Consider the following 101,801-nt stretch of genomic DNA (forward strand, 5'->3'; position numbering starts at 1 on the left):
ACTGCTGGTGCATCAGGCAATGTCACCGCTCCCCCACCGGAGCGCTCCAAGCATCGGAAACCAGCGTCTCGATGTCGTCGCCTGTCAACGATTCGAGAAATGCCACCAGCGCGTCGATTTCGCCAGCTTCCAGCTGAAGCGGCTTGATGCGTGGATCAAGCAACTCATTGGGTACTCCGCCGCGGTTGTAGAACTCAACCACATCGCGCAACGTCGAGAGCGAACCGTTGTGCATGTAAGGCGCCGTCAGGGCGATGTTGCGCAGCATGGGCGTGCGATATTTCCAACGATCCTCCGGGCGTTGGCTGACCTCGTAAAGCCCCAGATCCTGGGGCTTGGGCTCGGAGACCTGGCCAAGCGCCGCGGTGTCCAGCTCATAGCTCAATCCGGGCGCTACCTGAACCCGCGTCCGGTCCGGCTCGCGCAGCATGGTGTCGGCATAGCCGATACCAGTATTGTGCGGTTGCTGATCGCTGAAGAGGGCTTCTCGCGGACTGATCCCATGGCACTGCGCACAACCGGCCTTGCCAGTAAATAGCGTGAAGCCCGTCTGCGCCAGCGGTGAGAGCGCGCTGCGCTCATGCCCGTAATACCAGCGGTCGAAGGCCGAATTTCCGGATATCAATACGCGTTCATAACTGGCCAAGGCCTGGCCAACCGTATCCATGCTGGGTCCGTGCCGGAAGGCGCGCTCGAACAGTCCCTGGTAATCCGGTAGCGCCTTGAGTTTGTCGAGTACCGCGCCGACGGATGGGTTGCCCATCTCATTGGCGGCCAGGAATGGTCCCCAGACCTGATTTTCCAGCGAAGACTCGCGGCCGTCATGGAACAACCGGCCCAGGTAGGCCACGTTGTAGATCGTCGGTGCATTGCGCCTGACGGTTCGGCCCTCGATGCCAATGGCGGTGGCCTGCTCCTGATGGGTGAAGCCTTGCTCCGGGACGTGACACATTGCACAGGAGAAGGTCTGGTTCAGCGACAGCCGCCGGTCATAGAACAGCTTGCGGCCGAGAGCGATCTTTTCCCGGGTCAGCGGGTTGTCTGCCGGTGTCGGTACGGGCGGCAGTCCCAATACCGGTTGCCGTGCCAGTTTCAGAAGGTCGGCCGGCTGGCCCTGGCGCTGCACGAGTGCGGCTGACCGTGTCCTGTAATCGGCGCCGGCATAACCGGACTTGTCGTCACCGGCGCGCAGCGGTGCGGGCGTCGCGGGTATCGACCGGGATTCGGTGGGCCGATTGCCATTCTCCCGCAACAGGGTTTCGATGTCCGCCAGCACCAGATCCGGGTGCAGCACCGATACCGTATAGCTATTGCGCATCCGGCGCTGACCATCGATCAGATAGACGCGCAGCAGATGCGAGAATTTGCCGGTCGGCTTGCCCTGTTCGTCCACCTCGCGCGCCACCGACTGTTGGTAGTCGCGTAGGATCGGCTGCAGCTCCGCCGCCGAGCGCGTGGTGAGGAAGTGCCAGTCGATGCCACCCGACTGGAATCTCGCGCCGTATTGCGCCATCACTGCCGGTGTGTCGTGCTCCGGATTGAAGCTCAGCGTAATCAGGCGTAGCCGCTCCCTCAGTTCAGGCCGGTCTTTCAGCGTCGATTGCAGGCGATGCAGTACCATCGTTGCCAGCGGGCAGCCATTCACATCGTCGCAGGTGGCGTAGATGAAGCTCAGCAGCACGATGCGGCCGGCATAGAGCTCATGCAGCGTCGTTGCCTGACCGGATGACGCCAGCACCAGCCCATCCGCGGCCTCGCCCATGACCGGCAGGGTGTAACTGCCTGGCTGCGGTGCCGTAAAAGACAGGCTGGAATACCCCGGTGCCAGCGCGGGTGGCTGCTCAGCGCTGACCGATGCGCTGGCCACGGTCATCATCAGTGGCACCCGGAGCAGCCAGGAACCGGGCGACGTAGTTTGGTGCTGCTTGCGCATGCCGAATGTCTCCAGAAACAAGATCCAGAAGCCATGCCCTTGTCGCCACGCGGCCTGAGGGCTGCCGACTCATCGGCCGCCCCGGGTTCATGTCATCCGTGCCCTGCGCGCCGGCATGCCGGATATCGCCGGCTGGCGCCCACCGGATGCCGACGATGCCACGCAGACATCGCTTCGAGCGGGTTTGCGAAATCCTCTCGCCAGGCACCGCACGCAGACAACCGCGTCCTGCGAGAGGGCCAATGGCGGGTGACTGGTTGGCTCCAGGAGCGCGATACCGCACACACGGACTGCGCCGTTCGCAACCCTGGAGCTCTCGCTGTTCAGCCTGCGGGGGCGATAGGGCGGATGAACCGGCCCCGAGGGCCGGTGGTGTTCCCGTCGTTATCGCCTCGCCAGGCCCGGTTTTTCCGGCTGACCTGCCAGTCCGGAATACAGCGCATGTGCGCCGAAGCGCATCTGGTGCGGCCGGCCCAGCTTCTCGGCGGTGAAGTCGATGGCAAAAGACGGTTTCAGTTCCTTGCCATCCCAGGTGAACAGTTTCAGGTACTGCTCGTTATCCTTGCCCTTCTTGTCCCAGTTGGCCAGCAGCGAAGAAGTGTAGTACAGCCGCTTGCCGTCCCAGCTCGACGACACCATGTTGACCTGGGCGCCGATCACCTTTTCGTAGATCTGCACCGGCTTTTCCGGATTGCTGATATCGAAGGCGCGGGTCTTGCCGTCCATGAAGCTGTTCACCCACAGCAGCTTGTCATCGTTGGAGATCGAGATATCCACCGGCAGCGGCACGTCCTTCGGGTTGCCGATATCGGCCACGGCCTTGGCCTGCCATTCACCCTGGGCGTCCTCGTGGATCAGCCAGATCTGCGAGGTCAGCGCGGTGGTGGTAAAGCAATAGTTGTGACTCTCGCCCCAGGCGCAGCGGATTTCCAGCGGTGCGCCGGGCACGTCGAACACCTTCCTCGGCTGCTTGGTGTGCAGGTCCCAGGTCACCACGGTGTTGCCGAAATGCTTCATGGCTTCCGGGTCCTTCAGCATCTTGCCGAAGTCCATCATGTAATTGTTCCAGCCGGTGAAGGACGAGGTCACCAGCAGATTTTTGCGCGGCAGGGCGCGGACGTCGTAGTTGTAGCCGTCGGCATACTTGCCGGTCTTGATGGCACCTTGCAGGTCGCTGTCGGTGGGCATCCAGTGGGTGGCGACATACTCGCCCTCATTAGTGTATTCCACCAGCGCGGTGCGGCCGCCGTGGTCCTTGTTGTTGGACAGGCCGGTGATGATCATGCGGCCGGGCAGGGCATACATGGTGTGCGGCCCGACCACGCCGCCCGACTTGGCGACGAAATCGGTGATCGTCTTGACCAGCCTGGGCCTGGACGGATCGGTCTTGACGTCGAAGATGAAAATCTTGCTGGTATCCAGGCCGCCGGCCCAGAGGTATTGCCGGTCATCGGTGAAATCCGAGTGGTGCGCCTCGTTGCGGCCGCCCACCGAGAGGGTGTGGATGACCTTGCCGAATTTCTCCGATTTCGGATTGACATCGACCGTCACCAGCTTGTCCTGCTCGTCGCCGACACCCTCGGCGCCCAGGGTCCAGACGTAGACATAATCTTCCTGGCCGGTGATCTTCTTCATGTAGGGCGAGGCGCAGGTCTCGTCGGCCGGCAGCGAGGTTGGCGTGAGCGCCATGGCCGACAGGGTGGCGGAGAGTCCGGTCATCAGCAGGCCATGACGGGACGGGCGGGATTGGGATGGTTTTTTCATGATCGCGGTGCTCCTCATCATCTTTGTTGTTGTGGAAGGATCGGGCTGTCCGGGCGGCGCCGCTAGGCTTCCGCCGTCGCGGGGCTGATGCGTGACCGGACGGTCCGGATGGCCGTTACCGGGAAGCCGCCGGCTTCGGCATGCTCGTGGATCATCCGCTCATTCGGGGCGATGTAAAGGCAATAAACCTTGTCGTCCACGACGTAGCTCTCCAGCCATTGGATGTCCGGCCCCATGTTTTTCAGCACCGAGCAGGATCGCTGCGAGATGGCCTTGAGTGCTTCCGGCGACAGCTGGCCGGCTCCCGGTATGTCGCGCTCTATCAGATAGGTGGGCATGATGTGATTCTCCTCCCGGGGGATTGGCGTATTCAGTCTTGCGGATACCGGTTTGCATACTAGACGACCGGTCGTCTAGTATGCAAACAAAATTTTTTCAGGCGCTGAAGTGGCCGTCGATCAGGCTGGCGCAACAGGCTTCCAGCGGGGCCGTCGACTGCTCGATCTTCATGCGCAACAAGGCTCCCTGCCATTGGTTGACCAGCAGATCTGCCATGCTGCCGGTGTCGAGATCCTGCCGGAAAACGCCCTCTCTCTGGCCGCGGCCTATCGCTTCGGCGACCTTGTCCCGGTAGCGGTGAACCGCGCTGCGCAAGGCCTCGCGGCAGAGCGGGCTGGTTTCGCCGATTTCGCCCATCAGGTTGCCGAGCAGGCAGCCGCCGCGGAATTCCCGGCGCGCCGATTCCTCGATCAACTCGCGAAAATAGTTCCGCAGCGCCTGCTGTCCGGTAATATCGGCTCGCTGCAACTGACGGTCCAGCGCCTGGATGAAAGGCTCGATGTAGTGGCCGATAACCTCCGCGCCGAAGGCTTCCTTGCTGGAGAAGTAGTGGTAGAAAGATCCCTTGGGAATGCCCACGCCCTTGAGGATGGCCTGCAATCCGGCGCCGTGATAGCCCTGTTCCATCAGCAGCGTGACGCCTTGATCGAGCAGTCTTTCGCGGGCCGTGGCGGATTGGTCGAGCAGAGTATTCATGTGGACGAGCAGGTTGGTTGCCGCGCTTGTGCGCCGTTGGCCGCCGCTCGTGACCCCGCGGCGGATGCGCGCGCCGGGTCAGGTTTCCTCATGCCGCAGGGTGATGCCCAGCACCTCCAGCAGGAGACCGGCGCCCGCAAGCAGCAGGCCGGCCGGCGCGTTGCCGGGTGCAAGCAGGAAGCTCAGGCCGCCCAGCATGACCAGGGCCAGCGCCAGCATTCGGCGCCGACGCGCGTTTTTGATGAATTTCATCATGAGCGGATCCTCACGTGGCGGGAAAGGGTTCAGAGTCTACCCTGCGCCGCCATGGCCAGGGAATCCATGCGGAAGCTGCGCCAGCGGTGCACTCAGTGCGCCACCCGCGCCTGGCGCCGGAGCTCGGCATGCCGGCGCTCGACCAGGCGCTCGATTCGGCGGCGCAGCCAGCCCAGATCCTCGCGCAGCCTGGGATTGTCCGGATGTTCGATGGCCAGCGTTTCGAGGATGCCGCGGGCGCGCTGGTAGCGATCCAGCGCTGGTTCCAGCTCCTTGGCGAGCTCCCGTCCGCGCCCCAGCTTGATCAGCACCGCGGCGATATCCCGCCGGCGCAGGTCGGCAAAGGCAGGCTGGTTGTCCGGGTGCTCGGCGATCTCCAGGAAGGCGAGAAAGTGCTGTTCGGCCTCCGCCGCGTCGTCCAGGCCGGCCAGCGTGTCGCCGAGGTGGTTGTGGCAGATGGCGAGGTCGCGCCGCAGTTCGGCATCGCCCGGCTCCAGCTGGGCCGCCAGCGCCGCAATGGCGAGTGCGGTCCGGTAGCAGTTCAACGCCCCGGACAGGTCGTCGCGGGCGCGCAGGATATCGCCGATGCGGTTGTGGACCATGGCGGGCGCGCGGACAAAGCGCACCTGATCCCGGTGCCGTTCGGCCAGCGCCTCGAAGCAGGGCAGGGCACGTTGCAGTTCGGCCAGCGCGGCTTCGTTCTGTTGCAGGCCGAGGTGCATCTCGGCCAGCTCCAGATGGCTGCTGGCGAGCTGGAAGGCGTGATCGTCGTCCGCCGGGCATTGCTCGGCCAGCTTGCAGTGCAGGACATGCGCGGCCCGCTGGCTGTGCAGGGCGCCCTCCAGATCGCCGAGCTGGAGCTGGACGTCCCGCGCCTTGGTGTGCAGACGCAGGGGATCATGCTGGTGATCGAGTCCCGGAGCTTCCTGCCTGGCCATGAACACCCGGATGCCGAGGCTCTTGCGGTAATGTTCGAGCGCGTCAGCCCATTGCTGCTGCTCCGCCAGCAGGTCGCCGAGCTGTTCCTGTACCCGGGCAAAATCCCGCTGGCGGGTGCCGTTGTGGGTATCGGCCGCCATGGCACGCACCAGATAGGCGCTGGCGGCCCGGTAGATTTCCAGCGCCTGCCGGCGGGCGCCATGCGCCAGCGCCAGGTCGGCCAGGTACAGTGCCAGCCGGATGCGGCCGGTGATCTCGCCCGGGCTGTCATCCTCCTCGATCAGGCGCTCGCGCAGATCGGCGATCAGCGCCCGCCCATGGACGGCCATGGCCGACAGCGGTCGCCAATCGTCCTCGCTCCGGCAGTGTTCCGCCCGCAGGTACAGCACCTGCAGGGCGGCATCGCGCAGCAGGATTTGTCGCGGGGACGTGGCGGCGATCCGTTGCAGGGTCTGGACGGCCAGCGGAAACAGCGTCACGCCGTGGTCGGTGCGCTGCGCGAGCCCGTGCTGTTCCAGGCTGGTGGCGCCCTGGGCGACATAGGCGATGGCGGCCTCCCGCGTCAGGGGAATTTCCTGGGGTTCGTGGAGCAGGATGGTGAAGATGTCCTCCCGGCGGTCGTCGGCGGCGAGTCCGCCGGCGAGCAGACATTCGACGATGAAGTCCAGGGGCAGGGGATGGGGAGCGAGTTCCGCACCCAGCCGGAGGATATCGCGGGCCGGTCCGCCCAGGACGCGCAGGGATTCCAGCAGGATGGTGGCGCCGTGGGCTTCCTGGGGGGCGGGCGGCGCGCTTGGCCCCGGCTGCGGCGCGTTGATGGCGGCCCGGGTCCTTTTTTCCAGTCGATGCAGCAGCCAGCTGTAGGCGGTGCGCCGGTGGCGGTGGCCTTCGGCCAGGGCGCCGATCATGGCGGCGTAGCGGGGGTGCCGGCCGAGTTCCTCGACCAGCCAGCCGGCGGCGTCGAGTTCGTCGCCACGCGGTGGCCTGTCCCGCGTCAGGATATGCAGTGCGGTCCGTTCGCTGGGCATCGGCAGGTGAACCGGGTCGAACCGCGCATCGTAGCGCTGGCTGCGGCAGATCAGCAGGCTGTGGCCGAACTCGCCCCTGGCGAGCCATTGCTGCAGGACCGGGCCGTTGAGGTCGTCGGGCAGATCGTCGACGATCCAGAGGTAGGGTTTGCCCGCCTGTTCCAGCGTTTGCCGCAGTTCGGCTAGGATATCGCCGAAGCGGCTGTCGTCGCGCAGGCCTGTGTCGGGTCTGAGGTGCCGCAGCAGGGCCAGCAATTGCGGTTTCAGGGCGGGATTCTCGGCCAGTTCGGCGAGTTGCGCTGCCGGCCGTGCCGCCATCGCCGACAACCGGTAGACACCGCCCGGGTAGGCCGCACCGAAGCGGAAGGCGTATTCCCGGCTCAGAAGGCTCTTGCCGACGCCGGCGTCGCCGGACACCACCGCGCAACGGCACGGACCGGGCGAGCCGCCATGGCCGTGGAGGGCGGTGTGCACGTCCCACAGCTCGCGTTCGCGCCCGACGAACAGTCCTGGCGGCCGGCTCAGGCTGTCGTAGGGTTCCAGCCAGTTCTGCCTCGGCGCGGGATACAGCGCGCCCAGCGTCCCTCCGGAAAGCCTCTCGCAATGGCCTTGCAGGCGCTCCGCGAGTCCGGCGAAGTCGACCGGATGGCCGGTTTCCGGCGATGCCCCGATGATGGTCCGGCGCAGCGACAGGGGATAGACATGCTTGATGCCAGGTTCCGGGTTGACCAGCAGCAGACGCCCGCTGTCGGTGGCGGGCGCCTGCCGGCAGGCGACGTGCACCATCGCCAGGTGGGCCTGGCAGCCGCGAGACAGGAAGAAGCTTTCCGACGCCCAGCCCAGGAAGCAGCGTGAGGTGGCCAGCTTGGGCTGGATATCGGGATCGCCGCCGGCCTCGTAGGCAAAGCAGGCCAGCCCGCGACCGGCCAGCGCTGCCGTCAACCGTTTGACGGCAGCGCTGGCGGCATGGTCGTGACAAATGAAAATGTCATACGGGCCGGACAAAATCAGCGCTCCTGGAGGAAGGGTGGGGCTTGCAAGACCCGCCATTGTATCCCGAATGGGGCAGTGCCTTGCCGTGGTGCAACTGCCTTGGCGGGTATCCGGGAGCCTTGGCCGATGCGCTCGGCAGGCCCTGGCGGCGGTTGTGTATGATGAGGATCATCTTCCATCCGGATAATCGATGCCGCATGAGTCACCCGCGCTGGTCCCTGGTGCCCGATGGCGATGCGGCATTCCGCCTGACACTGGCGGGAGACTGGGTGATCGACATGGCCGGCCGGGTGGGGCTCGATGCCTTGCTGGCCACGCTCCGGACGCTTCCCGACGGAGCGCGGCTGCACCTGGATGGCGATGGACTCGGACGCTGGGACAGCTTGCTGATGACCTGTCTGCTGGAGGTGCGGGCCGCCTGTGAAGCCCGCCGCATGGGGCTGGATGATCACGCCTTGCCGTCCGGGGCCCGGGCATTGCTGGTGCTGTCGGCGGCGGTGCCGGAGCGGGAGGGGGCGCCACGCCATGGCCGCGGCCTGCTCTGGCTGGCGGAGCTGGGGGAGGCGGCCAGGCGGCTGTGGCAGGATGCGCTGTTCCTGACCCGCTTCCTCGGGGAGTCGACCCTGGCGGCATGGGCGCTGGTGGCGGGCAGGGCACGTTACCGGCGCATCGACCTGTGGTTGCAGATCCAGGCGTGTGGCCCCTCGGCGCTGCCCATCGTGACGCTGATCAGCCTGCTGGTGGGGCTGATCCTGGCCTTCGTCGGTGCCGCTCAGCTGGCCCTGTTCGGCGCCCAGCTGTACATCGCCGATCTGGTTGCCCTGGGCATGACCCGGGAAATGGCCGCGCTGATGACAGCCGTCATCATGTCGGGACGTTCCGGCGCGGCTTTCGCCGCCCAGATTGGCACCATGAACGTCAACCTGGAGGTTGCGGCCCTGCGCGTGATGGGGTTCGATCCCGTCGAGTTTCTGGTGTTGCCCCGGATGCTGGCGTTGATTCTGGCGATGCCGTTTCTCTGCCTGTATGCGGATTTGATGGGCATCATCGGCGGCGGGCTGGTCAGCGTGACTTTCTTCGATATTCCCCTGACCCAGTTCGTCCATCGTGCGGCCGAGTCGGTGCATCTGGCGGACTTCCTGATCGGTATCTTCAAGTGCGGGCTGTTCGGCGTGCTGATCGCCCTGGCCGGCTGCATGCGGGGCATCCAGTGTGGACGCAGCGCTTCGGCGGTCGGCGAGGCCACCACGTCGGCCGTGGTGACCAGCATCGTCTTCATCGTGGTGGCGGATTCCATTGTCACCCTGGTCTGTGACCGGCTGGGCATCTGAGCAGCCCTCCCATGCGCGAGGCCATCATCACCGTCGAGAACCTCACCATGGCCTATGGCGATTGCCTGATCCAGCGTGACCTGAACTTTTCCGTCAACCGGGGCGACATTTTCGTCATCATGGGCGGCAGCGGCTGTGGCAAGAGCACCCTCCTCATGCATCTGATCGGTCTCCAGTCTCCGGCCCACGGGGCGGTCTACTACGGGGAGCGGAACTTCTGGCGCGCCAGCACCAAAACGCGCCAGCAAATCCTGCGGCGTGTCGGTGTGCTGTTCCAGAGCGGCGCGCTGCTGAGTTCCCTGACCCTGGCGGAGAATATCGCCCTGCCCTTGACGGAGTTCACGCGCCTGTCCCCGCAGCAGATCGCCAGGCTGGTGTCCTACAAGCTGGCGCTGGTGGGGCTGGCGGGCTTCGAGGATTACTACCCGTCCGAAATCAGCGGCGGCATGCAGAAGCGCGCCGGGCTGGCCAGGGCCATGGCCCTGGATCCCGAGATCCTCTATTTCGACGAGCCCTCGGCCGGGCTGGATCCCATCAGCGCCAAGCGGCTGGATGACCTGATCAAGAGTCTCAGGGACAGTCTCGGCGCCACGGTGGTGATGGTGACCCATGAGCTGTCGAGCATCTTTGCGATCGGGACCAACGCGATCTTTCTCGATGCCGAGAGCCGCACGGCGATCGCCGCCGGCCCGCCGCGCCAGCTGCTGGCCTCGGAGGATCCAAGGGTCCGCCGTTTCCTGACCCGCGATGGCTCGATGGTTGTTCCGGACGCGACGGAGGCGATGGCATGAGCAAGCCGGTCAGCGCGATGGCCATCGGCAGTTTCCTGGTTGGCGGCCTTGCCCTGCTGGTCGTGGCCCTGCTGGTGTTCGGTGGCGGCCAGTTCTTCAAACCCAGGATACATTGGGTCGTCTACTTCGATACCTCGCTGAATGGCCTCAATCTGGGGGCGCCGGTCAAGGTGCAGGGCGTTCAGGTGGGCATCGTCAAGGAAATCGAATTGCAACTCGACCGTAGCCAGCAGCGCCTGGTCAAACCCGTGGTGTTGGAGATCGAGCCTTGGCGACTGGCGGGGCCGGATGGCTCGCCATTCGACCTGTCGCTGATGCCGGGCGGCCAGCGGCGCGAGGAGCTGCAGAAGCTGATCGACGCCGGGCTCCGGGCGCGGCTGGAAGTGCAGAGTATTCTGACCGGGCTCCTGTATGTGGACCTGGATTTCCACCCCAGCCAGCCCCCGCGGCTGATGGGACTCAACTACAAGGACATGCCGGAGGTGCCGTCGATTCCGCCGACGGTCGACGAGATGCTGACCACGCTGGAGGATGTGGCCCGCAAGATTCGCGGCATGCCGCTGGATCGGATGATCAGCGACCTGGCGGCAACCCTGGCGGACATCCGCGAGCTGGTGGCGTCGGAGGAAACCCGGCGGTCGCGGCTGGCTCTGGCAAAGGCGCTGGACAGCGCGCAGCGGGTGCTGGGCCGGCTGGATGAATCCCTGCCCCCGGCCATGAGCCAGCTGGATCAGGCCCTGGCCGGGGTGGGGCAGGCTTCCCGCGACATCAGCGACACCGCGCGCGAGTCGACCGCGGTGCTCCGGGAGATCCGCGGGCAGACCGGCCCCTTGCTCAGGACGGCCGAGAGTACCCTGCTCAAGGCAACCGATGCCCTGGAATCCACCCGGCGGGCGACCGGCAGCATCGCCGATGCCGCCGGCAGCGACTCAACCCTGCAGGCCGCCATGGAGGAGCTGCGCCGGGCCGCCCAGTCGCTGCGGCAGCTGACCGAGCTGCTGGAGCGCCATCCGGAGTCGATGCTGTTCGGCAAGCCGGACTGACGCCGCCGTGGTGGCAGGCCCGTGCGCCGCCCGTGCTATGCTCGGCGCGAATCCGGTGCGGCCCGAACCTGGGCCGGGATGACTCATGCTTCGGGAGTTCAGCAGTATGCATGGCAGGACGCAACGGTCCCCTTTCGGCAAATTCCTCCCGCTGGCGGCGGTTGCTCCGCTGGCGCTGCTGCTGTCGGCCTGCCTGGGGCCCTCGCAGCCGGATCAGTTCTACATGCTGCGGGCGGTCGATGAGTCCTCTGCCGCAAGCTATCCCGGCCAGGGGCCGCTGGTGGGGTTGGGGCCTGTCCGGATCCCGGCCTATCTGGATCGTCCGCAAATGGTCGTCGCCGCTTCCGGGCAGGAGTACCGGCTGTCGGAAGACCATCGCTGGGCCGAGCGGCTGGATGACAACATCGCCCGGGTTTCGGCCCAGAACCTTGCCGGCATGATTCCGTCGGATCGCATCCTGCTCCATCCCTGGCCGCGCGAGCCCAGGCCGGATGCCCAACTGGCCGTGAACGTTCAGGAAATGCACGTGGATCCGGTCGGGCAGGCGCGCCTGACGGTGCTCTGGACCTTGCGCCATGGCGACGACGCGACGCTCAGCCGCAGGTTCGCCTGCCGCCAGCCGGCCTCGCGGACCGACTATCCGCAGATGGTAGAAGCCTTCAGTCAATGTCTGGCGCGCCTGAATCGCGAGATGGCCGGCGCCGTTCGGGGGCTTGGCCCGGCGCGCTGAGGTCCCGGCCCACCAGCCGTAGCCGGTGGGTCGGGTCCCCTGCGCAGGTTTGTCCCGGCCCGGCCGGTGTTGCTGAACGAGCTGCGCCGCCATGGCCGCGCCGCGGTTCCCGCGCATGACCAGTTTTTCACGTCCGGCACATGCAAAACCCGCCGTTGCCAGGTGGCGTGCGTCGGTGATACGCCCCCGGGATGCTATGATGGCCCCCGGATGCGTTAATATCCCGCGTTTTTCTGGATTTTCGACGCAATTGGCAGAGATTCTGGCGAGCATGGGGCTTTCTTCCGCGCTTTCCTGGCTGGCGGGGCTCGGTCCCCGGGCGATGCCTGCCAAGGCCAGGACGCCGAGCCACCCTGCCGTACCGGGGGATTGGAACATGCCCAGCGAGAACCGCCGCGATTGTCGCCTGTGAAGATACCCTACTCATATTCCCCCGGGTTGCCATTGCCGCAAGGCGTGCATCTCGCCAAGGATGGCGTCAACTTCGCGCTGTTCAGTCGGCATGCGACACGGGTCTGGCTGCTGATCTTCGAGAGTGCGGAAGCGGCCTACCCGGCGCAGACCATCGAACTGGACGCCACCCGCTGCAAGACGGGCGATATCTGGCACATCCGGCTCATCGGTGCCGGGCGCGGGCTGATCTATGCCTACCGCGTCGACGGACCGTTCCTGCCGGAGCAGGGGCATCGCTTCGATGCCGGCAAGACCCTGATCGATCCCTATGCGACGGCGCTGGCCAGTCCGCGGCATCTCGATTTCGGCGTCATCTGCCAGACCGGCGACCCGGAACAGGCCGCCTGCCCGGTCGCGCCGGCGGTGGTGAAATGCGTGGTGACCGGCAATGGTTTCGACTGGGAGGATGACCGGCCTCTCTACCATGCCTGGTCGGACCTGGTCATTTACGAGGCGCATGTGCGCGGCCTGACCGTGCACCCCTCGTCGCAATCCCGCGCGCCGGGCACGTTTCTGGGGGTGATCGACAAGATTCCCTATCTGAAATCGCTCGGTGTCAATGCCGTCGAATTCATGCCGCTGCAGGAGTTCAATCCCGACGAGATCACGACCACCAACCCGGCCAACGGCAGCCGGCTCACCAATTACTGGGGCTACAACACCCTGGCGTTTTTCGCCCCGTTCGAGGGATACGGTTCGCGGCTGTATCCCGGCTGCCAGATCGACGAGTTCAAGACCATGGTCAAGGCCCTGCACAAGGCCGGTATCGAGGTGCTGCTGGATGTCGTCTTCAACCATACCGCCGAGGGCAACGAGACCGGGCCGACGCTGAGCTTTCGCGGCCTCGACAACGGCATTTTCTACATGCTGGAGGATGACCGGCGGTTCTACAAGAACTACTCCGGCTGCGGCAACACGATGAACTGCAACCACCCGGTGGTGCGCAACTTCATACTCGACTGCCTGCGCTACTGGGTGGTGGAAATGCATGTGGACGGCTTCCGTTTCGACCTTGCGTCGATCCTTGGTCGCGATCGCGACGGCAGCCTGGTGCCGAACCCGCCGTTGCTGGAGCAGATCGCCGAGGATCCCATCCTGCGCGACGTGAAGCTGATCGCCGAGGCCTGGGATGCCGGCGGGGCCTACCTGGTCGGCCGTTTTCCCGGTGAGCGGTGGTCGGAATGGAACGGCCTGTTCCGCGATGACATCCGCCGCTACTGGCGCGGCGATAGCGGCATGACCGGGGTCTTCGCCAGCCGGCTATGCGGTAGCGCCGACATTTACGAGCACAGCGGCAAGGCTCCGGTCAACAGCATCAATTTCGTTACCTGCCACGACGGGTTCACCCTGGCCGATCTCGTCAGCTACGAACGGAAGCACAACCTTGCCAACGGCGAGGGCAACCGCGACGGCAGCAACGACAACTACAGCAGCAATCACGGCTGCGAGGGCGAGACCGCGGACGAGGGTATCCGCCACCTGCGGATGCGGCAGATGAAGAATCTGCTGGCAACGCTGTTCGTCTCGCGCGGCGTGCCGATGCTGCTCGGCGGCGATGAATTCTGCCGGACGCAGCATGGCAACAACAATGCCTACTGCCAGGACAACGAGATATCCTGGTTCGACTGGTCGCTGCTGGAGAGGAATCAGGGTTTCTTTCGCTTCGTCAAGTCCCTGATTGCCTTACGCCGCCGTTACCCGGTGCTGTCCAGCGAGCGTTTCTATAGCCCCGAGGAGATCAGCTGGTTCAACCCGTCCGGACATCCGCCGGACTGGCACGCGGATGGAGCGATTGGCTGCCAGATCCATCAGGAGCAGGGCGGACAGCTCCTCTGTCTGCTCGCCAATCCCACCCATCAGGGGGTTGCGTTCCATTTGCCGGACCCGCCCAGGGGGCGGCATTGGGAGCGGTTGCTGGATACCGGCGCAGCGGAGCCACGGGATATCTGCGAGCCGGGCAATGGCATCCAGCTGAAGCGGGGTGATCCGATCGTCCTGCTGGATCGTAGCTTCGTGTTGCTCGCGGCTCACTGACCGCGAGCCCACCGCATTCATGTCGAGGCTGCGGGTGAGTCGTTCGCACACGGCCTTGACGTGTCGGAAGGGCCTGTTGCTGGCGGTTTGTCTGGCGCTCGCCGGTTGCGAGTTGATCGGTCCTGACTTCCGGAAGCCGGATAGCGAAACTGGCAGTGGCTGGCTGGATGCACGGGATGGCCGGCTCAGCCAGCGCAGTCCGGACCATCGGGCCTGGTGGAAAACCTTCAGCGACCCGGTTCTGGACCAGTTGATCCAGGCGGCGTACCGGCAGAATCTCTCGCTGCGGGAGGCAGGCCTGCGGATTCTTGAGGCACGTGCGCAGTTGGGTATCGCGGTCGGCGACTTCTACCCCCAGAAACAGTACCTGACCGGCTTCACTGACTATCTCAAGCTACCGTCGGGTGCGCCCAGTGAGCGGCTTCCCAATCAGGATGGAAATCTTGCGCCGTTCTGGTGGAGCCGAGTGGGGATCGGGGCAAGCTGGGAGCTGGATATCTGGGGCAAGTTCCGGCGAGCCATCGAGGCAGCCGATGCCCAGATGCTGGCGAGCATAGCCGCCTATGATTCGGCGATTGTTTCACTGACGGCGGATGTTGCGACGACATACATACGGATTCGCACGCTCGAGAAAAAGCTGGATATTGCTCGCAACAATGTTCAGGCGCAGCTCAGCAACTTGCGGATTGCGGAGGCTAAGTTCCGCGGTGGCAGCTCATCCCGGCGCGATATCGAACAGGCACGAACGGTACTCGGGGGGACCCAGGCGTCGATTCCAATGCTTGATGCGCAGCTGCGCCAGGCAAAAAACGCACTCAGCCTGCTGCTGGGGCAACCGCCCGGCGACTTGCAGAAACCCCTGGGTTCCGGTCAACGCTATGCGCAGATTCCGGCACCGCCGGTGCAGGTCGCGGTAGGCATCCCGCTCGATCTCCTGCGTCGCAGACCGGACATCCGTGAAGCCGAGTATCAGGCGCAGATGCAGTCGGCCCAGATCGGCATCGCCAAGGCCCAGCTCTATCCCGCGTTGTCCCTGAGCGGCAGCTTTTCCTTCGTTTCCTCCACGGCGAATGGCATGAGTCTGGGTGACATGTTTCAGTGGGGCAATCAGTTCTACCGTTTTGGCCCCGCCGTACAGTGGAACATCTTCAACTATGGCCAGATCACCAATCAGGTGCGCGCCAACGATGCACTCTTTCAGGCGAAGCTGGTGAATTACCAGAATGCCGTGTTGAACGCGCAGAGGGAAGTTGAGGATGGATTGATCGCCTTCCTCAAGGCTCAGGACACGGCTGAATATCTGGCGCAGAGCACCGCCGCTGCAAAACGCTCGCTGGAGCTCGCCACCCTGCAATACAAGGAGGGCATCGCCGATTTCACCACGGTCCTGACGGCGGAACAGTCTTTGCTTTCCCAGCAGGATAATTTTGCGTCCGCCCTGGGTGACATCGCGACAGGACTGGTCAGCGTCTATCGCGGCCTGGGTGGCGGCTGGCAGATTCGCGAGGGACAGGCCTTTGTGCCGGAGCCCATCAAGGCCGCCATGGCCAGACGCACGGATTGGGGTGATCTCCTGGCGCCCATTCCGGTACCCGAGGGGCCAGCCAAAGGCACCGTGCGAATGCCGGACTGGTAGAGACTTCATGAGCGCCCTTGCATGACGCGGAAAAACTCTTCAAACACCCCTGCATGGACAAGCCGGTACGGCTATGCGTCGATTTTCAGGGGGATTGCCATAGGCGCTGCCCTTGGCCTTGCCGGCTGTGATTCCCCCAACGCCTATCAGGCGCCACCCCCGCCCGAGGTGACGGTGAGCCATCCCCGGCAGGGCATGGTGACACGTCATCTTGAGTTTACCGGGAATACCCAGGCGCTCTATACCGTGCAATTGCGGGCGCGAGTCGAGGGCTTTCTGGAGCAGGTGCTGTTCAGGGAGGGCGATATTGTCCAGGAAGGACAGGTTCTGTTTGTCATCCAGCAGAATACCTACCAATCCAAACTCAAGGAAGCCGAGGCGAAGCTGCTGGCCGCCAAGGCCCGATTGCTGCATTCGGAAACCGAATTCAACCGCTTTACCGGACTGCTGCAACAGGATGCGGCGGCCCAGACGGATGTGGATCGCTGGCATTACGAACGCGATGCCAACCGGGCGGATGTGATGTCTGCCGAGGCCCAGGTGGAACTGGCCAGACTCAACCTCAGCTACACAACGGTTAAGGCGCCCTTCCAGGGGCGCGTCAGCCGGCGGTACAAGGACCCTGGCAACGTGGTGGGTGCCGGGGAAGAGACGGTCCTGGCGGATATCAACAAGATTGATCCCATTTACGTTTACTTCACCATCAGTGAGCAGGATCTGCTGCGAATACGGAGAGAAAATCCGGATGTCACCGCCAGGACGGCCCGGCCCAACTTGCCGGTCGATGTGGGTTTTGCGAACGAAAGCGGTTTTCCGCATCGCGCCCGGCTGGACTATGCCGACATTCAGGTGGACAGCAACAGCGGCACTCTGCAACTTCGTGCCACTTTGGCCAATTCCGATTATCGGATTCTCCCCGGCTTGTTCGCTCGGATCCGTGGTGAGCGGTCCCAGCCGCAGGACAGCCTGCTGCTGCCCGAGGAGGCGATAGGCTATGACCAAGGCGGCAGCTATGTGCTGGTCGTCGATGACCAGTCCATGGTCTCTCGCCGTGGTGTCACCCTGGGACCGCTGGTCGATCGGGAATATGCCATCGATGCGGGGCTCTCGCTGGCCGACAATGTCATCGTCAATGGCCAGATGAGGGCTATTCCGGGGCACAAGGTCAAGGCCGTCCCGGCGGGGGCAGGAGCGCCATGATTTCCCGGTTCTTCATCGAACGGCCCATCTTCGCCAACGTCATCGCGATCATCACCATCATCCTGGGGCTGGTCAGTCTGTTCAATCTGCCGATCGCCCAGTATCCGAATATCGTTCCGCCGACCATCCAGGTGCTGACCCGCTATCCGGGCGCCAGCGCCGAGATCATCGCCAAGACCGTCGGCATTCCCATCGAACAGGGCGTGAACGGGGTCGAGAATTCGCTGTACATGTCCTCGACCAGCGGCTCGGACGGCACCTATACCCTCACCATCACCTTCCGGGTCGGCACCGACCTGAACGCGGCGCTCAGCCTGGTGCAGAATCTGGTGAATGGCCAGCTGGCGCAGCTGCCGGACGCGGTGCAAAAGCAGGGCATCAACATCCGCAAGGTCTCTACCAACATCCTGCAGGCGGTCAGCGTTTATGCCGAGGGCGAGCGCTATGACGAAACTTTTCTGTCCAATTACGCCCTGATCAACCTGCAGTACCCCCTGGGGCGGATTCCCGGCGTGGGCCAGGTGAAGGTGCTCGGGGCAGGTTCATACAGCATGCGCATCTGGCTGAACCCGGAACGGCTCAAGTACTTTGGTCTCACCACCGTGGATGTGGCGGATGCGGTCAAGCAGCAAAATACGCAGGTGGTCGCCGGTCAGTTGGGGGGGCCACCGGTCCCGGATGAGCAGTTCTTTCAGCTGACCGTGAATGCACTGGGCCGACTGGACGATGTCGCGGAGTTCGAGGACATCATCGTCAAGACCGTACCGCCCAAATCCGGCCAGGCCGCCCAGATCGTCCGTATCCGCGACATCGCCCGGGTGGAGCTGAGCCAGCAGGCTTACAGCAATTTCGCCGGCTTTTCCGGACACAAAGCCGCTCAGATACTGGTCTATGCCCTGCCGGGCGCCAATGCCATCGAGGTTGGCAGGCAGGTCCGCCAGGAGGTGGAGCGGCGCGCCAAGGAGTTTCCCGAAGGCCTGACCTACGCCATCCGCTACGATACGACCGAGTTCATCCAGCAGTCGATCGATGCCGTCTACGAGACGCTGTACGAGGCGGGGCTGCTGGTACTGGCGGTCGTGGTGATTTTCCTGCAGAACTGGCGCGCCACGCTGGTGCCGGCCACCACGGTGCCCGTGACCATCATCGGTGCCTTCGCGGCCATGGCCATGCTGGGTTTCTCGGTGAATCTGATGACCCTGTTTGCCCTGATCCTGGCCATCGGCATCGTGGTGGATGACGCCATCGTCATCGTTGAAAACGCCTCGCATCATATCGAGAAGGGCCTGAGTCCCAAGGCGGCCGCCATTAAGGCGATGAGCCAGATGACCGGCCCGGTGATCGGCATTACCCTGGTGCTTTCAGCGGTATTTCTGCCCGCCGCCTTTCTGCCGGGCATTACCGGACAACTCTTCCGTCAGTTCGCGCTGGTGATCGCCGCGACTGCCATCATCAGCGCCATCAACGCCCTGACGCTCAAGCCGGCGCAATGCGCGATGTATCTCAAGCCGCGTGCGGCGGATTACCGGCCGAACGCCTTCTATCGTGCCTTCAACCGGGTGTACGGTGGTGTTGAGAATGCCTACACAGCCCTGGTGCGCTGGATGGTGCAGCGGCCGGTGTCCATGAGTCTGGTGTTCTTTTCGATCATCGCCGCCGGCGGCTGGCTGTTCGTCCACCATCAGGCCGGGTTTCTGCCGATCGAGGACCAGGGTTACGCCATCGTCGTGGGCAAATTGCCGGAGGGTGCCGCCCAGCCACGCGTCCGGGCGGTGGTCAAGCGGGTGGAGGCGGTGCTGAAGGAGACCCCGGGCATTGCCGACTGGGTCACGATCGGCGGGTTTTCGATGCTGGATGCCGCGAATCTCAGCAATGCCTTCAGTCTGTTCGCCATCTACGAGCCCTGGGAAAAACGCGGGGCGGGGCTGGACCAGAAGTCGATACTGGCGGAACTCAAGCGGCGTCTGGACCCTATCCAGGAGGCCCGTATCGCCACGGTGACGCCGCCACCCATTGCCGGTCTGGGCCAGGCCGGCGGTCTGCAGTTGATGATCGAGGACCGCCGCAGCCTCGGCTTGCCGGAATTGCAGCGTGCCGTGCTGGAGATGCAGCGGGCCGGGGCGACCCAGTCCGGCCTGGCCTTCCTCGGGACGACCTTCAGCGCCCAGAGTCCGCAGCTCTTCCTGGATATCGATCGGGTCAAGGCGCAAACCCTGTCGGTGCCCATGGATAACGTTTTCGGGACGCTGCAGGCTTTTTTGGGGTCATCCTATGTGAACCTGTTCAACAAGTTCGATCAGTCCTTTCAGGTCTATGTGCAGGCGGATGCCCCTTACCGTCTGAAAATCGATGACATCAAGAACCTGAATGTCCGCAACTCGAAGGGCGCGATGGTACCGCTCGGGGCTCTGCTGAAAGTCGAACGGCAAGTGGGCTCCGAACTGGTGACCCGCTACAACCTCTACCCGTCTGCCTCGGTCTTCGGTGCGCCGGCGCCCGGCTTCAGCGGCGGGGATGCCATTCACCTGATGGAACAGATGGCGGACAGCGTGTTGCCGCGCGGCCTGGCCATGGACTGGACGGCCACCGCCTACCAGCAGAAGCTGCTGGGCAACACCGCCTACTATGTCTACGCCCTGTCCTTGTTGCTGGTGTTTCTGGTCCTGGCGGCGCAATACGAAAGCTGGCTGAGTCCCCTGGCCGTGATCATGGTGGTGCCGATGGCCCTGGTCGGGGTTGTTCTGGCCCAGATTGCCCGCCACTTCGACAACAATCTCTATACGCAGGTGGGCCTTGTGCTGATGATCGCGCTGGCCAGCAAGAATGCGATTCTGGTGGTCGAGTTTGCCCGGGAGTTGCGCGAGGAGGGCCACTCAATCGTCGAAGCAGCGGTCGAGGCCACCCGTCAGCGGTTTCGGCCGATCCTGATGACCTCATTCGCCTTCATTCTGGGCGTTGTTCCGCTGCTGAAGGCGCACGGGGCGGGCGCAGCCAGCCAGCAGGCCATCGGCACGGTAGTGTTCGGCGGCATGCTGGCCTCCACTCTGCTGGCCATTCCTTTCGTGCCGGTCTTCTATGTGATCACCCAGCGCTGGAGTGACCGCCGAAGCGCCTCTGTCCGGGCATGAACCGCCGGGGGACCATGCCGCACGGCACGCGCTGGGTCCCCTGCCGACACGGTCAAGGTGCGACGGCCTGGGTGGACACGAACTGGCCGCCGAGGTTGTCGGTGATCTCGGCCTTCAGCTCGCCCGCCCTGTCCGGCACGAAATAGAAGCGGAAATTGGGGTCGGCGCTGATGGCGATGTCGGTCCTGGCCGTCAGCACGGGCTGGCCATCGAAGCTGACTTTCACCTGATTGACGAAGTGGGCGGGTTTCACCATGCGGCTGATCTGGTCCATCTGCAGGCCGGTAATGTTGGGATGGCTGACCAGTAATTGCACCGCGTTCGGTTGGCTCAGTGTGGCCTTGTCGCCGTCGAACTTGAATTTCATCTTGCCCATGCGCGCCATGGCCGCTTCCAGATCGGTGCCGATGGGCGCCGAGCAGCCGCCGCTCGCCTTCACGAAGGCCTTGGCCATGTGCAGCTTGCCGTCGTTGGTTTCGGCGATGGCGCGAATGTGGGTATAGGCGTTGAAACGCATGCGGGTGGCGATGTCGGCCCGCCCGCTCGCCGGCGTGAAGTCGAAGGACGCCGAAAACGGCACCGGGTTGTTGTCGATCACCAGCGTGATGTTGCGGATGTAGCGATCCTGGCTCTGCGGAAAACGGCTGGTCACCTGGATCGGCACGAGCGCCGGATCCTCGGCCCGGTAGGGTGCCGTGATGGCGATGGTGTCCTGGTCTTCCGCGATGGTTTTGCCGGGGAACAGCTTCTCCTTGAGCACCGTGTTCCAGGCGGTTTCATCCTCGCCCTCGGCGCGGATGGCGGGCGATCCGAGGGTCAGCGCGATCAGGACGAGCGTCAGCGGCAGGTGGGTGGGTTGCATCGGTGGTCTCCTTCGGAAATGGCGGGGTGATTCGTGTTGGCCGTCGGTCGGGTTGGATTGGCAAGGGCTGATGGCTGGTGGTACGGCTAGTCCTCTTCCCATTCCAGTTCCGCATAGGCGCCGGCGACATTGCGCTTGTGGAACTCGTCGAACAGTTGCCAGTCCGGCCGCAACCGCTGACCGACCTCATCCATGGCCTGCTCCAGGGTGCGGCCGGCCTTCAGCGCGGCCCGGACATCGGTCTGCAGGGCCTTGAGATAATCGGCCTCGCCGGTCAGGGCCAGCGGCCAGGCGGCGGTGACCGGGCCATGGCCGGGAATGACGCGCGCGGCCGGAATCGTGCGCAGCTTCTCGATCTCTTCCAGCCAGCCCTTGAGGCTGCCGTCGACAACCGGGATATGCCCCATGAACAGCAGGTCGCCCAGCCAGAGGGTCGCGGTCCTGTCGTCGTAGACGCTCAGATCGTTGTCCGTATGCGCCGTCGCGTGCGCCGTGAGCCGCAGCGTGCGGCCGCCGAGATCGAGTTCCAGTGTGTCCCGGACCGGCAGGTCGGGCGGGACGAAATGGGCCGGCGACAGCGAGAAGCCCAGCTCCCGGCTGGCCTTCTCCTGGTAGTAGGGCGCCCGCAGCAGCATGGCCTGCTCCAGCTTGTGGTGGCCGACGAAGCGCACCCCCGGCTGCTTGAAGGCCAGGTTGCCGTAGATGTGGTCGGGATGCACATGGGTATTGATGACGTAGCAGACGGGCGTCTTCGTGGTTGCCTCGATCTGCCGTTTCAGGGCCTGGCCCTGCTCCGGGCTGCCGCCGCTGTCGACGACGGCGACGCAGCGCTCGCCGATGATGAAACCGATGTTGGCGATTTCCCCCCGGTTGTGCACGTCCGGCAGTTCGTGCCGGCCCTGATGGACCTGGATGCCGGGCGCGACCTCGCGCAGGTCGAGGTCTGCCGCCGCTGCCGTCAGGCTGAGGACGAGGCCGAGCCATGGCAGGCCGCGAAGGAGGGGGAGCGGTATCGGGAGCGCTGGCATCGGCAGTCCTCTGGCGGGCGAGAAGGGCATGGATTTTGACATGGTCGCCTTGCGATTCAAGTGCGATGCCCGCGCCGGCCGGGCATCGCGAGCCACCCGGGAGCCCTCAGGAACCTGGGCAGTCCGGGTGGCCACTAATGGCCGCGAGCGCCCGCGATGGCAAGCCGCCGTGTCGTTGACTTTTAGGACGAATTCCTTCAAGTTACGCACCCAGCGCGCGATCCGGGAGTTTTTCCCTAAAACACTAGGGTTCAATGACTGCGCCTCGTTTAGCTGACCCAGCTAGAAAAAACGTTTGCAAACGTGTTTTACCTTTATTTTGAGGAGGATAAACAATGAAGAGCTCTTTGAAGAGTTTGCTGCTGTCGACGGCCGTCGCAACGGCCCTAGCGGCTCCCAGCCTGAGCTTCGCCAATGCCGAAGTCGAGAAGCTGTCGCGCGATCCGGCTAACTGGGCAACCTGGGGCGGCGACTACTTCGGTACCCGTTTCACCACCCTGACCCAGATCAACAAGGACAACGCCAAGAATTTGCAGCCCATGTGGACCTTCTCGACCGGCGCCCTGCGCGGTCACGAAGGCGGTCCCCTGGTCGTCAACGGTCTGATCTACATTCACACCGGTTTCCCCCACAAGATCTACGCACTGGACCAGGACACCCACAGCGTCGTCTGGGAATATGAGTATGCCGCCGACAAGGGCACCGATCCCCAGCAGGTCATCGGCGTGATGTGCTGCGACGTGGTCAACCGCGGTCTCGCCTACGGCGACGGCAAGATCTTCATGGCCCAGGGTGACGCCACCCTGATCGCGCTGGACGCCAAGACCGGCAAGATGGTCTGGAAGGTCAAGAATGGCGATCCCAAGGCAGGCATGACCAACACGGCAGCCCCGCTGGTCGTCAAGGACAAGGTTCTGGTTGGCATCTCCGGCGGTGAGTTCGGTGTGCGCGGTTTCCTGGCCGCCTACAACGTCAAGGACGGCAGCCTGGCGTGGAAGACCTACAGCATGGGTCCCGACGCTGATATGAAGATCGATCCGGAAAAGACCATGACCTGGACCGACGGCAAGATGGCGCCAGTCGGCAAGGATTCCTCCCTCAAGACCTGGCAGGGCGACCAGTGGAAGATCGGCGGCGGCACCACCTGGGGCTGGACCAGCTATGACGCCGAAACCAACCTGATCTACTACGGTTCAGGCAATCCGTCCACCTGGAACCCGGTACAGCGTCCGGGTGACAACAAGTGGTCCATGACCATCTGGGCCCGCGACGCCGACACCGGTGTTGCCAAGTGGGTCTACCAGATGACCCCGCATGACGAATGGGATTACGACGGCATCAACGAAATGACCTTGATCGACCTGCCCATGAAGGACAAGGACGGCAAGGAGCACTCCAAGCTGCTGACTCACTTCGACCGCAACGGTTTCGGTTATACCCTGGACCGTGTGACCGGCGAACTGCTGGTCGCCGAGAAGTTCGACAAGATGGTCAACTGGGCCAGCCATGTCGACATGAAGACCGGCCGTCCGCAGGTGCAGTCACAGTATTCGACCCAGGCGGGTGGCGAAGACCACAACCAGAAGGGTATCTGCCCCTCGGCCATGGGCGCCAAGAACGAGCCTCCGGTCACCTTCTCGCCCAAGACCAAGCTGATCTACATCCCCGGCAACCACACCTGCATGGACTATGAGCCCTTCCAGGTCGAGTACACCGCCGGCCAGCCGTATGTCGGCGCGACCCTGAGCATCTATCCGGCCAAGACCAACGTCAAGACTGGCGAAAAGGAAGAGAAGCTGCACATGGGCTCCTTCACTGCTTGGGATCCGACCACCGGCACCATCAAGTGGCAGATAGACGAGCCGTTCTCGCTGTGGAGCGGCATGCTGTCCACCGCCAGCGATCTGGTCATCTACGGTACCCTGGAAGGCTACCTGAAGGTGCGTGACGCCAACACCGGCGCGGAACTGTACAAGTTCAAGACCCCGTCCGGCGTCATCGGCAACGTCAGCACCTGGATGCACAACGGCAAGCAGTACATCGGCATTCTGTCGGGTATCGGCGGCTGGGCTGGCGTCGGCATGGCGGCTGGCCTCGAAGGCGAAAGCGAAGGCCTCGGCGCGGTTGGCGCGTACAAGAGTCTGAGCACCCATACCAAGCTGGGTGGCGTCTTCACCGTGTTCGCACTGCCCAATTAAGCGGACCGCTACAGGGTCCCGCGGGACCCGGCTGAACGAAACCCCGACTGGCTTGTCAGTCGGGGTTTCGTGCGTTCAGGGCCCGGGAATTTCGTAAACTCCCGGCCTTTCGACTGGATTAGGGAGAGACTCATGCAGCTGAATGTCAGCAAAGGGGCGTTCAAGACCGTATTGGCCGTGATGCTTGCAGGGCAGGCGTTGGCCGCCCGGGCGGAAGGTGGAAGCTTCAAGGTTTGCGCGGATCCCAATAATCCGCCCCTGTCGGTGCAGGATGGCAGCGGATACGAGAACAGGATCGCCGAACTCTTGGCCGCTGCGCAGGGCCTGAAGCTGGAATACACCTGGTTCCCGCAGCGTCTGGGTTTCATCCGCAACACGCTCAAGGCCAAAGTCGACGAGGAAGCCGAGGCTTACAAGTGCGACGTGGTCATGGGGGTACCGACCGGGTTTGAACTCACGGCGACGACTCGCCCCTACTACCGCTCGACCTATGTGCTGGTCTACCGCAAGGGTGGGGCACTCGACGCGCTCAAGCGGCCCGAGGATATCGATCATTTGCCGGCCGAGACCAAGTCCAGGCTCCGCATTGCCATGTTCGACGGCGCGCCGGGCACCACCTGGCTGCTCAACCACGGCCTCATTGGCCAGGGCATTCCCTATCAGACCATGACCGGCGATGCCGCCCAGAATGCTGCCCAGATCCTGGCCAAGGATTTTGCCGACGGCAAGATCGACATGGTGATCGTCTGGGGCCCCATGTCCGGCTATCTGGTCCAGCAGAATCCCGGCCAACTGGCCGTGTTGCCGATGCTGTCCCAACCCGGACTCAAGTTCGATTTCCCCATGTCCATGGGCGTGCGCCGGCCCGACAAGGCACGCCAGCAACAGCTGGACGAACTGATCGAGAAACATGCCGGCGAGATTCAGGGCATTCTGCGCAGCTATGGCGTCCCGCTGGTCGACGAGCACGGCCAGACGCTGCCCACGTCGCCGTAGGCATCCGGCCGATCGGCTTGTCCTCGGGCGGGAGCCCCTGCGCCAGGGGTTCCCGCTCCCCCTGCTATCCGGATCGGTCAACCCCGCAGGACGTCATCACCGGCGACGCCGCGATGGCCGGCTTCCATGGGTCATTTTTTTCCTCGGGCGGTGGCCGATCGGTTCAAGCTCCCGTCCCGGTGCATCCCGCAGGCTGACGCGAACCCGGGCTTGCCGGCATTTCAGGAACTTTTCCTATAGGTGAGGTGCATTCGCATCACTAGAATGGCGGGCTATCTTTGACTCGATACGCCTAGTGGAGCGATGAAACGCCAGAATGCAGCCCTGTGGGCAGGTACCGCCATCAGCCTCTTCAGCCTCGATCCGTCGGTTGCCGGCGCCGAGACGGTGCGGGATGCCGCGAGCCCGCAGCCGCGCGAAAGCGAGATGGCCAAGCCGGACAGTGAAGTCACCGACACGGCAGCCGCGAGCGAGAAGATCATCGCAGCGAGGAAACTCAACAAGCCCTACGCCGGCGATGTCATCGAGCTGGACGAGGTCCATGTCGTCAGCGATACGCCGCTGACGACATCCGACACGGGCGTATCGATCTACAAGGTTCCCTCGCCGGTGCAGACCGTCACCTCCGACGAGCTGGACGAGACACGCGCCTGGAACCTGCCCGACTACATGCGGCGCTACATGGGCAGCGTCACCGTCAATGACGCGCAGAACAATCCCATGCAGCAGGATGTCCAGTTCCGCGGTTTTTCGGCCTCGCCCCTGCTGGGATTGCCGCAGGGCCTGTCGGTCTACGTCAACGGCGTCCGTTTCAACGAAATCTTCGGCGACACCGTCAACTGGAATCTCATATCCGAGGGCGCGATCGAGCGCATGGACCTGCATTCGGGCTCCAATGCCGTCTACGGTCTGAACAGCCTGGGTGGTGCCATCTCCATGAAAACCAAGACCGGCTTTTCGGCACCGGGCCACTCCGCGGAGGTCTACGGCGGTTCCTGGGGTCGCCATGTCGAGGAAATCATGTCCGGCTGGAACGATGGCACCTTCGGCTATTACATCGACCTGCGCAATTTCTCGGAGAACGGCTGGCGCCAGTATTCGCCCACCGACGTGATGCAGGGGCTGGGCACCTTCAGCTGGCGCGGTGAGCGGTCGGACATCGATCTGACCCTGGCCGGCAACGGTAGCTCCATGAACGGCAATGGCACCGTGCCGGTGCAGCTCTACGAGCAGCAGCGCAACGCCATTTTCACGCATCCGGATCAGACCAAGACCGACATGTTCCTGGCGTCGATCCAGGGTTCCACCTGGGTCACCGACAAGATCGAACTGTCCAGCACAGTCTACTATCGCCAGAATCTGGTGCCGACCTTCAACGGCGACGATACCGACGCCGAGCCATGCGAAGCCTCCGGGCTGGCCGGCTATCTGTGCCAGGAGGAGGGCGATGAACAGGAAGTCATCCTCGATGCCAGGGGCAACCCGGTCAAGGCGACGCCCTACAACAGTACCGCGACCCAGAACACCAGCCAGACCAACATGCGCACCAACGGCGCCACCGTCCAGGCGGCCTTCGATCATGACTGGTTCGGGTTTAAGAACCGCTTCGTCGGCGGCGGCAGCTATGACACCGGCACCACTTCCTTCAATTCCAACACCGAACTGGGGGCTCTCACACCCAGCCGGGGCACCATCGGCAGCGGCATCTACACTGAGGAAGGCATCGTGCGCCTGAGCACCGACACCACCTACTATGGCGTGTTCTTCACCGACAACTTCTCGGTGACCGAGGATCTGGCCCTGACCGTGGCCGGCCGCTACAACAAGGCGCAGGTCAACCTCTACGACCAGCAGGGGACCGATCTCAACGGGCAGCACACCTATCAGCGCTTCAATCCCTCGGGTGGCCTGACCTATGCCTTCATGCCGCAGCTCCAGGCCTATGCCAGCTACAACGAGTCGAACCGCGCCCCGACCGCCGTCGAGCTCAGCTGCGCCGACCCGGCAAAGCCCTGCCGCCTGCCCAATGCCTTCCTGTCCGATCCGTCGCTGAACCAGGTTGTCGCCAAGACCGCGGAGGCCGGCTTCCGCGGCCAGTTCAAGAATGTCTACGGCGGCAATTTCGACTGGAATGCCGGCTATTTCCACACCGTCAACAACGACGACATCCTGTTCATCAGCAGCGGCACGCTGGCTAATACCGGCTACTTCAAGAACGTGGGCGATACCCTTCGGCAGGGTCTCGAACTGGGCCTGAACGCGGATTTCGAACCCGTGCGCTTCGGCTTCAACTACACTTACCTGGATGCTACCTTCCAGTCATCCTTCATCGCCAACAGTCCCAACAATCCCTATGCCAACGACATGGGGCAGACGTTCGTCACGCCCGGGGACTACATTCCCGGCTTGCCGCAGAACATTCTCAAGGCCTATGCCGACTGGCTGGTTTTCGACGGTTTTACCTTCGGCGCCAACCTGAATTACCAGGACTACCAGTACCTGCGCGGCGACGAGGCCAACCAGAACAAACCCATCGCTGGCTTTGTGGTGGTCAACCTGCTGGCCGAGTACCGCTACAACGAGCATGTCTCCGTGTTCGGCCGTTTCGACAATATCTTCAATCGCAACTACCAGACCTTCGGCAACTTCGGCGAAGCCGACGAAGTGCTGGGCCCGGCCTACAACAACCCCCGCTTCGTCGGTCCGGGCGCGCCGCAGGCCGGCTGGGCGGGCATCAAGATATCCATGTAGTTTCCCGGGACATGGCGGCCCGTTTTTCCCGGGGCGGGCCGGTACGCAGCATTCATGCGCTTTGATGGATGTTTAGCTCTCCATCCTGTTCGCGCCCCTCACGGGGCGCTTTTTTTGCCCGATGGGCGGCACCCATGCAAGCCATGGCCAACGCCCGCCGCGGCTGCCGGCATTCCTGCGCCCGTGCCTGAACGCCTGCCAGGGGCCCTCGCTGTTGCCACCTCGCCCTTCCGCAGCCGGCCTTGACCGGCCGTCCGGCCCCGTCTCCCCCCCCCTGGCCTGGGCACCCGCAGCGTCCCGTTCGCCAAGCGCCACGATCCCGATGGCGCCATACCTGCCACCGCCAGCCCGTTGCGGTTTCCCGCCAGGGTGTCGCCCCTGCGGCGCCGCGTCAGCCCCGACATCTCCAACGGATGACACCGCCCCGACCCGCGTTCTCCATCGTCCCGACGAAACCCGGCGCCATGCGCCCCGCCGGAGGTCTTCCCGGCTTCCGAAGGTGTTTTTCCCGATGCCGGGCGGGCGCAATTCAGTAGTTCGGATGGCGTCCCGACACCGACAATGTGGGCCGGTCATTGAGCCCCGCCCAGCCGCGCCCCGACCGGGCATTCCTAAATTTCGAGGAGGAGTTGAACATGCAGATGAGACGCCTGACAGCATCCGTCAATCGCGCGCTGATCACGATGGCCCTGACGGCCGTGTCGGCAACCGCGATCGCCAACAAGGACCTGGATTTCATGTCGAAGGATGACCGCAACTGGGTCATGCAGACGAAGGACTACAGCGCCAGCCATTTCAGCAAGCTGGACGACATCAACGCCAGCAACGTGCAGAACCTGAAAGTGGCGTGGACCTTCTCCACCGGCACCCTGCATGGCCATGAGGGCGGTCCCTTGGTGGCCAACGGCATCATGTATGTCCACACGCCCTTCCCGAACAATGTCTTCGCCATCGATCTCAATGATCCGGGGCGCATCAAGTGGCAGTACAAGCCCAAGCAGAACCCCGCCGCGCGTGCGGTCGCCTGTTGCGACGTGGTCAACCGTGGTCTGGCCTACGTCCCGGCAGGCGATCACGGCCCGGCGAAAATCTTCCTCAACCAGCTGGATGGCAACGTTGTCGCGCTGAATGCCGACACCGGCGAGGAAATCTGGAAGATGGAGAACTCCGATATCACCATGGGCTCGACCCTCACCGGCGCGCCCTTCGTCGCTGGCGACAAGGTGCTGGTCGGTTCGGCCGGCGCCGAACTGGGCGTGCGCGGTTACGTCACCGCCTACGACATCAAGGACGGCCGGCAGGCCTGGCGCGCCTATGCCACCGGTCCCGACGAGGATCTGCTGCTGGACGAGACATTCAATCGCCACAACCCGCACTATGGCCAGTTTGGCCTGGGCCTGAAGACCTGGGAGGGCGATGCCTGGAAGATCGGCGGCGGCACCAACTGGGGCTGGTACGCCTACGACCCCAAGCTGGACATGGTCTATTACGGCTCCGGCAATCCCGCGCCCTGGAACGAGACCATGCGACCGGGCGACAATAAGTGGACCATGACCATCTGGGGTCGCGACCTCAAGACCGGCAAGGCCAGGTTCGGCTACCAGAAAACGCCGCATGACGAATGGGATTACGCGGGTGTCAATTACATGGGGCTTTCCGAGCAGGAAGTCGACGGCAAGATGACGCCGCTGCTGACGCATCCCGACCGCAACGGCCTGGTCTACACGCTCAACCGCGAAACCGGTTCGCTGGTCAATGCCTTCAAGATCGACGACACGGTCAACTGGGTCAAGAAGGTCGACCTCAAGACCGGCATTCCGATCCGTGATCCGGAATATGCCACCTACATGGATCACGAATCCAAGGGCATCTGTCCCTCGGCCATGGGTTATCACAACCAAGGTATCGAGTCCTACGACCCCGACAAGAAGCTGTTCTTCATGGGCGTAAACCATATCTGCATGGACTGGGAGCCCTTCATGTTGCCCTATCGTGCCGGCCAGTTCTTCGTCGGCGCAACGCTGAACATGTACCCAGGCCCCAAGGGTACCCTCGGCCAGGTCAAAGCCATGAACGCCGTGACTGGCCAGATGAGCTGGGAAGTGAAGGAGAAATTCGCCGTCTGGGGCGGCACCCTGGCCACCGCCGGCAATCTGGTCTTCTACGGTACGCTGGATGGCTACATCAAGGCCCGCGACACCCGTACCGGCGCGCTGAAGTGGCAGTTCAAGCTGCCCTCCGGTGTCATCGGTCACCCCATCACCTACGAGCACAACGGCAAGCAGTACGTCGCCATCTACTCCGGCGTGGGCGGCTGGCCGGGCGTCGGTCTGGTCTTCGACCTGAAGGATCCGACCGCGGGTCTGGGTGCCGTCGGCGCCTTCAAGGAACTGGCTCACCACACCCAGATGGGTGGAGCCGTGTTCGTCTTCTCGCTCTAGCCGCCCGGGTCGCCGTTCCGGGGCCGGACCTTCGGATCGGCCCCGTAAGCCGACGACGAATCATGACGAGCAAGAGGAATTCAAACATGTTGCTGTTACGGAAAGCGCTGCTGGGTACCGCGCTGGCCGCCGCCGGCCTGGGCTTTGCCCGGGCCGCCGAGCCCTTGCGCATCTGCGCCGCCGAGGCGGAATTGCCGTATTCGGACAAGGAAGGCCGGGGATTCGAAAACCGGCTGGCGGCGATCCTCGCCCAGGCATTGCATCGCACGGTCGAGAACGTCTGGTGGCAGGACCCCCGCTATTTCGTGCGGGACCAGCTGGACCGGGGGCTGTGCGATGTGGTCATGGGCGTCGACCAGGACGATCCCCGCATGCTCACGTCGGAGCCCTACTACCGCTCGGCCTATGTCTTCATCTACCCGAAGCGGAAGGGGCTGACCGTGACTGACTGGGACAGTGCCTACCTGCGGCAGACGAAGCAGATTGCCTTCATGCCGGACAGTCCTCCCGAGACCATGCTGAAGAAGATCGGCCGCTACAACGACCAGTTCAACTACCTGCAATCGCTGGTGGGCTTCAAGGCCCGGCGCAATCAATACGTCCGCTATGACCCCGAGAAGCTGGTCAATGAGGTGACCTCCGGCAATGCCGAACTGGCCATCCTCTGGGGACCGCAGGCGGGCCGGTATGTGAAGGCCGCCCGCGACAGGCTGGAGATGACCGTCATCCCCGATCATCAAGTGCGGGCGGACGGCCAGAAAGTGCCGTTTCACTATGGCACCTCGGTTGGCGTTCGCAAGGACGATCAGGCCCTGATGGCCGAGATCAATCGGGCGCTCAAGAGCCGGATGCGGGACATTCAGGCAGTGCTGCAGGAGGAGGGCATACCCCTGATTGTCGGAAAGACCGAAAAGCCGGGCAAACAGCACGGGAAACACTGATGCCGGATGCGCGGCGGTTAGCGGCGCATCCCTGACCGAATGATTCGAGGAGGAAACCGAACATGACATGCAAGATACGCGGCCTGGGCCTGCTGCTGACCACACTGGGCCTCGCCCCGGCGGCTCACGCGGAAATCACCTTTCGCCACGCGCTGACCGGAGAAACCCTGAGCTTCGAATATGGCAAGGCCGGTGGCGATACCGAAGCCTTCAGGAAATTCAAGGAAACCGGCAAGAATCCCTACAACGGCGACCAGCCCATGATCGAGAAGGGTCACAGTCTCTACCTGACCGCCTGTTCCGGCTGTCATGGGCACGAGGCGGAAGGCAAGCTCGGCCCTGGCCTGGCCGACGACTACTGGACCTATCCGCGCGCCCTGACCGACGTCGGCCTGTTCGAGATCCTGTGGGGTGGCGCCCAGGGCATGATGGGGCCGCAGAACACCAATCTGAATGCCGACGAAATGCTGCAAATCATGGCCTGGTTGCGCAGCCTCTATACGGGCGACCCCGCCAAGGCCGAATGGCTCAAGTAAGTTCCCATCCCATCCGCAGGAGACCCCCCATGAAATACACAACCCCGTTCCTGTCCGCGGCCCTGCTGGTCTGCGCCGCGTTGCGTGTCCAGGCCTACGACGGCACTAACTGCAAGGCGCCCGGCGAATGCTGGGAGCCGAAGCCGGGATTCCCCGACAAGATCGCCGGCAGCCAGTACGACCCCAAGCACGATCCGGCCGAACTCAACAAGCAGTCGCAGTCGATCAAGGCCATGGAGGAGCGCAACCGCAAGCGCCATGAAAACGTCGTCAAGACCGGCAAGTTCGTCTACAAGGTCGAGGACATCAAGTAACCGAATCGCCGGCCAGGAGCCGGGGGCGGCCGCAACGCAGTCCGCCCGCGAGCCCAGTCCCCGGCTCTCCTGCGGCAGCTTCTGAGGATCACGACACGCTTGCGCTGGATTCCCCGCATCATGGAAAAGCACAACGACCCGGAGCGCCTGCTGGCCGATGCCTGGCCCCAGGCGGAAGCCTTCGAAGGCGAGGTCAGAAAGGCCGTCGTGGGGCAGGACAGCGTGCTGCGCCTGCTGACCATCGCCGTCTTCTCGCGGGGCCACGCCCTGCTGGAAGGCAGCGTCGGCGTCGGCAAGACCACCTTGCTGCGGGCCGTTTCCCGTGCCCTTGGTGGGGAGTCCGAACGTGTCGAGGGTACCATCGACCTGATGCCCGCCGACCTGATCTACTACACCTACCTGGATGACGCCGGCAAGCCGGCGGTCTCACCGGGTCCGCTGCTCGGCAAGGGCAGCCGGCTGGCGACCTTCTTCTTCAACGAGATCAACCGTGCCCGCCCGCAGGTGCACTCGCTGCTGTTGCGGGTGATGGGCGAGCGCAGCGTCAGGGCTTTCAACCGCGACTATGCCTTTCCCTACCTGCAGGTCTACGCCGACCGCAACCGGGTGGAAAAGGAGGAAACCTTCGAGCTGCCGGCCGCCGCCCGCGACCGGTTCATGCTCGAAATCGAGGTGCGCAGCCCCGTCGAACCGGACATCCTCGACGAACTGGCGTTCAACCCCCGGTTTCACGATGTCGACAGCCTGCTGGAAGGTATCCGGCCCGGCGTTTTCCCGCTGGAACAGATCAATCGGGTGGCCGCCGCCATCCAGACCGGCATCACGGCCAGCCCCGCGCTCAGGACCTATGTGCGGGCGCTCTGGCGAGCGGCCGCCGAGCCCGAGGATTTCGGCATCCGGCTGCCGGATGCCGATGCCGGCCAGCTCCTGGAGGCGGGGCCGAGTCCCAGGGCTATGAGCCAGCTGGTGCGGGCCGCCCGCGTCCGTGCCTGGCTGGCCCGGCGCGAGCATGTCCACCCGGAGGATGTGCAGGCCGTGTTTCCCGCCGCCATGCGCCATCGCCTGCTGTTCAGGCCGGTCTACGAGTACCGTCGGGCGGAGCTGGCGCCCCTGCTGATCGAGCGTATTCTCGGGTCGGTGTCCGCCCCATGAATGCGGGCGAGATCATGTACCGGCTGCCGGGCCGGTTCGACGGCTTCCGGCCCGGCGCCCATCGTGGCAAGCACACCGGCGAAGGCTATCTGTTCCGGCATCTGGCACCGTTCCTGTGCCATCCCGACCCGAGGCGTCTCGACCTTCGCGCCAGCCTGGCCGATCCCTTCGGCAACCTGACGGTTCGCCTCCGGGAGCAGCCCACCACCCTCAAGGTCTTCGCCCTGCTCGATCTCTCCGCCTCCATGGCCTTCGGGAACGGCTGTCCCAAGGCCGTGGTCATGGCCGATTTCGTCGAGGCATTGGCCGCCGCCGCGCACAGGAACGGCGATGCCCTGGGCATTTACGGCGCCGCCGAGCGGATCCTGCCGGAATTCTCCTTCGGTGCCACCCGCTGGCCGGGATCGGCCCGGCGGCTGGCGGCCCGCCTGCGCCGCGGGCAACCCCGGGGCGTGGGCAGCCAGGGCCTGCTCGCCGCCGCGCGCCGGTTGCCGGCGCGCGCCAGCCTGGTACTGGTGCTGTCCGACTTTCACATGCCGCTGACTGCGATCCAGGCGCTGCTGGATGCCCTGGCCGGGCACTGGCTGGTGCCGGTGGTGATCTGGGACGAGCGGGAGACCTTGCCGTCTCCGCCGGGCCTGGCGCGCCTCGTCGATGCCGAAGCCGGTCATGAACGTCTGCTGCTGATCCGTCCCGCCCTGCGGGAACGCCTGATCGCCAATCTGGCGCAGCGCCGGGAGCACCTGAACGCGCTGTTCCGCCGCCATGGCCGCCGGCCGCTACTGCTCGATCGGGGTTTCAGCGCGGCGGCGGTCAACCGTTATTTCCTGGCCGGCACATGAAGACGGCGGCGCGGCTGTGGCGAATCGTCTGGCTGACCGGCCTGCTCGGCGACCCGGCCGGGGCGGCAGTCGTCGCGGCACGCGTGGAAACGGCCCGTGATTACGGTCATGTCCTCGGCGATGTGATCCACGCCACGCTGGACATCCCCAGCCATGCCGGCCATGCGCTCGATACCGGGACGCTGCCCCGGCCCGGTCCGGTGAACCGCTGGCTGGAATTGCGGCGGGTCTGGACGGAACCGCGCGGCAGCCAGCTGCTCCGTCTGCACCTGGAATATCAGGTCTTCTACGTGCCGCTGGCGGTCAAGACCCTCACCATCCCGGCCATGACCCTGCAACGGCTGGCGCCGGATGGGGGTCGCCAGCCCATCGATGTGCCGGCCTGGCCCATCACCGTGGCCCCTATCCATGGTCCCGCGGTCATGGCCGAGGGCGGCATGCGCCTGATGCAGCCGGATGCGCCGCCCGAGCGCCCGGACACGCGCCGACCGGCCAGGAACATGGCGCTGTTCCTGGCGTTGGCGCTGGTAGCGCTGGCCTACCTGGGGCATCTGGGCGGCTATCTCACCCTTGGCCGGCAGGGCCGGCATTTCCGCGCGGCTCGCCGGGAACTGCGCGCGCTCATGCGCCAGCCGCAGAAGCCTGACACCGTGCGCGCCGGTTTCCTGCTGCTGCACCGGGCCTTCGAGCGAACCCTTGGCAGGCCCCTGTTCGCCGAGGACCTGCCGCGCTTCATTGAGCAGCATCCCGATTATCACCCGCTGCGGGGCGAGATCGGGGCCTGGTTCCAGGCCTCCTACCGCCTGTTCTTCGGTGCCGCGGGATCGAGCGGGGATTACGGCCTGGAGCGGCTGGACGCGCTGGCGCTGGCCTGCCTGCGGCTGGAACGGCAGCGGCGCTAGCCATGTCGTTTGCCCAGCCCCTCTGGTTATGGCTCGCGCCGCTCGCCCTGCTGCCGTTCCTGAGCGCCCTGCACCATGGGAATGCTTACTCATGGCATGTTCTCCTGCCCGGCGACGCGCTCTCCCGCTGTCTGCACCTGGCGATCCAGGTGACCGGGGCGCTGGCCATCCTGTTGCTGGTGGCCGGGCTCGCCGGTCTGTTCCGCGGCCAGTACGCGGTCGAGCGGACCGGTCATGGCGCCAGCCTGGTCCTGCTGCTGGACCGCAGCCGCAGCATGGACGACAGCTTCGCCGGGCGCTCGCCGGCCGGCGGCGAGGAGTCCAAGTCCCGTGCCGCCGTCCGTTTCCTGGAGGCGTTCATCGGCAGCCGCCCCCACGACCGCATCGGCGTCGCCGCCTTCAGCACCTCGCCGCTGTTCGTCCTGCCGCTGTCGGCCAACCGCGAGGCGGCGGCTGCCGCCGTCAGGGCGTCCGCCCTGCCGGGGCTGGCGCAGACGCATATCGCCAAGGGGCTGGCCATGGCGCTGTCCTATTTCCCCGACGATCCCGCCGGCGGCAACCGCGGCATCGTGCTGGTTTCGGATGGCGCGGCGGTCATCGATCCGGACAGCGAGGCGCTGCTGCGGCGCAGCTTTCAGCAATGGCACCCGCATGTGTACTGGATCTTCCTGCGCACTGCCGGCAATCCCGGCCTGTTCGACATTCCGCCGCCCAGCGAGGATACGCCGCAGGCACGGCCCGAGCGGTACCTGCATCTGTTCTTCGAAAGTCTCGGCATTCCCTACAAGGCGTATCAGGCCGAGAACCCCGAGGCTGTGCGCCAGGCCATCGCCGACATCGACCGCGCCGAGAAGGCCCCGCTGCGCTACCAGGAAATCCACCCGCGCCAGGACCTGCGGGGACTCTGCTACGGGTTGGCCGCGTGGGCGCTGCTGGCGTTGCTGATGGTCAAGCGCCTGGAAATCCGCCTGTGAGGCCGACCTTCTCCCTCCGCCAGACAACGGCGCTGCTGCTTGCCGTCCTGGCCCTGGCGGCCTTTGCCGCCGAGTTCTGGCGCTGGCGCGAGAACCGGCTCGTCGGCACCGCGCTGCAAACCTTGCTGGCCGGGCGGGATATCGGTCCCGAACGGCGCTTCGGCGCTCCGGAAAGCGTGCGTCTGGCCCATGCCCTGTATCTGGCCGGGCGGGAGGATTACCGCGATGCGGAGGCGGTGCTGGCGGAACTCGCCCAGTCCTCCTCCCCGGCTATCGGCACCAAGGCCCTGTATAACCTCGGCAATGTCTACCTCCGTCGCGCCATCGTCGCCGTCGAGCACGCGCAGCCGACCCAGGCCGGCACGCTGGCGGAACTGGCCAAGCAGGCTTACCGGCGGGCCTTGCGTCGCCGTCCGGACGACTGGGCCGCCAAGTACAACTACGAGGTCGCGGCCCGGCTGATGCCCGATTTCGACCGGGTCGACAGCGAACCGGAGCCGCAACCGCAGCCGGAGGAAGACGCCGCCCGTAAACTCTGGACTCGTGTGCCCGGCTTCCCGCGGGGACTGCCATGACCTGGCGGCGGCTGCCCGGTGATCCTGCCACGCGCTGCCTGGCCGGTGCCTGCGCCCTGGCCCTGCTGGCCTGCCTGCCTCTGGGCATGGCCACCCAAGGCGCCGTCTTCCGTTACCTGGCCGTGGTGGATATCACGCGCAGCATGACCGTGACCGATTATCGTCTCGGCAACCGCATGGTCAGCCGGCTGGATGTCGTCCGCCAGGCGCTGCGGGAGGCCATTGCCGGTTTGCCCTGCGGTTCGCAGCTGGGGTTGGGCGTCTTCACCGAACGCAGCAGCACGCTGCTGTTCGAGCCGATCGAGGTGTGCACCGGGTTTCAGGACATCGCCGGGGCGCTGGAGCGGCTGGACTGGCGCATGGCCTGGGCCGCCGACAGCCGGATCGCCGCGGGTCTGCTGGATGCCTTCCAGTCCCTGGCCGGCTACCAGGCCGACGTGCTGTTTTTCACGGACGGGCAGGAGGCGCCGCCCGTCAATCCCCGCTACCGAACGCGCTTCGAAGGGGTTCGCGGCCGCTTGGGCGGATGGCTGGTCGGTGTCGGCGGCAACACGCCGATGCCGATTCCCAAATTCGACGAAACCGGCCGGCCGCTGGGGTTCGTGGCCGAGGACGAGGTGCCGCAGCGCTCGACCTTTGGCCTGTCGGACATGGCGCCCGAGGACATCGAGGGCTACCACGCCCGCAACGCCCCGTTCGGCAGTGCACCCTCGGGCGGCACCGAGCATCTCTCGGCCCTGCGGGAGGATTACCTCCGCGAGCTGGCCGGGGCCAGCGGGCTCGGATACCGGCGGCTGGAGGTCGGCACCCTCGCCGAGACGTTGCTGCAGCCCGAGTACGCCAGGCCCGCGCGCGTGTTCGTCGATCTGCGCTGGATACCCGCGACGCTGGCCCTGGCGCTCACGGTGCTCGCCTATCGGCAGGGGCGTTTCCGTGCCGCCGGTGTCGCGACTCGCGCCCGGCCCGCAGGGTTCTGGCGGGCGGCGCTGCCCTGGCGACGTGGCCGGTTGTCCGCCGCCGACCCATGACCCCGTATGGCCTTTCCCCATCACCTGTCTGGAGAACCTACATGCTCACGCGTTTTCGAACCGGTCTGACAACCCTGACCCTGCTGCTGGCCCCGGTCGCCATGGCGCACGGCCCCACACCGCAGAAGATCGTCGCAACCATCGACATTGCCGCCCCCGTGGATCGCGTCTGGGTCCTGGCGGGCGATTTCGGCGCCATCAGCCGCTGGCACCGCGGACTCAAGTCCAGCGAATCCAGCAACGGCAACCAGCCGGGCGCGCGCCGCACCCTGGTGTTCGCCAATGGCGAGGTCCTGCATGAGGATCTGGATGCCTGGGACGCGGACAAGCACGAATATCAGTACCGGATGAGCGAAGCCAACGTGAAGGCGTTGCCGGCCAGTTCCTATTCGGCCATCCTGCGGGTGAGCGCGGCGGAGCAGGGCACCCGGGTCGAATGGAAAAGCCGCGCCTATCGTGGCGATACCGGCAACGAACCACCGGAATCGCTCAGCGACGAGGCGGTCACCCAGGCCCTGCAGCAGTTCTTCGCCACCGGCCTGGCCGAGCTCAAGGCCAAAGCGGAAGCTGCGCCTTGAGCCGGGTCCTGGCGCCAGCGCGCCGGGCCCAGGAACCGTGCGGGCGGGAAGCTTTCCCGTGCCGGTTCGGGTAGGCCGCCATATCGGCCGGCATCCGTGCTGGCCTAGAATCCAGTCGCCACGGATACCGTGGCGATCTTATTGCCATCCAGCCCTATCGAGGAGACCGACATGATCTGGGAAAAACCTGTCTGCAAGGATCTGCGTTTCGGCTTTGAAGTCACGATGTATATCTGCCATCGCTGATCCAGCGCCGGCCGATGCGAGGGGGCGCCCGGCAACCGGGCGCCCCGTTTTCATGTTGCGGGGTTTAATACTGGATCAGTCCATGCTGGATGGCGATCAGCACCAGATCGGCATTGGTCTGCGCATTCAGCTTGTCCTTGATCAGTGAGGCGTAGTTCGAAACCGTCTTGAAGCTCAGCTTGAGCTCGTCGGCCGCCTGCCGCGTGCTGTAACCCCGCGCCAGCAGGCAGAAGACATCGAATTCGCGGGCCGACAGGACATCCAGCGCAAAGGCGCTGCTCTCCTCCTTCGAGAACCGGCGCGTCACCAGCCGCTGGGCGATCTCGGGCTCGACCAGGGTTTCGTTGCGGGCCACGCGCAGCACGGCGTCGACCAGCATCGCGGGCGTACTGCTCTTGGTGATGTAGCCCTTCGCGCCCGCCTCCAGCGCCCGGGCCGCGTAGACCGGCTCGTCGTACATGCTGAAGATCAGGATCCTGGCGGAGGGGTCGCGCCCGATGATGCGCCGGGCGGCGGCCAGGCCGCCGATGCCGGGCAGGTTCAGATCCATGACCACCACTTGGGGTTGCCACTCCTGATAGAGCTGGCAGGCCGCCTCGCCGTTTTCGGCCTCGCACAGCACGTCGATGCGCGCGGACTGGCCGAGCAGCATGCGATAGCCGGTGCGCACCACGGCGTGGTCGTCAACCAGCATGACAGTGATGCGCTGACTCATGATGGCGCTCCTTCGGCAGGTACCCGGATGTCGATGTCGACGCCTTTGCCCGCGCCGGTGCGGATGGCCATCTCGCCGCCCAGCCCGGCCACCCGTTCGCGGATGCCCCGCAAGCCAAAACCGCGCTGCGGCAGCATGGGGTCGAAACCGCAGCCATCGTCGCGAAGGCGCAGAACCACCCATTCGGTTGCCCCGCTCCGGACGACCCCCAGATCGATGGCCACTTCGCGTGCCTGGCCATGCTTGACGGTGTTGGTCAGGCATTCCTGGGTGATGCGGAACAGGTCGATGGCCGACGTCGGACAGCGGGCATCGACCCCGGCGGCACAGCGCAGATGGACCTTCAGCTCGGGATGGCGGGACCGGAAGCTTTCCACCAGATCCTCCAGGGACGCCGACAGGCCGAGTTCGTCCAGCACACTGGGCCTGAGCCGGCGCATCATCGAGCGCACCACGCCGAACAGATGGTCGCAGATGGCGACGATCTGCCGGGCGGGCGTGTTGGCCTCGCCGTTCCTGGACAGCAGCGTCGCCGCCATGGCCTTGATGGCCGTCAGCGACTGGCCCAGCTCGTCATGGAGTTCCCGCGCCAGGTGCCGGCGCTCCTCCTCCTGGATCAGCATGGAATGCCGTACCAGGGCGCGATTCTCGTCGCGGGTCTTTTCCAGCTGGCCGGCCATGAGATTGAAGGCGCTGGCAATGCCGTCGAATTCCGGCAGCGGGAACGCCGGCAGCCGCTTGTCGTACTCGCCATGCTCGATGTGCGCGAGTCCCTCCAGAATGGTGACCACCGGGCCGAAGGCGCGCCCGACCAGCAGGTTCACCAGGGCGTAGACCGCGCCGGCCAGCGACAGCAGCAGGATCAGGAAACCCTGCGTCTCGGACCAGGCTTCCAGAATTTCGTCATCGGCGCTGCCTTCGATCCGGATCGTCAGGGGTTGCTGCCGGTCGTCGTGCAGCAGTCGTTCGACCCGGATGGGCTCCGGGGTCACCGCCCAGCGGAACCAGCCGGGCGCTTCCTGCCTGGCGGCTGCCGGATGATGGCCGGAAAAATTGATGGCGGATGCCTGCGGACCGATCACGCTGATCCGCAGGTGCCGGATCTTGTCGAGCCCGCCCAGCCGGCTCATCCAGCCCGACAGGGCCTTGCCGTTCCCGTCCTCTCCGGCAAAACCGGCCTCCAGCAGTTGCAGGGCCAGGCTGACCGTCGATCGCGCCTCGTTCCGCACTGACTGGCGGGCATCGTGAATCGCGAACAGAAAGCCGATGCCGACGATCACCGCCATTGCCAGGCCCAGGGTGAGGTTCAGCCGGGTTTGCAGGCCGAGCGGCGGTTTGCTCCGGGACCGGGACGGATCCCGCCAACGCTGTCGGCCAGGCGTATTGATCATGTTCGAGTCGAAATCAGGGCAATGGGTCACAAACGCCTGCCGCGAAGTGCCGACCCCCGGGGGGGCAGGGGCGCGGGACCGTCCTGGCCGATCGCGACGTCGCCGTGGGGCGTGGGCTGGCCCATGAATCCGTGCCCGGAAACCGGCATCTTCCTTGCCGATGGTCGGCGGGAAAGTCGCGGCGGTTGCGCGGCGTGCCATGTGCCCGGCCGGCCGGTCAGCGCTCCGGTGCAACAGATCTTGCCGTTGCGTCGGTACCGGGCAGCAAGGGGCGGGTTTTCGAGGTTCCCGGCGTGGCGCCGGAAGATACGCCAACACCGCTTCAACGTTCGGCCCGCAGGGTAGGAGATCACCCGCAGGGGCGTCAAGGCACGGCGGGTGGTACGGCGTAATTCAGGAGGAATTCCCGCCGCTGGGTGGGACCTGCGCCCGCTCGACACCGGCGTTCAGCGCATTCTGGCAGCGAGGGTGCCGGTCCGGCCGGGGCAGCGATCGTAGCCGGTCCCGTTGTCCGGTCGCTGTCCCTGGCCGCGGGGCAAGGCATCGCGGCGGGAGATTTGCCGCTGTTGCCCTGCCCGAGGCTGTCAGCCCTCCCGCCGCAGGTGCGGGAACAGGATGACGTCGCGGATGGAGGGACAGTCGGTGAGGAACATGACCAGCCGGTCGATGCCGATGCCCTCGCCGGCGGTGGGGGGCAGGCCATGTTCCAGGGCGCGGATGTAGTCGGCGTCGTAGTGCATGGCTTCCTCGTCGCCGGCGGCCTTGTCCTCGACCTGCTTGCGGAAGCGTTCGGCCTGATCCTCGGGGTCGTTCAGCTCGGAGAAGCCGTTGGCCAGCTCGCGGCCGCCGACGAAGAACTCGAAGCGGTCGGTGATGAAGGGGTCCGCATCGTTGCGCCGCGCCAGGGGCGAGACCTCGGCCGGGTAGGCGGTGATGAAGGTCGGCTCGAACAGCCGATCCTCGACGGTCTTCTCGAAGATCTCGGTCTGGATCTTGCCCAGGCCGTCGTTGGCTTCCACCTTGATGCCCAGCCGTCGGGCGATGGCGGCGGCCGATTCACGCCCGGCCAGGTCGGCCGCCGTGATGTCCGGGTTGTAGTGCAGGATGGATTCCAGCACGGTCATGCGCCGGAACGGCTGACCCAGGTCGTAGTCGGTGCCCTGGTAGGTGACCACGGTGCCGCCCAGCAGCTTTTGCGCCATGCCGCGCAGCAACGCCTCGGTCAGGTCCATCAGGTCGCGGTAGTCCGCGTAGGCCTGATAGAACTCGATCATGGTGAATTCGGGATTGTGCTTGGTCGACAGTCCCTCGTTGCGGAAACTGCGGTTGATCTCGAATACCTTCTCGAAACCGCCCACCACCAGCCGCTTGAGGTACAGCTCGGGGGCGATGCGCAGGTACAGGTCCATGTCCAGCGCGTTGTGGTGGGTGATGAAGGGCCGGGCGCGGGCGCCGCCGGGGATGACCTGCATCATCGGCGTCTCGACCTCCAGGAAGCCGCGATCGGTGAGAAACTCGCGGATGTAGTGGACGATGGCGCTGCGCAGCCGGAACACCCGGCGCGAGTCCTCGTTCATGATCAGGTCGAGGTAGCGCTGGCGGTAGCAGGTTTCGGCGTCGGTCAGACCGTGGAATTTCTCTGGCAGCGGCCGCAGCGATTTGGTCAGAAGCCGGGCGCTGGCGACGCGCACCGACAGCTCGCCGGTCTTGGTGCGGAACAACTGCCCCTCGACGCCGATGATGTCGCCCAGGTCCCAGCTCTTGAACGCCTCATACTGGCCCTCGGGCAGGCTGTCGCGCTGCAGGAACACCTGCATGCGGCCGGACATGTCCTGCAGGTGGGCGAAGGAGGCCTTGCCCATGATGCGCTTGGTCATCAGCCGCCCGGCCAGATTGACGGCGACCGGCTGCGCTTCCAGCGCGGCGGCGTCGGCCTCGCCGTGATCGCGGTGCAGATCGGCGGCCAGGGCATCGCGGCGGAAGTCGTTGGGGAAGGCGACGGCGTCGCGCTCGCGGATGGCGGCCAGCTTCTCGCGGCGCTGGGCGGTGAGCTTGTTCTCGTCGCCCTCGAGCCCGCTCTGGGCGGTTCCCTCGGCGGCGTTCGGGTCGGAATTCGGATCACTCATGATTACAAACCGCTTTTCAGACTGGCTTCGATGAACATATCCAGATCGCCGTCGAGGACGGGCTGGGGGTTGCTGGTTTCGACGTTGGTGCGCAGGTCCTTGATGCGCGACTGGTCGAGCACATAGGAGCGGATCTGGCTGCCCCAGCCGATGTCGGACTTGGAGTCCTCCAGCTTCTGCTTTTCCGTGTTGCGCTTCTGGATTTCCAGTTCGTACAGCTTGGCGCGCAGCTGCTTCATGCACCAGTCGCGGTTAGCGTGCTGCGAGCGCTGGCTCTGGCACTGGACGACGACGCCGGAGGGCAGGTGGGTGATGCGTACCGCGGACTCGGTCCGGTTGACGTGCTGGCCGCCGGCGCCGCTGGCGCGGTAGACGTCGGTCTTGAGATCGGCCGGGTTGATGTCGATGTCGATGTTGTCGTCGACCTCGGGCGAAACGAACACCGACGAGAACGAGGTATGACGGCGGTTGCCGGAATCGAACGGCGACTTGCGTACCAGGCGGTGCACGCCGGTTTCCGTGCGCAGCCAGCCGTAGGCGTATTCGCCCTCGAAGCGGATGGTGGCGCTCTTGATGCCGGCGACCTCGCCGGCGGATTCCTCGACCAGCTCGGTCTTGAAGCCCTTGCGTTCGCCCCAGCGCAGGTACATGCGCTCGAGCATGGCGGCCCAGTCCTGTGCCTCGGTGCCGCCGGAGCCGGCCTGGATGTCGAGGAAGGCGTTATTCGGGTCCATTTCGCCGGAGAACATGCGGCGGAATTCCAGGCCGGCGATCGTGGTTTCGTAGCGCTCCAGGTCGGCGGCGACCGAGTCGACGCTGTCCGCGTCGTTCTCCTCGACGGCCAGCTCCAGCAGCTCTTCGGCATCCTGCAGCCCCTGGCGCAGCCGGGTCAGGTTGTGGACCACCCCTTCCAGCTGGGTGCGCTCCTTGCCGAGCGCTTGGGCCAGCTCGGGCTTGTCCCAGATCTTCGGGTCCTCGAGTTCGCGGAGGACCTCGGTCAGCCGTTCCTGCCGGGTTTCGAAGTCAAAGATACCCCCTAAGGGACTCTTCGCGCCCCTTGAGATCCTTGATCTGGTTGTACAGTGGATTGAGTTCGCGCATCGCTGGTACCCGGACAAAGACCGGCGATTATACAGGCAAGGGCATGGCCCGCGGTGTCCTCGCCGGGCGCGGGCTTCACTCGCAGTCGACCAGAATCCGGCCGTTTTCCACGCGCACCGGATAGGTGGCCAGATCCTCGTAGGCTGGTGGCGACAGGACCTTGCCGGTCTTCAGGCAGAAGCGTGCGCCATGGCGGGGGCAGACGATCTCGCAGCCCTCGACCGCACCGCTGGCGATTTCGGCGCCGTCATGGGTGCAGGCGTCCTGGATGGCGTAATAGTTGCCGTCCAGATTGAACACGGCGATTTCATATCCGTCGATATCCGCCACCAGATGTTCGCCGGGCGCAAGGCTGCCCTCGCGGCCGACATCTCTCCACTCGCTCATGCTTGACCTCGTTGCGCGGGCTTATTCGGTGCTGACACTGTCGCCTTCGTTCCGCAGGGCGGCCTGCAGCGAGTGCCAGGCCAGCGTCGCGCACTTGACCCGTGCCGGATAGGCGCGGACCCCGGCGAGCACGGCCAGCTTGCCGATCTCCTCCAGGTTGACGGTGTCGCCATCCTTGCCGGTGGTGATGCGGTGGAACAGCTCGAACAGATGCTCGGCCTCCGCCTCGGTCTGGCCCTTGACGATCTCGGTCATCAGCGAGGCCGAGGCGGTCGAGATGGCGCAGCCGGAACCCTGAAAGCTGACATCCTCGATGATGCCGTCCCTGACCTTGGCGTAGAGAGTGATGCGGTCGCCGCAGAGTGGGTTGAAGCCCTCGATCTTGCGGTTGGCGTCTTCCATGACGCGGAAGTTGCGCGGGTTGCGGTTGTGGTCGAAGACGACTTCCTGGTAGAGGTCACGGATCTGGTCCAGCATGGCGGGTGGTGATGGGCGGGTTGGGGGCGGAGGGCGGACGTCAGCCGAACAGGCGGATGACCTCGCGGATGCCGTTCATCAGGATATCGACTTCCTCGTAGGTATTGTACAGGCCGAAAGAGGCACGGGCCGTGGCCGGCACCTCGAAGAAGTCCATGACCGGCATGGCGCAGTGATGGCCGGCGCGGATGGCGATCCCGAGCTGATCCAGCAGGGTGCCGATGTCATGCGGATGGATGTGGTCCAGGGTGAAGGACAGGATCGCGCCCTTCTGCGGTGCAGTACCGATGATCCTGAGCCCCGGGATCTCCAGCGCCTGCTCGGTGGCATGGCGCAAAAGGCCATGCTCATGCTCGGCGATGGCATCCAGGCCGATACCGTCGAGGTAGTCGATGGCGGCGCCCAGGGCGATGGTATCGGCGATGCTCGGCGTGCCGGCCTCGAACTTGTAGGGCAGGTCGTTGTACTCGGTCCTGTCGAACGTCACCCGGCGGATCATGTCGCCGCCGCCCTGCCAGGGGGGCATGGCCTTGAGCAGGCTTTCCTTGCCGTACAGCACGCCGATGCCGGAAGGGCCGTAGAGTTTGTGCCCGGAGAAGACGTAGAAGTCGCAGTCGAGCGCCTGCACGTCCACCCGCAGGTGCGGCACGGACTGTGCGCCATCCAGCAGCACTGGGATGCCTTTCGCGTGCGCCCTGGCGATGATCGTCTCGACCGGGTTGATCGTGCCCAGCGCATTCGACATGTGCGCGACCGACAACAGCCGGGTGCGTTCCGTGAGCAGCGCGTCGAGACCCTCCAGCCGGAGTTCGCCGGTCGGGGTGATGGGGATGACCTTCAGCACCGCGCCGGTCTGTTCGCACAGCATCTGCCAGGGCACGATGTTGGAATGGTGCTCCATGGCGGTGATGAGGATTTCGTCGCCGGCGCCGACCTTCTGCCGGCCATAGGTCTGCGCCACCAGGTTGATGGCTTCGGTGGCGCCGCGGACGAAGACGATTTCGTGTCCGTGCCGGGCATGCAGCAGGCCCTGCACCTTCTCGCGTGCCGTTTCGAACAGGTCCGTGCACCGCTGGCTGAGGGTATGGACGCCCCGGTGGACGTTGGCGTACTCCTCCTCGTAGACGCGCCGTATGCAGTCGATCACCGCCCTCGGCTTCTGCGTCGAGGCGGCATTGTCCAGATAGACCAGGGGGTGGCGGTTGATGGTCCGGCCCAGGATCGGGAAATCCGACCGGATGCTGGCGAGGTCGTAGCGGGGGGCGGGTCTGCTCATAGCCAGTCCGCCCGTATGTCGGTCTGCGGCAATGCCCGCAGCAGGGTGTCGCGGACCTGCTGGCGCAGGGTGGCCAAGCGGATTTTCTCCACCTGCTCGTTGGCGAAGGCAAAGGTCAGGGTGTTGCGGGCCGCGACCTCGTCGAGACCCCGCGATTGCAGGTAGAACACCGCCTCCGCCTCCAGTTGCCCGATGGTCACGCCATGGGAGCACTTGACGTCATCGGTCAGGATTTCCAGCTGCGGCTGGCAGTCGATTTCGGCGTCCTCGGAGAGCAGCAGGTTGCGGCTGCTCATGTCGGCATCGGTCTTCTCGGCGCCGGCATCGACCACGATGCGGCCGGCGAACACGCCTCGCCCGCGTTCCGCGGCGATGCCGCGGTAATGCGCGCGGCTGCGGGCGTGCGGCGCGCCATGCCGCAGCAGGAAATGCGTGTCCAGGTGCCGCCGCCCGGACACCATGAACAGGCCATCCAGTGTGCAGTCGGTGTCCCGGCCCAGCCAGCTGTGGATGTCGGTGCGGGCGATCAGGCCGCCGAAGGCCAGGTGCTGCTGGCGAAGTTGCGAGGCTGCCTGCTGGGTCGTCACCAGGCTGGCGAAGTGGTAGCTCCTGGGGCTTTCGACCTGGAACTTGCCGTGTTCGAGGCGGGCGCCCTCGCCGAGATGCAGGCTGGTCACGGTGGAGGTCAGGTAGCCCGCGCTGTCCTCGCCGGCATAGGTCTCGATCACGCTGGCCTCGGCGTGGTGCTCCAGGATCACCGCATGGCGCAGCACCGACAGCCCCTCCGGACGGGTCGACAGGTGCAGCAGCTGCACGGGCCTTGGCAACGCGATGCCGGCGCCGATGTGGAGGAACGCCCCGTCGCGGAAATAAGCATTGGTGAAATCCACGAAGCGGGAATCGGCCCCGTCGGATTCGGCTTGCAGGCTGGCCCGTACCCGGTCGGGGTGGTGCGCCAGGGCTTCCGCCATCGGCATGGCCAGCACGCCCTCCGGCAGGCCGGCCAGGTCCGAGTGTCCGGCACTGAACAGGCCGTCGACGAAAACCAGCACCCAGGCTTCCGGCAGCCGGTAACGCGCCAGCAGTTCGCCGCAGTCCGGTTCGGACGGATGCGCGGTCAGCGGCAGGAAACGCTTCTTCTCGATCGGCGTGACGTTGGTGTAGCGCCACGCTTCCTCGCGGGGCGAGGGGAAGCCATGCTGCGAGAAGACCGCCTCGGCCTGCTGGCGCAGGCTTCTTAGCCAGGGCAGGTCCTGGCCGGGCAGGTCCGTGGCAAGATCGCGATAGTGTTCGGCGTAATCCATGACGGCTTCCTCAGGCGGCAACACTCTGGTCGATCCAGCCATAACCCTTCTGTTCCAGTTCGTGCGCCAGTTCCGGCCCGCCGGACTTGACGATGCGGCCCTGGGCCAGGACATGCACCACATCGGGCTTGATGTAATCCAGCAGGCGCTGGTAGTGCGTGACCATGATGAAGGCGCGATCGGGAGAGCGCAGGGCATTGATGCCGTCGGCGACGATCTTCAGGGCGTCGATGTCGAGGCCGGAGTCGGTTTCGTCGAGCACGCACAGGCGCGGTTCGAGGATGGCCATCTGCAGGATTTCGTTGCGCTTCTTCTCGCCGCCGGAAAAACCCTCGTTGACGCCGCGGTAGAGGAACTGTTCGTCCAGGTTCAGCGCCCTGATCCTCGACTTGACCAGCTGCAGGAAATCCATGGCGTCGACCTCGCCGTCGCCGCGATGCTTGCGGATGGCGTTGAGCGCCGCCTTGAGCAGGTAGATGTTGCTGACCCCGGGAATCTCCACGGGGTACTGGAAGGCCAGGAAGACGCCCTCGCGGGCACGCTCCTCGGGCTTCATGTCCAGAAGGTCCTTGCCCAGATAGGTGACGCTGCCGCCGGTCACCTCGTAGCCGGGGCGACCGGCCAGGACATGCGACAGGGTGCTCTTGCCGGAGCCGTTCGGCCCCATGATGGCGTGGACCTCGCCGGGCTTCACCGCCAGGCTGATCCCCTTGAGGATGGGTTTGTCGTCGACGCGGGCGTGGAGATTTTCGATCTTCAGCATGATTTCACCTTGGGGATGTGCGGCACGCGCACGCTAAACACTAGGATTGGGCCATCCGGCAGCAAGACTCGCCGGCTTGCGCCGGCGGACACTTGACCGTGCCGTAGGAACAGAACACGCAGCAATCGCCCGGCCTGGGTTTCAGCAGGGCCCGGCAGGCCGTGCATTCATAGAAATACCAGCAGGCATCCAGCGGCAGGGTCTCCTCGCGGCGATGGCCGCAGCGGGGGCAGGTAATGACCGAGCGCGGTTCCATGGCGTGCGCTTCATCCGACGCTCCCTTCCAGGCTGATGCCCAGCAAGGCCTGCGCTTCCACGGCGAATTCCATCGGCAGCTCCTTGAATACCTGCTTGCAGAAGCCGTTGACGATCATGGACACCGCATCCTCGGCGGACAGGCCGCGCTGCTGGCAGAAGAACAGCTGGTCGTCACTGATCTTCGAGGTGGTGGCCTCGTGCTCCAGGCGGGCGGTGGGCTGCTTGACCTCGATGTAGGGGAAGGTGTGCGCGCCGCAGCGGTCGCCGATCAGCAGCGAGTCGCACTGCGTATAGTTGCGGGCGTTCTCGGCGCTCTTGAGTATCTTCACCTGGCCGCGATAGCTGTTCTGGGCGCGGCCGGCGGAGATACCCTTGGAGATGATGGTGCTTTTGGTGTTCTTGCCGATGTGGATCATCTTGGTGCCGGTGTCGGCCTGCTGGCAGTGATTGGTGACCGCGACGGAATAGAACTCGCCGACGGAATCGTCGCCGCGCAGGATGCAGCTCGGGTACTTCCAGGTGATGGCCGAGCCGGTCTCGACCTGGGTCCAGGAGATCTTGGACTGGCGGCCCCGGCAGTCGCCGCGCTTGGTGACGAAGTTGTAGATGCCGCCGCGGCCTTCCTCGTCGCCGGGGTACCAGTTCTGCACGGTCGAATACTTGATCTCGGCATGGTCCAGCGCCACCAGTTCGACGACGGCGGCATGCAGCTGGTTCTCGTCGCGCATGGGCGCGGTGCAGCCCTCCAGGTAGCTGACGTGGCTGCCGGCCTCGGCGATGATCAGGGTCCGCTCGAACTGGCCGGTCTTGGCGGCGTTGATGCGGAAGTAGGTGGACAGCTCCATCGGACAGCGCACACCCTTGGGAATGAAAACGAAGGAGCCATCGGAGAAGACCGCCGAATTGAGCGCGGCGAAGAAGTTGTCGGACGGTGGCACCACGGAGCCGAGGTACTGGCGGACCAGGTCGGGATGCTCCTGGATGGCTTCGGACATCGAGCAGAAGATCACGCCCGCCGCCGCCAGCTTGTCCTTGAAGGTGGTGGCCACGGAGACGCTGTCGAATACCGCGTCCACCGCCACGCCGGCCAGCCGCTCCTGCTCGTACAGGGGGATGCCCAGTTTCTTGTAGGTTTCCAGCAGCTTCGGATCGACCTCGTCCAGGCTCTTGGGCGCCTCCTGGGTCTTCGGCGCCGAGTAGTAGCTGATGGCCTGATAGTCGACCGGCTCGTAATGCACGTAGGCCCAGGTCGGCTCGGTCATGGTCAGCCAGTGGCGATAGGCCGCCAGGCGCCATTCCAGCATCCATTCCGGTTCGCGCTTGCGCGCCGAGATGGCGCGGATGACATCCTCGTTCAGGCCCGGCGGCAGGGTGTCCGCCTCCAGGTCGGTCACGAAGCCCGGCTTGTATTCCTTGTGGATGATTTTTTCCAGTGCTTCTGCAGTCGCCGCCATTGGTCTTACTCCATGTTGCGTCGTGGCTGGATGGTGATGCTGCCGAGAGGGATGTTGAAACCGTCCGGAGCGCGCGTCATCGGGTTGGCCATGTCGGCCAGCGTGACCGCATCCAGCGCCGCCTGGATGGCGCGATTCAGCACCGACCAGTTGCCGCGGATATGGCAGGACGCCGACTGTTCGCACTGGGCGCTTTCCAGGCCACACTCCGTCAGCGCGATCGGCCCCTCCAGCGCGCGGATGATGGCGGCCACCGTGGTTTCCTCCGCCGGCAGCGCCAGCTGGTAGCCGCCGCGCGAGCCGCGGGTGGAACGCAGCACCTCGGCGCGCGCCAGGGCCTTGAGCACCTTGCTGACGGTTGGCGCCGCGACACCGGCGGAATCCGCCAGTTCGCCGGCGGTATAGGTCTTGCCGGGCGTCTTGGCCATGTAGCCCAGGATGATGATGGCGTAGTCGGTCAGTTTGCTGATGCGCAGCATGGACGATGGCTCCCACTCATTGGGGACCATTTTAGTCCTGTTTAATAACCAAGTAAAGAACTAGGCTTTTGCCGGAGGCGGTGCGGCATCCGCTGCGGGCGGGCGAGCGAGTCCCGTCCTATACTGGCGCCCTTGCGGATGGTCCGGCTGCCGGATTGTCCGGACCAGAGATTCGGCTAACTAGAGAGAGGGTGGACGTGCTGGGAATGTATCGTCGTCGTCGGCGGATGCGGGAAATGCGCGGTGTCAGCGGGCTGGGGCTGCTGGTGTTGTGGGGGTGGGTCATGCTCGCCGGCGCGGCACCGGCACCGGTGCCGGCATTGGCCGCCGAGGGTGCGGTGGTGGCCACCGAAATCCGGCAACGGCTGGCCGCCGGCAGGCATCCGGCCCTGCGCTGGGGCAACTTTTCCGATGTGGCCAAGGCGCTGGCGCAACTCTATGACCCGGCGACGCCGGCGCCGCTGTGGTATCGCGACGGCAAGCCGACCGATCAGGCGCGGCTGCTGGTGCAGAGTCTTGCCGGCGCCGACGATCTTGGTCTGAATGCCGTCGATTACGATGCCGACCTGTTGGCCCAGTGGCTGGTGGGGCCGGCGCTACAGGCGGGCGAGCCGCCCGCGGTGGCCGATTTCGACGTCGCGCTGAGCGTGGCCGCCACCCGCTATGTGAGCAATGTCTACCTGGGGCGGATCAATCCGCGCACGGTGGGTTTCGGCCTGAACGTCGAGCCCAAGCGGCTGGATGTGCCGAAGCGGGTTCGCGAGCTGACGCAAAGCCCGCATCCCGAGCAGGTGCTGGCATCGCTGGAGCCGCGTTTTCCGATGTATCGTCCGCTGAAGGAGGGCCTGCTGCGCTACCGGCAACTGGCGCGCGAGGTGCCGCGGCTGCGCTTCGGTTTCCCGGCCAAGTTCACCCCCGGCATGAGCCACAAGGACGTGCCGGCGCTGCGCAAGCTGTTGGTGGCGCTGGGTGATCTGAGGGATGTCGATCCCGCGCTGGCGGCGTCCGAGCTCTACGACCCCGCGCTGGCCGAGGCGGTCAGGCGCTATCAGGTAAGGCACGGGCTCGGCAGCGACGCCATCATCGGCAGGAACACGCTGGCGCGCCTGTCGACACCGATCGCCGACCGGCTCAAGCAGATCCAGCTGGGGCTGGAGCGCCTGCGCTGGCTGCCCGATGTGCGCGGGCATTACCTGATCGTCAACATTCCCTCCTTCAAGCTGTACGGCGCGCGCACGGGCGAGGGACCCGGGTCCTATGACATCGAGATGAACGTGGTGGTCGGCGAGGCGATTGATGGGCGCAGCACCCCGGTCTTCCATTCCGACATGACCATGGTTACCTTCCGGCCCTACTGGAATGTCCCGGAGGGCATCGCGGCCAAGGAACTGGTGCCGGCGATCCTGCGCAACCCCAAGTATCTCGCCAGGAACGACATGGAGATCGTGTCGAGCTTCGCTCCGCAGGCCAAGCCGCAGGCCGTCAGCCAGGCGGTGCTCGACCAGGTCGCCGCGGGCGCCTACAAGATTCGCCAGAAACCCGGCACCAAGAACGCGCTGGGGCCGATCAAGTTCTCCTTTCCCAACAACAACAACGTCTACCTGCATGGCACGCCCAGCCAGAGCCTGTTCAGCCGCGACCGGCGCGATTTCAGCCATGGCTGCATACGGGTGCAGGAACCCGCCCGGCTGGCGGAATGGGTGCTGGCGGATAACGGCGACTGGCCGCTGGTGCGCATCGAGGAAACCATGCAGGGCGAGGCGACCAGGACCATCAACCTCAGGAAGCCGATCCCCGTCTATATCCTCTACTCGACGGTGATGGCCGATCCGGATGGCGCCATCAGTTTCTTCGAGGACATCTACGGCCATGACCGCACGCTGCAGGTGCTGCTGGCGCGCGGTTTTCCCTACCCGCGCTGAGGCGCGGGCTCAGTCCTCGTCGCCGACCATGTCGAAGACCAGCGTCACTGACTTGCCGGTGCGCGTGTTGGTGGCCCGGAAGGTGGCCGCAGCTTCCTCCATCCCGGTGCACTCGATCTCGACGGGCGGATCGTCGTAGTCCTCGGGGTCGATTTCCAGCTGGTCCATCAGGCGCTGGTTTTCCTCGGCGGACAATTCCATGTTGCCGTCGGCGTCGATATGCATGGGGCAGGGGGTGGGCTAGGGTGGTGGGATGGATGCTGGGGACACCTTGGGTGGCGCCCCATGATCGGTGGTCGGTCGGCAGCACCTACCAGTGGCGCACCCGCCCGGTGTCGAGGTGCACGAAATTGGAGCGCGGATAGTAGCCCACGCCGCCCATGGCCAGGGCCAGGCCGGCCTGACGTATTTCGCGGGTGCTGACGTCGTCCATGCGGATATCCACGGCCTTGCCTTCGATGTGCATGCTGTGTTCCGCGACGCCATGGCTGAAGCGGCGCAGCCAGCTGTTGGTTTCGGGGGAGCGGTAGCCGGAGAGTATCCGGAAGGGGCCGCTGGAGCCGGTGAACGCCGACATGGCGAAGAAGATGTCGATCAGGCCCGGGTCCATTTCCCGGATCTCGTCGGCGTGGTGGTCGCGGAGCAGGCTGCTGAAGCGCAGGCGGGTCTCGCGGTCGTAATCCTGCTCCGGACAGCAGCGGATGGTCAGTTCCTCGTCGGTGTGAACATTGTGGAAGCTCAGGGTGCGCTCCGTGCCGAGGAGGCTGGCGACCGACCGGCTTGGTGGCAGGATCAGGGCGCCTGCCGCGGCCAGGGTGGCCCGGGTCAGGAAACTGCGGCGGGAGATCGTGCCGACGGGGCGGGGCAGGGACGAGGGGGTGGCAATCAGACGCGGCTGATGACTCACAGGCTTACCTCCGGTGACGATAGTCGTTGGGTTTGCGCATGAGCATCGAGGAATTCTCCAGGTGCCGGAAGCGAACAGGCGCTGAAGAAGGTGGGGAATTTCTCGATGCAAGGGCGGGAATGGATTCCCATGTCGCCGCCCAATGTACTGATCCCACGGTCAAGGATCAAGCATTATTTGCCTTTTTTGCAAGGCAAGGTTCGTGCCGTATGAGCTTGTTTTGTGGGAGTGCGTGTGCCCGGGCAGGGTGCGCGCGCTTGGGATCAAGGGTCTTGGTCCGGTAAAGGGTTTATCTGTGAACGGCAAACCTGGATGTCGTCGAAGTGCCGGGCGACCGGATGAGCGGATGCATCGCTTGCCGGGTCCTCGCGGATCAGGCGGGTGGTCGCGAGGCCCGCCGCCCGCGCCGCGTCGAGCTCGCCCTCGATATCCGACAGGAACAGGATGGTGGCGGGCGGCAGGTCGATCTCCCGTGCGATGGCCTGATATGACGACGTTTCCTGCTTGGGGCCTATGCGGGTATCGAAATAGCCGCTGAACATCGGTGTCAGGTCGCCGAAGGCGGTATGGGCGAACAGCAGTTTCTGGGCCTGCACCGAGCCCGATGAGAACACGTACAGCCGGATTCCATCCGCCCGCCACGCCCGCAGCTGGCGCGTGGCGTCCTCGTAGAGATGGCCGAGGAAATCCCCTTGCCGGTAGCCCGCCTCCCAGATCATGCCCTGCAGCGACTTCAGCGGTGTCGCCTTGCGATCCGCGTCGATCCATGCCAGCAGCTGTGCGGTGGTCTCCGCCAGCGTCAGCTGGCGCCCGGACAGCCGGGCCACTTCCGCCAGCTCGGCGGCGACAGCCGGTTCCTGGGCATGCCGCTCCAGAAAGTCGCCAAGATGCGCCCGTGCGTAGGGGAACAGCACCTCCTTGACGAAGGACAGGGACGAGGTAGTGCCCTCGATGTCGGTCAGGATGGCCCGGATCATGCGAGGCTTGCCAGGTGCTGATCGAAGTTGGGGAAGCGCGCGGCGATCGGGTCGCCGGTGACGTCGGCGATCCAGCCGTCCGGGTTGGTGAACAGGCGAATGCACTTGAAGTGCGGGTTTTCGCCCATGTCGAACCAGTGTTTCATGCCGGCCGGCACGCTCAGCAGGTCGCCCTGCTCGCACAGCACCATGAACACCCGTTCGTCCGGGTGCAGGTAGAAGAGCCCCCGGCCCTCGACGAAGAACCGGACCTCGTACTCGGCATGGGTGTGCTCGTTGAGAAACCTGGAGCGCAGTTCGTCCTTCTGCGGGTGGTCGGGCCGCAGGCTGACGACATCGACCGAGCGAAACTCATAGCGGTCGATCAGCCGGTTGACCGAGCCCTGATAGGCCGCGATCACCGCCTCCTGGCTGGCGTCCGCCGCCAGTGGCTGCTCGGTGGTCCAGCGCTCGAAGAGGACGCCGGCTTCCCCTAGCCAGTCGGCCATGACGGCGGGGTCGCTGGTGATGGTTGCGGCTTCCGGCCGGTCCGCGGGACAAATCGTCAAGTGACTCATGGGGTTTTCACTCCGTGCAGGCGTGATTCGATGTCGAACAGGAATTCCAGGGCCTCGACCTGGCGCAGGGCCGCCGCCACCGTTGCGCCCCAGGTGTAGAAGCCATGGCTGGCAATGATATAGCCATGGGTGTCGCCATGCTGGTCAAGCCAGTCGTCGACCCGGGCGGCGAGGCGGTCGATATCCTGATCGTTGGGGAAGATCGGTATCCGCACGCGGGTCGCGTGCGTGCGGATGTCGCCCAGCGCCTTCAGCAGTTCGTAGTTCTCCAGGATCAGCTCGTCCGGCCACAGCCGCGAGACCAGCGTCGCCCCCGGCGAATGCGGATGCAGGACGCAACCCGTGCCGGGATAGCGGCGGTAAAGCGCGGTGTGCAGACGGGTTTCCGCCGAGGGGCGGCGGTCGTCCAGCGAGTTTCCATCGGCATCGACCAGCATGATGTCGTCGGCCACCAGCCGCCCCTTGTGGCGACCCGAGACCGTGATGGCGATGCGGCCATCCGCCAGCCGGGCGGAGAAGTTGCCGCTGGTGGCCGGAACCCAGCCGCGCCGGTCGATGAAGCGCCCGGCCTCGATCAGTTCCTGGGCGCGCGGGGGAAAGTCGTCTGACATCCGGTGGCTTCTGGGGTAAAGGCGCCGATTGTAGACAGCGCCGACGGCGGACTCAATCAGTCGCGAAAGGCCTCGACCGGCACCCGCACGCGGACCTCGTCGCCGACGCCCGGGAGGTATTTGGTCATCCCGAACTCGGAGCGCTTCAGCGTGGCCTCGATGTCGGCGGCGCACAGGGGCTTCTTGACGATGGGGTTCTCGCCGCAGGTGAAGCGCTCGATCTTCAGCCATACCGGGCGGGTCGTGCCCAGCAGGGTCAGCTGGCCCTCGGCCGCGACCGGCTTGCCGCCCTCGAACAGGAGCCTGTCGGACCGGAAGGTGATGGTCGGGTACTGGGCGACGTTGAAGAAGTCCGCCGATTGCATGTGCTCGTTCCACTTCGCCTGGCCCATGTTGATCGAATCGGCCGCGATGGTCAGCTCCACCGAGCCCGTCTGCTTGGCGGTGTCCAGGCTGATCCTGCCCGCCGTGCGGTCGAAGCGGCCGCGCTGGGTGGAGAAGCCGAGGTGGTTGACCTCGAACAGGGGCAGCGTGTGGTCGGGGTCGATGGTGAAGGTTTCCGCGGCCAGTCCATCGGCGGCCGCGAACGACGCGAGCAGGGCGAGGGTCAGTTTGTGCATGGCGGTTCTCTGCGAGGGGGTTGTCGCTAGTTGTGGCGGGCAGGTGGCCTGCGGCAGGGGTTGCCCCGCCTCAGGCGGCCAGTCGCCCGGCCTGGTAATCGGCGATGGCCTGCCGGATCTCTGCCTCGGTGTTCATCACGAATGGGCCGTGCGCCACGATCGGTTCGTGCAGCGGCCGGCCGGCGATCAGCAGGACGCGGCTGTCGGCCTCGGCGGTCAGGGCAAGGCCGTCGCTGTCCGCCGACTGTTCGAGGATGGCCAGCTGCCTGGTGTGCACCGGGGAGCCGCTGATGGCCACGGTACCACGATAGACGTACAGCGCGGCGTGATGCTCGGGGGGCAGCCGGTCGTCGAAACGACTGCCCGCCGGCAGGCGAATGTCGAGGACACGCGGTTCCGTCACCGGACGCGCAATGGCGCCGGCGACGCCATGGCTGCTGCCCATCAACACCTTCACGGCCGCCCCTTCGGTCGTCGTGAAGCCGGGGATCTCGGATTCCTGCACGTCGCGGTAATCGGGGGCCGACATCTTCGCGTTCGCCGGCAGGTTCAGCCACAGCTGGAAGCCCTCCATCTCACCCTGTTCCTGTTCGGGCAGTTCGGCATGGATGACGCCGCGGCCGGCCAGCATCCACTGCAGGCCGCCGCTTTGCAGTAGTCCCTCGTGGCCGGCGCTGTCGCGGTGGCGCATGCGGCCGGCAACCAGGTAGGTCAGGGTCTCGAAGCCGCGGTGCGGGTGGTCCGGGAAACCGGCGATGTAATCCTCGGGATGATCGCTGCGGAAGGCGTCCAGCATCAGGAAGGGATCGAGCCGGCGATGCAGGGCCTGGCCGATGACGCGGGTCAGTTTGACGCCGGCACCGTCCGAGGTCTGGTGGCCGGTGATTCGCTGCTCGACACGCCGGGGGCGGTTGACGGTGATGACGGATACGCGGTCGTTCATGGTGGTCTCCTGGCGAAAATCCGGGTCCCGCCGGGGCAGGGCTCCGGTGCGGACTTTACCCGGTATCGGCGCGCCATGGGCAAGGTTCCGCGTTCGCGCCCGTGCCGACGGCCCTCGCGCGGGCCGGCTTAGCAATTGCGGTTCCGCCGTTATATGATGTTCCGCCATGTGCCGCCCTGTCCTTCCTGTTTCCACATGAACCCCCGCAGCGCCGAGATCGAGCGCAACACCTCCGAGACGCAGATCCGGGTTCGCCTCGCGCTCGACGGCACCGGCCGCGCGCGGCTGGAGACCGGCGTTCCCTTTCTCGATCACATGCTCGACCAGATCGTCCGGCATGGGTTGATCGATCTCGATGTGATCGCCCATGGCGATCTGCACATTGATGCCCATCACACGGTCGAGGACATCGGCATCACCCTGGGCATGGCCTTCGAGCGGGCGGTGGGCGACAAGACCGGCATCCGCCGCTATGGACACAGCTATGTCCCGCTGGACGAGGCGCTGTCGCGCGTGGTGGTGGATTTCTCCGGTCGGCCCGGCCTGTCCTACGGGGTCGAATTCCCCCGCGCCAGGATCGGCGATTTCGATGTCGACCTGTTCGGGGAGTTTTTCCGGGGCTTCGTGAATCATGCCCGGGTGACCCTGCACATCGACAACCTGAAGGGGCAGAATGCCCACCATGTCGCCGAGACCATCTTCAAGGCCTTCGGCCGCGCCCTGCGCATGGCACTGGAGCCCGACGAGCGCATGCAGGGCGCGATTCCATCCACCAAGGGCAGCCTCTAACCACCCTTCCGGCCCGATCATCCCGTTTGCCGATGTCTTCCGTTGCAATCATCGATTACGGCATGGGGAATCTGCACTCCATTGCCAAGGCCCTGCAGCATGCCGACCGCTCGGTCTCGGTCATGGTGACGGATGAGCCCGCCGCCATCCTGCGGGCCGATCGTGTCGTTTTTCCCGGCGTCGGCGCCATCCGCGACTGCATGGAAGCGCTGCGCGCCCGCCGGCTGGCGCCCGTGCTGCGCGAGGCGGCCGCCAGCCGGCCACTGCTGGGCATCTGCCTTGGCATGCAGGCGCTGCTGGACGCGAGCGAGGAAAACGAGGGCACGGCCTGTCTGGGGCTCTTGCCCGGCCGGGTCGTCCGCTTCGCCGACGGATTGGTGGACGCCCGCGGCCAGCCGCTGAAAATCCCGCATATGGGCTGGAACCGGGTGCAACCGCGCATCGATCATCCCGTCTGGGCCGGCATCGAGGCTGGCAGCTGGTTCTACTTCGTACACAGCTACCATGCGGTCCCGGCGGAGACCGCCGACATCGTCGGCACGGCGGACTACCCGGTCCCGTTTGCCGCCGCCCTGGCCCGGGGCAATCTTTTTGCCGTGCAGTTCCATCCCGAGAAAAGCCAGGCCGCCGGTCTCCGCCTGCTGGCCAATTTCCTGAGCTGGTCGCCCTGATCGCCGGTTTCGCGCGCGCTTCATCCACCCCAAGTCGAGGATATTCCCATGCTTTTGATACCTGCTATCGATCTCAAAGATGGCAAGTGTGTCCGTCTGCGGCAGGGCCGCATGGAAGACGATACGGTTTTCTCCGATGATCCCGTGGCCGTGGCAGGGCGCTGGATCGGCGATGGGGCGAAGCGGCTGCATCTGGTCGACCTCGATGGTGCCTTCGCCGGCAAACCGCGCAACGGCGGGGTGATCCATGCCATCCGCGAGGCTTATCCCGAGGTGCAGATCCAGGTGGGCGGCGGCATCCGCGACGAGGACACCATCCAGGAATACCTGAATGCCGGCGTCGATTACGTCATCATCGGCACCAAGGCGGTCAGTGCCCCGCATTTCGTGCGCGAGGTGGCGGCCGAGTTTCCCAACCACATCATTGTCGGGCTGGACGCCCGGGACGGCAAGGTGGCCATCGACGGCTGGTCGAAGCTTTCCCATCATGATGTCATCGATCTGGCGCAGAAGTTCGAGGATGACGGTGTCGAGGCCATCGTCTACACCGACATCAGCCGCGACGGCATGCTGCAGGGGGTCAACGTCGAGGCCACGGCCCGGCTGGCGCGCGCCATCCGCATTCCGGTGATTGCCTCCGGCGGCATCCACACCCTGGACGACATCCATGCCCTCGGCGCGGTGGTCGGCGAGGGCGTGTCCGGGGCCATCACCGGGCGGGCCATATACGAGGGCACGCTGGATTTCGCCGAAGGCCGCAAGGTCGCCGAGCAATACTGAGTTATGCTGGCCAAGCGCATCATTCCCTGCCTGGACGTCGACAATGGCCGCGTCGTCAAGGGCGTCAAGTTCGTCGAGATCAAGGACGCCGGCGATCCGGTGGAAATCGCGCGCCGCTATGATCGGGAGGGCGCCGACGAACTGACCTTCCTCGACATCACCGCCAGCGCCCATGACCGCGATACCCTGGTGCATGTGGTCGAGCAGGTGGCCGGCGAGATTTTCATCCCCCTGACCGTGGGTGGCGGCATCCGCACCCTCGAGGACATCCGCCGGATGCTCAACGCTGGTGCCGACAAGGTCAGCATCAACAGCGCGGCGGTGGCGCGCCCGGAGTTCGTGCGCGAGGCGGCGGAGCGTTTCGGCTCCCAATGCATCGTCGTGGCCATCGACGCCAAGCAGGTGGCCGACGCACCCGGGCGCTGGGAAATCTTCACCCACGGCGGGCGCAAGCCGACCGGTCTCGACGCCGTCGAATGGGCGCGGCGCATGGTGGCCTATGGTGCCGGGGAAATCCTTCTGACCAGCATGGATCGCGACGGCACCAAGTCGGGTTTCGATCTGGAATTGACTCGCGCCATCAGCGAGGCGGTCCCGGTGCCGGTCATCGCTTCTGGCGGCGTCGGCACGCTTGATCATCTGGCCGACGGCGTCACCCTCGGCAAGGCGGACGCGGTGCTGGCCGCGAGCATTTTTCATTTCGCGGAGCACACCATCCGTGAAGCCAAGGCGCACATGGCAGGGCGCGGCATCGAGGTGCGCTTGTGAGCGATTGGCTGGACGTCGTGCGCTGGAACAGCGATGGTCTGGTGCCGGTGATTGCGCAGGAAGCCGGAACGGGCACTGTGCTGATGGTGGCCTGGATGAATCGGGAAGCCCTGGCGCTGACGGTCGCCGAGGGCTATGCCTGCTATTGGTCGCGTTCCCGCCAGAAACTCTGGCGCAAGGGCGAGGCATCCGGCCATCGGCAGCGGGTGCTGGACATCCGCCTGGACTGCGACGAGGACGTGGTCCTGCTGACTGTCGAGCAGGCGGGTGGCATCGCCTGCCACACCGGTCGCCATCACTGCTTCTACCGCCGCCTGGTAGATGGCCAGTGGCAGGCGGTGGAGCCGGTGCTGAAATCCCCCGCATCCATCTATCCGACATGAATCAGGATATTCTGGCCGAACTGGCCGCCGTACTGGAGCAGCGCAAGTCGCAGGATCCGGAGTCGTCCTATGTCGCCCGGCTCTACGCCAAGGGCCTGGACGCCATTCTCAAGAAGATCGGCGAGGAGGCCACCGAGACGGTCATGGCCGCGAAGGATGGTGTGGCCGAGAAGATCGTCTACGAGGTGGCCGATCTCTGGTTCCACAGCCTGGTGCTGCTGGCCCATCAGGGGCTGGGTCCGGATCAGGTGCTGGCCGAGCTGCAGCGTCGTTTCGGCCTGTCGGGCCTGGCGGAAAAGGCTGCGCGCGAGCCCTGGCCTCACCCTCCGGCGCCGGTTGGCCAGAAGCGCAGGTAAAGCGCCCAGGCCGACGCGCTGCCGAACAACAGGAACAGGATCGCCGCCACCCGGGTGCGCCGGCGGTAGACCCGGACCAGCTCGCGTTCGGGCAGGGTGGAGAGAATGAACGGCCGGCCGCGATCGGCTGGCTTGTGCATCAGGTTCATGTCGGCGTCATGGGCGGTCTCGTGCCAGCCATTCAGGACTTCCTGCTCGGCCAGGTCCAGGGCTGTTTCCCATTCCGCCGGGCTGATCTGGCCATCCCGGTCGGTATCGAATCGCTGCCTGAGTGCCGCCGGAGCCTGCTTCCATCGCCGCACCAGCTGGCCGACCCGCTCCTCTACGGTGCCGGGATCGCTGCTGGCGAGCGCCTTGAGGAAGCCGATCGCATAGAGGGGTTCGAACTCGTCGATGCGGCTCTCCGTGTAGCGGTAGTCGCCGCCCTGGTTCAGGCGCTCCCAGAGGCCTGCGGTCTCCTCCGGCATGCTGCCGGGCCGGCGCGTGTGGCCCCGCCAGCGACGGGTGCGCGAGGGCATCACCGCGGCGCCGTCGGGATCGATGATGCAGCGCCCGGTGCCGTCGTCGAGATGGAAAATGGCGCTGCTGATGCCGCGCTCGATGACCGTCCAATCATGCTTGTTGCCGCTCCCCTGCTTCTGCTCCACGGTATAGCGGTACCAGACACAGGGTCGGCCACTGAGCGGGGCCGTGACCGGCTCGCCCGGCATCATGCGGACGATGCCCTGCAATTCCACATACCCCTGCGGGGCGGAGCGGATGAAGGCGCTGGGCGTGTCCTCGATCAGGCGGAGCTGCGACAGGTAGCGGAACAGGCCCGCCAGGCTGGTGGCGGCGACCAGCGTGGCCAGGGTCCAGCCGGTCCAGAACTCCTGTGACGGGAGCTCCCGGATGAGCGTCGGGTAGGGCACGGCGATGGCCGCAAGGGTCAGGCGCCGAACAGGCCGCGGAGATCCGGGTCGCTCAGCTCCTGGTCGGAAAATTCCAGCAGATCGAGGGATTCGAAACCGAAAAAGCGGGCGATGAGGATATCCGGGAATTCCTCGATGCGGATATTGTTGCTGTTGACGCAGTCGTTGTAGAACTCCCGGCGATCGGCGATGGCGTTTTCCAGGCTGGTGATGCGGGCTTCGAGGCTGCGGAAGGCGCTGTTGGCCTTGAGATCGGGATAGGCCTCGGCGGTGGCGAACAGCTGCACCAGCCCCTGGCGCAGCCGGCTTTCGGCATCGCCGAGCGCCCGCAGATCATGCTGCTCGCGGGCCGAAGAGACGTTGGCGCGGGCCCGCATGACGGATTCCAGGGTGGTCTGCTCGTGGCGCATGTACTGCTTGCAGGTTTCGACCAGCTTGGGTAGCTCGTCGTGGCGCTGCTTGAGCAGCACGTCGATGTTGGACCAGGCCCTGGCCACCTCGTGCTTCAGGTTCACCAGCCGGTTGTAGATCAGGATGACGTAGCCGATGGCAATGATCACAAGGCCAAGAAGAACGAAGCCGGCGATGATCATGAACGGGTGCTCCGGAAAGGGGGAAATGCCGGGCGGACGGCCGCCTGGCGCCGATTTTAGTACATGACGACGGCGCTTCGCGGGGGCGCCGTTCAGCAAGCGTGAGAGGCCATGAGCAACATACGACCATTCAAGGGGATGACGCCCAGTCTGGCGGCGGGCGTTTTCGTGGACCAGACCGCGGTGGTGATCGGCGATGTCAGCCTCGGGCGGGATGTCTCGATCTGGCCGATGACCGTGCTGCGCGGCGATGTGAACAGCATCGTCATCGGCGACGAGACCAATATCCAGGACGGTTGCGTGTTGCACGTGACACACCGCAGCGAGATGCATCCCGAAGGCTATCCGTTGCTCGTGGGCCGTGGTGTGACGGTCGGGCACAAGGTCGTGCTGCACGGTTGCACGATCGGCGATCTGTGCCTGATCGGCATCGGCGCCATCGTCATGGACGGCGCGGTGATCGAGGATCGCGTGATGCTCGGGGCCGGTGCCCTGGTGCCGCCCGGCAAGCGGCTGGAGAGCGGCTACCTCTATGTCGGCAGCCCAGCCCGGCCGTCTCGCACCCTGCGCGATCAGGAGCTCGAATATCTCGGCTATTCCAGGGATGGCTACGTCCGGCTCAAGACCCAGCATCAACTGGCGCTGGGCCGTCCCGACTGACGGGCTTCAGCGCTCCCGGTCGGCCGTCAGGACGGCGATGACCGGCCCCGTCTCGGGGCGGATGCCGCGCCAGAGGGCGAATGCCTCGGCGGCCTGTTCGACCAGCATGCCGATACCGTCGACGCTGAGCCGCGCGCCGTGCGCCTGTCCCCAGCGCACGAACGGTGTCGGCCGTTGCCCGTAGGCGAGATCGTAGCAGGCGCCGCCGGGCGCCAGGATGCCCGGTGGCAGGGGTGGCAGCTCGCCGCTGAGGCTCGCGGCCGTGGCGTTGAGGATCAGGTCGCACGGCGCCGCGTCGGCCAGGGTTTCGAGGCCACAGCCGGTGACGGGGCCCAGGTCGCGGAATTCGTGCTCCAGCGTCACCGCGCGGGCTGCCGTGCGGTTGGCGATGACCACTGCCGCCGGGGCATGTTCAAGCAGCGGCGCCAGGATACCGCGCGTGGCGCCGCCGGCACCGAGGATCAGCAGGCGCTGGCCGCTCAGCCGGAGGCCGAGATTAGCGGTCAGGTCGCGCACCAGGCCGGCCCCGTCGGTGTTGTCACCCAGCAGACAGCCATCCGCCTGCAGGGCCAGGGTGTTGACCGCCTGCGCGCGGCGTGCGCGGGGGCTCAGCCGGTCGGCGATGCGGAAGGCCAGTTCCTTCAGGGGAACAGTACAGTTGAGTCCCCGTCCGCCGTCCGACAGGAAGCTTGTGACGGCAGCCTCGAAGGCATCGGCCGGCACATCCTGGGCGTCGTAGGCGAGCGGCTGGCCGGTCTGCCGGGCGAACAGGCGGTGGATGCGCGGCGACAGGCTATGGCTGATCGGATGCCCGAAGACGGCATAGCGGTCGGGGGTGGCCATGCCGGTCAGGGGCGGCTGTCCCGCAGCCACTGGGCTGCGGTCTTGGCGTAATAGGTCAGGATGGCGTCGGCGCCGGCGCGCTTCAGTGCGAGCAGGGCCTCGACAACGGTCTTGCGCTCGTCCAGCCAGCCCTGCTGGGCGGCAGCCTTGAGCATCGCATACTCGCCGCTGACCTGGTAGGCTAGGGTCGGCACGGCGAACGTATCCTTGATGCGGCGGATGATGTCCAGATAGGGCAGGCCGGGCTTGACCATGACCAGATCGGCGCCTTCGGCCAGATCCAGCTCGACCTCGCGCAGGGCTTCGTCGCTGTTGGCGGGATCCATCTGATAGCTGGACTTGTCGCCGCCGCCGAGATTGGCGGCGGAGCCCACGGCGTCGCGGAAGGGGCCGTAGAAGGCCGAGGCATACTTGGCCGAATAGGCCAGGATGCGGGTGTTCACATGGCCGGATGCCTCCAGCGCGTCGCGGATGGCGCCGATGCGGCCATCCATCATGTCGGAGGGGGCGACGATGTCGGCGCCGGCCGCCGCATGCGAGCAGGCCTGGCGAACCAGCACCGCCACCGTCTCGTCATTCATGACGTAGCCCCGCTCGTCGATCAGGCCGTCCTGGCCATGTGTCGTGAACGGGTCGAGCGCGACATCGGTGATGACGCCAAGCTCCGGCAGTTCTGCCTTGATGGCGCGCACGGCCCGCTGCGCCAGGCCGTCGGGATGGTAGGCTTCGGCCGCGTCGAGGCTCTTGCGTTCGGCCGGCGTGACCGGGAACAGGGCGATCGCCGGAATACCCAGCTCCGCCGCTTCCCGGCACTCGGCCAGCAGCAAATCCAAGCTGAGCCGGTACACGCCGGGCATGGAGGCTACCGGTTCGCGCCGCTGTTGCCCCTCGAGCACGAACAAGGGGTAGATCAGGTCGTCGGCGGACAGCCTGTGTTCGCGCACCAGCCGGCGGCTGAACTCGTCGCGTCGCAGCCGGCGCGGCCTCAGCCGGGGATGGTGGCCGTGAGCAGGATGAGGCATGGTGCTGGTCGGGGGCTGCGGAGAGGTATCCACATAGTGTATTCGAGGCGTGCAGGTTATGATAGTTGGAGTGTATGAAACGGGAGTGACCTGAAGATGCATTCGACGAAAACAAAATTCTGGCTGGCCTACGGGCTGGCGCTCGTGTGGTTGCTCACCCTCAGCAGGGCGGCTGCCGACGAACACTTGGCTGCGCCGCAGCGGGTGATCCAGGAGACCGCGGACCAGTTGCAGGTCTCGCTGCAGAAGCCTGAATACAAGGCCGATTTCAAGAAGGCCACGGCGCTGGTCGATCAGATCATCTATCCGCATGTCGACTTCGACCGGGTATCCATCTTGGTGCTGGGCAAACACTGGCGCAGCGCGACTCCGGAACAGCGCGAGCGTTTCAAGCGGGAATTCCGCATGCTGCTGGTGCGGACCTACACTACTGCATTCACGGAGTATGCCAACTGGAAGATCCGCTACCTGCCGCTCGATGAGGCCTCCGACAAGAAGGCGCTGGTGAAGACGGAGATCCTGCAATCCGGCGGCCAGCCGGTCGCGGTGAATTACCGCATGGTGCGGGAGGGGACCGACTGGAAGGTCTATGACGTGCTGATCGAGGGCATCAGCCTGCTGCAGAACTATCGCACCAGCTTCAACGACGAGGTGGAGCAGACCGGGTCGCTGGACCAGCTGATCGCACACCTGTCCGAGCGCAATTCCGGCGCCATGCGGGAGCCGGTCGGCTCCGGCAATGACGCCACCTCCGCCGGCAAGAGCCGGCTATGAGTTCATAGCCATTCGCGGGGCTTGAGGAAGTTCTGATAGAGATTGTCCTCGGCGCTGCCGGGCTCCGGCTTCCAGTTGTAGCGCCAGTGCGCCACGGGAGGCAGCGACATGAGGATGGATTCGGTCCGGCCCCCCGACTGCAGGCCGAAAAGGGTGCCGCGGTCGTAGACAAGGTTGAATTCGACGTAGCGGCCGCGCCGGTACAGCTGGAAATCCCGCTCGCGTTCCCCGTAGGGGGTGCCCTTCCGTTTCTGCACAATGGGCAGGTAGGCCCTCAGGTAGTGGTCGCCGACGCTGCGCAGGAAGTCGAAGCAACGGTCGAACCCCCATTCGTTCATGTCATCGAAGAACAGCCCGCCGACACCACGCGTTTCCTGGCGGTGTTTCAGATAGAAATACTCGTCGCACCATTGCTTGAAGCGGGGATATACCGACTCGCCGAATGGCAGGCAGGCATCCCGCGCGGCGCGGTGCCAGGCTACCGCATCCTCCTCGAAGGGATAGTAGGGGGTCAGGTCGAAGCCGCCGCCGAACCACCAGACCGGTGGCTCGTTTTCCTTTTCGGCAATGAAAAACCGTACATTCGCATGCGAGGTCGGCACATAGGGATTGCGCGGATGAATCACCAGCGAGACGCCCAGGGCCTGGAATCCCCGGCCGGCGAGATCGGCGCGGTGCGCCGTTGCCGAGGGCGGCAGCGTGTTGCCGATGACATGGGAGAAGTTCACCCCGCCCTGCTCCAGCAGCTTGCCTCCTGCCAGAACGCGGGTCCGGCCGCCGCCGATGCCGCTGTCGTAGGTCCAGTTGTCCTCCTGGAACCGGGCTTCCGGTTCCTCCCCTTCGAGTCCCTGGCAGATGCGGTCCTGGAGGTCGAGCAGATAGGCCTTGACGGCGTTGATGTCGGGAGCGCTCATGGTTCTTCCTGTCGGGTGGGTCGCGGGATGTGTCAGCGGGCTGCCGCAAGGCCTGCGGCGCCCGGTATCGGCCGGATTCTAGCATGGGGGGCAGGGTTTTTCGGGTGTGCCAGGCCGCCGTTCGCGGCGGCCGCCCGGGCCGCCGCAGGGCATCGTCGATGACCCGGAGGCTGGCCTGGCCCGGCCCGGAGGCGGCGAATTATGAGAGCGTGCTGGCGTTCCTGTGCGATACGGGGCTGCGGGCGTGGGTGGACCAGCTCAGGCCCCAGTTGCTGCAAGCCTTCGGCGGCGGCCGGCATGGCGACTGGCCGCGCTGGCAGTCGGTGCTTGGGCGCCTGCCGCGCCCTGTGGCCCGGCGGGTCGAGCTGAACCGGCCGGCCGTTACCGTGACGGGCGCTTGCGAGGACGGCTGCCGGGCGCTGCTGGAAGCGCTTCTGCGAGAACTACATCCCTGGCGCAAGGGGCCCTATGCGCTGTTCGGCATCCGGATCGACACCGAATGGCGCTCCGATCTCAAGTGGGACCGACTGGCCGATGCCATCAGTCCACTGGCCGGGCGATTGGTGCTCGATGTCGGCTGCGGCAGCGGCTATCACGCCTGGCGGATGCTCGGTGCCGGGGCCGGGCGGGTGATCGGTATCGATCCCACGCTGCTGAGCGTGGCGCAGTTCCTGGCCGTCAGGCACTGTGCCGGCGACCATCCCGTGTCCGTGCTGCCGGTCGGCATCGATGACGTGCCCCGCAATCTCCGCTGCTTCGATACGGTGTTCTCCATGGGGGTGCTTTACCATCGCCGTTCGCCGCTGGACCATCTGCTGGAGCTGAAGGGCTGTTTGCGCCAGGGCGGCGAGCTGGTGCTCGAAACCCTGGTCATCGAAGGCGGCCGGGGCGAGGTTCTGGTGCCGGAGGACCGTTACGCGCAGATGCGCAATGTCTGGTTCATTCCGTCCTGCCTCACGCTGGAGTCTTGGCTGGCGCGTTGCGGCTATCGCGCCATCCGGTGTGTCGATGTGTCAGTCACGACGTCCGCCGAGCAGCGCTCGACCGACTGGATGTGCTTTCAGTCCCTGCCGGATTTTCTCGACCCGCGCAATCCGGCGCTGACCGTGGAGGGGCTGCCGGCTCCGCGCCGGGCGATCTTCATCGCCGAGAGTCCCTGAGCGAGAGACCGGCTTCGGCTAAAATCCACCGCCCTTTTTCTGGAATGTCTTACCCATGAGCGCAGCACGCATCGGTTTCGTCAGTCTCGGTTGCCCCAAGGCCCTGGTCGACAGTGAGCGCATCATGACCCAGCTGCGCGCCGAGGGTTACGAGCTGGTGCCGACCTACCGGGACGCCGATCTGGTGGTGGTGAATACCTGTGGCTTCATCGATGCGGCGGTGGAAGAGTCGCTGGACGCCATCGGCGAGGCGCTGCACGAAAACGGCAAGGTCGTCGTCACCGGCTGCCTCGGCGCGCGCGAGGCGGAAATCCGCGCGCGCCATCCGGCGGTGCTCAAGGTTACCGGGGCGCATGCCTACGAGGCGGTGGTGGCCGCCGTGCACGAGCATGTGCCGCCCCGCCACGATCCTTTCCTGGAGGTCGTCCCGCCGCAAGGCATCAAGCTGACGCCCCGGCATTACGCTTATCTGAAGATTTCCGAGGGCTGCAATCATCGCTGCACCTTCTGCATCATTCCTTCCCTGCGGGGCGATCTGGTCAGCCGCCCCATCGGCGAAGTCATGACCGAGGCCGAACGGCTGGTTGAGGCGGGGGTCAGGGAGTTGCTGGTCGTTTCCCAGGATACCAGTGCCTACGGCGTGGATCGTCGCTACCGGCCCGATTTCTGGCATGGCCGGCCCCTGAAGACCCGTTTCCTGGATCTGGCCAGCGCCCTCGGGGAACTGGGGGTATGGGTGCGGCTCCACTACGTCTACCCCTATCCGCACGTGGATGAGGTACTGCCGCTGATGGCGGAGGGGCGGATTCTGCCCTACCTAGACATACCCTTCCAGCACGCCAGCGAGAGCGTCCTCCAGCGGATGAAGCGGCCGGCGGCGACCGAGGACGTGCTGGCGCGGATACGTCGCTGGCGGGACATCTGTCCCGATCTGATCTTGCGCAGCACTTTCATCGTCGGCTTTCCCGGCGAGACCGAGGAGGATTTCGAGCGGCTGCTGGACTTCCTCGACATCACCCAACTGGACCGGGTGGGGTGTTTTGCCTATTCCCCGGTCAAGGGGGCGGTCGCCAACGAGTTGCCCGGCACCGTGCCCGAGGAGATCAAGCAAGAGCGTCTGGCGCGCTTCATGGCTTTTCAGACCCAGATCAGCGCCGACCGTCTGGCGGCCCGCGTCGGGCGACGGGAAATGGTGCTGATCGACGAGGTGGTCGAGGAGGGGGCTGTCGGTCGCAGTCGTGCCGATGCACCGGAGATCGACGGTCAGGTGTTCATCGATGGCGCGACCCAGCTGCAGGTCGGTGATTTGGTGGAGGTCGAGATCGAGGAGGCGGACGAACACGATATGTGGGCCCACCTGCTGCCCTGATCGGGTCGGGTGGGAGGGCGGGAACCGGGCGGTGGCCCGCTCCCGCCCGTGTCAGGCCTCAGTGATGATGGTGTCCGCCCGGGCCATGGACATGGCCATGGTCGAGTTCCTCGCGCGTTGCCTCGCGGACCTCGGTGACTTCGATGGCGAAATTCAGCGTCATGCCGGCCATGGGATGGTTGCCGTCCAGAATGATCTCGTCACCTTCCACGCCGATCACGGTGACCAGCTGCATGCCCTCCGGTGACTGGGCCTGGAACTGCATGCCGGGATGGATTTCATCGACGCCCTGGAAGGCGCTGCGCGGCACCGATTGCACCATCTCGTCGTCGCGCTCGCCGTAGCCGTCGGTCGGCGCGATGGCGACGGTGAACTTGTCGCCGACCGAGCGACCGGTCAACGCCCGCTCCAGCCCGGCGATGATGTTGCCGAAGCCGTGCAGGTAGGCCAGCGGCTCCTGACCCTCGGAGCTGTCCAGGATCTCGCCGGCATCGTTGGTGAGCGTGTAGTGGATGGAAACCACCTTTTCATTGGCAATCTGCATGAATGTCTCGATCTGCGTGAAGTTGAGTCCGCATCATAGCCGGTTTTTGCTGCCGGCAGGCTGCTTTTGCCTAGCCATGCCCGGGTACGTTACCATTCCAGCCATTTTCAACCCTTCTTCAGTGTGTCCTCCCTGTCCATCCTCACTTTTATCAAGCGTCTGATCGAGCCCGTCTCCCGGCCGCCGGTTGTCGCCGCGCCGGCCCCGGCGGCAGTCGAGCCGCCCGCGGAGACGCAATTGCCCCGAATCTACGCCCGCGCCGAGCATGCGATCTCACGATCGCTGGTGAGCGAGAACGCGCTCAAGGTGCTCTATCGGCTGAAAAAAGCCGGCTACGAGGCCTATCTGGTGGGCGGATGCGTTCGCGACCTTCTCCTGGGGCGGGAGCCCAAGGATTTCGACGTCGTGACGGACGCGCATCCCGAGCAGATTCGCGCCGTATTCCGGAATTGTCGGCTGATCGGTCGCCGTTTCCGCCTGGCGCATGTGCACTTCGGTCAGGACATCATCGAGGTGGCCACCTTCAGGGCCCTGCAGTCCGACCAGCCGCACGGCGAGCGGGTACTGGAAAACGGCCGCATCCTGCGGGACAACGTCTATGGCACGATCGAGGAGGACGCCTTCCGGCGCGATTTCTCGGTCAACGCGCTGTACTACAACATCAGCGATTTCTCGGTCGTCGACTATGTCGGCGGTATGGATGACCACAAGGCCGCCCGCCTGCGGCTGATCGGCGATCCCGAGCAGCGCTACCGCGAGGATCCCGTCCGCATGCTGCGGGCCGTGCGCTTCGCCGTCAAGCTGGGTTTCACGATTCACCCGGACTCCGCCGCGCCCATACCGAAGCTGGCCGGCCTGCTGCATGAAATTCCGCCGGCGCGGCTTTTCGACGAGGTCATCAAGCTGCTGCTGTCCGGCTATGCCGTGCAGACCTTCGAACAGCTGCGGCACTACGGCCTGTTCGGGGCGTTGTTTCCGGAAACGGAGCGCTGTCTGGCGCGCGAGCCGGATGGGTTTCCGCTGACCTTCCTGGCCAAGTCTCTGGAGCAGACCGACCGGCGGCTGGCCGACGACAAGCCGGTGGCCCCCTACTTCCTGTTCGCCGCCCTGCTGTGGGAGCCGGTCAGGGCGCGTGCGCGGCGGCTGATCGAGTCGGGCCACCAGAGCGCGCTGGCCTACCAGGATGCCGGCAACGAGATCATCACCCGCCAGTTGCGCTTGATCGCGTTGCCGAAAAGCATAGGCCTGCCGGTCCGCGAGGTCTGGTCCCTGCAACCGCGCTTCGAGATGACACAGGGCGGGCGCCCGTTCCGCCTGCTGGGACACCCGCGTTTCCGGGCTGCCTATGACTTCCTGTTGCTGCGGGCCGAGACGGGGGAGGCCGATCCCGAACTGGCGGCCTGGTGGACGCGTTTCCAGGTGGCGTCCGAGGCCGAGCAGCGCGCGATGGTGCGCACCGGCAACCGGTCCCCCGCGCGTACGCGGACGCGCAAGCGCCGGACCCGCAAACGCAGCGCTCCCAATGCCCCCGCTTCCTGATGGCACTCGCCCGGCGCGGGTCTATATCGGTCTGGGCGGCAACCTCGGGGATCCGGTCCGCACGGTTCTGTCGGGACGGCAGGCGATCCGGGACATGGCCGGGGTCCGTGAGACGGGTTTCTCGAGCCTGTACCGCAGTACCCCGATGGGACCCTCGGCGCAGCCGGACTATGTCAACGCCGTCATGGCCATCGATACGGTGTTGTCGCCGCTCGCCTTGCTGGACGGCCTGCAGGCCATCGAGGTGCGGCACGGCCGGGTTCGCCAGGGGGAGCGCTGGGGGCCGCGTACGCTGGACCTCGACCTGCTCCTCTACGGTGACCAGATGATCCGCTCCACGCGGCTGATCGTGCCACATGCCGGCATCGCCGGGCGTGAGTTCGTTCTCTATCCCCTGCAGGAGGTGGCCGGCGAGCTGCAAGTGCCGGGACATGGGGCCCTGTCCGATCTGGTGGCCCGCTGTCCGCAGCGCGGCCTGAGCAAGATTCCGCTGCTGACGGAGGCGGAGGCATGACCCCCGAGCGCAGGCCCCTGACGGTTCCCGGGCTGGCCGAGCGCAAGGCCATGGGGGAGCGGATCGCCGTGTTGACAGCCTACGATGCGGTGTTTGCCGCGGCGATGGAGTCGGCGGGCGTCGATATCATTCTGGTGGGCGATTCCCTGGGCATGGTGATCCAGGGGCATGAGACCACGCTGCCCGTTACCCTCGACCAGATGGTCTACCATGCCGGCTGCGTCGCCCGGGGGGCACCGAATACGATGCTGGTGGTCGACATGCCTTTCATGAGCTATGCCACCCCCGGGCAGGCCTTGCGCGTCTCCGCGCGGCTGATGGCCGAGGGTGGCGCGCATCTGGTCAAGCTGGAGGGTGGTGGTCGTCAGCGGGTGGATATCGTCCGCGTCCTGGCGCAGCAGGATGTCCCTGTCTGTGCCCATCTGGGCTTGCTGCCACAGTCGGTGCGGCGCCTGGGGGGCTATGTGGCGCAGGGGCGCGACGACCGCAGTGCCCAGCAATTGCTGGAGGATGCGCTGCTCCTGCAGGAGGCCGGCGCCGTCATGCTGGTGCTGGAGTGCGTGCCGGCGTCCCTGGCGGGAGAGATCACCGCCGCGTTGTCCATTCCTACCATTGGCATCGGCGCGGGCGCGGATTGTGACGGCCAGGTGCTGGTTGCCTACGACATGCTCGGACTGACGGCCAGGCGCCCCCGGTTTTGTCGGGATTTCCTGCGGGAGGGGGGCGGCATTGCCGAGGCTTTCCACCGTTTCGTGGCCGCCGTCCGGGAAGGGTCCTTTCCGGCTCCGGAACACGCGCTCTGACCGGCGCTACCGTCACCTCATGAACATCGCGGCGACGATTGGGGACCTGCGCCGGCAGGTGGCCGCCTGGCGGGTGGCGGGGAAGACCGTGGCGCTGGTGCCAACCATGGGTAACCTGCATGCGGGCCACCTGAGTCTGGTCGAGGATGCGAGGCGGCGAGCCGATCGGGTCGTGGTCAGCGTGTTCGTCAATCCGACGCAATTCGGTCCGCAAGAGGACTTCGCCGCCTATCCCCGAACGCCGGCGGACGATGTCCGGCAGCTGGAGGCGGTTGGCGCGGATCTCCTGTTCATGCCCTCTGTCGAGGCAATGTACCCGCGGCCGGCCGCCGGGATGACCTATGTCGAGGTGCCGGAGCTGGCGGACAGGCTGTGCGGCCAGTTTCGGCCCGGACATTTCCGCGGCGTGGCGACCGTGGTGCTCAAGCTGTTCCATCAGGTTCAGCCCGATCTCGCGCTATTCGGCGAGAAGGATTATCAGCAGCTCACCGTCATCCGTCGCCTGGTCGACGATCTCGACCTGCCCGTCCGGATTGTCGGCGTGCCGACGGTGCGCGAGCCTGACGGCCTGGCGATGAGTTCCCGCAACGCGTATCTCTCCGCCGAGGAGCGGCCGGTGGCGGCGCTGATCTTCCGCCAGCTGGGAACCTTGGCGGAGGCCCTGCAGGGTGGCGATCGGGATTTTTCCGGGCTTGAGGCGGGCGCCAGTGAGGCGCTGGCGCAGGCCGGTTTCGCCGTCGACTATGTTGCGATTCGTCGCGCCCGTGATCTGCAGGCGCCGGACGAGGGCGACACCGATCTGGTGGTCTTGGTTGCCGCGCGCCTCGACAGAACCCGGCTGATCGACAATATCAGGGTTTGCCTCGCTCCGGCAGCTTGAGGTCACTGAGCGGGTGTCCCAGCGCTGCCTCGATGATGTCGTTGCGGACGAAGTGAGGCGCCTCCTGGCGCACGAACTCGGCGAATTCGGTGGCGATGGTGGATAGTCGCTTGCCGGCACGGTGCACCATGAACCATTGGCGCAGGATGGGGAAAGACTCCACGTCCAGCACGACCACGCCACCGCTGTCCAGCTCCCGCTCCAGGGTGTGCAGGGAGACGATGCCCAGTCCAAGGCCTTCCTCGACGCCCTGCTTGATGGCGCCGTTGGTGTTCATCTCCATGCTCACCGTCAGGTGAATGCCGCGATCGGCCAGGAATCGCTCCACCGAGTTGCGGGTGCCGGAGCCGATTTCGCGCATGATGAAGGTTTCCCCGGCCAGCGCCTTGAGGGGCAGGCTCTTCTGCCCTGACAGCGGGTGACCCGCTGGCGCGATGATGACCAGCGGATTGATCAGGAAGGACTCGGCGATAAGCTCCTGGCTCTCGGGGGGCTGACCCATCAGCAGGAGGTCGGCTTCGTTGTCCTCCAGGCTTTGCAGCAGTCCCTTGCGGTTGGTGACCTTGAAGCTGACCCGCACCTTGGGGTGGCGACGGCAGAATTCACCCAGCATGCGAATCGCGAAATAATGCACCGTGCTGGCGACGGCAACATTGAGTCGGCCGCTCTCGGTGCCCTTGAGTTCCTCGATGATCTGCTCGGCCTCATCGAGCTGCCGGGCGATGTTGCGGCTCAGCTGGTACAGTTCCTCGCCGGCGCGGGTCAGGTAAATCTTCTTGCCCAGCCGCTCGAACAGGGGAAGACCGACCGCCTCCTCGAACTGCTTGATCTGCATCGAGACCGCAGGCTGGGTCAGAAACAGCTCCTCCGCCGCACGGGTGAAGCTGAGCCGCCGGGCGACCCGCTCGAAGACTTTCAGCTGCCTCAAGGTGATGTTCATGCCGCTAGAATGCGATCTTTGGATCAGGTGATCTTATCAGGTCGGTAAAAAAAACTGACTTTTCCTTATGTTGAGACGCCGTTACAGTGTGCGGTCACCTTGGCTTGCATGGCTTTCCCGCCGTCCGCCGGCTTGTCGCCAGCCGTCAGGCAGGGTCACCTGGAGCCTGGGGCCGAAGATCGTGACAAAGCCGATGGCTCTGTTGGATAATTCAAAGTTCAGTATTCATCAACAATTTTTCTTCAATCTTTAAGGAGATCATCATGCCCTCGCGCCGAGAACTTGCGAACGCCATCCGCGCTTTGAGCATGGACGCCGTACAGAAGGCCAATTCCGGTCACCCGGGAGCGCCTATGGGAATGGCCGACATTGCCGAGGTATTGTGGAACGATTACATGCGCCACAACCCGGCCAACCCGAAATGGCCGGATCGTGACCGGTTCGTGCTGTCGAACGGGCACGGCTCGATGCTGATTTATTCCCTGCTGCACCTGACGGGCTACGATCTCTCGATTGAAGAGCTGAAGCGTTTCCGCCAGCTGCATTCGAAGACACCGGGCCACCCCGAATACGGTTATGCGCCGGGCGTGGAAACCACCACCGGTCCGCTTGGTCAGGGTATCACCAACGCCGTGGGCATGGCACTGGCCGAACGCACGCTGGCCGGGCAGTTCAACCGCCCGGGTCACGCCATTGTCGATCATTACACCTATGTGTTCCTGGGCGATGGCTGCCTCATGGAAGGCATCTCGCATGAGGCCTGCTCGCTGGCGGGTTCCATGAAGCTGGGCAAGCTGATTGCCTTCTACGACGACAACAACATTTCCATCGACGGCGAAGTGCGCGGCCATGGCGATGTGGTGGGCTGGTTCCATGACAATACGCCGAAGCGCTTCGAAGCCTACGGCTGGCATGTCATCCCGAAGGTCGACGGCCATGATCCGGAAGCCATCAAGAAGGCCATCGAGGAGGCCCGTGCGGTCACCGACAAGCCGTCGATCATCTGCTGCCAGACCATCATCGGCTTCGGCTCCCCCAACAAGCAGGGCAAGGAAGAGTGCCATGGCGCCGCGCTGGGCAACGACGAAGTCGCGCTGACCCGCGAGAATCTGGGTTGGCATCACGCGCCGTTCGAGATCCCCGCGGAAATCTACGAGGGCTGGGACGGCAAGGAAATCGGCGCCAAGGTCGAGAGCGACTGGAACGACCGTTTCGAGCACTATCGTCGCGAATTCCCCGAGCTGGCCGCCGAGTTCGAGCGCCGCATGTCGGGTGAACTGCCGCGTGACTGGGCCGAGAAATCCGCCGCGTTCGTGGCCAAGGTCAACGAGAAGGGTGAAACCATTGCTAGCCGCAAGGCCTCGCAGAACACCCTGAATGGCTACGGCCCGCTACTGCCGGAATTGCTGGGCGGTTCCGCCGACCTCGCCGGTTCCAACCTGACCCTGTGGTCCGGTTGCCGCGATGTCTGCGCCTCGGGTCACAATGGCAACTACGTGTACTACGGCGTCCGCGAATTCGGCATGTCCGCGATCATGAACGGGGTCGCCGTCCATGGCGGTTTCATTCCCTACGGCGCCACCTTCCTGATGTTCTCCGAGTATGCCCGCAATGCGCTGCGCATGGCGGCTCTGATGAAGATCCCCAGCATTTTCGTCTACACCCATGACTCCATCGGTCTGGGCGAGGACGGCCCGACGCACCAGCCGGTCGAGCAGACCGCTACCCTGCGCATGATTCCCAACATGCAGGTCTGGCGTCCGTCCGACGCGGTGGAATCCGCCGTGGCCTGGAAGGCGGCGATCGAGCGCAAGGATGGTCCCAGCACCTTGATCTTCTCCCGTCAGAACCTGATGCATGTCAGCCGCACGGCGGACCAGATCGCTGCCATCGAAAAGGGCGGCTACATCCTGCGTGACTGTGCCGGTACCCCTGATGCCATCCTCATTGCTACCGGCTCCGAGGTCGAGTTGGCGGTCAAGGCTCAGGAAGCCCTGGCTGAAAAGGGCAAGAACGTTCGGGTTGTGTCCGTGCCGTCCACGAACGTGTTCGAGGCTCAGAGCCAGGCTTACAAGGATTCCGTCCTGCCGCCTTCCGTCAGCCGTCGCGTCGCGGTGGAAGCGGGTGTCACCGACGGCTGGTACAAGTATGTCGGGTTTGGTGGCAAGACCGTTGGTCTGGATCGCTTCGGCGAGTCCGCTCCGGCCGGCGAGCTCTTCAAGGAGTTCGGCTTCACCGTCGAGAATGTCGTCAAGGCAGTCGAAGGACTGTTCTGATAACCCTGATCCCGGTCGGTCTCCGCAAAGCCGGCCGGGGTGTGCGAACCATTGAGAGAGGATCAAACATGGCCCTGATTTCACTCCGCCAGCTGCTGGATCACGCCGCTGAGCACAACTACGGCGTTCCGTCCTTCAACGTCAACAACCTGGAGCAGCTCCAGGCAATCATGGACGCCGCCAAGGAAACCGACAGCCCGGCGCTGATCCAGATTTCCGCCGGCGCCCGCAAATACGCGGGTGAGCCCTTCCTGCGTCATCTGGTCTTCGCCGCTCTGGAATCCTATCCGGAGATTCCGATCTGTGTGCACCAGGATCATGGCGCCTCTCCGGCCGTCTGCTTCCGCTCCATCCAGAGCGGTTTCAGCTCGGTCATGATGGACGGCTCTCTGCAGGAAGACGCCAAGACCCCGGCTTCCTACGCGTACAACGTCGAGGTTACCGCCAAGGTGGCCGAACTGGCACATGCCTGCGGCGTCTCCGTCGAGGGCGAACTGGGTTGTCTGGGCTCGCTGGAACATGGCGGCAGCAATCTGGATCACTCCATGCTGCTGACCGACCCCGAGGAAGCCGCCGACTTCGTCAAGAAGACCAAGGTCGACGCGTTGGCCATTGCCATCGGTACCTCGCACGGTGCCTACAAGTTCACCCGCCCCCCGACCGGTGACATTCTGGCGATCGACCGTGTCAAGGCCATCCATGCCCGCATTCCCAATACCCATCTGGTGATGCATGGCTCCTCCTCGGTCCCGCAGGAGTGGCTCAAGATCATCAACGAGTTCGGCGGCGACATGGGCGAGACCTATGGCGTGCCGGTCGAGGAGATCGTCGAGGGCATCAAGCATGGGGTCCGCAAGGTCAACATCGACACCGATCTGCGCATGGCCTCCACTGGCGCGATGCGCAAGTTCTTTGCCGAAAACAAGAAGGAATTCGACCCCCGCAAGTTCCTGACGGCAGCCACCAAGGCCATGAAGCAGATCTGCAAGGATCGTTACGAGGCTTTCGGTACCGCTGGCAATGCCTCCAGGATCAAGCCGATCAGCCTGGCTGAAATGACCGAACGTTACGCCAGGGGTGAGCTGGATCCGGTCATCAAGTAGGCCGGTTCGGTACCTACGGCAAAAAGGCGGGCCAGTCCCGCCTTTTTTGTGTCCGCAAGTATTGGATTTCCCGGTGCAGGGATGCTTGGTGTCCGCATGGGAAAGTCGGCATAAAAAAGCCCGGCCATTTCCATGGCCGGGCTTTTTGGAGTTTGCCGCCTTGGGCTACTGGATTATTCCAGGTTGGCGTGGCGGGCGCGCATTTCCTCTTCCGGAATGCCCTTCTCATGGATGATATGAGAAATGATGGCTTCCAGGAAGATCAGGGTCGACAGCTCGAAAACCGTACCCATGGGCATGCCGACAACCTTGCCATACATGTCCGGCTTGCCGATCGAGATGACCGTGCTGGACATATCAGCCAGGGTGGACTGTGTGCGGGACGAGATCAGCACGATCTCGGCACCCAGTTCCTTTGCCCGCTTGGCGAAGGCAATCATGGTTTCGGTTTCGCCGGAGCCAGAGATGACGATCAGGAGATCACCCTTCTGCAGGCTGGGCGTTACGATTTCGCCGACCACGAACACGTTGTAACCCCCATGCATCAGCCGCATGGCGAAGAAACGCGCGACGAGGGCGGAACGTCCGGCACCGGCAATGAAGATGCGCGATGCCTTGTCGAGCATGTTGGTCAACTGTTGGTCATAGCTCGATTCCGTGGCATCCAGGATGCTGGTGATCTTGTCTATGATGAGCCGACGATGCGCCATGTTATGCCGCCTCGATCAGTTCGCGGATCTCGCGAGCGGAATCGGCAGGGGACGGTGCGCCGTAGATGGCGGCGCCTACGACCACGATGCCGGCACCGGAACGGGCAACCTGCTGTGCGGTGGCCTGCTTGATGCCGCCGGCAACCGAGATACGGACCGGCAGGCCTAGCTTGGCAACCAGATTCAGGTCAGCAAACGGCGTCTGGCCGGCAGCCTGAGCATCCAGGCCAGTGTGCACGCCGATGATCTGCGCGCCCAGCTTGGCGGATTCGCGCGCGCAGCCAGCCTTGTCTGGCACGTTGATCAGGTCGACCTGGACTTCGGCATTGTACTTGTTGGCAGCCTTGATGACGCCAGCAATGGTCGGCAGGCCGGAGACGCCCAGTACGGTGCAGATGTCTGCGCCAGCTTCGTAGAACGGGGCGGCTTCGTACTCGCCGGCATCCATGGTCTTGAGATCGACCAGCAGCAGCTTGTTCGGGAATTTCCGCTTCAGCTCCTTGACCAGAGGCAAGCCGTTAGCCTTGATATTCGGAGTGCCGATTTCCAGGATGTCGACATAGGGGGCTGCCAGGGTAGCGAGCTTGAAGGTGGTAGCGTTATCCAGAGAGTCTAGAGCCAACTGAATTAATGGTCTTGCCATGGTTTTTCTCCGATTGGTTATGGTTGGTTGAATTGCTCGCGTGTCATGCATTCACGAAATGCACTATTTCGCACGATAAGATACAAAACGGATGGGTGTCAACACGCGAAAGGGGTGGAATCGTCTGGCCGCAGACACCACGACCGAGGCCAGACAAAGAACGCGTAAACTCGAATCTCCCTGGCGCCGGGTTTTGCGGGATGCCGTCGGGAGAAAGGCCGAATGCCCGTGGATTCAGGCAGCGAGGCCGTTGGCCTTCAGGTACTTCTCAACGCCGGTTTCGGCGGCGGGCTTTTTCGGCTGCGGCAGGGCGCTGAGATATTTCTCGACGCCTGTGGGGCCTTTGGCGGCAGGCGCTGGCGCGGCGGCCGTCGTTTCGGTGGCGGCAACGGCCTTCAGGTACTTGGCAACGCCGGTTTCCGGCTTGCGCGGCGCAGACGGCGGCAGTGACTTGATGTAGCGCGCAACACCGGTTTCGTTTGCCGGCGCGGTCTCCGGCAGGCTGCCGATGTAACGGGCAACGCCTGTGGTGCCTGCGGCGGCGGGTGCTGGCGCGGTAATGGGTTGCGCCGGGGCGCTGGCCGGGCAGGAGGCGGACTTTGGCTTGCGCAGGAACCAGAAGGCCGCTGCCGCACCCCCGAGACCCAGCAGGATCAGCGGCAGGTTCGAGGATTCCTCGGGCTTGCTGCTGCTGGTGAGCACCGGCTCGGCCTTGGCTTCGCTCGGGGTGGTCGCCGCCGTGGCCGGTGCGCTGGTGCGTGCTGCCGGGGTGGGGTTCGAAACGCTCTTGGAGGCCTCCGCATGCTTGGCGATCAGCTCGGCGTCCTGTTTGATGATTTCAGGCTGGAAGTCAGCCGCTGGGTATTGGGTTTCAGCGCCTGCTAGCGGGCTGGCGAACACCAGGGCAACGAGTACGCTTTGAGTCAGGTTACGGAGTTTCACGTTATTCCCCTCAGAGTTTTTTTCTGGAAGTGGTTATGGCCCCGGCGGGGCAGGGAGCGGTCTTTTGAGCTGCCCTAGTATAAGGTCGGCATGGGGCAAATGGAATACGGCGCCGAGGTGCGGGGCGGTTCGCAGCGACCGGGTCGAGAACCGGGCAGGGCGGGCTGGCGGTCGACTCACGATCGCCGAAAAAGCAGCATTTCCAGCTCCCGCATGTCGTGGAAGACGCGAGCGCCCAATGCCGCCAGCCTGGCGCCATCGTCGTGGGGTGCATAGCCATAGGCCGTCATGCCGGCCGCGATGGCGGCCTCTATCCCCAGGGCGCTGTCCTCCACGACCGCGCAGTCCCGAGGCGCCATGCCCATCGATCTCGCCGCGTGCAGGAACAGTCCCGGCTCGGGTTTCCAGCTCTGGCAATCGTAGGCGCTGTAGATGCGGTCGGCAAAGAAACCGAGCAGGCCGGTTGCCTGCAGGCTGACCTGCATCTTGTCGTGCGGACCATTGGACGCCACGCAGTAGGGCAGGGGCAAGCGTTGCAGCAGGTCGGGGACACCTGCCATGGGTTGCAGTTCCGCTTCGAACGCCGCCGCCATGCGCAGCCTCATTTTTGGCAGGAAATCCGTCGGCAGGGGGCTGCCCAGCCAGTGTTCGATCAGGCTCAGGGTGTCGGCCATCTTGCGGCCGGCAAAGTGTGTCAGGGCGTCGTCGAGGGTGATCCGCAGCCCCAGTTCGGCAAGGTATTCGACGATGGCGGCGTTACCCACGCGCTCGCTGTCCACCAGCGTGCCGTCGCAGTCAAAGATGATTGCGCGATGCCGCATGGTGTGATTCAGGCCGGTTCCAGCTTGGCGTACCCCAGCATCAGCCATTTGCATCCGGCATCCTGGAAGTTGACCTGGATGCGGGCCTGGTTGCCCTCTCCCTCCGCCTGCAGGATGATGCCCTCGCCGAATTTGGCGTGGCGTACCCGTTGCCCCATGCGAAAGCCGGTGTGCGCGGCGCTCTCATTCCGGGCAGCGGCCAGGGGCGCGGGTTGCACGAGCCGCGCGTTGCCGTTCCCTCTCAATCTGACCTCTTGCAGGTATTCGGTCGGTATCTCGCGGATGAACCGGGAGGGACGGGGGTAGGTCTCCCGCCCATAAAGCCGGCGTGACTCCGCATGGGTCAGGTACAACTGCTGGCGGGCACGTGTGATGCCCACGTAGCAGAGACGTCGTTCCTCCTCCAGCCGGCCCGGGTCTTCCAGGGACTGGAGGCTGGGAAACAGGCCTTCCTCCAGTCCCACCAGGAACACAAGCTTGAACTCCAGGCCCTTGGCGGCGTGCAGGGTCATAAGCTGCACGCAGTTCTGGGTATCGCCCTGGGTATTGTCGCCCGCCTCCAGGGCGGCCTGGGCCAGGAACTGATCGAGGAGCGGCAGCTCCGGGGCCAGATGCGGTTCGTGGGCAAACTGGCGGGCGGCGTTGACCAGTTCCTTGAGGTTCTCCAGTCGCTGTTCGCCCTGCTCGCCACGCTGCGCCTGATAATGTGCCAGCAGCCCCGACCCCTCGAGGACGTGCGCCACCTTTTCGCCCAGATCACCGTCGCCGCCCGCGCCGGCGAGCCGATCAATGAGTTGCCTGAATGCCTGCAGGGGCGCGCGCGCGCGGGCGGGCGCGCCGTCATCGCGACACAGCGTGGCCAGCGCTTCCCAGAGCGAGCACCCCTCCGTCCGGGCAAGCTGGCGCAGGGTGTCCAGGCTTCGGGCGCCGATGCCGCGCGTGGGAGTATTGAGGATGCGTTCGAAGGCGGCATCGTCCTGGCGGTTGCTGGTCAGGCGCAGATAGGCCAGCGCATCCTTGATTTCCGCCCGCTCGAAGAACCGCAGGCCGCCATAGACCCGGTAGGGAATGCCGAGCGCCATCAGTTTCTCCTCGAACTGCCGGGACTGGGCATTGGAGCGATAGAGAATGGCTGCTTCGCTGCGGGCGTGACCCTCCTCGCTCCACTGCTGGATGCGGTTCACCACGAAGTAGGCCTCATCCTGTTCATTGAAGGCGCTGTAGATCTGGATGGGGTCGCCCGCCTTGAACTCCGTCCAGAGCTGCTTGCCCAGACGGTTCTCGTTGCGCGATATCAGGGCGTTGGCGGCGGCCAGGATGTTGCCGGTGGAGCGGTAGTTCTGCTCCAGGCGGACCAGGTCGTGGCCGGGATAGTCGCGCTGGAAGTGTTGCAGGTTCTCGACGACCGCGCCGCGCCAACTGTAGATGGATTGGTCGTCATCGCCGACCGCGAAAAGGTTCTGCTGCTCCTGCGACAGCAGCCGTAGCCATGCATACTGGATGCGGTTGGTGTCCTGGAATTCGTCCACGAGGATGTGCTGAAACTTGCTCCGGTAGAAGTCCAGCAACTCTGGCGATTCGCGCAAGAGCTCGAAGGCGCGCAGCAGCAACTCGGTGAAGTCCACCAGGCCGGAGCGTTCGCAAAGCTGTTCGTAGGCCAGGTAGACCTTCTGCATCTGCCGCTCGAACGGGTCGGCCGCCTCGTGAAGGTGGCGGGCGCGGCGGCCCTCCTCCTTGTGGCTGTTGATGTACCACTGGGCCTGTTTCGGTGGCCAGCGGTTCTCGTCGAGTTCCAGGGTTTTGAGCAGGCGGCGGATGAGCCGCTGCTGATCGTCGGCATCCAGGATCTGGAAGGTGGCCGGCAGGCCGGCTTCCGCGGCGTGACGGCGCAGCAGGCGATGGGCGAGCCCATGGAAGGTGCCGACCCAGAGTTCGCGGGTCGATATCCGCAGCAGCGTCTCGATGCGGGTGCGCATCTCCCGTGCGGCCTTGTTGGTGAAGGTGACGGCCAGGATGCGCTGCGGGGGGGTTGCTTGCCCCCGGATCAGCCAGGCGATACGGTGCACGAGAACCCGTGTCTTGCCGCTGCCGGCGCCGGCCAGTACCAGGAGATTCGGATTGGATGAACAGACGGCGGCGCGCTGTTCGGCGTTAAGAGGCTCGATAATGGGTGTCACATCCATGCGCGTCATTCTAGCTGAATCGCCTTGCGCACTCAGTCCCGAGCCGTGACAATTCGCCGCCGAACTTTCTGTAACTGCTGGAGGACAAGACGATGAGCTTTGATCTGAAGCGCGCCATGCGGCGCGAGTTCAATGTGGGTGGCAAGGAGCAGCGCCTGCGTTACGGCGCGGGGATCGCCATGTTGCTGGTCTCCGTATTCCTGGCCAACATTCCCTTGTTGCTGATCGGCGTCGTGCTGGTGGTCACCGCCAAGCTGCAATGGTGTCCGGTCTACTCGGGGCTGGGCAAATCCAGCGTCGACCCGGGCGAGCCCCCGCCCGTCGCTGGCGATCACTGAGGTTTCCGGTTCCTGTCATATCCACTGCGGGCTCCTTGCGCGGAGTCCGCTGCCCGCCAGGGTGAGGTTCGCGCCTGCGCGGGCCTCACGCCAACGGCTTGATCGCAGCTTCCGCTCCCGCTGGCACGCCTTGTGTCGCTGTCATGGGCGCGCGCACTGACCCCGTCTTTCCCGTTCTTTATCCGGCGTTGGCATTTTTCCGCCGGTCAATCGCTTAGGTCATTTTATGGTCTTGGTTTCTGTATCCCTCCGGCTGGCATTTTCCGTTGCCCGGAGCGGGACTTTCGTTCTCCTGCGAAGCCCCTTGACTTGCTTGAATAGGCTTCATATATTCGCTTCCAGGTGGTGGAAAGTGGAAGGCAGTGGTGTGATGTGGGGCAGGGGGGATGTTCCGGGGCGTCAGTTCGATCAATCTCGACGACAAGGGTCGGTTATCCATGCCGGCTCGCTACAGGTCCGAATTGATCGAGTCGTGCGATGGCCAGATTGTCATCACTGTCGGTCTTGACAAGTGCCTTTCTCTTTACCCTTTGCCGGAATTCGAGGAGATCGAGCGCAAGCTGGTGAAGCTGCCGGCCCTGCACAAGAAGGCCAAGCGTTTGCAGCGGCTCATCATTGGGCACGCCACTGAATGCGAGATCGACGCGCAAGGGCGTTTTCTCATACCCGAACCGTTACGTCGTTTCGCAGGATTGGAGCGCAAGGTGACTCTCGTCGGTCAGGGCAACAAGTTCGAGATCTGGGACGAGGATGCCTGGGCCCGGGCCCGGGTCCAGTGGATCGATGAGGAGCAGACCGATGACGAGATGCTCCCGCCGGAGCTGGATTCCCTCTCCCTTTGATGGAAACTAGCCAAGGCCCGAGTCACCGGCCGGTTCTCCTTGCCGAGGTGCTGGCTGCGTTGCAGCTCGATCGTGATGATCGGGTCATCGATTGCACGTTTGGGCGCGGTGGACACAGTCGACGCATCCTCGAATGCCTGGGGCCCGCCGGGAGATTGCTGGCGATAGATCGTGATGAAGACGCGATTCGTTCGCCGGAAGCCATCGCCCTGGCGGGCGATCCGCGTTTTGAACTGGTGCACAGCCGTTTCTCCGATTTGCAGGCTCAGGCCATGCGGCGGGGCTGGGTCGGCAAGGTGTCCGCGGTCCTGATGGATCTTGGCGTGTCCTCGCCGCAACTGGACCAGTCGTTCCGGGGATTCAGCTTTTTGCGGGACGGTCCGCTCGACATGCGCATGGATGGCTCGGAAGGCGAGACGGCTGCCGAGTGGCTGGCCCGGGTTCCCGAGGCACAGCTGGCGGGTGCGCTGTTCGAGTTTGGCGAGGAACGTCACGCCCGCCGCATCGCCCGCGCGATTACCCGGCGGCGGGCCCAGGCGCCGTTGACGACGACGCGGGAGCTGGCGCAGCTCATCGAGGCGGCGGTGCCCGGGCGTGAGCCCGGCAAGCACCCGGCCACGCGCAGTTTCCAGGCGATACGGATAGTCATCAATCAGGAGCTGGCGGAACTGGAGTCGGGGTTGGTGCAGGCGCTTGCCGTGCTGCGACCGGGCGGGCGTCTGGCGGTCATCGCCTTCCACTCGCTGGAGGATCGTATGGTGAAACGCTTCCTGCGCGGCGAGGAGCGAGGTTTTTCTGCCCCCGTGCCCCGGGGGCTGCCGTCTCCCAGCCAGTCGCCGCGGTTGAGACGGCTGGGGCGAGCCATCAAGCCGGGGGCGGAGGAGCTTGAGGCGAATGTCAGGGCGCGCAGCGCCGTATTGAGGGTTGCCGAAAAATTGCAAGCATGAAGTTTTTGCTGGTACTGGTTGTCATTGCGGTGATTTCGGCATTGGGCGTCGTGCATATGAAATACCGCACACGACTGATGTTCTCCGAGGTGCAACGGCTGCAGACGGAGAACGAAGCCTATGACGAGGAAATGGCGCGTCTCCAGTTCGAGCAGAACAAATGGTCCGAAAGAGAGAGGGTCGAGCGTGAGTCGCAGCTGCGCTTGCACATGATCCTGCCGGAGCCGACGGCCATCATATCCATCAGGCCTTGAGCGGGGGGCTGCCATGATCATCATTCGACCGACATCATCCAAGCCTGACAGCGGGGCAAGGTGGCGTGCCTTGTTGGGCATCATGCTGGCCTCGCTGACCATCCTGATCGGCCGGGCCGTCTATCTCCAGGTGCTCGACAAGCAGTTCCTCAAGCACCAGGGCGACTTGCGTCATGTCGGCATCATGCCCATTCTCGCGCATCGCGGGCGTATCACCGACCGCTATGGCGAAACCTTGGCGGTAAGCACGCCGGTCAAGTCCCTCTGGGTGAACCCGAGTGAATTTCTCAAGGCCGATGTTCCGGAGGACAAGCTCAGGGCTGCTGCCGGTTACCTGGGCATCAAGGTCGAGGAGTTCCGGCGCCGCGTCGGCGACGATGACCGTCGCGCATTTGCCTATCTCAAGCGCAAGATGAGCCCGGATCAGGCCGATCAGGTCATGCAGCTGGGCTTGCCGGGCATCTACGTCGATCGGGAATACAAGCGCTACTACCCCACCGGCGAGGTAGCCGCCCATCTGTTGGGGCTGACGAATATCGACGGCAAGGGACAGGAAGGCATGGAGCTGGCCTATGACGGCACCCTGCGCGGCATCGACGGTGTGCGCCGAGCGATCCGTGACGGCAAGCGCCGCATCATCGAGAAGATCGAGGAGATCCGCGCACCGGTCTCGGGTCAGGATCTCCAGCTCAGCATCGATGCGCGATTGCAATATGTCGCCCATCGCGAGCTCAAGAGCGCCGTCAGTCGTCATCGCGCCCGTTCGGGCAGTCTCGTCCTCATGGATGCGCGCACCGGCGAAGTCCTCGCCGTCGCCAACGAGCCCAGCTTCAATCCCAACAGTCGCGGCCGGGTGATGCCCGGCATTTCCCGCAACCGCGCCATCACGGATCTGTTCGAGCCGGGTTCCACCATGAAGCCGATGGCGGTGGCCTGCGCGCTGGAGCTGGGGCTCACGCATCCCCGGGCCATCATCAATACCCAGGGTGGCACGATGTACATCGGCCACAACGTGGTCAAGGATGTCCATAGCTATGGGGTCATGGATGTCACCAAGGTCCTGCAGAAGTCCAGTAATGTCGGTGTCAGCAAGATCGCCCTGAGCGTGCCGCCGCGGAAATTCTGGGCCTTCTACCATAATCTGGGTTTCGGCCAGCCCCTAGAGACCGGCTTTCCCGGCGAGGCGCGCGGTCGGCTTTCCGACTACCATGGCTGGAGCGCCTTCGAGCAGGCGACACTGTCCTTCGGCTACGGCGTTTCCACGTCCGTGTTGCAGCTGACGCGGGCCTATGCATCGATCGCCAACGATGGTGCCATGCCCATGGCCAGCCTGACCCGTCTCGAGGGTGATGTCGAAACGCATCGCATCATGTCGCCCAAGACGGCGGCATCCGTGCGCGCCATGCTGGAAAAGGTCGTCTCCCGGGAAGGTACGGCGATACAGGCGGCTATACCGGGTTATCGGGTGTCCGGCAAGACCGGCACGGTCAAGAAGCTCGGTGCCCGCGGCTACACGACCTCCAAATACATCGGGGTGTTTGCCGGGATGGCGCCCGCCAGCAACCCGCGCCTGGTGATGGTGGTCATGATCGATGAGCCCTCTGCCGGCGAATACTATGGTGGCGTGGTGTCCGCTCCTGTCTTTTCGCGGGTGATGCAGGAGTCGTTGAGAATACTCAACATTGCTCCCGATCAGCCCGACGCGCCCCTGATCGCGGCCCGCACCGACAGCCCGGCATGATCCTGCGGCCGGGTTCGGGTTGTCCCCCCATGGCGATGCCGCTGCGGCAACTGCTGGCCGGCTTGGTCGATCCCGGCGTGGCGGCATCGTGCTCCGTGACCGATCTCCAGCTCGACAGTCGCAGCATTCGGCCCGGCGCCCTGTTCGTGGCGCTCAACGGCCGGCATGCGCATGGCCTCCGGTTTGCACGGCAGGCGATCGACCGGGGCTGCGCGGCCATACTCTACGATCCCGCTGGCGCCGGCTCCCTGGCCGATGCCGTCGCGGGTGAGCTTCCCGTGATCGCCCTGGAAAACCTCGCCAAGCATCTGGGCGGGATCGCCGACGCATATTTCGGCCATCCCTCCGCGGACATGGCGGTGATCGGTATCACCGGAACCAACGGTAAGACCTCGTGCAGCCATTTCCTGGCCGAGGCGCTGGGAGCCTGGCAGAAGGCGGGGGTCGTCGGCACACTGGGCTGGGGGCTGCCGGGGGCATTGAGGGAAACGAGCCACACCACCATGGATGCCATCGAGACCCAGCGGGTTCTGGCGGCAATGGGCGCCGAGGGTTTCCGGGTGGCCGCGATGGAGGCTTCCTCGCATGGTCTGGATCAGGGCCGGCTGAATGGCGTCCGCTTTCGGGGGGCGGTTTTCACCAACCTCTCGCGCGATCATCTGGATTATCACGAAACCATGGAGGCCTATCTCAAGGCCAAGCTGAGGTTGCTGGATGCGCCCGGTCTGGCGTTCGTGGTCTTCAATGCCGACGATCCCATTGCTGCGCCAGTGGTCGATCGCAAGCCGGCGGGCATGCCGTGCATCAGTTTTTGCGCCGCCGGTCGTGACCCAGGGCTTGGGGTTCCGCTCATGACCTACGGCGAGGTCATGCACCGGCCCGACGGGATCGACGTCGAGGTCCAATACCAAGGGTATTCGGCCAGGGTCCGGGCACCGGTTTTCGGCGACTTCAACGCCGTCAATCTCGTCGCGACGCTGGCGGTCCTGGTCTGCCTGGGACATCCCCTGGCGGAGGCCGCCATGGCGCTTTCGCGGGTGCTCCCCGTGCCGGGACGCATGCAGCCCGTTGCCGGCGCCGGCAAGCAGGCGGTCATCGATTACGCCCATACGCCCGATGCGCTGTCGAGCGCACTCTCCACCCTGAAAAAACACTGCCCGGGCCGGCTCTGGGTGGTATTCGGGTGCGGCGGCGATCGCGATCGCGGCAAGCGTGCCCAGATGGGGGCGGTGGCCGAGCAGTGGGCCGATGAGATCGTGCTCACCGACGACAATCCGCGTGGCGAAGACGGCGGCGCTATAATTCGCGAGATTCTTCAGGGGATTGTGCACAAACCGGTCGCGGTGGTCCGCGATCGCCGGGCTGCCATCGAGCAGGCGCTTGCGGCGGCCACCAGCCGTGATCTGGTCCTGGTCGCCGGAAAGGGGCACGAAAGCACCCAGGAAGTCCGGGGTGTGAAATATCCCTTCAGCGATCTTCAGGTGCTTCGGGACGCCCTGAACCCACCGGAACCGGTGTCCTGATGCCGGTCTTGTCGCCCGAGTCATCACATCCACATATATCTGCTGCCGTCATGCCCGAGCGTGCGGCGGGCAGCGGTGCTCGGCACCGCCACCGTTCTGGTGAGCGCCAAACGGAACGCATGAATCAATGTTGCATGGGGGTTGAATGCTGTTAAGTCTGGCCGATTGGCTGACCAATTACCTGGAAGGTTTCCGTGTCTTCAAGTACCTGACCTTTCGGGGCATCCTGGGCATCCTGACCTCCCTGCTGATCTGTTTCATCGTCGGTCCGTCGATGATTCGCCAGCTCAGCAAGTACAAAATCGGCCAGAGCGTGCGCGATGATGGGCCGCAGACGCATTTTTCCAAGGCCGGGACCCCGACCATGGGGGGGGCCCTGATTCTGGTGGCGGTGTCGCTGAGCACGCTCCTGTGGGCGGACCTCGGCAATCGCTATATCTGGGCGACCTTGCTGGTCACGCTCGGCTTCGGGGTGATCGGCTTCATCGACGATTACAAGAAGCTGGTTCTGCGGAACAGCAAGGGATTGGCCGCGCGGCACAAATATCTGTGGCAGTCGGTGATCGGCGTCGCGGCGGCAAGCTTTCTCTATGTGAGCGCCACGGTACCTGCCGAGACCACCTTCATCATTCCCTTTTTCAAGCAGTTTGCCTGGAACATGGGGCTGGCGTATCCCGTGCTGACCTATTTCGTCATCGTCGGCACCAGCAATGCCGTCAACCTGACCGACGGTCTCGACGGCCTTGCCATCATGCCCACGGTGCTGGTGGCCGGTGCCCTGGCCATTTTCGCCTACGTTTCCGGCAACGCCGTGTTCGCCGATTACCTCGGCATCCCCTTCGTGCCGCTGGCGGGTGAACTGGTGGTGTTCTGCGGTGCCCTGGTTGGCGCGGGACTGGGTTTCCTCTGGTTCAACGCCTATCCGGCGATGGTGTTCATGGGCGATGTGGGGGCGCTGGCGCTGGGGGCCGCGCTCGGCATACTGGCGGTACTGGTCCGCCAGGAAGTCGTGCTGGTGGTGATGGGCGGCGTGTTCGTCATCGAAACCCTGTCGGTGATGATTCAGGTGCTGTCCTTCAAGCTGACCGGGCGGCGCGTATTCCGCATGGCGCCGATACACCACCACTTCGAGCTCAAGGGCTGGCCGGAACCCCGGGTCATCGTCCGTTTCTGGATCATCTCGGTGATCCTGGTGCTGTGCGGCCTGGCGACGCTGAAGCTGAGATAGTCCATGGCCACCCTGCAGCAACCCCGTCCCGTCGACCTGGCCACCCAGGGGCTGGCTCGGCTCGGCCTCGACCGGCAGGCCGCCGTCCTGATCGTCGGACTCGGCAAGACCGGGTTTTCGGTGGCAAGGTTTCTGGCCCGGCACGGTATCCGTTTTGCCGTGACCGATACGCGTGCCGATCCGCCCTTCGCGGACCAGTTGCGCGAGTCCCTGCCGGATGCGGCCGTTTTTCTGGGCGCCTTCCAGCCGGCCGCCTTCGAGGCTGCCACCCACCTCATCGTCAGCCCGGGCGTACCCCTGGCATCACCGCTGATCCAGGCCGCGATCCGTCGCGGCGTGCCGGTGCTGGGCGACGTGGACCTGTTCGCCTGCATGGCGCAGGCCCCGGTATTGGCGGTAACCGGCTCCAACGGCAAGAGCACGGTGACCACGCTGCTGGGGCTGATGGCTCAGGCCGACGGGCGCGAGACCCGGGTGGGCGGCAACCTGGGCACGCCGATGCTGGACCTGCTGGATGCCGCCGCGGACCTGTATGTCCTCGAACTGTCCAGTTTCCAGCTGGAGAGCTCGCGGATACTGGAGCCCCTGGCCGCGACCGTGCTCAACCTCAGTCCCGATCACATGGACCGCTATCCCGACCTGGCTGCCTATGCCAAGGCCAAGCAGCACATTTTTCATGGCAACGGCGTCCAGGTCCTGAACCGGGACGATGCCTGCGTGGCGGCCATGGCCGCACCGGAGCGGACAAGCGTCTGGTTCAGCCTGGAGTCGCCGACGGCAGACTATCGTCTGGGGCAGGTGGGAGACGAGGAGTGGTTGCTGGCGCAGGGTCAGGCGCTGATGCCGACCCGCGCCGTCCGGCTGCAAGGTCGCCACAACCTTGCCAATGCCCTGGCGGCGCTGGCATTGGGCGATGCGGCGGGCCTGTCGCGCACCGCCATGTGCCGGGCGCTGGAAACCTTCACCGGCCTCGATCACCGTGCCCAATGGGTGGCCGAGGCGGCGGGCGTTACCTGGATCAACGATTCCAAGGCGACCAATGTCGGCGCCTGCATGGCGGCGCTGGCGGGGATGACCCGGCCGGTGGTGCTGATCGCCGGCGGGGACGGCAAGGGCGCCGATTTCACGGTACTGCGGCCCGTGGTGGCCGACAAGGTCAAGGCGACCGTGCTGATGGGTCGCGACGCCCCGTTGCTGGCGCAGGCGCTTGGCGATATCGCGCCGACGGTGACGGTTGCCAACATGAAGCAGGCGGTGCAGGCCGCGCGCGGCCTGGCTGCGGCTGGCGATGTGGTCTTGCTGGCGCCAGCCTGCGCCAGTCTGGACCAGTACAAGGACTACCAGGAGCGAGGCAGGATGTTCGCCGATGAAGTGAGAGGGTTGAGCGTATGAGTGCCATCCTGTCGACGCCGAGTCGTGGTCTCATCCTGCAATGGCGGGGCAACCGCTTTTATATCGATACGCCACTGCTGCTGACCTCGCTGGCGCTGCTGCTGTTCGGCTACGTGATGGTGGCCTCGGCCTCGCTGCATCTCGGCGACAAGTTCGCCGACGACAGTTTCTATTTTCCGCGCCACCAATTGATCCACATTGCGCTGGGTCTGGTCGTGGGCCTGTGGGCCGCGTCGGTGAAGCTGGAAACCTGGCGCGAGATTTCCCTGCCGCTCTATTTCGTGGGCCTGTTCCTGCTGGTGCTGGTGCTGATCCCCGGTATCGGCAAGGTGGTGAACGGCAGTGCCCGCTGGATCAATCTGCTCGGGGTCCGCATACAGGTTTCCGAAGTTTTCAAGCTGATTGCGGTCATCTACATGGCCAGCTTCATCGATCGGCACATCACGGTGGTGCGCACCTCGGTGCAGGGCATGCTGCGACCGTTCCTGCTGCTCGGTGTCGCGGCGCTGCTGCTGCTGAAGGAGCCGGATTTCGGCGCCACGGCGGTCATCATGTCGGTGGCGCTAGGCATGCTGTTCCTCGCCGGTGCGAGCCTCTGGCAGTTCGGCGCCCTCATCGGCGTCTTCATCGGTGCCGGCGCACTGCTGATCATGACGGCCGAATACCGCTTGCGGCGGGTGCTCAGCTTCCTCGATCCCTGGGATGATCCCCTGAACAGCGATTTCCAGCTCACCCAGGCGCTGATCGCCTTCGGTCGCGGTGAATGGAGCGGCGTCGGCCTTGGTTCCAGCATCCAGAAGCTGTTCTACCTGCCGGAAGCCCATACCGACTTCCTGTTCTCCGTCATCGGCGAGGAACTGGGCTTGATGGGCACGACCTCGGTCATCCTGCTGTTCATGCTCCTTGTCTGGCGGGCCTTCGTGATCGGCCGCCTGGCGGAGACTTCCGGGACCCGTTTCTCGGCGTTTCTGGCCTATGGCATCGGTACCTGGTTTGGCCTGCAGGCATTCATCAACATGGGGGTCAACATGGGGTTGCTGCCGACGAAGGGCCTGACCCTGCCGCTGATGAGCTATGGCGGCGGCAGCATCATGGTTATGTGCGCCGCGCTGGCCATTCTGTTCCGGGTCCGCAGCGAGGCCATCGCGGCAGTCACCGCCAAACCCCGGGTGAAGGCTTCATGGGCCGGCGTGTGATGATCATGGCCGGCGGGACCGGCGGTCATGTCTACCCGGCGCTCGCGGTGGCCGAGATGTTGCGGGCCGATGGGCACGAGGTGGTCTGGATGGGCACCCGCAAGGGACTCGAAGGCCGCGTGGTGCCGGCCGCGGGCTTTCCGGTCGAGTGGCTGTCGGTGGCGGGCGTTCGCGGCAAGGGCCTGGCGGGGCTCATGAAGGCACCATGGATGCTGCTGCGGGCACTGCTCCAGTCCCTCGCCATCCTGCGGCGCGTCCGTCCGCATGTCGTGCTGGGCATGGGCGGCTTCGTTGCCGGTCCCGGCGGCTGGGTCGCCAGCCGCTTGGGCATCCCGCTGGTGATACACGAGCAGAATCGCATACCGGGTACCACCAACCGGCTGCTGGCCCAGCAGGCTGTCGCCGTGCTGGAGGCCTTCCCCGGCAGTTTTCCCCCTGCCATGGCGGCTCGCGCGACCGGCAATCCCCTGCGGCGGGCGATCGCCGAGCTGGCGCAGCAGCTCCGCATGGCCGCGGCCGGGCCGGCGCTGAAGGTGCTGGTGGTCGGTGGCAGCCTGGGGGCGAAGGCGCTGAACGAGAACGTGCCGGCAGCGCTGGCCGGCCTCGGACAGCCCCTGCATATCCGCCACCAGACCGGACAGGCCATGCTGGCCGAGACCCAGGCCCGCTATGCGGAGCTGGGCCTCGATGCCGAGTCCAGCGCTTTCCTGGAGGACATGGCCGCCGCCTACCGCTGGGCGGATCTGGCGATCTGCCGGGCCGGCGCGATGACGGTCAGCGAGCTGGCGGCGGCCGGCCTGCCGGCGATCCTGATTCCCTACCCGCATGCCATTGACGATCACCAGACCGCCAACGCACGCTATCTGGCGGACGCCGGTGCGGCGGTACTGATGCCGCAAACCGAATTGACCTCCGCCGGGCTGACGGAAGTCATCGGCAAGCTGTTGCAGGCGCCCGGGCAATTGGCGCGCATGGCCGAGGCCGCCCGTGCCCAGGCTAGGCCGGAGGCGGCGCGGGAGGTGGCCGACATCTGCCTGGGCTGCGTGCGCGACCGGGCGGCGGAGGATGCCGCATGAGGCCCATCACGGATCGCGGTGGCCATCACGGCATGAGCCGGATACGCCGCATACACTTCATCGGCATCGGCGGTACCGGCATGAGCGGCATCGCCGAGGTGCTGCTCAACCTGGGCTACGAGGTTTCCGGCTCGGATGTCGGCGACAATGCCGCGACCCGTCGCCTGCAATCCCTGGGCGCCCAGGTCTACCGGGGTCATGCGCCGGACCATGTGCAGGGCGTGGAGGTTGTGGTCGTGTCGACCGCCATCGACCGCGGCAATCCGGAGCTGAGCGCGGCGTTGTCGCTGAAGATCCCGGTGATATCCCGTGCCGAGATGCTGTCCGAGCTGATGCGCTTTCGTTATGGCATCGCCGTGGCGGGCACCCACGGCAAGACCACGACGACCAGCCTTGCCGCCAGCGTACTGGCGGAAGCCGGGCTCGACCCCACGTTCGTCATCGGCGGACGGCTGAACAGCGCTGGTACCAATGCCCAGCTGGGGCAGGGCACTTTCCTGGTGGCCGAGGCCGACGAGAGTGATGCGTCGTTTCTGCACCTGCAGCCCATGATCGCGGTGGTCACCAACATTGACCGCGACCACATGGAGACCTATCAGGGGGACTTCGAGCGGCTCAAGCAGACCTTCGTCGAGTTCCTGCACCACGTGCCGTTCTATGGTCTGGCCGTCCTCTGCATCGAGGACCCCGGCGTGCGGGAAATCCTGCCCCAGATCAGCAAGCCGGTGCGAACCTACGGCTTCGATTCCCAGGCCGATCTCTCGGCAGTCGACATACGCCAGCAAGGCATGTGCAGCGTCTTTCGCGTGCACCGGGCGGGGCGTGGCGCGGACTTCGAGGTTCGGCTCAACCTGCCGGGCCGGCACAACATTCTCAATGCGCTGTCCGTGATCGCCGTGGCCGACGAACTCGGCATCGACGAGTCCACCATCCAGCGGGCGCTGAGCCAGTTCAGGGGGATCGGGCGGCGCTTCCAGGTCAATGGCGAACTGCCGCTGGGCGATGGGTCGGTCACGCTGGTGGACGATTACGGCCATCATCCCCGCGAGATCGAGGCCACCCTGGATTCCGCCCGCCAAGCCTATCCGGGGCGGCGTCTGGTGATGGTGTTCCAGCCGCACCGCTATACCCGCACCCGTGACCTGTTCGAGGACTTCGTCACGGTGCTGTCGAAGACCGACCTGCTGATCCTGACCGAGGTCTATGCCGCCGGCGAGAAACCGGTCACCGGTGCCGATGGGCGCTCCCTGTCCAGGGCCATCCGGGTGCGTGGCGAGATCGAGCCGATTTTCCTGGAGCAGCCGGCCGAGCTGGTGGATGTTCTGCCGGGCCTGCTCGAGCCGGGCGATGTGATCCTGACGCTGGGTGCGGGCAGCATCGGCCAGGTCGCGGCGGAGCTGCCGGCACGCTTGCGGCAGACCCTGGCGCGGGGCCGGGCATGAGCTCAGCGGAAGTCTTCGGTGTGGCCGCCACGCCCCGGATTCGCGGTGAACTGCGTTACAACGAGCCGATGGCGGCGCATAACTCCTGGCGTGCCGGCGGCTCCGCCGACCGGTTCTTCATGCCGGCCGATCTCGAGGACCTGGGTGTCTTCCTCGCCGCGCTGCCGCCGGACGAGCCGCTGGTGTGGGTCGGCCTGGGCAGCAACCTGCTGGTACGGGACGGTGGCATCCGTGGCACCGTCATCTGTACCCGCAATCGTCTCAAGGAGATGACGCTGGCTGTCCCGGATACGATCCGGGTGCAGGCGGGTGTACCCTGCGCCCATGTGGCGCGGTTCGGTGCCGAGCACGGGCTGGTGGGTGCCGAGTTCCTGGCCGGGATCCCCGGCACCATGGGCGGAGCGCTGGCGATGAATGCCGGCGCCTTCGGTGGCGAGACCTGGCCGCTGGTGCGGCAGGTGACCACGATTGACCGCCGCGGTTGCTTGTGGCAACGCCCGCCGGAGGATTTCCGGGTCGGCTACCGAAGCGTTCGCGGTCCGGCCGAGGAGTGGTTCGTGGCCTGCGAGCTGGGGTTGCGGATAGGCGACGTCAGTGAGAGCCGCGACAAGATCAGGCGCCTGCTGGCGCGCCGCAGCGAAACCCAGCCGACCCAACTGCCCAGCTGCGGATCGGTCTTCCGCAACCCGTCCGGTGATTTCTCGGCCCGGCTGATCGAGGCCTGTGGCCTCAAGGGATACCGTATCGGCGGTGCCCAGGTTTCCGAAAAGCATGCCAATTTCATTGTCAACATCGATGGCGCCAGCGCAGCCGACATCGAGGCCCTGGTGCTGCATGTGCAGACCGAGGTGCGTAACAGGCAGGGTGTCGAGTTGATGCCGGAGGTAAGGATGGTGGGGATGGCAAAATCAGGAGGGCAGGATGCAGTCCAGAAGAGTTGAGAGCGCGACTGATTTCGGCCGCGTCGCGGTGTTGATGGGCGGCATGGCGGCGGAACGCGAAGTATCCCTGAAGAGCGGCAAGGCCGTCCTGCAGGCGCTGCTCAACCGCGGGGTCGATGCCACGGGACTGGATGTGGGCAGGGACATGGTGGGTCCCCTGCTGCAGGCGTCTCCGGCATTCGACCGGGTCTTCAACATTATCCATGGCCGCGGCGGCGAGGATGGCGTGCTGCAGGGAGCGCTGGAGGCGCTGGGCATGCCCTACACCGGCAGCGGCGTCCTGGCATCGGCGCTCAGCATGGACAAGCTGAGGACCAAGCTGTGCTGGATGGGCGCCGGTCTGCCGACGCCGCGCTGGATGAAGCTGGCCGGCGAGGCGGACCTGGCTGTCTGCGAGGCTACGCTGGGTTTTCCGGTGATCATCAAGCCGGCCGAGGAGGGCTCCAGCATCGGCATGAGCCGGGCCGAGGACAGCGCGGAACTCAGGGCGGCCTGGCGCAATGCGGCCATGTATAATTGCGACGTATTTGCCGAATCTTGGGTCGTGGGCCGGGAATATACCGCTGCCGTGCTGGCGGGCGCCCCGCTGCCGTTGATTCGCCTCGAAACACCGCACGCCTTCTATGACTTCGACGCCAAGTATCGCGCCGAGACGACCCGCTATCACTGCCCCTGCGGGCTTTCCGCCACCGATGAGCAACGCCTGCAGGCACTGGCCGGGGCCGCCTGTGACACCGTGGGTGTCGCGGGCTGGGCGCGTGTCGACCTGATGGTGGACGAGGATGGCCGACCTTGGCTGATCGAGGTCAATACCGTGCCGGGCATGACCGACCATAGCCTGGTGCCCATGGCCGCCCGTGCGACCGGTATCGACTTCGATGAACTGGTCTGGCGCATCCTGGAAACCAGCTGTCGGGAACGCTAGCACCATGGCCAGGTCACGATCCAGATCCCGTCCCCGAAGGCGCCATCATCCTTGGCTCCGTCGAGCCCTGCTGGTGCTGGGGGTGATGGGCGCGGGGGTTGCGCTCTATGTCCAGCGGGAGGCGATCGCCCGCGAAATCGACCGTTGTCTGCCGATCCGCTATGTCCGTTTCGAGGGGGACTTCTCCAATGTCGACCCCGACGAGCTCTGCCGGGGCATCCTTCCGCAAGTAGCTCGAAGCTATTTCGCCGTCGATCTGCAACAGCTGGAACGGACGCTCGCCGATCTTTCCTGGGTGGGGTCGGTGCGCGTGGCCCGTGTCTGGCCCGATACGCTGGTCGTCGAGCTGCGCGAGCAACTGCCGGCCGCGCGCTGGGGGGATGGCAGCCTGATCAGCGACGAGGGCGAGGTCTTCCGCGTGTCATCCCAGACCCAAGGCTTTGACCACCTGCCGCAGTTGTCCGGTCCCCGGGGCCGGGAAGCGGAAACGCTGGCCCTGCTGCGGGCGCTGGGCAGCCAGTTTTCCCCCCAAGGGTTGCAGGTGACCCGGCTGACGCTGAGTGAGCGTCTGGCCCTGACCGTCGAACTGAGCAATGGTCTGAAGATTGCTTATGGTAACCAGGAGCCGGTCAGGGCGACCGAGCACTTCCTGAGCCTGCTGCCCAAGCTCGGCATGCAGCGGTTTGCCGCCCTGCGGACGCTGGATTTGCGCTATCCGCGCGGTTTTGCCGTCACCTGGAAGCCGGTGGCCGGGGAGGACGAGCCCGCCGCGTCGCCGGCGGCTCCCGATGATTCCGGGCAAGACGCCGGCTGATGAACAAACTTTATACCGTCTTGATACAGTTAGACCCAACTATGACAAATGGACGCTTGAGCGATGGCTAAGAAATCCGACCGCAATCTCATCGTCGGACTGGATATCGGCACGTCCAAGGTGGCCTGCATCGTCGGCGAAATCAACCCGGAGGGCGACATCGAGGTTGTCGGCCTGGGCACCCATCCATCGCGGGGTCTTAAGAAAGGGGTCGTGGTCAATCTCGAAACCACGGTCCAGTCGATACAGCGAGCGGTCGACGAGGCCGAGCTGATGGCCGGGTGCCGCATCAATTCCGTGTTTGCCGGCATCGCCGGCAGCCACATCATCAGCATGAATTCGCATGGCATCGTTGCCATCAAAGACAAGGAGGTGACGCAGGGCGATGTCGACCGCGTGATCGACTCGGCCCGGGCCGTCGCGATCCCGGCCGACCAGAAGATCCTGCATATCCTGCCGCAGGAATATGTCATCGATCGCCAGGAGGGGATCAAGGAGCCCGTCGGCATGTCCGGCATCCGCCTCGAGGCGCGGGTACACATCGTAACCGGTGCGGTGAGTGCCGCGCAGAACATCGTCAAGTGCATCCGTCGTTGCGGGCTGGAAGTCGAGGACATCATCCTGGAGCAGCTTGCCTCCAGTGCCGCGGTGCTCACCGATGACGAGAAGGATCTCGGCGTCTGCCTGGTGGATATCGGTGGTGGCACCACGGATATCGCCGTGTTCACCGATGGCGCCATCCGGCATACTGCGGTCATCCCCATCGCCGGCGACCAGGTCACCAACGACATCGCCGTGGCCTTGCGCACGCCGACCCAGTTTGCCGAGGACATCAAGATCAAGCATGCCTGTGCGCTGACGCAGCTGGCGAGTCTTGAGGACGTGATCGAGGTGCCCAGCATCGGTGAGCGGCCCGTACGGCAGATTTCCCGGCTGAATCTGGCCGAGATCGTCGAGCCGCGCTATGAGGAACTGCTGCTGCTGGTGCAGGCCGAACTGCGGCGCAGCGGCTTCGAGGACCTGATCGCCGCGGGTGTCGTGATCAGCGGCGGCAGCGCGCGGGTGGAAGGTCTGGTGGAGCTCGCCGAGGAGATCTTCCACATGCCGGTACGCATCGGCATGCCGCAATCCGTGAGCGGTCTCGGTGAGGTGGTGCGCAACCCGGCCTATGCAACGGGGGCCGGCTTGCTGCTGTTTGGCAAACAGCACCTGCATGGCGAGCACCAGGGCTCGGTGGGGCCCGGCTTCCGGAGCCTGTGGGCGCGCATGAAGAGCTGGTTTACGGGGAATTTTTAAGCGTTGGCAATCAATCAAGGGGGTGGTCCGATGAAATTCGAAATCGTGGATTCCTATAGTCAGAACGCCGTCATCAAGGTGATCGGCGTCGGCGGCGGCGGTGGCAATGCCGTCAACCATATGGTCAACAGCCAGGTCGAGGGTGTGGACTTCATCTGCGCCAACACCGATGCCCAGGCCCTGAAGAGTCTGCAGGCCCGGTCGGTGATCCAGCTGGGCAATGCGCTCACCAAGGGGTTGGGCGCGGGTGCCAACCCGGAGATCGGCCGGCAGGCGGCGCTCGACGATCGTGACCGCATCCTCGAGGTGCTCGGGGGCTCCGACATGGTCTTCATCACCGCCGGCATGGGCGGTGGCACGGGTACCGGCGCGGCGCCGGTGATTGCCGAGATTGCCAAGGAGGCCGGCATTCTGACGGTTGCCGTCGTGACCAAGCCATTCGCGTTCGAAGGCAAAAAGCGTCGCGAAACCGCGGAAAAGGGCATCGACGAACTCAGTCAGTTCGTTGACTCGCTGATCACCATCCCCAATGAAAAGCTGTTGCCGGTGCTGGGGCGCGATGTCAGCCTGATGAGCGCCTTCGCGGCGGCCAACGATGTGCTGCTGGGCGCCGTACAGGGCATTGCCGACCTCATCACCCGTCCCGGTCTCATCAACGTCGATTTCGCCGACGTCCGCACGATCATGCAGGAAATGGGCATGGCCATGATGGGGACCGGCATCGGTCATGGTCCGAGCCGTGCCCGCGAGGCGGCCGAAGCGGCCATCGCCAGCCCGCTGCTGGAGGACATCAACCTGCAGGGCGCCCGCGGCATCCTCGTCAACATCACCGGGGGCATGGACATGGCAATCGGCGAGTTCGACGAGGTGGGCAATGTGGTGCGGGAGTTTGCCTCCGACGATGCGGCCGTGGTCATCGGTACCGTCATCGATCCCGATCTGCATGACGAACTGCGGGTCACCGTTGTCGCCACTGGCCTGTCCTGTGCGCGCCAGACCAGTGAGCCCACCCTCAAGCTGGTGCAGAAAAACACCGGTGAAATCGACTATGGCGAGATGACCCGGCGCCCCGCCGTCGCGCGCAAGCACTCCCAACTGGAACCGCGCGCGGAAGCCAAGAAGGAAAAGGAGATGGACCTCGAATACCTGGATATCCCGGCTTTCCTGCGCCGCCAGGCTGATTGACACCAGGCCGCAGGACGACTCAAGGGCTCGTTCAGATCGAAACGGGCCTCGTGATGCGGGTTAGGTCATTCATGCCCGGCGGGCGGGAGTGGCCTGGCGGCATCGTAACCAGATCAGGAGAATATCGATGATCAGGCAAAGAACGCTCAAGAATGTGATCAAGGCAACGGGAGTGGGCCTGCACACGGGCGAGAAGGTTTACCTCTCGCTGCGTCCCGCTGCTCCCAACACAGGTATCGTCTTTCGCCGGGTGGACTTGCCTGAACCCGTGGATATCGCCGCGACACCGCAGAATGTTGGCGACACCACGCTGTCGACCACCCTGATCCGCGGTGATGTCAAGGTGTCCACGGTGGAGCATCTGTTGTCGGCCCTCGCTGGCCTGGGTATCGACAATGCCTATGTCGATGTCAGCGCGCCGGAGGTGCCTATCATGGATGGCAGCGCCGGTCCCTTCGTGTTCCTGATCCAGTCGGCCGGTGTCGAGGAGCAGAATGCGCCCAAGCGATTCATTCGCATCCGGAAGCCCATCCGGGTGGAAGAGGGTGACAAATGGGCCAGCTTCACCCCCTACGATGGTTTCAAGGTCACCTTCACCATCGACTTCGATCATCCCGCGTTCAGTGACGACGTGCAGACGGCCAGTATCGACTTCTCCTCCACCTCGTTCGTCAAGGAGGTGAGTCGTGCCCGGACCTTCGGCTTCATGCGCGACATCGAGGCGCTACGCAAGCGCAAGCTGGCGCTGGGCGGCAGCATGGACAACGCCATCGTGGTCGACAACTACCGGATCCTGAACGAGGATGGTCTGCGCTATGCCGATGAGTTCGTCAAGCACAAGATCCTCGATGCCATCGGTGACCTCTATCTGCTGGGCCACAGCCTGATCGGCGCTTTCGAAGGCTACAAGTCCGGGCATGGTCTCAACAATCAGTTGCTGCGGCGGCTTCTGACCCAGGTCGATGCCTGGGAGTCCGTGACCTTCGAGGACGAAGCCACGCTGCCGATCTGCTACAGCCGTCTCGCCGTCGCGACCTGAGCGGCGTCATCGCCTTCGCTCCCGAGCACGGGGTATCGTGGCGCCCGCCCGATGCCCCGTGACTTTTCCGGGCCCCGGATTGCCGATGGCGTGCCGTCGCCCTCTGCATCATGCCGGGCTTCAGGTTCGGGACGTGTCCCCGGTCCCGCGCCCCCGCTGCGGGAAACCGGTCTGGCCGCTGCCCTGACGCTCGACCCGGGCGAGCGTTCGCGACAGTCGCAGCAGGGCGGCGCCGATCTCGCTGGTCTCCCTGCCGATGGCGGCCTGGCGGATGGACTCCGGCACCGCTCGCCCGACGCGCGGGAGTCTGCGCCGGTTGTCCGTGATGTCCCGCACTGCTTGCAGGTTGCGCAGGCGGATGTCCTGAATGGGCAGCCCCTCCCGGGCACGCAGCTGATCAAGCAGCGCCGGCAGCTGGAATCGCAGCAGTGTCGCGCTTCCCGGTGAGTCCACCAGCAGGACCAGCGTTCTGCCCCGAATCAGACAGTGCCGGCAGTGGAGCCGCATCGTTGCCGGCAGGCAGGCGTGCACCTGCTCGAGCAGTCGTCCATGCCGATGCGCCTCCGCAACCAGGGATTCGAGCGTGGAGGAGCCGCCAAGAAAGCTGGATAGGGGGCGTGGTTTCCTGGCCATCTGGATTCTGAGGGTTGGCGTGGCGTTGTGATCCGCGCATTGCGGAGGGTATGCGGCAGGAGCGCCAAACCCGGCTCTGCGTCAGGATGCCCCATTTGCGGTATCATCCCCAAGATTTACCGTCCACCGGACTTCTGGGGTCAACCTCAATGCTAGGCAAGCTGGTCAAGATG

97 protein-coding genes are annotated in these 101,801 nt (G+C 65.0%); 57 read left to right on the forward strand and 40 right to left on the reverse strand.

Annotated elements, in window-relative coordinates; genetic code table 11:
- Positions 1-22: 22 nt before the first annotated feature.
- The 6 genes from ACYQ1H_RS02585 to ACYQ1H_RS02610 form a co-directional block, all read right to left on the reverse strand.
- Positions 23-1,933 carry a cytochrome c peroxidase gene (locus ACYQ1H_RS02585; protein ID WP_460026493.1) on the reverse strand — a complete coding sequence of 637 codons (1,911 nt, stop codon included), beginning with the start codon at positions 1,931-1,933 and terminating at the stop codon, positions 23-25.
- Positions 1,934-2,317: 384 nt separating this feature from the next.
- Positions 2,318-3,652, reverse strand: coding sequence for a methanethiol oxidase (gene mtoX / locus ACYQ1H_RS02590; RefSeq protein WP_460026585.1), 1,335 nt, complete (start codon positions 3,650-3,652; stop codon positions 2,318-2,320).
- Between the two features lie 107 nt (positions 3,653-3,759).
- A complete protein-coding gene (locus ACYQ1H_RS02595; protein WP_460026494.1) occupies positions 3,760-4,035 on the reverse strand; it encodes a DUF4242 domain-containing protein in 276 nt (91 codons plus the stop codon).
- A 97-nt stretch (positions 4,036-4,132) separates the two neighbouring features.
- Positions 4,133-4,732, reverse strand: coding sequence for a TetR/AcrR family transcriptional regulator (locus ACYQ1H_RS02600; protein ID WP_460026495.1), 600 nt, complete (start codon positions 4,730-4,732; stop codon positions 4,133-4,135).
- A gap of 78 nt (positions 4,733-4,810) precedes the next feature.
- A complete protein-coding gene (locus ACYQ1H_RS02605) occupies positions 4,811-4,987 on the reverse strand; it encodes a hypothetical protein (protein ID WP_460026496.1) in 177 nt (58 codons plus the stop codon).
- A gap of 92 nt (positions 4,988-5,079) precedes the next feature.
- The gene (locus ACYQ1H_RS02610; RefSeq protein ID WP_460026497.1) at positions 5,080-7,959 is read right to left on the reverse strand and encodes an AAA family ATPase; all 2,880 of its coding nucleotides are present in this window, start codon (positions 7,957-7,959) and stop codon (positions 5,080-5,082) included.
- 185 nt (positions 7,960-8,144) lie between these two features.
- Here ACYQ1H_RS02610 and ACYQ1H_RS02615 point away from each other — a divergent pair, with 185 nt between their 5' ends.
- The 8 genes from ACYQ1H_RS02615 to ACYQ1H_RS02650 all read left to right on the forward strand — a co-directional run bounded on the left by ACYQ1H_RS02615 (position 8,145) and on the right by ACYQ1H_RS02650 (position 20,293).
- The gene (locus ACYQ1H_RS02615) at positions 8,145-9,278 is read left to right on the forward strand and encodes an MlaE family ABC transporter permease (RefSeq protein ID WP_460026498.1); all 1,134 of its coding nucleotides are present in this window, start codon (positions 8,145-8,147) and stop codon (positions 9,276-9,278) included.
- An 11-nt stretch (positions 9,279-9,289) separates the two neighbouring features.
- Positions 9,290-10,069 (forward strand): ABC transporter ATP-binding protein, encoded by a 780-nt coding sequence (locus ACYQ1H_RS02620; protein ID WP_460026499.1) that lies wholly within the window; start codon positions 9,290-9,292, stop codon positions 10,067-10,069.
- Positions 10,066-11,112, forward strand: coding sequence for an MlaD family protein (locus ACYQ1H_RS02625; protein ID WP_460026500.1), 1,047 nt, complete (start codon positions 10,066-10,068; stop codon positions 11,110-11,112). Before ACYQ1H_RS02620 ends, ACYQ1H_RS02625 begins: the two co-directional genes overlap by 4 nt.
- A gap of 106 nt (positions 11,113-11,218) precedes the next feature.
- On the forward strand, positions 11,219-11,842 hold the full coding sequence (locus tag ACYQ1H_RS02630) for a PqiC family protein (protein ID WP_460026501.1): 624 nt from the start codon (positions 11,219-11,221) through the stop codon (positions 11,840-11,842).
- A 408-nt stretch (positions 11,843-12,250) separates the two neighbouring features.
- Entirely contained in the window at positions 12,251-14,329 is a 2,079-nt protein-coding gene (gene glgX / locus ACYQ1H_RS02635; RefSeq protein WP_460026502.1) for a glycogen debranching protein GlgX, read from the forward strand.
- Positions 14,277-15,965 carry an efflux transporter outer membrane subunit gene (locus ACYQ1H_RS02640; protein ID WP_460026503.1) on the forward strand — a complete coding sequence of 563 codons (1,689 nt, stop codon included), beginning with the start codon at positions 14,277-14,279 and terminating at the stop codon, positions 15,963-15,965. Before glgX ends, ACYQ1H_RS02640 begins: the two co-directional genes overlap by 53 nt.
- Positions 15,966-15,986: 21 nt before the next feature.
- Positions 15,987-17,165, forward strand: coding sequence for an efflux RND transporter periplasmic adaptor subunit (locus ACYQ1H_RS02645; RefSeq protein WP_460026504.1), 1,179 nt, complete (start codon positions 15,987-15,989; stop codon positions 17,163-17,165).
- Positions 17,162-20,293: an efflux RND transporter permease subunit gene (locus tag ACYQ1H_RS02650; protein ID WP_460026505.1), complete on the forward strand. Its 3,132-nt coding sequence runs from the start codon at positions 17,162-17,164 to the stop codon at positions 20,291-20,293. Before ACYQ1H_RS02645 ends, ACYQ1H_RS02650 begins: the two co-directional genes overlap by 4 nt.
- 52 nt (positions 20,294-20,345) lie before the next feature.
- On the opposite strand, the gene ACYQ1H_RS02655 is transcribed toward ACYQ1H_RS02650, so the two are convergent.
- Positions 20,346-21,155, reverse strand: coding sequence for a quinoprotein dehydrogenase-associated SoxYZ-like carrier (locus ACYQ1H_RS02655; RefSeq protein WP_460026506.1), 810 nt, complete (start codon positions 21,153-21,155; stop codon positions 20,346-20,348).
- An 86-nt stretch (positions 21,156-21,241) separates the two neighbouring features.
- A complete protein-coding gene (locus ACYQ1H_RS02660; protein ID WP_460026507.1) occupies positions 21,242-22,183 on the reverse strand; it encodes a quinoprotein relay system zinc metallohydrolase 2 in 942 nt (313 codons plus the stop codon).
- 335 nt (positions 22,184-22,518) lie between these two features.
- Here ACYQ1H_RS02660 and ACYQ1H_RS02665 point away from each other — a divergent pair, with 335 nt between their 5' ends.
- From ACYQ1H_RS02665 to pqqA, 15 genes are all read left to right on the forward strand, one after another.
- A complete protein-coding gene (locus ACYQ1H_RS02665; protein WP_460026508.1) occupies positions 22,519-24,381 on the forward strand; it encodes a methanol/ethanol family PQQ-dependent dehydrogenase in 1,863 nt (620 codons plus the stop codon).
- Positions 24,382-24,513: 132 nt separating this feature from the next.
- A complete protein-coding gene (locus ACYQ1H_RS02670; protein ID WP_460026509.1) occupies positions 24,514-25,377 on the forward strand; it encodes a quinoprotein dehydrogenase-associated putative ABC transporter substrate-binding protein in 864 nt (287 codons plus the stop codon).
- Between the two features lie 303 nt (positions 25,378-25,680).
- Positions 25,681-28,128, forward strand: a complete 2,448-nt coding sequence (locus ACYQ1H_RS02675) for a TonB-dependent receptor (RefSeq protein WP_460026510.1) — start codon at positions 25,681-25,683, stop codon at positions 28,126-28,128.
- A 683-nt stretch (positions 28,129-28,811) separates the two neighbouring features.
- Positions 28,812-30,569 (forward strand): methanol/ethanol family PQQ-dependent dehydrogenase, encoded by a 1,758-nt coding sequence (locus tag ACYQ1H_RS02680; protein ID WP_460026586.1) that lies wholly within the window; start codon positions 28,812-28,814, stop codon positions 30,567-30,569.
- Between the two features lie 86 nt (positions 30,570-30,655).
- Positions 30,656-31,510 carry a methanol oxidation system protein MoxJ gene (gene moxJ / locus ACYQ1H_RS02685; protein ID WP_460026511.1) on the forward strand — a complete coding sequence of 285 codons (855 nt, stop codon included), beginning with the start codon at positions 30,656-30,658 and terminating at the stop codon, positions 31,508-31,510.
- A gap of 62 nt (positions 31,511-31,572) precedes the next feature.
- A complete protein-coding gene (gene moxG / locus ACYQ1H_RS02690) occupies positions 31,573-32,046 on the forward strand; it encodes a cytochrome c(L), periplasmic (protein WP_460026512.1) in 474 nt (157 codons plus the stop codon).
- A 29-nt stretch (positions 32,047-32,075) separates the two neighbouring features.
- The gene (locus ACYQ1H_RS02695; RefSeq protein WP_460026513.1) at positions 32,076-32,360 is read left to right on the forward strand and encodes a methanol dehydrogenase [cytochrome c] subunit; all 285 of its coding nucleotides are present in this window, start codon (positions 32,076-32,078) and stop codon (positions 32,358-32,360) included.
- A 120-nt stretch (positions 32,361-32,480) separates the two neighbouring features.
- Entirely contained in the window at positions 32,481-33,512 is a 1,032-nt protein-coding gene (locus ACYQ1H_RS02700; protein WP_460026514.1) for an AAA family ATPase, read from the forward strand.
- Positions 33,509-34,354 (forward strand): DUF58 domain-containing protein, encoded by an 846-nt coding sequence (locus ACYQ1H_RS02705; RefSeq protein WP_460026515.1) that lies wholly within the window; start codon positions 33,509-33,511, stop codon positions 34,352-34,354. Before ACYQ1H_RS02700 ends, ACYQ1H_RS02705 begins: the two co-directional genes overlap by 4 nt.
- Positions 34,351-35,256, forward strand: coding sequence for a nonribosomal peptide synthetase MxaA (locus tag ACYQ1H_RS02710; RefSeq protein ID WP_460026516.1), 906 nt, complete (start codon positions 34,351-34,353; stop codon positions 35,254-35,256). The genes ACYQ1H_RS02705 and ACYQ1H_RS02710 overlap by 4 nt, the downstream gene beginning before the upstream one ends.
- Before the next feature lie 2 nt (positions 35,257-35,258).
- Entirely contained in the window at positions 35,259-36,230 is a 972-nt protein-coding gene (locus ACYQ1H_RS02715; RefSeq protein ID WP_460026517.1) for a vWA domain-containing protein, read from the forward strand.
- Positions 36,227-36,805, forward strand: coding sequence for an MxaK protein (locus tag ACYQ1H_RS02720; protein WP_460026518.1), 579 nt, complete (start codon positions 36,227-36,229; stop codon positions 36,803-36,805). The genes ACYQ1H_RS02715 and ACYQ1H_RS02720 overlap by 4 nt, the downstream gene beginning before the upstream one ends.
- Positions 36,802-37,833: a vWA domain-containing protein gene (locus ACYQ1H_RS02725; protein WP_460026519.1), complete on the forward strand. Its 1,032-nt coding sequence runs from the start codon at positions 36,802-36,804 to the stop codon at positions 37,831-37,833. Before ACYQ1H_RS02720 ends, ACYQ1H_RS02725 begins: the two co-directional genes overlap by 4 nt.
- A gap of 41 nt (positions 37,834-37,874) precedes the next feature.
- Positions 37,875-38,411 (forward strand): SRPBCC family protein, encoded by a 537-nt coding sequence (locus ACYQ1H_RS02730; RefSeq protein ID WP_460026520.1) that lies wholly within the window; start codon positions 37,875-37,877, stop codon positions 38,409-38,411.
- Between the two features lie 171 nt (positions 38,412-38,582).
- Complete coding sequence (gene pqqA, locus ACYQ1H_RS02735) at positions 38,583-38,657, forward strand: pyrroloquinoline quinone precursor peptide PqqA (RefSeq protein WP_460026587.1); 75 nt, start codon at positions 38,583-38,585, stop codon at positions 38,655-38,657.
- 64 nt (positions 38,658-38,721) lie between these two features.
- On the opposite strand, the gene ACYQ1H_RS02740 is transcribed toward pqqA, so the two are convergent.
- The 12 genes from ACYQ1H_RS02740 to ACYQ1H_RS02795 form a co-directional block, all read right to left on the reverse strand.
- Positions 38,722-39,372, reverse strand: a complete 651-nt coding sequence (locus ACYQ1H_RS02740; protein WP_460026521.1) for a response regulator — start codon at positions 39,370-39,372, stop codon at positions 38,722-38,724.
- Complete coding sequence (locus ACYQ1H_RS02745; RefSeq protein ID WP_460026522.1) at positions 39,369-40,763, reverse strand: histidine kinase; 1,395 nt, start codon at positions 40,761-40,763, stop codon at positions 39,369-39,371. The genes ACYQ1H_RS02740 and ACYQ1H_RS02745 overlap by 4 nt, the downstream gene beginning before the upstream one ends.
- Before the next feature lie 584 nt (positions 40,764-41,347).
- The gene (lysS, locus tag ACYQ1H_RS02750) at positions 41,348-42,889 is read right to left on the reverse strand and encodes a lysine--tRNA ligase (protein WP_460026523.1); all 1,542 of its coding nucleotides are present in this window, start codon (positions 42,887-42,889) and stop codon (positions 41,348-41,350) included.
- 2 nt (positions 42,890-42,891) lie between these two features.
- Positions 42,892-43,990, reverse strand: a protein-coding gene (prfB, locus tag ACYQ1H_RS02755) for a peptide chain release factor 2 (protein ID WP_460026524.1) whose coding sequence is annotated in 2 segments (ribosomal slippage) — positions 42,892-43,914 and positions 43,916-43,990 — 1,098 coding nt in all. Because the reading frame shifts where the segments join, the coding sequence is not laid out codon by codon here.
- A gap of 75 nt (positions 43,991-44,065) precedes the next feature.
- Positions 44,066-44,377 carry a non-heme iron oxygenase ferredoxin subunit gene (locus ACYQ1H_RS02760; protein WP_460026525.1) on the reverse strand — a complete coding sequence of 104 codons (312 nt, stop codon included), beginning with the start codon at positions 44,375-44,377 and terminating at the stop codon, positions 44,066-44,068.
- Positions 44,378-44,398: 21 nt separating this feature from the next.
- On the reverse strand, positions 44,399-44,854 hold the full coding sequence (sufU, locus tag ACYQ1H_RS02765; protein ID WP_460026526.1) for a Fe-S cluster assembly sulfur transfer protein SufU: 456 nt from the start codon (positions 44,852-44,854) through the stop codon (positions 44,399-44,401).
- A gap of 40 nt (positions 44,855-44,894) precedes the next feature.
- The gene (locus ACYQ1H_RS02770; protein WP_460026527.1) at positions 44,895-46,130 is read right to left on the reverse strand and encodes an aminotransferase class V-fold PLP-dependent enzyme; all 1,236 of its coding nucleotides are present in this window, start codon (positions 46,128-46,130) and stop codon (positions 44,895-44,897) included.
- Positions 46,127-47,434, reverse strand: a complete 1,308-nt coding sequence (sufD, locus tag ACYQ1H_RS02775) for a Fe-S cluster assembly protein SufD (protein WP_460026528.1) — start codon at positions 47,432-47,434, stop codon at positions 46,127-46,129. The genes ACYQ1H_RS02770 and sufD overlap by 4 nt, the downstream gene beginning before the upstream one ends.
- 10 nt (positions 47,435-47,444) lie before the next feature.
- Positions 47,445-48,197: a Fe-S cluster assembly ATPase SufC gene (gene sufC / locus ACYQ1H_RS02780; protein WP_460026529.1), complete on the reverse strand. Its 753-nt coding sequence runs from the start codon at positions 48,195-48,197 to the stop codon at positions 47,445-47,447.
- A gap of 40 nt (positions 48,198-48,237) precedes the next feature.
- The gene (locus tag ACYQ1H_RS02785) at positions 48,238-48,453 is read right to left on the reverse strand and encodes a GDCCVxC domain-containing (seleno)protein (RefSeq protein ID WP_460026530.1); all 216 of its coding nucleotides are present in this window, start codon (positions 48,451-48,453) and stop codon (positions 48,238-48,240) included.
- A 10-nt stretch (positions 48,454-48,463) separates the two neighbouring features.
- On the reverse strand, positions 48,464-49,909 hold the full coding sequence (sufB, locus tag ACYQ1H_RS02790; protein WP_460026531.1) for a Fe-S cluster assembly protein SufB: 1,446 nt from the start codon (positions 49,907-49,909) through the stop codon (positions 48,464-48,466).
- Between the two features lie 5 nt (positions 49,910-49,914).
- A complete protein-coding gene (locus tag ACYQ1H_RS02795; protein ID WP_460026532.1) occupies positions 49,915-50,388 on the reverse strand; it encodes an SUF system Fe-S cluster assembly regulator in 474 nt (157 codons plus the stop codon).
- A gap of 206 nt (positions 50,389-50,594) precedes the next feature.
- On the opposite strand from ACYQ1H_RS02795, the gene ACYQ1H_RS02800 reads away from it, so the two are divergent.
- Entirely contained in the window at positions 50,595-52,310 is a 1,716-nt protein-coding gene (locus ACYQ1H_RS02800; protein WP_460026588.1) for a L,D-transpeptidase family protein, read from the forward strand.
- Positions 52,311-52,319: 9 nt separating this feature from the next.
- Here the strand turns inward: ACYQ1H_RS02800 and ACYQ1H_RS02805 are convergent, their stop codons facing one another.
- The 7 genes from ACYQ1H_RS02805 to ACYQ1H_RS02835 all read right to left on the reverse strand — a co-directional run bounded on the left by ACYQ1H_RS02805 (position 52,320) and on the right by ACYQ1H_RS02835 (position 56,925).
- On the reverse strand, positions 52,320-52,535 hold the full coding sequence (locus ACYQ1H_RS02805; RefSeq protein WP_460026533.1) for a hypothetical protein: 216 nt from the start codon (positions 52,533-52,535) through the stop codon (positions 52,320-52,322).
- Between the two features lie 85 nt (positions 52,536-52,620).
- Positions 52,621-53,217 (reverse strand): YcbK family protein, encoded by a 597-nt coding sequence (locus tag ACYQ1H_RS02810; protein WP_460026534.1) that lies wholly within the window; start codon positions 53,215-53,217, stop codon positions 52,621-52,623.
- Between the two features lie 263 nt (positions 53,218-53,480).
- Complete coding sequence (mtnC, locus tag ACYQ1H_RS02815) at positions 53,481-54,194, reverse strand: acireductone synthase (RefSeq protein WP_460026535.1); 714 nt, start codon at positions 54,192-54,194, stop codon at positions 53,481-53,483.
- Positions 54,191-54,751, reverse strand: a complete 561-nt coding sequence (locus tag ACYQ1H_RS02820) for a 1,2-dihydroxy-3-keto-5-methylthiopentene dioxygenase (RefSeq protein ID WP_460026536.1) — start codon at positions 54,749-54,751, stop codon at positions 54,191-54,193. The genes mtnC and ACYQ1H_RS02820 overlap by 4 nt, the downstream gene beginning before the upstream one ends.
- Positions 54,748-55,362, reverse strand: a complete 615-nt coding sequence (locus tag ACYQ1H_RS02825; RefSeq protein WP_460026537.1) for a methylthioribulose 1-phosphate dehydratase — start codon at positions 55,360-55,362, stop codon at positions 54,748-54,750. The genes ACYQ1H_RS02820 and ACYQ1H_RS02825 overlap by 4 nt, the downstream gene beginning before the upstream one ends.
- Before the next feature lie 56 nt (positions 55,363-55,418).
- Positions 55,419-55,982: a YceI family protein gene (locus ACYQ1H_RS02830; RefSeq protein ID WP_460026538.1), complete on the reverse strand. Its 564-nt coding sequence runs from the start codon at positions 55,980-55,982 to the stop codon at positions 55,419-55,421.
- Positions 55,983-56,052: 70 nt separating this feature from the next.
- Positions 56,053-56,925, reverse strand: a complete 873-nt coding sequence (locus tag ACYQ1H_RS02835; protein ID WP_460026539.1) for a pirin family protein — start codon at positions 56,923-56,925, stop codon at positions 56,053-56,055.
- 195 nt (positions 56,926-57,120) lie between these two features.
- Here ACYQ1H_RS02835 and hisB point away from each other — a divergent pair, with 195 nt between their 5' ends.
- Genes hisB through ACYQ1H_RS02865 form a run of 6 tightly spaced genes read left to right on the forward strand, consistent with a single transcriptional unit; the run spans position 57,121 to position 60,672 of the window.
- The gene (gene hisB / locus ACYQ1H_RS02840; RefSeq protein WP_460026540.1) at positions 57,121-57,714 is read left to right on the forward strand and encodes an imidazoleglycerol-phosphate dehydratase HisB; all 594 of its coding nucleotides are present in this window, start codon (positions 57,121-57,123) and stop codon (positions 57,712-57,714) included.
- Between the two features lie 32 nt (positions 57,715-57,746).
- Positions 57,747-58,385, forward strand: a complete 639-nt coding sequence (gene hisH, locus ACYQ1H_RS02845) for an imidazole glycerol phosphate synthase subunit HisH (RefSeq protein ID WP_460026541.1) — start codon at positions 57,747-57,749, stop codon at positions 58,383-58,385.
- A 48-nt stretch (positions 58,386-58,433) separates the two neighbouring features.
- Positions 58,434-59,165, forward strand: coding sequence for a 1-(5-phosphoribosyl)-5-[(5-phosphoribosylamino)methylideneamino]imidazole-4-carboxamide isomerase (hisA, locus tag ACYQ1H_RS02850; protein ID WP_460026542.1), 732 nt, complete (start codon positions 58,434-58,436; stop codon positions 59,163-59,165).
- A 3-nt stretch (positions 59,166-59,168) separates the two neighbouring features.
- The gene (gene hisF / locus ACYQ1H_RS02855; RefSeq protein WP_460026543.1) at positions 59,169-59,933 is read left to right on the forward strand and encodes an imidazole glycerol phosphate synthase subunit HisF; all 765 of its coding nucleotides are present in this window, start codon (positions 59,169-59,171) and stop codon (positions 59,931-59,933) included.
- Entirely contained in the window at positions 59,930-60,316 is a 387-nt protein-coding gene (gene hisI / locus ACYQ1H_RS02860) for a phosphoribosyl-AMP cyclohydrolase (RefSeq protein ID WP_460026544.1), read from the forward strand. Before hisF ends, hisI begins: the two co-directional genes overlap by 4 nt.
- Positions 60,313-60,672 (forward strand): phosphoribosyl-ATP diphosphatase, encoded by a 360-nt coding sequence (locus ACYQ1H_RS02865; RefSeq protein WP_460026545.1) that lies wholly within the window; start codon positions 60,313-60,315, stop codon positions 60,670-60,672. The genes hisI and ACYQ1H_RS02865 overlap by 4 nt, the downstream gene beginning before the upstream one ends.
- Here ACYQ1H_RS02865 and ACYQ1H_RS02870 read toward each other — a convergent pair.
- On the reverse strand, positions 60,636-61,583 hold the full coding sequence (locus tag ACYQ1H_RS02870) for a GIDE domain-containing protein (RefSeq protein WP_460026546.1): 948 nt from the start codon (positions 61,581-61,583) through the stop codon (positions 60,636-60,638). The two genes, ACYQ1H_RS02865 and ACYQ1H_RS02870, sit on opposite strands and share 37 nt — an antisense overlap.
- Before the next feature lie 17 nt (positions 61,584-61,600).
- Positions 61,601-62,176: a LemA family protein gene (locus ACYQ1H_RS02875; protein ID WP_460026547.1), complete on the reverse strand. Its 576-nt coding sequence runs from the start codon at positions 62,174-62,176 to the stop codon at positions 61,601-61,603.
- Positions 62,177-62,287: 111 nt separating this feature from the next.
- Between ACYQ1H_RS02875 and ACYQ1H_RS02880 the strand changes: the two genes are divergently transcribed.
- Positions 62,288-62,836 carry a gamma carbonic anhydrase family protein gene (locus ACYQ1H_RS02880; protein ID WP_460026548.1) on the forward strand — a complete coding sequence of 183 codons (549 nt, stop codon included), beginning with the start codon at positions 62,288-62,290 and terminating at the stop codon, positions 62,834-62,836.
- A gap of 6 nt (positions 62,837-62,842) precedes the next feature.
- Here ACYQ1H_RS02880 and aroE read toward each other — a convergent pair whose 3' ends face one another.
- A complete protein-coding gene (gene aroE / locus ACYQ1H_RS02885) occupies positions 62,843-63,679 on the reverse strand; it encodes a shikimate dehydrogenase (protein ID WP_460026549.1) in 837 nt (278 codons plus the stop codon).
- A 5-nt stretch (positions 63,680-63,684) separates the two neighbouring features.
- The gene (gene hemB, locus ACYQ1H_RS02890) at positions 63,685-64,701 is read right to left on the reverse strand and encodes a porphobilinogen synthase (RefSeq protein ID WP_460026550.1); all 1,017 of its coding nucleotides are present in this window, start codon (positions 64,699-64,701) and stop codon (positions 63,685-63,687) included.
- A 96-nt stretch (positions 64,702-64,797) separates the two neighbouring features.
- Between hemB and ACYQ1H_RS02895 the strand changes: the two genes are divergently transcribed.
- Positions 64,798-65,475 carry an MlaC/ttg2D family ABC transporter substrate-binding protein gene (locus ACYQ1H_RS02895; protein ID WP_460026551.1) on the forward strand — a complete coding sequence of 226 codons (678 nt, stop codon included), beginning with the start codon at positions 64,798-64,800 and terminating at the stop codon, positions 65,473-65,475.
- 2 nt (positions 65,476-65,477) lie between these two features.
- Here the strand turns inward: ACYQ1H_RS02895 and hemF are convergent, their stop codons facing one another.
- Positions 65,478-66,389 (reverse strand): oxygen-dependent coproporphyrinogen oxidase, encoded by a 912-nt coding sequence (gene hemF / locus ACYQ1H_RS02900; RefSeq protein WP_460026552.1) that lies wholly within the window; start codon positions 66,387-66,389, stop codon positions 65,478-65,480.
- Positions 66,390-66,547: 158 nt separating this feature from the next.
- Between hemF and cmoB the strand changes: the two genes are divergently transcribed.
- Entirely contained in the window at positions 66,548-67,549 is a 1,002-nt protein-coding gene (cmoB, locus tag ACYQ1H_RS02905) for a tRNA 5-methoxyuridine(34)/uridine 5-oxyacetic acid(34) synthase CmoB (RefSeq protein WP_460026553.1), read from the forward strand.
- Between the two features lie 55 nt (positions 67,550-67,604).
- The gene (rimO, locus tag ACYQ1H_RS02910; protein WP_460026554.1) at positions 67,605-68,918 is read left to right on the forward strand and encodes a 30S ribosomal protein S12 methylthiotransferase RimO; all 1,314 of its coding nucleotides are present in this window, start codon (positions 67,605-67,607) and stop codon (positions 68,916-68,918) included.
- A 58-nt stretch (positions 68,919-68,976) separates the two neighbouring features.
- Here the strand turns inward: rimO and ACYQ1H_RS02915 are convergent, their stop codons facing one another.
- Positions 68,977-69,462, reverse strand: coding sequence for an FKBP-type peptidyl-prolyl cis-trans isomerase (locus ACYQ1H_RS02915; RefSeq protein WP_460026555.1), 486 nt, complete (start codon positions 69,460-69,462; stop codon positions 68,977-68,979).
- Positions 69,463-69,699: 237 nt separating this feature from the next.
- On the opposite strand from ACYQ1H_RS02915, the gene pcnB reads away from it, so the two are divergent.
- Genes pcnB through panC form a run of 4 tightly spaced genes read left to right on the forward strand, consistent with a single transcriptional unit; the run spans position 69,700 to position 73,198 of the window.
- The gene (gene pcnB / locus ACYQ1H_RS02920; protein WP_460026556.1) at positions 69,700-71,001 is read left to right on the forward strand and encodes a polynucleotide adenylyltransferase PcnB; all 1,302 of its coding nucleotides are present in this window, start codon (positions 69,700-69,702) and stop codon (positions 70,999-71,001) included.
- A complete protein-coding gene (folK, locus tag ACYQ1H_RS02925) occupies positions 70,985-71,515 on the forward strand; it encodes a 2-amino-4-hydroxy-6-hydroxymethyldihydropteridine diphosphokinase (RefSeq protein ID WP_460026557.1) in 531 nt (176 codons plus the stop codon). Before pcnB ends, folK begins: the two co-directional genes overlap by 17 nt.
- On the forward strand, positions 71,512-72,318 hold the full coding sequence (panB, locus tag ACYQ1H_RS02930; protein ID WP_460026558.1) for a 3-methyl-2-oxobutanoate hydroxymethyltransferase: 807 nt from the start codon (positions 71,512-71,514) through the stop codon (positions 72,316-72,318). The genes folK and panB overlap by 4 nt, the downstream gene beginning before the upstream one ends.
- Before the next feature lie 19 nt (positions 72,319-72,337).
- The gene (gene panC, locus ACYQ1H_RS02935) at positions 72,338-73,198 is read left to right on the forward strand and encodes a pantoate--beta-alanine ligase (RefSeq protein WP_460026559.1); all 861 of its coding nucleotides are present in this window, start codon (positions 72,338-72,340) and stop codon (positions 73,196-73,198) included.
- Here panC and ACYQ1H_RS02940 read toward each other — a convergent pair.
- Positions 73,170-74,138, reverse strand: a complete 969-nt coding sequence (locus ACYQ1H_RS02940) for a LysR family transcriptional regulator (protein WP_460026560.1) — start codon at positions 74,136-74,138, stop codon at positions 73,170-73,172. The genes panC and ACYQ1H_RS02940 overlap by 29 nt on opposite strands.
- Before the next feature lie 263 nt (positions 74,139-74,401).
- On the opposite strand from ACYQ1H_RS02940, the gene tkt reads away from it, so the two are divergent.
- Together tkt and fba are read left to right on the forward strand one after the other, a co-directional pair.
- Complete coding sequence (gene tkt, locus ACYQ1H_RS02945; protein WP_460026561.1) at positions 74,402-76,414, forward strand: transketolase; 2,013 nt, start codon at positions 74,402-74,404, stop codon at positions 76,412-76,414.
- A gap of 68 nt (positions 76,415-76,482) precedes the next feature.
- On the forward strand, positions 76,483-77,517 hold the full coding sequence (gene fba, locus ACYQ1H_RS02950; RefSeq protein WP_460026562.1) for a class II fructose-bisphosphate aldolase: 1,035 nt from the start codon (positions 76,483-76,485) through the stop codon (positions 77,515-77,517).
- 173 nt (positions 77,518-77,690) lie between these two features.
- On the opposite strand, the gene hxlB is transcribed toward fba, so the two are convergent.
- The 5 genes from hxlB to uvrD all read right to left on the reverse strand — a co-directional run bounded on the left by hxlB (position 77,691) and on the right by uvrD (position 82,816).
- Entirely contained in the window at positions 77,691-78,227 is a 537-nt protein-coding gene (gene hxlB, locus ACYQ1H_RS02955) for a 6-phospho-3-hexuloisomerase (RefSeq protein ID WP_460026563.1), read from the reverse strand.
- A 1-nt stretch (position 78,228) separates the two neighbouring features.
- The gene (gene hxlA, locus ACYQ1H_RS02960; RefSeq protein WP_460026564.1) at positions 78,229-78,870 is read right to left on the reverse strand and encodes a 3-hexulose-6-phosphate synthase; all 642 of its coding nucleotides are present in this window, start codon (positions 78,868-78,870) and stop codon (positions 78,229-78,231) included.
- A 234-nt stretch (positions 78,871-79,104) separates the two neighbouring features.
- Complete coding sequence (locus tag ACYQ1H_RS02965; RefSeq protein ID WP_460026565.1) at positions 79,105-79,812, reverse strand: hypothetical protein; 708 nt, start codon at positions 79,810-79,812, stop codon at positions 79,105-79,107.
- A gap of 176 nt (positions 79,813-79,988) precedes the next feature.
- Positions 79,989-80,633 carry an HAD family hydrolase gene (locus ACYQ1H_RS02970; RefSeq protein WP_460026566.1) on the reverse strand — a complete coding sequence of 215 codons (645 nt, stop codon included), beginning with the start codon at positions 80,631-80,633 and terminating at the stop codon, positions 79,989-79,991.
- Positions 80,634-80,641: 8 nt separating this feature from the next.
- Positions 80,642-82,816, reverse strand: coding sequence for a DNA helicase II (uvrD, locus tag ACYQ1H_RS02975; RefSeq protein ID WP_460026589.1), 2,175 nt, complete (start codon positions 82,814-82,816; stop codon positions 80,642-80,644).
- 92 nt (positions 82,817-82,908) lie between these two features.
- On the opposite strand from uvrD, the gene ACYQ1H_RS02980 reads away from it, so the two are divergent.
- From ACYQ1H_RS02980 to lpxC, 17 genes are all read left to right on the forward strand, one after another.
- On the forward strand, positions 82,909-83,154 hold the full coding sequence (locus tag ACYQ1H_RS02980) for a YgaP family membrane protein (protein WP_460026567.1): 246 nt from the start codon (positions 82,909-82,911) through the stop codon (positions 83,152-83,154).
- A gap of 386 nt (positions 83,155-83,540) precedes the next feature.
- On the forward strand, positions 83,541-83,996 hold the full coding sequence (gene mraZ, locus ACYQ1H_RS02985; RefSeq protein ID WP_460026568.1) for a division/cell wall cluster transcriptional repressor MraZ: 456 nt from the start codon (positions 83,541-83,543) through the stop codon (positions 83,994-83,996).
- The gene (rsmH, locus tag ACYQ1H_RS02990) at positions 83,996-84,943 is read left to right on the forward strand and encodes a 16S rRNA (cytosine(1402)-N(4))-methyltransferase RsmH (RefSeq protein WP_460026569.1); all 948 of its coding nucleotides are present in this window, start codon (positions 83,996-83,998) and stop codon (positions 84,941-84,943) included. Before mraZ ends, rsmH begins: the two co-directional genes overlap by 1 nt.
- Positions 84,940-85,197, forward strand: a complete 258-nt coding sequence (gene ftsL, locus ACYQ1H_RS02995; protein WP_460026570.1) for a cell division protein FtsL — start codon at positions 84,940-84,942, stop codon at positions 85,195-85,197. Before rsmH ends, ftsL begins: the two co-directional genes overlap by 4 nt.
- Before the next feature lie 70 nt (positions 85,198-85,267).
- Positions 85,268-86,938: a peptidoglycan D,D-transpeptidase FtsI family protein gene (locus tag ACYQ1H_RS03000; protein WP_460026571.1), complete on the forward strand. Its 1,671-nt coding sequence runs from the start codon at positions 85,268-85,270 to the stop codon at positions 86,936-86,938.
- Positions 86,939-86,967: 29 nt separating this feature from the next.
- Positions 86,968-88,461, forward strand: a complete 1,494-nt coding sequence (locus tag ACYQ1H_RS03005) for a UDP-N-acetylmuramoyl-L-alanyl-D-glutamate--2,6-diaminopimelate ligase (protein WP_460026572.1) — start codon at positions 86,968-86,970, stop codon at positions 88,459-88,461.
- Between the two features lie 145 nt (positions 88,462-88,606).
- Entirely contained in the window at positions 88,607-89,689 is a 1,083-nt protein-coding gene (gene mraY / locus ACYQ1H_RS03010; protein WP_460026573.1) for a phospho-N-acetylmuramoyl-pentapeptide-transferase, read from the forward strand.
- Positions 89,690-89,692: 3 nt separating this feature from the next.
- Positions 89,693-91,081, forward strand: coding sequence for a UDP-N-acetylmuramoyl-L-alanine--D-glutamate ligase (murD, locus tag ACYQ1H_RS03015; protein ID WP_460026574.1), 1,389 nt, complete (start codon positions 89,693-89,695; stop codon positions 91,079-91,081).
- Entirely contained in the window at positions 91,078-92,277 is a 1,200-nt protein-coding gene (gene ftsW / locus ACYQ1H_RS03020) for a putative lipid II flippase FtsW (protein ID WP_460026575.1), read from the forward strand. The genes murD and ftsW overlap by 4 nt, the downstream gene beginning before the upstream one ends.
- Positions 92,262-93,353 carry an undecaprenyldiphospho-muramoylpentapeptide beta-N-acetylglucosaminyltransferase gene (gene murG / locus ACYQ1H_RS03025; RefSeq protein ID WP_460026576.1) on the forward strand — a complete coding sequence of 364 codons (1,092 nt, stop codon included), beginning with the start codon at positions 92,262-92,264 and terminating at the stop codon, positions 93,351-93,353. The genes ftsW and murG overlap by 16 nt, the downstream gene beginning before the upstream one ends.
- Positions 93,350-94,795 carry a UDP-N-acetylmuramate--L-alanine ligase gene (gene murC / locus ACYQ1H_RS03030; RefSeq protein WP_460026577.1) on the forward strand — a complete coding sequence of 482 codons (1,446 nt, stop codon included), beginning with the start codon at positions 93,350-93,352 and terminating at the stop codon, positions 94,793-94,795. Before murG ends, murC begins: the two co-directional genes overlap by 4 nt.
- Positions 94,792-95,736, forward strand: a complete 945-nt coding sequence (gene murB, locus ACYQ1H_RS03035; RefSeq protein WP_460026578.1) for a UDP-N-acetylmuramate dehydrogenase — start codon at positions 94,792-94,794, stop codon at positions 95,734-95,736. Before murC ends, murB begins: the two co-directional genes overlap by 4 nt.
- A complete protein-coding gene (locus tag ACYQ1H_RS03040) occupies positions 95,717-96,661 on the forward strand; it encodes a D-alanine--D-alanine ligase (protein WP_460026579.1) in 945 nt (314 codons plus the stop codon). The genes murB and ACYQ1H_RS03040 overlap by 20 nt, the downstream gene beginning before the upstream one ends.
- 73 nt (positions 96,662-96,734) lie before the next feature.
- Positions 96,735-97,475, forward strand: a complete 741-nt coding sequence (locus ACYQ1H_RS03045; RefSeq protein WP_460026580.1) for a cell division protein FtsQ/DivIB — start codon at positions 96,735-96,737, stop codon at positions 97,473-97,475.
- Between the two features lie 63 nt (positions 97,476-97,538).
- Positions 97,539-98,771 (forward strand): cell division protein FtsA, encoded by a 1,233-nt coding sequence (gene ftsA, locus ACYQ1H_RS03050; protein ID WP_460026581.1) that lies wholly within the window; start codon positions 97,539-97,541, stop codon positions 98,769-98,771.
- Positions 98,772-98,801: 30 nt separating this feature from the next.
- Positions 98,802-99,956, forward strand: coding sequence for a cell division protein FtsZ (ftsZ, locus tag ACYQ1H_RS03055; RefSeq protein WP_460026582.1), 1,155 nt, complete (start codon positions 98,802-98,804; stop codon positions 99,954-99,956).
- A gap of 127 nt (positions 99,957-100,083) precedes the next feature.
- Positions 100,084-100,995, forward strand: coding sequence for a UDP-3-O-acyl-N-acetylglucosamine deacetylase (gene lpxC / locus ACYQ1H_RS03060; protein ID WP_460026583.1), 912 nt, complete (start codon positions 100,084-100,086; stop codon positions 100,993-100,995).
- Positions 100,996-101,115: 120 nt separating this feature from the next.
- On the opposite strand, the gene ACYQ1H_RS03065 is transcribed toward lpxC, so the two are convergent.
- Positions 101,116-101,628, reverse strand: coding sequence for a DciA family protein (locus ACYQ1H_RS03065; protein ID WP_460026584.1), 513 nt, complete (start codon positions 101,626-101,628; stop codon positions 101,116-101,118).
- Positions 101,629-101,801 lie beyond the last annotated feature (173 nt).

The sequence above is a fragment of the Methyloparacoccus murrellii genome (assembly GCF_054657115.1).

Coding starts and splice junctions, on each gene's coding strand:
- ACYQ1H_RS02585 (WP_460026493.1), bottom strand. CDS start 1,933: ATGCGCAAGCAGCACCAAACTACGTCGCCCGGTTCCTGGCTGCTCCGG.
- mtoX (WP_460026585.1), bottom strand. CDS start 3,652: ATGACCGGACTCTCCGCCACCCTGTCGGCCATGGCGCTCACGCCAACC.
- ACYQ1H_RS02595 (WP_460026494.1), bottom strand. CDS start 4,035: ATGCCCACCTATCTGATAGAGCGCGACATACCGGGAGCCGGCCAGCTG.
- ACYQ1H_RS02600 (WP_460026495.1), bottom strand. CDS start 4,732: ATGAATACTCTGCTCGACCAATCCGCCACGGCCCGCGAAAGACTGCTC.
- ACYQ1H_RS02605 (WP_460026496.1), bottom strand. CDS start 4,987: ATGATGAAATTCATCAAAAACGCGCGTCGGCGCCGAATGCTGGCGCTG.
- ACYQ1H_RS02615 (WP_460026498.1), top strand. CDS start 8,145: ATGAGTCACCCGCGCTGGTCCCTGGTGCCCGATGGCGATGCGGCATTC.
- ACYQ1H_RS02620 (WP_460026499.1), top strand. CDS start 9,290: ATGCGCGAGGCCATCATCACCGTCGAGAACCTCACCATGGCCTATGGC.
- ACYQ1H_RS02625 (WP_460026500.1), top strand. CDS start 10,066: ATGAGCAAGCCGGTCAGCGCGATGGCCATCGGCAGTTTCCTGGTTGGC.
- ACYQ1H_RS02630 (WP_460026501.1), top strand. CDS start 11,219: ATGCATGGCAGGACGCAACGGTCCCCTTTCGGCAAATTCCTCCCGCTG.
- ACYQ1H_RS02645 (WP_460026504.1), top strand. CDS start 15,987: ATGACGCGGAAAAACTCTTCAAACACCCCTGCATGGACAAGCCGGTAC.
- ACYQ1H_RS02650 (WP_460026505.1), top strand. CDS start 17,162: ATGATTTCCCGGTTCTTCATCGAACGGCCCATCTTCGCCAACGTCATC.
- ACYQ1H_RS02655 (WP_460026506.1), bottom strand. CDS start 21,155: ATGCAACCCACCCACCTGCCGCTGACGCTCGTCCTGATCGCGCTGACC.
- ACYQ1H_RS02660 (WP_460026507.1), bottom strand. CDS start 22,183: ATGCCAGCGCTCCCGATACCGCTCCCCCTCCTTCGCGGCCTGCCATGG.
- ACYQ1H_RS02665 (WP_460026508.1), top strand. CDS start 22,519: ATGAAGAGCTCTTTGAAGAGTTTGCTGCTGTCGACGGCCGTCGCAACG.
- ACYQ1H_RS02670 (WP_460026509.1), top strand. CDS start 24,514: ATGCAGCTGAATGTCAGCAAAGGGGCGTTCAAGACCGTATTGGCCGTG.
- ACYQ1H_RS02675 (WP_460026510.1), top strand. CDS start 25,681: ATGAAACGCCAGAATGCAGCCCTGTGGGCAGGTACCGCCATCAGCCTC.
- ACYQ1H_RS02680 (WP_460026586.1), top strand. CDS start 28,812: ATGGCCCTGACGGCCGTGTCGGCAACCGCGATCGCCAACAAGGACCTG.
- moxJ (WP_460026511.1), top strand. CDS start 30,656: ATGTTGCTGTTACGGAAAGCGCTGCTGGGTACCGCGCTGGCCGCCGCC.
- moxG (WP_460026512.1), top strand. CDS start 31,573: ATGACATGCAAGATACGCGGCCTGGGCCTGCTGCTGACCACACTGGGC.
- ACYQ1H_RS02695 (WP_460026513.1), top strand. CDS start 32,076: ATGAAATACACAACCCCGTTCCTGTCCGCGGCCCTGCTGGTCTGCGCC.
- ACYQ1H_RS02700 (WP_460026514.1), top strand. CDS start 32,481: ATGGAAAAGCACAACGACCCGGAGCGCCTGCTGGCCGATGCCTGGCCC.
- ACYQ1H_RS02705 (WP_460026515.1), top strand. CDS start 33,509: ATGAATGCGGGCGAGATCATGTACCGGCTGCCGGGCCGGTTCGACGGC.
- ACYQ1H_RS02710 (WP_460026516.1), top strand. CDS start 34,351: ATGAAGACGGCGGCGCGGCTGTGGCGAATCGTCTGGCTGACCGGCCTG.
- ACYQ1H_RS02715 (WP_460026517.1), top strand. CDS start 35,259: ATGTCGTTTGCCCAGCCCCTCTGGTTATGGCTCGCGCCGCTCGCCCTG.
- ACYQ1H_RS02725 (WP_460026519.1), top strand. CDS start 36,802: ATGACCTGGCGGCGGCTGCCCGGTGATCCTGCCACGCGCTGCCTGGCC.
- ACYQ1H_RS02730 (WP_460026520.1), top strand. CDS start 37,875: ATGCTCACGCGTTTTCGAACCGGTCTGACAACCCTGACCCTGCTGCTG.
- ACYQ1H_RS02740 (WP_460026521.1), bottom strand. CDS start 39,372: ATGAGTCAGCGCATCACTGTCATGCTGGTTGACGACCACGCCGTGGTG.
- ACYQ1H_RS02745 (WP_460026522.1), bottom strand. CDS start 40,763: ATGATCAATACGCCTGGCCGACAGCGTTGGCGGGATCCGTCCCGGTCC.
- lysS (WP_460026523.1), bottom strand. CDS start 42,889: ATGAGTGATCCGAATTCCGACCCGAACGCCGCCGAGGGAACCGCCCAG.
- ACYQ1H_RS02760 (WP_460026525.1), bottom strand. CDS start 44,377: ATGAGCGAGTGGAGAGATGTCGGCCGCGAGGGCAGCCTTGCGCCCGGC.
- sufU (WP_460026526.1), bottom strand. CDS start 44,854: ATGCTGGACCAGATCCGTGACCTCTACCAGGAAGTCGTCTTCGACCAC.
- ACYQ1H_RS02770 (WP_460026527.1), bottom strand. CDS start 46,130: ATGAGCAGACCCGCCCCCCGCTACGACCTCGCCAGCATCCGGTCGGAT.
- sufD (WP_460026528.1), bottom strand. CDS start 47,434: ATGGATTACGCCGAACACTATCGCGATCTTGCCACGGACCTGCCCGGC.
- sufC (WP_460026529.1), bottom strand. CDS start 48,197: ATGCTGAAGATCGAAAATCTCCACGCCCGCGTCGACGACAAACCCATC.
- ACYQ1H_RS02785 (WP_460026530.1), bottom strand. CDS start 48,453: ATGGAACCGCGCTCGGTCATTACCTGCCCCCGCTGCGGCCATCGCCGC.
- sufB (WP_460026531.1), bottom strand. CDS start 49,909: ATGGCGGCGACTGCAGAAGCACTGGAAAAAATCATCCACAAGGAATAC.
- ACYQ1H_RS02795 (WP_460026532.1), bottom strand. CDS start 50,388: ATGCTGCGCATCAGCAAACTGACCGACTACGCCATCATCATCCTGGGC.
- ACYQ1H_RS02800 (WP_460026588.1), top strand. CDS start 50,595: ATGTATCGTCGTCGTCGGCGGATGCGGGAAATGCGCGGTGTCAGCGGG.
- ACYQ1H_RS02805 (WP_460026533.1), bottom strand. CDS start 52,535: ATGCATATCGACGCCGACGGCAACATGGAATTGTCCGCCGAGGAAAAC.
- mtnC (WP_460026535.1), bottom strand. CDS start 54,194: ATGATCCGGGCCATCCTGACCGACATCGAGGGCACTACCTCGTCCCTG.
- ACYQ1H_RS02820 (WP_460026536.1), bottom strand. CDS start 54,751: ATGAGTCACTTGACGATTTGTCCCGCGGACCGGCCGGAAGCCGCAACC.
- ACYQ1H_RS02825 (WP_460026537.1), bottom strand. CDS start 55,362: ATGTCAGACGACTTTCCCCCGCGCGCCCAGGAACTGATCGAGGCCGGG.
- ACYQ1H_RS02830 (WP_460026538.1), bottom strand. CDS start 55,982: ATGCACAAACTGACCCTCGCCCTGCTCGCGTCGTTCGCGGCCGCCGAT.
- ACYQ1H_RS02835 (WP_460026539.1), bottom strand. CDS start 56,925: ATGAACGACCGCGTATCCGTCATCACCGTCAACCGCCCCCGGCGTGTC.
- hisB (WP_460026540.1), top strand. CDS start 57,121: ATGAACCCCCGCAGCGCCGAGATCGAGCGCAACACCTCCGAGACGCAG.
- hisH (WP_460026541.1), top strand. CDS start 57,747: ATGTCTTCCGTTGCAATCATCGATTACGGCATGGGGAATCTGCACTCC.
- hisA (WP_460026542.1), top strand. CDS start 58,434: ATGCTTTTGATACCTGCTATCGATCTCAAAGATGGCAAGTGTGTCCGT.
- hisF (WP_460026543.1), top strand. CDS start 59,169: ATGCTGGCCAAGCGCATCATTCCCTGCCTGGACGTCGACAATGGCCGC.
- ACYQ1H_RS02865 (WP_460026545.1), top strand. CDS start 60,313: ATGAATCAGGATATTCTGGCCGAACTGGCCGCCGTACTGGAGCAGCGC.
- ACYQ1H_RS02875 (WP_460026547.1), bottom strand. CDS start 62,176: ATGATCATCGCCGGCTTCGTTCTTCTTGGCCTTGTGATCATTGCCATC.
- ACYQ1H_RS02880 (WP_460026548.1), top strand. CDS start 62,288: ATGAGCAACATACGACCATTCAAGGGGATGACGCCCAGTCTGGCGGCG.
- aroE (WP_460026549.1), bottom strand. CDS start 63,679: ATGGCCACCCCCGACCGCTATGCCGTCTTCGGGCATCCGATCAGCCAT.
- hemB (WP_460026550.1), bottom strand. CDS start 64,701: ATGCCTCATCCTGCTCACGGCCACCATCCCCGGCTGAGGCCGCGCCGG.
- ACYQ1H_RS02895 (WP_460026551.1), top strand. CDS start 64,798: ATGCATTCGACGAAAACAAAATTCTGGCTGGCCTACGGGCTGGCGCTC.
- hemF (WP_460026552.1), bottom strand. CDS start 66,389: ATGAGCGCTCCCGACATCAACGCCGTCAAGGCCTATCTGCTCGACCTC.
- cmoB (WP_460026553.1), top strand. CDS start 66,548: ATGACCCGGAGGCTGGCCTGGCCCGGCCCGGAGGCGGCGAATTATGAG.
- rimO (WP_460026554.1), top strand. CDS start 67,605: ATGAGCGCAGCACGCATCGGTTTCGTCAGTCTCGGTTGCCCCAAGGCC.
- ACYQ1H_RS02915 (WP_460026555.1), bottom strand. CDS start 69,462: ATGCAGATTGCCAATGAAAAGGTGGTTTCCATCCACTACACGCTCACC.
- folK (WP_460026557.1), top strand. CDS start 70,985: ATGCCCCCGCTTCCTGATGGCACTCGCCCGGCGCGGGTCTATATCGGT.
- panB (WP_460026558.1), top strand. CDS start 71,512: ATGACCCCCGAGCGCAGGCCCCTGACGGTTCCCGGGCTGGCCGAGCGC.
- panC (WP_460026559.1), top strand. CDS start 72,338: ATGAACATCGCGGCGACGATTGGGGACCTGCGCCGGCAGGTGGCCGCC.
- ACYQ1H_RS02940 (WP_460026560.1), bottom strand. CDS start 74,138: ATGAACATCACCTTGAGGCAGCTGAAAGTCTTCGAGCGGGTCGCCCGG.
- tkt (WP_460026561.1), top strand. CDS start 74,402: ATGCCCTCGCGCCGAGAACTTGCGAACGCCATCCGCGCTTTGAGCATG.
- fba (WP_460026562.1), top strand. CDS start 76,483: ATGGCCCTGATTTCACTCCGCCAGCTGCTGGATCACGCCGCTGAGCAC.
- hxlB (WP_460026563.1), bottom strand. CDS start 78,227: ATGGCGCATCGTCGGCTCATCATAGACAAGATCACCAGCATCCTGGAT.
- hxlA (WP_460026564.1), bottom strand. CDS start 78,870: ATGGCAAGACCATTAATTCAGTTGGCTCTAGACTCTCTGGATAACGCT.
- ACYQ1H_RS02970 (WP_460026566.1), bottom strand. CDS start 80,633: ATGCGGCATCGCGCAATCATCTTTGACTGCGACGGCACGCTGGTGGAC.
- uvrD (WP_460026589.1), bottom strand. CDS start 82,816: ATGGATGTGACACCCATTATCGAGCCTCTTAACGCCGAACAGCGCGCC.
- ACYQ1H_RS02980 (WP_460026567.1), top strand. CDS start 82,909: ATGAGCTTTGATCTGAAGCGCGCCATGCGGCGCGAGTTCAATGTGGGT.
- mraZ (WP_460026568.1), top strand. CDS start 83,541: ATGTTCCGGGGCGTCAGTTCGATCAATCTCGACGACAAGGGTCGGTTA.
- rsmH (WP_460026569.1), top strand. CDS start 83,996: ATGGAAACTAGCCAAGGCCCGAGTCACCGGCCGGTTCTCCTTGCCGAG.
- ftsL (WP_460026570.1), top strand. CDS start 84,940: ATGAAGTTTTTGCTGGTACTGGTTGTCATTGCGGTGATTTCGGCATTG.
- ACYQ1H_RS03005 (WP_460026572.1), top strand. CDS start 86,968: ATGGCGATGCCGCTGCGGCAACTGCTGGCCGGCTTGGTCGATCCCGGC.
- mraY (WP_460026573.1), top strand. CDS start 88,607: ATGCTGTTAAGTCTGGCCGATTGGCTGACCAATTACCTGGAAGGTTTC.
- murD (WP_460026574.1), top strand. CDS start 89,693: ATGGCCACCCTGCAGCAACCCCGTCCCGTCGACCTGGCCACCCAGGGG.
- ftsW (WP_460026575.1), top strand. CDS start 91,078: ATGAGTGCCATCCTGTCGACGCCGAGTCGTGGTCTCATCCTGCAATGG.
- murG (WP_460026576.1), top strand. CDS start 92,262: ATGGGCCGGCGTGTGATGATCATGGCCGGCGGGACCGGCGGTCATGTC.
- murC (WP_460026577.1), top strand. CDS start 93,350: ATGAGGCCCATCACGGATCGCGGTGGCCATCACGGCATGAGCCGGATA.
- murB (WP_460026578.1), top strand. CDS start 94,792: ATGAGCTCAGCGGAAGTCTTCGGTGTGGCCGCCACGCCCCGGATTCGC.
- ACYQ1H_RS03040 (WP_460026579.1), top strand. CDS start 95,717: ATGCAGTCCAGAAGAGTTGAGAGCGCGACTGATTTCGGCCGCGTCGCG.
- ftsA (WP_460026581.1), top strand. CDS start 97,539: ATGGCTAAGAAATCCGACCGCAATCTCATCGTCGGACTGGATATCGGC.
- ftsZ (WP_460026582.1), top strand. CDS start 98,802: ATGAAATTCGAAATCGTGGATTCCTATAGTCAGAACGCCGTCATCAAG.
- lpxC (WP_460026583.1), top strand. CDS start 100,084: ATGATCAGGCAAAGAACGCTCAAGAATGTGATCAAGGCAACGGGAGTG.
- ACYQ1H_RS03065 (WP_460026584.1), bottom strand. CDS start 101,628: ATGGCCAGGAAACCACGCCCCCTATCCAGCTTTCTTGGCGGCTCCTCC.